This window comes from Candidatus Curtissbacteria bacterium, assembly GCA_024654445.1.
Lineage (GTDB): Bacteria > Patescibacteriota > Microgenomatia > Curtissbacterales > GWA2-41-24 > JANLHP01.
Map to the genome: position 1 here is coordinate 1 of JANLHP010000013.1, position 112066 is coordinate 112066.

Annotated in this window: 134 protein-coding genes, 4 tRNA genes and 2 pseudogenes (1 of these 140 cut by a window edge); 98 read left to right on the forward strand and 42 right to left on the reverse strand. The window is 41.7% G+C overall.

All coding sequences use genetic code 11. The features are described from left to right. Positions 1–492, reverse strand: a 492-nt coding sequence (locus NUV69_01030; protein MCR4324252.1) for a prepilin-type N-terminal cleavage/methylation domain-containing protein, incomplete at its 3' end; no start/stop codon positions are given. Between the two features lie 93 nt (positions 493–585). After that, entirely contained in the window at positions 586–750 is a 165-nt protein-coding gene (gene rpmG / locus NUV69_01035; GenBank protein ID MCR4324253.1) for a 50S ribosomal protein L33, read from the reverse strand. Between the two features lie 98 nt (positions 751–848). Between rpmG and NUV69_01040 the strand changes: the two genes are divergently transcribed. From NUV69_01040 to NUV69_01055, 4 genes are all read left to right on the forward strand, one after another. Then, positions 849–920: transfer RNA gene (locus NUV69_01040), tRNA-Thr, on the forward strand. A 19-nt stretch (positions 921–939) separates the two neighbouring features. Further along, positions 940–1013: transfer RNA gene (locus NUV69_01045), tRNA-Thr, on the forward strand. Between the two features lie 10 nt (positions 1014–1023). Beyond that, positions 1024–1108, forward strand: a tRNA-Tyr gene (locus NUV69_01050). A 67-nt stretch (positions 1109–1175) separates the two neighbouring features. Then, the gene (locus NUV69_01055) at positions 1176–1709 is read left to right on the forward strand and encodes a LytR C-terminal domain-containing protein (protein ID MCR4324254.1); all 534 of its coding nucleotides are present in this window, start codon (positions 1176–1178) and stop codon (positions 1707–1709) included. A 440-nt stretch (positions 1710–2149) separates the two neighbouring features. On the opposite strand, the gene NUV69_01060 is transcribed toward NUV69_01055, so the two are convergent. After that, positions 2150–2794, reverse strand: a complete 645-nt coding sequence (locus tag NUV69_01060; protein ID MCR4324255.1) for a site-2 protease family protein — start codon at positions 2792–2794, stop codon at positions 2150–2152. A 66-nt stretch (positions 2795–2860) separates the two neighbouring features. Here NUV69_01060 and NUV69_01065 point away from each other — a divergent pair, with 66 nt between their 5' ends. Then, entirely contained in the window at positions 2861–3127 is a 267-nt protein-coding gene (locus NUV69_01065; GenBank protein ID MCR4324256.1) for a 50S ribosomal protein L28, read from the forward strand. On the opposite strand, the gene NUV69_01070 is transcribed toward NUV69_01065, so the two are convergent. The 6 genes from NUV69_01070 to NUV69_01095 are packed head-to-tail and all read right to left on the reverse strand — an operon-like array spanning position 3124 to position 10590. Continuing rightward, complete coding sequence (locus NUV69_01070; GenBank protein MCR4324257.1) at positions 3124–3951, reverse strand: methionyl-tRNA formyltransferase; 828 nt, start codon at positions 3949–3951, stop codon at positions 3124–3126. The genes NUV69_01065 and NUV69_01070 overlap by 4 nt on opposite strands. Further along, a complete protein-coding gene (gene def, locus NUV69_01075) occupies positions 3948–4469 on the reverse strand; it encodes a peptide deformylase (protein MCR4324258.1) in 522 nt (173 codons plus the stop codon). The genes NUV69_01070 and def overlap by 4 nt, the downstream gene beginning before the upstream one ends. Beyond that, positions 4470–6329, reverse strand: coding sequence for a hypothetical protein (locus NUV69_01080; GenBank protein MCR4324259.1), 1860 nt, complete (start codon positions 6327–6329; stop codon positions 4470–4472). It abuts the gene before it with no gap. A gap of 34 nt (positions 6330–6363) precedes the next feature. Next, positions 6364–7239 (reverse strand): bifunctional 5,10-methylenetetrahydrofolate dehydrogenase/5,10-methenyltetrahydrofolate cyclohydrolase, encoded by an 876-nt coding sequence (locus NUV69_01085; GenBank protein ID MCR4324260.1) that lies wholly within the window; start codon positions 7237–7239, stop codon positions 6364–6366. A gap of 23 nt (positions 7240–7262) precedes the next feature. Beyond that, the gene (locus tag NUV69_01090) at positions 7263–8582 is read right to left on the reverse strand and encodes a serine hydroxymethyltransferase (protein ID MCR4324261.1); all 1320 of its coding nucleotides are present in this window, start codon (positions 8580–8582) and stop codon (positions 7263–7265) included. A gap of 49 nt (positions 8583–8631) precedes the next feature. After that, positions 8632–10590, reverse strand: a complete 1959-nt coding sequence (locus NUV69_01095; GenBank protein ID MCR4324262.1) for an O-antigen ligase family protein — start codon at positions 10588–10590, stop codon at positions 8632–8634. 100 nt (positions 10591–10690) lie between these two features. On the opposite strand from NUV69_01095, the gene NUV69_01100 reads away from it, so the two are divergent. The 30 genes from NUV69_01100 (at position 10691) to NUV69_01245 (ending at position 35660) form a co-directional block, all read left to right on the forward strand. Continuing rightward, positions 10691–11719, forward strand: coding sequence for a rod shape-determining protein (locus NUV69_01100; GenBank protein MCR4324263.1), 1029 nt, complete (start codon positions 10691–10693; stop codon positions 11717–11719). Between the two features lie 7 nt (positions 11720–11726). Further along, on the forward strand, positions 11727–13475 hold the full coding sequence (locus tag NUV69_01105) for a penicillin-binding transpeptidase domain-containing protein (GenBank protein MCR4324264.1): 1749 nt from the start codon (positions 11727–11729) through the stop codon (positions 13473–13475). A gap of 89 nt (positions 13476–13564) precedes the next feature. Next, on the forward strand, positions 13565–14503 hold the full coding sequence (locus tag NUV69_01110; protein MCR4324265.1) for a bifunctional phosphoribosylaminoimidazolecarboxamide formyltransferase/IMP cyclohydrolase: 939 nt from the start codon (positions 13565–13567) through the stop codon (positions 14501–14503). Between the two features lie 70 nt (positions 14504–14573). Beyond that, positions 14574–15116 (forward strand): hypothetical protein, encoded by a 543-nt coding sequence (locus NUV69_01115; protein MCR4324266.1) that lies wholly within the window; start codon positions 14574–14576, stop codon positions 15114–15116. Between the two features lie 350 nt (positions 15117–15466). After that, positions 15467–15676, forward strand: coding sequence for a DNA-protecting protein DprA (locus NUV69_01120; protein MCR4324267.1), 210 nt, complete (start codon positions 15467–15469; stop codon positions 15674–15676). Positions 15677–15978: 302 nt separating this feature from the next. Continuing rightward, a complete protein-coding gene (gene topA, locus NUV69_01125; protein MCR4324268.1) occupies positions 15979–17994 on the forward strand; it encodes a type I DNA topoisomerase in 2016 nt (671 codons plus the stop codon). A gap of 85 nt (positions 17995–18079) precedes the next feature. Further along, entirely contained in the window at positions 18080–19345 is a 1266-nt protein-coding gene (gene dcd / locus NUV69_01130) for a dCTP deaminase (protein MCR4324269.1), read from the forward strand. Next, the gene (locus NUV69_01135) at positions 19332–19985 is read left to right on the forward strand and encodes a hypothetical protein (protein MCR4324270.1); all 654 of its coding nucleotides are present in this window, start codon (positions 19332–19334) and stop codon (positions 19983–19985) included. Before dcd ends, NUV69_01135 begins: the two co-directional genes overlap by 14 nt. Then, positions 19985–21706 carry an FAD-dependent thymidylate synthase gene (locus NUV69_01140; protein MCR4324271.1) on the forward strand — a complete coding sequence of 574 codons (1722 nt, stop codon included), beginning with the start codon at positions 19985–19987 and terminating at the stop codon, positions 21704–21706. Before NUV69_01135 ends, NUV69_01140 begins: the two co-directional genes overlap by 1 nt. Continuing rightward, positions 21703–22149: a nucleoside 2-deoxyribosyltransferase gene (locus tag NUV69_01145; GenBank protein MCR4324272.1), complete on the forward strand. Its 447-nt coding sequence runs from the start codon at positions 21703–21705 to the stop codon at positions 22147–22149. The genes NUV69_01140 and NUV69_01145 overlap by 4 nt, the downstream gene beginning before the upstream one ends. A 45-nt stretch (positions 22150–22194) precedes the next feature. Beyond that, positions 22195–22524, forward strand: coding sequence for a hypothetical protein (locus tag NUV69_01150; GenBank protein ID MCR4324273.1), 330 nt, complete (start codon positions 22195–22197; stop codon positions 22522–22524). A gap of 119 nt (positions 22525–22643) precedes the next feature. Continuing rightward, positions 22644–23447, forward strand: a complete 804-nt coding sequence (gene rpsB, locus NUV69_01155; GenBank protein ID MCR4324274.1) for a 30S ribosomal protein S2 — start codon at positions 22644–22646, stop codon at positions 23445–23447. A 54-nt stretch (positions 23448–23501) separates the two neighbouring features. Further along, complete coding sequence (gene tsf, locus NUV69_01160) at positions 23502–23960, forward strand: translation elongation factor Ts (GenBank protein MCR4324275.1); 459 nt, start codon at positions 23502–23504, stop codon at positions 23958–23960. A 6-nt stretch (positions 23961–23966) separates the two neighbouring features. Next, positions 23967–24383 carry a hypothetical protein gene (locus NUV69_01165; protein MCR4324276.1) on the forward strand — a complete coding sequence of 139 codons (417 nt, stop codon included), beginning with the start codon at positions 23967–23969 and terminating at the stop codon, positions 24381–24383. A 1-nt stretch (position 24384) separates the two neighbouring features. Beyond that, complete coding sequence (gene frr / locus NUV69_01170; GenBank protein ID MCR4324277.1) at positions 24385–24930, forward strand: ribosome recycling factor; 546 nt, start codon at positions 24385–24387, stop codon at positions 24928–24930. A gap of 158 nt (positions 24931–25088) precedes the next feature. Next, a complete protein-coding gene (locus NUV69_01175; protein ID MCR4324278.1) occupies positions 25089–26198 on the forward strand; it encodes a M50 family metallopeptidase in 1110 nt (369 codons plus the stop codon). A gap of 24 nt (positions 26199–26222) precedes the next feature. Beyond that, positions 26223–27473 (forward strand): His/Gly/Thr/Pro-type tRNA ligase C-terminal domain-containing protein, encoded by a 1251-nt coding sequence (locus tag NUV69_01180; GenBank protein MCR4324279.1) that lies wholly within the window; start codon positions 26223–26225, stop codon positions 27471–27473. Between the two features lie 38 nt (positions 27474–27511). Then, positions 27512–28624 carry a hypothetical protein gene (locus NUV69_01185; protein ID MCR4324280.1) on the forward strand — a complete coding sequence of 371 codons (1113 nt, stop codon included), beginning with the start codon at positions 27512–27514 and terminating at the stop codon, positions 28622–28624. 42 nt (positions 28625–28666) lie between these two features. Further along, a complete protein-coding gene (locus NUV69_01190; GenBank protein ID MCR4324281.1) occupies positions 28667–28801 on the forward strand; it encodes a hypothetical protein in 135 nt (44 codons plus the stop codon). A gap of 54 nt (positions 28802–28855) precedes the next feature. Further along, positions 28856–29521, forward strand: a complete 666-nt coding sequence (locus NUV69_01195) for a hypothetical protein (GenBank protein ID MCR4324282.1) — start codon at positions 28856–28858, stop codon at positions 29519–29521. A gap of 184 nt (positions 29522–29705) precedes the next feature. After that, the gene (locus tag NUV69_01200; GenBank protein ID MCR4324283.1) at positions 29706–30545 is read left to right on the forward strand and encodes a hypothetical protein; all 840 of its coding nucleotides are present in this window, start codon (positions 29706–29708) and stop codon (positions 30543–30545) included. A gap of 55 nt (positions 30546–30600) precedes the next feature. Beyond that, a complete protein-coding gene (locus NUV69_01205; protein MCR4324284.1) occupies positions 30601–30939 on the forward strand; it encodes an HIT domain-containing protein in 339 nt (112 codons plus the stop codon). Between the two features lie 36 nt (positions 30940–30975). Further along, complete coding sequence (gene rpsU / locus NUV69_01210) at positions 30976–31164, forward strand: 30S ribosomal protein S21 (GenBank protein MCR4324285.1); 189 nt, start codon at positions 30976–30978, stop codon at positions 31162–31164. Continuing rightward, entirely contained in the window at positions 31164–31613 is a 450-nt protein-coding gene (locus NUV69_01215; protein MCR4324286.1) for a GatB/YqeY domain-containing protein, read from the forward strand. Before rpsU ends, NUV69_01215 begins: the two co-directional genes overlap by 1 nt. A 16-nt stretch (positions 31614–31629) precedes the next feature. Next, a complete protein-coding gene (gene ybeY, locus NUV69_01220) occupies positions 31630–32019 on the forward strand; it encodes an rRNA maturation RNase YbeY (protein ID MCR4324287.1) in 390 nt (129 codons plus the stop codon). 15 nt (positions 32020–32034) lie between these two features. Next, complete coding sequence (gene dnaX, locus NUV69_01225) at positions 32035–33639, forward strand: DNA polymerase III subunit gamma/tau (GenBank protein ID MCR4324288.1); 1605 nt, start codon at positions 32035–32037, stop codon at positions 33637–33639. Further along, entirely contained in the window at positions 33636–34049 is a 414-nt protein-coding gene (locus NUV69_01230) for a hypothetical protein (protein MCR4324289.1), read from the forward strand. The genes dnaX and NUV69_01230 overlap by 4 nt, the downstream gene beginning before the upstream one ends. A gap of 42 nt (positions 34050–34091) precedes the next feature. Continuing rightward, positions 34092–34709, forward strand: coding sequence for a hypothetical protein (locus NUV69_01235; protein ID MCR4324290.1), 618 nt, complete (start codon positions 34092–34094; stop codon positions 34707–34709). Then, positions 34693–34965 carry a hypothetical protein gene (locus tag NUV69_01240; protein MCR4324291.1) on the forward strand — a complete coding sequence of 91 codons (273 nt, stop codon included), beginning with the start codon at positions 34693–34695 and terminating at the stop codon, positions 34963–34965. Before NUV69_01235 ends, NUV69_01240 begins: the two co-directional genes overlap by 17 nt. A 59-nt stretch (positions 34966–35024) precedes the next feature. Further along, positions 35025–35660, forward strand: a complete 636-nt coding sequence (locus NUV69_01245) for a hypothetical protein (protein MCR4324292.1) — start codon at positions 35025–35027, stop codon at positions 35658–35660. 27 nt (positions 35661–35687) lie between these two features. Here the strand turns inward: NUV69_01245 and NUV69_01250 are convergent, their stop codons facing one another. Continuing rightward, positions 35688–36722 (reverse strand): Fic family protein, encoded by a 1035-nt coding sequence (locus NUV69_01250; GenBank protein MCR4324293.1) that lies wholly within the window; start codon positions 36720–36722, stop codon positions 35688–35690. Positions 36723–36894: 172 nt separating this feature from the next. On the opposite strand from NUV69_01250, the gene NUV69_01255 reads away from it, so the two are divergent. The 4 genes from NUV69_01255 (at position 36895) to NUV69_01270 (ending at position 39179) form a co-directional block, all read left to right on the forward strand. Then, positions 36895–37503, forward strand: a complete 609-nt coding sequence (locus NUV69_01255; protein ID MCR4324294.1) for a hypothetical protein — start codon at positions 36895–36897, stop codon at positions 37501–37503. 104 nt (positions 37504–37607) lie between these two features. Further along, positions 37608–38045: a hypothetical protein gene (locus NUV69_01260; GenBank protein ID MCR4324295.1), complete on the forward strand. Its 438-nt coding sequence runs from the start codon at positions 37608–37610 to the stop codon at positions 38043–38045. Between the two features lie 65 nt (positions 38046–38110). After that, a complete protein-coding gene (locus NUV69_01265; GenBank protein ID MCR4324296.1) occupies positions 38111–38668 on the forward strand; it encodes a hypothetical protein in 558 nt (185 codons plus the stop codon). A 91-nt stretch (positions 38669–38759) separates the two neighbouring features. Further along, positions 38760–39179: an FAD synthase gene (locus NUV69_01270; protein ID MCR4324297.1), complete on the forward strand. Its 420-nt coding sequence runs from the start codon at positions 38760–38762 to the stop codon at positions 39177–39179. Between the two features lie 245 nt (positions 39180–39424). On the opposite strand, the gene raiA is transcribed toward NUV69_01270, so the two are convergent. Further along, on the reverse strand, positions 39425–39778 hold the full coding sequence (gene raiA / locus NUV69_01275; protein MCR4324298.1) for a ribosome-associated translation inhibitor RaiA: 354 nt from the start codon (positions 39776–39778) through the stop codon (positions 39425–39427). A gap of 117 nt (positions 39779–39895) precedes the next feature. Here raiA and NUV69_01280 point away from each other — a divergent pair, with 117 nt between their 5' ends. The 8 genes from NUV69_01280 (at position 39896) to NUV69_01315 (ending at position 45713) form a co-directional block, all read left to right on the forward strand. Then, positions 39896–40180, forward strand: a complete 285-nt coding sequence (locus tag NUV69_01280) for a YbaB/EbfC family nucleoid-associated protein (GenBank protein ID MCR4324299.1) — start codon at positions 39896–39898, stop codon at positions 40178–40180. A gap of 23 nt (positions 40181–40203) precedes the next feature. Then, positions 40204–40800 (forward strand): recombination mediator RecR, encoded by a 597-nt coding sequence (recR, locus tag NUV69_01285; GenBank protein ID MCR4324300.1) that lies wholly within the window; start codon positions 40204–40206, stop codon positions 40798–40800. Positions 40801–40880: 80 nt separating this feature from the next. Beyond that, positions 40881–41390 carry a hypothetical protein gene (locus NUV69_01290; GenBank protein ID MCR4324301.1) on the forward strand — a complete coding sequence of 170 codons (510 nt, stop codon included), beginning with the start codon at positions 40881–40883 and terminating at the stop codon, positions 41388–41390. A 52-nt stretch (positions 41391–41442) separates the two neighbouring features. After that, on the forward strand, positions 41443–41661 hold the full coding sequence (locus tag NUV69_01295; protein MCR4324302.1) for a hypothetical protein: 219 nt from the start codon (positions 41443–41445) through the stop codon (positions 41659–41661). A 5-nt stretch (positions 41662–41666) separates the two neighbouring features. Then, positions 41667–42524 carry a Fic family protein gene (locus NUV69_01300; protein MCR4324303.1) on the forward strand — a complete coding sequence of 286 codons (858 nt, stop codon included), beginning with the start codon at positions 41667–41669 and terminating at the stop codon, positions 42522–42524. After that, positions 42514–43935, forward strand: a complete 1422-nt coding sequence (gene cysS, locus NUV69_01305) for a cysteine--tRNA ligase (GenBank protein ID MCR4324304.1) — start codon at positions 42514–42516, stop codon at positions 43933–43935. The genes NUV69_01300 and cysS overlap by 11 nt, the downstream gene beginning before the upstream one ends. 71 nt (positions 43936–44006) lie before the next feature. Further along, entirely contained in the window at positions 44007–44678 is a 672-nt protein-coding gene (locus NUV69_01310; GenBank protein MCR4324305.1) for a 6-phosphogluconolactonase, read from the forward strand. Positions 44679–44765: 87 nt separating this feature from the next. Continuing rightward, complete coding sequence (locus tag NUV69_01315; protein MCR4324306.1) at positions 44766–45713, forward strand: NADP-dependent phosphogluconate dehydrogenase; 948 nt, start codon at positions 44766–44768, stop codon at positions 45711–45713. On the opposite strand, the gene zwf is transcribed toward NUV69_01315, so the two are convergent. From zwf to NUV69_01330, 3 genes are all read right to left on the reverse strand, one after another. Next, positions 45714–47207 carry a glucose-6-phosphate dehydrogenase gene (zwf, locus tag NUV69_01320; protein MCR4324307.1) on the reverse strand — a complete coding sequence of 498 codons (1494 nt, stop codon included), beginning with the start codon at positions 47205–47207 and terminating at the stop codon, positions 45714–45716. Positions 47208–47251: 44 nt separating this feature from the next. Further along, positions 47252–47797: a Gmad2 immunoglobulin-like domain-containing protein gene (locus tag NUV69_01325; protein MCR4324308.1), complete on the reverse strand. Its 546-nt coding sequence runs from the start codon at positions 47795–47797 to the stop codon at positions 47252–47254. A 68-nt stretch (positions 47798–47865) separates the two neighbouring features. After that, complete coding sequence (locus NUV69_01330) at positions 47866–48219, reverse strand: phage holin family protein (GenBank protein MCR4324309.1); 354 nt, start codon at positions 48217–48219, stop codon at positions 47866–47868. Between the two features lie 76 nt (positions 48220–48295). Between NUV69_01330 and NUV69_01335 the strand changes: the two genes are divergently transcribed. Together NUV69_01335 and NUV69_01340 are read left to right on the forward strand one after the other, a co-directional pair. Then, positions 48296–48652: a hypothetical protein gene (locus NUV69_01335; protein MCR4324310.1), complete on the forward strand. Its 357-nt coding sequence runs from the start codon at positions 48296–48298 to the stop codon at positions 48650–48652. Between the two features lie 13 nt (positions 48653–48665). Next, positions 48666–49142: a hypothetical protein gene (locus NUV69_01340; GenBank protein ID MCR4324311.1), complete on the forward strand. Its 477-nt coding sequence runs from the start codon at positions 48666–48668 to the stop codon at positions 49140–49142. Here the strand turns inward: NUV69_01340 and NUV69_01345 are convergent. Beyond that, positions 49139–49357 (reverse strand): hypothetical protein, encoded by a 219-nt coding sequence (locus tag NUV69_01345; protein ID MCR4324312.1) that lies wholly within the window; start codon positions 49355–49357, stop codon positions 49139–49141. The genes NUV69_01340 and NUV69_01345 overlap by 4 nt on opposite strands. Next, positions 49317–49619: a hypothetical protein gene (locus NUV69_01350; GenBank protein ID MCR4324313.1), complete on the reverse strand. Its 303-nt coding sequence runs from the start codon at positions 49617–49619 to the stop codon at positions 49317–49319. Before NUV69_01350 ends, NUV69_01345 begins: the two co-directional genes overlap by 41 nt. A 143-nt stretch (positions 49620–49762) precedes the next feature. On the opposite strand from NUV69_01350, the gene NUV69_01355 reads away from it, so the two are divergent. Next, a complete protein-coding gene (locus tag NUV69_01355) occupies positions 49763–51079 on the forward strand; it encodes a replication-associated recombination protein A (protein ID MCR4324314.1) in 1317 nt (438 codons plus the stop codon). Positions 51080–51083: 4 nt separating this feature from the next. Here NUV69_01355 and NUV69_01360 read toward each other — a convergent pair whose 3' ends face one another. After that, a complete protein-coding gene (locus NUV69_01360; protein MCR4324315.1) occupies positions 51084–51377 on the reverse strand; it encodes a hypothetical protein in 294 nt (97 codons plus the stop codon). 240 nt (positions 51378–51617) lie between these two features. Between NUV69_01360 and NUV69_01365 the strand changes: the two genes are divergently transcribed. From NUV69_01365 to NUV69_01420, 12 genes are all read left to right on the forward strand, one after another. Next, positions 51618–52364, forward strand: coding sequence for a hypothetical protein (locus NUV69_01365; protein ID MCR4324316.1), 747 nt, complete (start codon positions 51618–51620; stop codon positions 52362–52364). Beyond that, positions 52361–54250 (forward strand): sensor histidine kinase, encoded by a 1890-nt coding sequence (locus NUV69_01370; GenBank protein MCR4324317.1) that lies wholly within the window; start codon positions 52361–52363, stop codon positions 54248–54250. Before NUV69_01365 ends, NUV69_01370 begins: the two co-directional genes overlap by 4 nt. Before the next feature lie 51 nt (positions 54251–54301). Further along, complete coding sequence (locus tag NUV69_01375) at positions 54302–54676, forward strand: response regulator (GenBank protein ID MCR4324318.1); 375 nt, start codon at positions 54302–54304, stop codon at positions 54674–54676. A gap of 133 nt (positions 54677–54809) precedes the next feature. Beyond that, a complete protein-coding gene (locus tag NUV69_01380) occupies positions 54810–56420 on the forward strand; it encodes a GspE/PulE family protein (protein MCR4324319.1) in 1611 nt (536 codons plus the stop codon). Then, on the forward strand, positions 56420–57463 hold the full coding sequence (locus NUV69_01385) for a type II secretion system F family protein (protein MCR4324320.1): 1044 nt from the start codon (positions 56420–56422) through the stop codon (positions 57461–57463). The genes NUV69_01380 and NUV69_01385 overlap by 1 nt, the downstream gene beginning before the upstream one ends. Continuing rightward, positions 57460–57951 carry a prepilin-type N-terminal cleavage/methylation domain-containing protein gene (locus NUV69_01390; protein MCR4324321.1) on the forward strand — a complete coding sequence of 164 codons (492 nt, stop codon included), beginning with the start codon at positions 57460–57462 and terminating at the stop codon, positions 57949–57951. The genes NUV69_01385 and NUV69_01390 overlap by 4 nt, the downstream gene beginning before the upstream one ends. A 2-nt stretch (positions 57952–57953) precedes the next feature. After that, positions 57954–59840 (forward strand): hypothetical protein, encoded by a 1887-nt coding sequence (locus tag NUV69_01395; GenBank protein MCR4324322.1) that lies wholly within the window; start codon positions 57954–57956, stop codon positions 59838–59840. Then, positions 59837–60337 carry a hypothetical protein gene (locus NUV69_01400; protein ID MCR4324323.1) on the forward strand — a complete coding sequence of 167 codons (501 nt, stop codon included), beginning with the start codon at positions 59837–59839 and terminating at the stop codon, positions 60335–60337. Before NUV69_01395 ends, NUV69_01400 begins: the two co-directional genes overlap by 4 nt. Positions 60338–60429: 92 nt before the next feature. Beyond that, entirely contained in the window at positions 60430–60852 is a 423-nt protein-coding gene (locus NUV69_01405; protein ID MCR4324324.1) for a hypothetical protein, read from the forward strand. Between the two features lie 4 nt (positions 60853–60856). Further along, the gene (locus NUV69_01410) at positions 60857–61561 is read left to right on the forward strand and encodes a hypothetical protein (GenBank protein MCR4324325.1); all 705 of its coding nucleotides are present in this window, start codon (positions 60857–60859) and stop codon (positions 61559–61561) included. A gap of 62 nt (positions 61562–61623) precedes the next feature. Next, positions 61624–62115, forward strand: coding sequence for a type II secretion system GspH family protein (locus NUV69_01415; GenBank protein ID MCR4324326.1), 492 nt, complete (start codon positions 61624–61626; stop codon positions 62113–62115). Positions 62116–62447: 332 nt separating this feature from the next. Further along, positions 62448–62831 carry a VOC family protein gene (locus NUV69_01420; GenBank protein MCR4324327.1) on the forward strand — a complete coding sequence of 128 codons (384 nt, stop codon included), beginning with the start codon at positions 62448–62450 and terminating at the stop codon, positions 62829–62831. Here the strand turns inward: NUV69_01420 and NUV69_01425 are convergent. After that, positions 62828–64174 (reverse strand): flavohemoglobin expression-modulating QEGLA motif protein, encoded by a 1347-nt coding sequence (locus tag NUV69_01425; GenBank protein ID MCR4324328.1) that lies wholly within the window; start codon positions 64172–64174, stop codon positions 62828–62830. The genes NUV69_01420 and NUV69_01425 overlap by 4 nt on opposite strands. Before the next feature lie 149 nt (positions 64175–64323). Between NUV69_01425 and NUV69_01430 the strand changes: the two genes are divergently transcribed. Continuing rightward, entirely contained in the window at positions 64324–64497 is a 174-nt protein-coding gene (locus NUV69_01430; protein ID MCR4324329.1) for a DUF6496 domain-containing protein, read from the forward strand. A gap of 29 nt (positions 64498–64526) precedes the next feature. Beyond that, positions 64527–65576 (forward strand): alpha/beta fold hydrolase, encoded by a 1050-nt coding sequence (locus NUV69_01435; protein MCR4324330.1) that lies wholly within the window; start codon positions 64527–64529, stop codon positions 65574–65576. A gap of 125 nt (positions 65577–65701) precedes the next feature. Here the strand turns inward: NUV69_01435 and NUV69_01440 are convergent, their stop codons facing one another. Continuing rightward, positions 65702–66799, reverse strand: coding sequence for a C39 family peptidase (locus NUV69_01440; GenBank protein ID MCR4324331.1), 1098 nt, complete (start codon positions 66797–66799; stop codon positions 65702–65704). A gap of 67 nt (positions 66800–66866) precedes the next feature. Between NUV69_01440 and NUV69_01445 the strand changes: the two genes are divergently transcribed. Both NUV69_01445 and NUV69_01450 read left to right on the forward strand, forming a co-directional pair. Then, on the forward strand, positions 66867–68525 hold the full coding sequence (locus NUV69_01445; protein ID MCR4324332.1) for a DUF4173 domain-containing protein: 1659 nt from the start codon (positions 66867–66869) through the stop codon (positions 68523–68525). 47 nt (positions 68526–68572) lie between these two features. Beyond that, positions 68573–68713, forward strand: a complete 141-nt coding sequence (locus tag NUV69_01450; protein MCR4324333.1) for a DUF3096 domain-containing protein — start codon at positions 68573–68575, stop codon at positions 68711–68713. Here NUV69_01450 and NUV69_01455 read toward each other — a convergent pair. The 5 genes from NUV69_01455 to NUV69_01475 all read right to left on the reverse strand — a co-directional run bounded on the left by NUV69_01455 (position 68706) and on the right by NUV69_01475 (position 72960). Next, the gene (locus NUV69_01455) at positions 68706–69101 is read right to left on the reverse strand and encodes a response regulator (protein MCR4324334.1); all 396 of its coding nucleotides are present in this window, start codon (positions 69099–69101) and stop codon (positions 68706–68708) included. The genes NUV69_01450 and NUV69_01455 overlap by 8 nt on opposite strands. Next, entirely contained in the window at positions 69098–70831 is a 1734-nt protein-coding gene (locus NUV69_01460; protein ID MCR4324335.1) for a GAF domain-containing sensor histidine kinase, read from the reverse strand. The genes NUV69_01455 and NUV69_01460 overlap by 4 nt, the downstream gene beginning before the upstream one ends. A 104-nt stretch (positions 70832–70935) precedes the next feature. Continuing rightward, a complete protein-coding gene (locus NUV69_01465; GenBank protein ID MCR4324336.1) occupies positions 70936–71547 on the reverse strand; it encodes a hypothetical protein in 612 nt (203 codons plus the stop codon). Positions 71548–71691: 144 nt separating this feature from the next. Beyond that, positions 71692–72339, reverse strand: coding sequence for a hypothetical protein (locus tag NUV69_01470; GenBank protein MCR4324337.1), 648 nt, complete (start codon positions 72337–72339; stop codon positions 71692–71694). A gap of 141 nt (positions 72340–72480) precedes the next feature. Next, positions 72481–72960: a hypothetical protein gene (locus NUV69_01475; protein ID MCR4324338.1), complete on the reverse strand. Its 480-nt coding sequence runs from the start codon at positions 72958–72960 to the stop codon at positions 72481–72483. Between the two features lie 96 nt (positions 72961–73056). On the opposite strand from NUV69_01475, the gene NUV69_01480 reads away from it, so the two are divergent. After that, on the forward strand, positions 73057–73812 hold the full coding sequence (locus NUV69_01480; protein MCR4324339.1) for a slipin family protein: 756 nt from the start codon (positions 73057–73059) through the stop codon (positions 73810–73812). Between the two features lie 2 nt (positions 73813–73814). Here the strand turns inward: NUV69_01480 and NUV69_01485 are convergent, their stop codons facing one another. Beyond that, on the reverse strand, positions 73815–74132 hold the full coding sequence (locus tag NUV69_01485) for a hypothetical protein (protein ID MCR4324340.1): 318 nt from the start codon (positions 74130–74132) through the stop codon (positions 73815–73817). 199 nt (positions 74133–74331) lie between these two features. On the opposite strand from NUV69_01485, the gene NUV69_01490 reads away from it, so the two are divergent. The 5 genes and pseudogenes from NUV69_01490 to NUV69_01510 all read left to right on the forward strand — a co-directional run bounded on the left by NUV69_01490 (position 74332) and on the right by NUV69_01510 (position 78023). After that, positions 74332–75381 carry an alpha/beta fold hydrolase gene (locus NUV69_01490; protein MCR4324341.1) on the forward strand — a complete coding sequence of 350 codons (1050 nt, stop codon included), beginning with the start codon at positions 74332–74334 and terminating at the stop codon, positions 75379–75381. 185 nt (positions 75382–75566) lie between these two features. Continuing rightward, positions 75567–75810 (forward strand): annotated as a pseudogene (locus tag NUV69_01495) (DUF2905 domain-containing protein). A 120-nt stretch (positions 75811–75930) separates the two neighbouring features. Continuing rightward, a complete protein-coding gene (locus NUV69_01500) occupies positions 75931–76215 on the forward strand; it encodes a DUF1761 domain-containing protein (protein ID MCR4324342.1) in 285 nt (94 codons plus the stop codon). A 92-nt stretch (positions 76216–76307) separates the two neighbouring features. Next, entirely contained in the window at positions 76308–76781 is a 474-nt protein-coding gene (locus tag NUV69_01505; GenBank protein ID MCR4324343.1) for a hypothetical protein, read from the forward strand. 33 nt (positions 76782–76814) lie between these two features. Further along, complete coding sequence (locus NUV69_01510; protein MCR4324344.1) at positions 76815–78023, forward strand: YchF family ATPase; 1209 nt, start codon at positions 76815–76817, stop codon at positions 78021–78023. Here NUV69_01510 and NUV69_01515 read toward each other — a convergent pair. Continuing rightward, on the reverse strand, positions 78020–78403 hold the full coding sequence (locus NUV69_01515) for a hypothetical protein (GenBank protein ID MCR4324345.1): 384 nt from the start codon (positions 78401–78403) through the stop codon (positions 78020–78022). The genes NUV69_01510 and NUV69_01515 overlap by 4 nt on opposite strands. Before the next feature lie 125 nt (positions 78404–78528). On the opposite strand from NUV69_01515, the gene rpsF reads away from it, so the two are divergent. The 5 genes from rpsF to NUV69_01540 all read left to right on the forward strand — a co-directional run bounded on the left by rpsF (position 78529) and on the right by NUV69_01540 (position 82392). After that, positions 78529–79002 (forward strand): 30S ribosomal protein S6, encoded by a 474-nt coding sequence (gene rpsF, locus NUV69_01520; protein ID MCR4324346.1) that lies wholly within the window; start codon positions 78529–78531, stop codon positions 79000–79002. Positions 79003–79005: 3 nt separating this feature from the next. Further along, entirely contained in the window at positions 79006–79530 is a 525-nt protein-coding gene (locus NUV69_01525) for a single-stranded DNA-binding protein (protein MCR4324347.1), read from the forward strand. 129 nt (positions 79531–79659) lie between these two features. Further along, positions 79660–79887 carry a 30S ribosomal protein S18 gene (gene rpsR / locus NUV69_01530; protein MCR4324348.1) on the forward strand — a complete coding sequence of 76 codons (228 nt, stop codon included), beginning with the start codon at positions 79660–79662 and terminating at the stop codon, positions 79885–79887. An 11-nt stretch (positions 79888–79898) separates the two neighbouring features. After that, positions 79899–81155, forward strand: coding sequence for a S41 family peptidase (locus NUV69_01535; GenBank protein ID MCR4324349.1), 1257 nt, complete (start codon positions 79899–79901; stop codon positions 81153–81155). A 121-nt stretch (positions 81156–81276) separates the two neighbouring features. Beyond that, positions 81277–82392, forward strand: coding sequence for a trypsin-like peptidase domain-containing protein (locus tag NUV69_01540; protein ID MCR4324350.1), 1116 nt, complete (start codon positions 81277–81279; stop codon positions 82390–82392). A gap of 5 nt (positions 82393–82397) precedes the next feature. Here the strand turns inward: NUV69_01540 and NUV69_01545 are convergent, their stop codons facing one another. From NUV69_01545 to NUV69_01570, 6 genes are all read right to left on the reverse strand, one after another. After that, positions 82398–82883 (reverse strand): DedA family protein, encoded by a 486-nt coding sequence (locus tag NUV69_01545; protein ID MCR4324351.1) that lies wholly within the window; start codon positions 82881–82883, stop codon positions 82398–82400. A gap of 188 nt (positions 82884–83071) precedes the next feature. Next, complete coding sequence (locus NUV69_01550; protein ID MCR4324352.1) at positions 83072–83983, reverse strand: PCRF domain-containing protein; 912 nt, start codon at positions 83981–83983, stop codon at positions 83072–83074. A 44-nt stretch (positions 83984–84027) separates the two neighbouring features. Then, on the reverse strand, positions 84028–84339 hold the full coding sequence (gene rpmE, locus NUV69_01555) for a 50S ribosomal protein L31 (GenBank protein MCR4324353.1): 312 nt from the start codon (positions 84337–84339) through the stop codon (positions 84028–84030). A gap of 30 nt (positions 84340–84369) precedes the next feature. Next, the gene (locus tag NUV69_01560; GenBank protein ID MCR4324354.1) at positions 84370–85269 is read right to left on the reverse strand and encodes a DMT family transporter; all 900 of its coding nucleotides are present in this window, start codon (positions 85267–85269) and stop codon (positions 84370–84372) included. Continuing rightward, on the reverse strand, positions 85266–86174 hold the full coding sequence (hisS, locus tag NUV69_01565) for a histidine--tRNA ligase (GenBank protein ID MCR4324355.1): 909 nt from the start codon (positions 86172–86174) through the stop codon (positions 85266–85268). Before hisS ends, NUV69_01560 begins: the two co-directional genes overlap by 4 nt. Positions 86175–86203: 29 nt before the next feature. Beyond that, positions 86204–87124 (reverse strand): hypothetical protein, encoded by a 921-nt coding sequence (locus NUV69_01570; GenBank protein MCR4324356.1) that lies wholly within the window; start codon positions 87122–87124, stop codon positions 86204–86206. A 110-nt stretch (positions 87125–87234) separates the two neighbouring features. Here NUV69_01570 and NUV69_01575 point away from each other — a divergent pair, with 110 nt between their 5' ends. Beyond that, the gene (locus NUV69_01575; GenBank protein MCR4324357.1) at positions 87235–87894 is read left to right on the forward strand and encodes an MBL fold metallo-hydrolase; all 660 of its coding nucleotides are present in this window, start codon (positions 87235–87237) and stop codon (positions 87892–87894) included. Positions 87895–87918: 24 nt separating this feature from the next. Continuing rightward, positions 87919–89280 (forward strand): replicative DNA helicase, encoded by a 1362-nt coding sequence (gene dnaB / locus NUV69_01580; protein ID MCR4324358.1) that lies wholly within the window; start codon positions 87919–87921, stop codon positions 89278–89280. On the opposite strand, the gene NUV69_01585 is transcribed toward dnaB, so the two are convergent. Continuing rightward, positions 89262–89504, reverse strand: a complete 243-nt coding sequence (locus tag NUV69_01585) for a hypothetical protein (GenBank protein ID MCR4324359.1) — start codon at positions 89502–89504, stop codon at positions 89262–89264. The genes dnaB and NUV69_01585 overlap by 19 nt on opposite strands. Before the next feature lie 95 nt (positions 89505–89599). Further along, positions 89600–89683, reverse strand: a tRNA-Leu gene (locus tag NUV69_01590). Between the two features lie 101 nt (positions 89684–89784). Between NUV69_01590 and NUV69_01595 the strand changes: the two genes are divergently transcribed. After that, entirely contained in the window at positions 89785–90765 is a 981-nt protein-coding gene (locus NUV69_01595; protein ID MCR4324360.1) for an NGG1p interacting factor NIF3, read from the forward strand. A gap of 133 nt (positions 90766–90898) precedes the next feature. Then, on the forward strand, positions 90899–91459 hold the full coding sequence (efp, locus tag NUV69_01600; protein MCR4324361.1) for an elongation factor P: 561 nt from the start codon (positions 90899–90901) through the stop codon (positions 91457–91459). A 5-nt stretch (positions 91460–91464) separates the two neighbouring features. Here the strand turns inward: efp and NUV69_01605 are convergent, their stop codons facing one another. Beyond that, positions 91465–91938 carry a hypothetical protein gene (locus NUV69_01605; GenBank protein MCR4324362.1) on the reverse strand — a complete coding sequence of 158 codons (474 nt, stop codon included), beginning with the start codon at positions 91936–91938 and terminating at the stop codon, positions 91465–91467. A gap of 102 nt (positions 91939–92040) precedes the next feature. Here NUV69_01605 and NUV69_01610 point away from each other — a divergent pair, with 102 nt between their 5' ends. The 7 genes from NUV69_01610 (at position 92041) to NUV69_01640 (ending at position 96420) form a co-directional block, all read left to right on the forward strand. After that, positions 92041–92952, forward strand: coding sequence for a prolipoprotein diacylglyceryl transferase (locus NUV69_01610; protein ID MCR4324363.1), 912 nt, complete (start codon positions 92041–92043; stop codon positions 92950–92952). Beyond that, complete coding sequence (locus NUV69_01615; protein ID MCR4324364.1) at positions 92949–93320, forward strand: TraR/DksA C4-type zinc finger protein; 372 nt, start codon at positions 92949–92951, stop codon at positions 93318–93320. Before NUV69_01610 ends, NUV69_01615 begins: the two co-directional genes overlap by 4 nt. Beyond that, positions 93292–93717: a signal peptidase II gene (locus NUV69_01620; GenBank protein ID MCR4324365.1), complete on the forward strand. Its 426-nt coding sequence runs from the start codon at positions 93292–93294 to the stop codon at positions 93715–93717. Before NUV69_01615 ends, NUV69_01620 begins: the two co-directional genes overlap by 29 nt. Continuing rightward, complete coding sequence (locus NUV69_01625) at positions 93714–94478, forward strand: RluA family pseudouridine synthase (protein MCR4324366.1); 765 nt, start codon at positions 93714–93716, stop codon at positions 94476–94478. Before NUV69_01620 ends, NUV69_01625 begins: the two co-directional genes overlap by 4 nt. Positions 94479–94700: 222 nt before the next feature. Further along, the gene (locus NUV69_01630; GenBank protein MCR4324367.1) at positions 94701–94841 is read left to right on the forward strand and encodes a hypothetical protein; all 141 of its coding nucleotides are present in this window, start codon (positions 94701–94703) and stop codon (positions 94839–94841) included. A gap of 50 nt (positions 94842–94891) precedes the next feature. After that, on the forward strand, positions 94892–95893 hold the full coding sequence (locus NUV69_01635; protein ID MCR4324368.1) for a hypothetical protein: 1002 nt from the start codon (positions 94892–94894) through the stop codon (positions 95891–95893). Further along, positions 95893–96420 carry a hypothetical protein gene (locus tag NUV69_01640; protein MCR4324369.1) on the forward strand — a complete coding sequence of 176 codons (528 nt, stop codon included), beginning with the start codon at positions 95893–95895 and terminating at the stop codon, positions 96418–96420. The genes NUV69_01635 and NUV69_01640 overlap by 1 nt, the downstream gene beginning before the upstream one ends. Here the strand turns inward: NUV69_01640 and NUV69_01645 are convergent. Continuing rightward, positions 96417–97133 (reverse strand): tetratricopeptide repeat protein, encoded by a 717-nt coding sequence (locus NUV69_01645; GenBank protein MCR4324370.1) that lies wholly within the window; start codon positions 97131–97133, stop codon positions 96417–96419. The genes NUV69_01640 and NUV69_01645 overlap by 4 nt on opposite strands. 140 nt (positions 97134–97273) lie before the next feature. Here NUV69_01645 and NUV69_01650 point away from each other — a divergent pair, with 140 nt between their 5' ends. Together NUV69_01650 and NUV69_01655 are read left to right on the forward strand one after the other, a co-directional pair. Beyond that, on the forward strand, positions 97274–98017 hold the full coding sequence (locus NUV69_01650; GenBank protein MCR4324371.1) for a YebC/PmpR family DNA-binding transcriptional regulator: 744 nt from the start codon (positions 97274–97276) through the stop codon (positions 98015–98017). Further along, a complete protein-coding gene (locus tag NUV69_01655) occupies positions 98014–98511 on the forward strand; it encodes a hypothetical protein (GenBank protein ID MCR4324372.1) in 498 nt (165 codons plus the stop codon). Before NUV69_01650 ends, NUV69_01655 begins: the two co-directional genes overlap by 4 nt. On the opposite strand, the gene NUV69_01660 is transcribed toward NUV69_01655, so the two are convergent. Continuing rightward, positions 98508–98828 (reverse strand): hypothetical protein, encoded by a 321-nt coding sequence (locus tag NUV69_01660; GenBank protein ID MCR4324373.1) that lies wholly within the window; start codon positions 98826–98828, stop codon positions 98508–98510. The two genes, NUV69_01655 and NUV69_01660, sit on opposite strands and share 4 nt — an antisense overlap. A 45-nt stretch (positions 98829–98873) precedes the next feature. On the opposite strand from NUV69_01660, the gene NUV69_01665 reads away from it, so the two are divergent. Then, entirely contained in the window at positions 98874–100175 is a 1302-nt protein-coding gene (locus NUV69_01665; GenBank protein MCR4324374.1) for a helix-turn-helix domain-containing protein, read from the forward strand. Positions 100176–100182: 7 nt separating this feature from the next. Continuing rightward, positions 100183–100677 carry a hypothetical protein gene (locus NUV69_01670; protein MCR4324375.1) on the forward strand — a complete coding sequence of 165 codons (495 nt, stop codon included), beginning with the start codon at positions 100183–100185 and terminating at the stop codon, positions 100675–100677. Here NUV69_01670 and NUV69_01675 read toward each other — a convergent pair. After that, entirely contained in the window at positions 100674–101099 is a 426-nt protein-coding gene (locus NUV69_01675; protein ID MCR4324376.1) for a GNAT family N-acetyltransferase, read from the reverse strand. The genes NUV69_01670 and NUV69_01675 overlap by 4 nt on opposite strands. A gap of 72 nt (positions 101100–101171) precedes the next feature. Here NUV69_01675 and NUV69_01680 point away from each other — a divergent pair, with 72 nt between their 5' ends. The 5 genes and pseudogenes from NUV69_01680 (at position 101172) to NUV69_01700 (ending at position 105606) form a co-directional block, all read left to right on the forward strand. Continuing rightward, a complete protein-coding gene (locus tag NUV69_01680) occupies positions 101172–102365 on the forward strand; it encodes a hypothetical protein (GenBank protein MCR4324377.1) in 1194 nt (397 codons plus the stop codon). Then, the gene (locus tag NUV69_01685) at positions 102362–103255 is read left to right on the forward strand and encodes a succinate--CoA ligase subunit alpha (protein ID MCR4324378.1); all 894 of its coding nucleotides are present in this window, start codon (positions 102362–102364) and stop codon (positions 103253–103255) included. Before NUV69_01680 ends, NUV69_01685 begins: the two co-directional genes overlap by 4 nt. A 35-nt stretch (positions 103256–103290) precedes the next feature. Then, positions 103291–104025: a citryl-CoA lyase gene (locus NUV69_01690; GenBank protein MCR4324379.1), complete on the forward strand. Its 735-nt coding sequence runs from the start codon at positions 103291–103293 to the stop codon at positions 104023–104025. 6 nt (positions 104026–104031) lie between these two features. Beyond that, positions 104032–104514: pseudogene (gene ruvC / locus NUV69_01695) on the forward strand (crossover junction endodeoxyribonuclease RuvC). A gap of 291 nt (positions 104515–104805) precedes the next feature. Further along, on the forward strand, positions 104806–105606 hold the full coding sequence (locus NUV69_01700) for a hypothetical protein (protein MCR4324380.1): 801 nt from the start codon (positions 104806–104808) through the stop codon (positions 105604–105606). Between the two features lie 910 nt (positions 105607–106516). Here the strand turns inward: NUV69_01700 and NUV69_01705 are convergent. Both NUV69_01705 and pyrH read right to left on the reverse strand, forming a co-directional pair. After that, positions 106517–106909, reverse strand: coding sequence for a hypothetical protein (locus NUV69_01705; protein MCR4324381.1), 393 nt, complete (start codon positions 106907–106909; stop codon positions 106517–106519). A gap of 53 nt (positions 106910–106962) precedes the next feature. Next, positions 106963–107673: a UMP kinase gene (gene pyrH, locus NUV69_01710; protein ID MCR4324382.1), complete on the reverse strand. Its 711-nt coding sequence runs from the start codon at positions 107671–107673 to the stop codon at positions 106963–106965. A gap of 222 nt (positions 107674–107895) precedes the next feature. Between pyrH and NUV69_01715 the strand changes: the two genes are divergently transcribed. Beyond that, a complete protein-coding gene (locus NUV69_01715) occupies positions 107896–108837 on the forward strand; it encodes a tyrosine-type recombinase/integrase (protein MCR4324383.1) in 942 nt (313 codons plus the stop codon). 7 nt (positions 108838–108844) lie between these two features. Here the strand turns inward: NUV69_01715 and NUV69_01720 are convergent, their stop codons facing one another. Together NUV69_01720 and carB are read right to left on the reverse strand one after the other, a co-directional pair. Further along, positions 108845–109180 carry a hypothetical protein gene (locus NUV69_01720; protein ID MCR4324384.1) on the reverse strand — a complete coding sequence of 112 codons (336 nt, stop codon included), beginning with the start codon at positions 109178–109180 and terminating at the stop codon, positions 108845–108847. Position 109181: 1 nt separating this feature from the next. Continuing rightward, positions 109182–112066, reverse strand: part of the annotated coding region (gene carB / locus NUV69_01725) for a carbamoyl-phosphate synthase large subunit (protein MCR4324385.1) (this coding region is incomplete at its 5' end). The annotated region continues 321 nt past the right edge of the window; 2885 of its 3206 annotated nt are in view.

Here is a 112066-nt window from a genome sequence, read left to right on the forward strand (position 1 = left end):
ACCAAACCCAACACGCTCATTAAGAAGAGCTGTCCTCTCCGGTGGAGGGGCAGCGGCAACTTGAGGATTATCCTTACCAAAGAGACTTGCAAGGGGAGAGAGATTTGTCGCAAGCTCAGTTATTAGTCCGGCTTGACTGGGATCTTCCGGCAGTTTTTTAATGTAGTTTGGACTAATGTTGGGGATCCAATTTGGTCCCGAATCCGAAGTGTAGGTTGCGCTAGCGGTACCTGGGTAAACATTTTGGTCCGTATAGTAAGACAAAAGAGCGGTCCGCAGCGCTGCAAGATCTTGCTTACGTTTATGGTCTCTGGACTTACTCTGAGCGGTGGTGAAGGAGGCGATACCTGTTGCGGTTAATATCGAAATTATGGTTACGACAACCATTAACTCAATGAGGGTGAAGCCGCGGGATTTGAGATTTGAGAGTTGAGAGTTGAGAGTTTTAATTTTCAACTTTCCACTTTCAATTTTCAATTTAAAAGAGGGCATTAATATAATTGTCGGAGGTTAACTTTCGAATGTCAAATATGCTGGATAAGTTTCTCCTTAAGTCAACGAAAAGTGAGACCCTTAATCGGAGGGTTAGATTTTAGACTCTTTGTGCTCGGTGGTTTTGCGGCAATGCTTGCAGAACTTCTTAAACAGAAGCTTATCCTGAGTGTTGTTGGGGTTTTTCTCTGTCGTGTAATTTTTGGATTTACAAACAGTGCATTCCAAATTAAAAAGAACTCTTTTGGGTTTGGCCATTAATCTGGTAAGTTTAACTAATTAATAGCTTTTTGGGCAAGTGGGGAATAATCTGATTCATTTAAGCCTCGATTTCTGCTAAAATTGACAACGCACGTGCCGAAGTGGCTCAGTGGTAGAGCGTTTCCTTGGTAAGGAAAAGGTCATGGGTCCGATTCCCATCTTCGGCTCATGAATAGGGCATAGTATGCCGCCTTAGCTCAGTTGGTTAGAGCGACTGTTTTGTAAACAGTAGGTCCTCGGTTCGAATCCGAGAGGCGGCTCAGAGAATTCGCTGCGGTGCCAGAGTGGACAATTGGAACGGTCTGTAAAACCGTCGCTCGAAAGGGCTACGAAGGTTCGAATCCTTCCCGCAGCACACTTTTTTTGCCAAGCTTGACTCTATTTGATACAATTTGGGCAACTTTTAAACTGTCCCCAACTTTATGGATAACCAGCAACCAGTGGGTGCCCCTATTTATCAGGAATCTCAGAGCAAAAATGCCAAATGGCTCTGGCTCCTTATTTTTCTAGTTATAGTGGGTGCTCTTGCGTTCGCCGTAATTCGCGGCATCGGTCCTTTTTCTGCACTCAATCTGGGAGGATCTGGCGACGAGACAAAAGCGTCTCCTTCTACAGCGCCACTTTTTTCAAGTCCGTCACCAACACCCGAAGCGTCAGAAGGAGCCAATCTTGATAAAAGCACGCTTAGAGTTAGGGTACTAAATGGAAGCGGAACTTCCGGTCAAGCTTCTGTAGTTCGCGATCTACTTGAAGGTAAAGGCTACAACGTTGTTTCTGTTGGCAATGCCGACACTTTTGATTACGAAAGAACAACGGTAAAGCTTAAGAAAGATTTTAGTGAATTCGGTGACGAGATTGTTAAAGACCTTTCCGACGACTATTCGGTAACTGTTAGCACTCAAGCGTTAGATCCTTCCAGCACGGCTGACATTGAAGTTATCGTAGGTAACAAATAAAAGTTTAAAATTCAAAATTAAAAATTTAAAGTTGTGGAAGTTAACTCTGTTAACTTTTAATTTTATTGTTCGAGCGAAAGTGAGAACAACAAGCCCTCTTATTGTTCGAGCCTCTCTATTTTTCTCGAGATAAACTCCGTCGAGAACTTCTATAATTTTGATATTTGATATTTAAACTTTGAATTAAAAAGAAAACCAGCCAAATATTTGACTGGTGAGATGATTTCGACCCTACTTGTGGCGCATGGCTTAGCCCTTTCTTCGGTTAAAACATAAAGTGGAACCTGTCGTCTCTTGGGCAACTCAAGACGAACGCGGATCCTTTTTGGTCATTTACATGAAGCGAAGAAATCTGACCAAGACTTTAAAGTGCAAATCCGCAGTAGGGTTTGTCTTCCTGTGGACACTCTAATAATAGCAGTTCTGTCAACGGTTCGCAATCAAATTGGGAGCCTGAGTCCGGGCAAAAGTAGGCCAGTAAGAGCTGATACGATTGGCAAGATTATCCTGCCTATCGCGCCCGTAATCATTAAAAATAATAAGATGAAAATCCCAAACCTTTCAGTCTGCATAAAGTCGTCGTACCAATTTCTGGGCAAGAGCCCTGCGAGGACCTTGAATCCGTCGAGAGGGGCAACGGGAATAAGATTAAAAACGGCTAAAATGACGTTAATCCAAATGATTATAGAAAGAACGCGATATATTTCGACTATCTGTAGGCTAGGATTGCCTGTGACATAAGCAATAATATAAGGAAGGGAAAGCACGAAAGCCAGAATCAGATTGGAAACTGCGCCGGCTGCAGAAATTAATGCGGAGTCGCGCTTTATGTTTCGAAGATTAAACGGGTCGAAGGGTGTGGGTTTGCCCCAACCGAAGCCAACTAAGAGGAGTGCGAGTGTGCCTATTGGGTCTAAATGAGAGCGCGGGTCAAGTGTAAGTCTGCCAGCTAACTTTGCAGTCGGGTCTCCTAACCGGTATGCGACGTATGCGTGGGAAAATTCGTGAATTGTGATTCCCAAAACTAGTCCGGCTATAAATGCTAAAGCCGCTGCAGGATTTTGTAACAAAGTTAGTATCAACATGGATAGTTCTTGCCCCCTTCGTGAGCACTATGGTATATTCTATCAGATTCAAAGGAGACTTTATTGATGCGTGCATGTCAAATTTGCGGTAAGAAAATGATTGTTCAAAAATCTGGTGCTCACCAATACGGTGGTGGGTGGGCTATGCGTGCCCAGAAAACGCGTGCAACTTGGAAGCCAAATTTACATTCTGTCAAGGTAACTTACCAGGGTGTGCGAAAAACGATGAGGCTTTGTTCTAAATGTCTCAGGAGAGTAAAAGCTGACATGAAGCCGGTCGTTAAGGAAGAAGTTAAAGCCCCAGAAAGTTCTGTGGCTACGGCTTCAGCTTAGAATATCTTTTCTATAAAATCTTTTGTCTGAGGATATCCGTTTAGGAATGCTTTGATGTCCATTGGTTTTTTGCCTTCCGGCTGAATCTTTTTTTCCGGTAAAAACTTAATTATCTTGCCGTCGAATTTTGTCCAGACCCCGGGCCAAGGATAAAAAGCGCGGATCATGCGATCAACAGTTTCGGGATCAAGTGGATTTTCAATATCTATAAATCCATCTTCTTTTTTAAACCTTTCGGTATAAGATTCACCGGCAGATTGTTTTTTGGGTTTTATTTCTGTGTAGGTTTCAATCACATCGCAGGCAAGTTTTCCGCCTAAAGTATTTAGCTTTGTCAGAAGTGAATCTGTTGTTTCATCTTCTTCAAGTTGATATTTTTCTTGGGCAAGGATGTCCCCGGCATCCACGTCTTCTGTCATTTTTATAATTGTGACGCCAGAGGTTGTGTCTCCGGCTAAGATTGTGGAGGGAGCAGGTGAGGGCCCTCGGTATTTTGGAAGGAGCGAGTGATGAACGTTAACGGGGGCATACTTTGGAATTTCTAAAACTTCTTTTGGAAGAATCAAACCGTAATCCGCGATAACTAAAAAATCTAAATTATATTTTTTAATTTCGTCTACAACGCTTTTACCTAATTTGTCTGCAGTAATAAAGGGAATTTTATTTTCTTGGGAAAATTGTTTTACAGGGTTTGGGGTAAGAACCCTGTTTCGTCCTCTTGGTTTATCCGGTTTGGTTACGATAAGCGCAAGGCCGAATCTTTCGTTTAAAATCCTTGCATCAATTGTCGAATATTTTGTATTGCCGAAAAACGCAATTTTCATTCTTTTTCAATCTCTACTAAGATTTCCTTACCTTTCTTGTCTTTTTCGACGTTGAAGAACTTCCCGTTTTGATTTTCTACGTGGTCTATAAAGAGTGTGCCGTTAAGGTGGTCGATTTCGTGTTGAATAATTCGGGCGGCCAAACCCTTATATTTTTTCTTAATTTTTTTCCCTTGAGCGTCTTTGGATTCAATCGCAATTTCCAGCGGTCTTATCGCGTTTCCATAAACTTTTGGCACCGAAAAACAGCCTTCTAAAAAAGCCCCCTCGCTTTTAGAAGTTTTTAAAATTTTCGTATTTATAAATGGACGGAATTTACCGCGGATTTTGGCGACGAAAATTCTTTTGAAAACACCAATTTGTGGTGCAGCAAGCCCTAAGGCGGGAGGGTCTGTCTGAACTTCTGCGGTCTCAATTAGGTCCGTTATTGCATCTTTAACAGATTTGTCGAAAGATGTTACTTCTTTTGACTTCTGTCTTATCGCTTCGTCTGGTAATGCTACAAAATTTTTAACCATTTAATTAAGGCTGCTTGGCTCGACGGTTATTTGCCAATTTTTTGGTACAAGTTCTAGATAATCTTTCATATTAAATAATGTTTCTTCTCTTGTTTTTAAATTATAGTTTCCCAATGGAATTTTTAGAATTATATTATATTTTTGCATTTTTCTAGTGGTAAATGGTTTGAAAGGGCCAACGATTGAGATATCAGCGTTTTTTGATCTATTTAGTTTCTCGAAAAGTCTTTGGGAATTTTCCTCCAAGCTTTCCTCACGTTTACCCTTTAAACCCAGCTTAATAAGAAGTGAATAAGGAGGATAGGAAAGGGCTCTTCTTTCCGAAAGTTGGGTTTCTTTGAATTTCTGATAATTGGAATCTGCTGCTGATGTAATTGTTGGATTTAGGGGATTGTAAGTCTGTAAAAGTAATAAACCTTTTGTTATTTGTCGTAAATTCGTAATTTGTGTGTACGTTTTTTCTCCTGCAGTAAAATCTGCTGCGTTTAAAGCGGAATCTGTGGAGATGTGGACAACTAGGTCGTACAGCTTTTCTTGAAGGCGATAAAAAACTGCAGCCGTTGCAATGTCGATTGTTGATTGCTGATTGCCAATTGTTGATTGCTTTCCTTCGGTGATTAAATTAGTTTTGGCGTCCGGTACTATTTGTTGTACCAATTTTGAAAGCGAAGAAACGTTGAGTGTGTAAAACCAGATGTCGGAAGAGCCGCATTCGGGACATTTTTCTGGTTCTTTCGGTGCATAGTCATTGTGTTTGCAGCCTTTGCAATAAAAGTGTCCCGTGTCGATTTTTTTGTTTAAAAACAATAAAACGCTTTTGTTTCTTTTTTGCGCGGCTGCCAGATAAGACGCTAAGAGGTCTGAAATCGGAGTTTTATTACCGGCAGCTTTTTCTTCGAGCATCGAAATGATTTTTACTTTTGGTAATGTCTTGTCATTCTGGAGCGAAGCGATAGAATCTTTTTTAGATCCTATTTCGAGCTTACGAGAAACAAGCTCTCTTTTCGTGGCCGTTGCCATTCCAGGATGACGGGAAAATGAGATCTCGTTCTTATGAACTGTGTATGTTGTAACTTTTGGAGATGAGTCAACGATTGAAAGTTGTGCACCGGTCATTGTGCTTAATTTTTCTGCAATAGTGAGAGTATCGAAATACGGAGATCTTTCGTCTTTATAACTTTCTTCATGTTCGTCGTAAATTATAATTTTTGCAAGATTAGGAATTGGTGTAAAGATTGCCGATCGTGTTCCGAAGACGTGGTCAATATTGCCAGTTGCGATTTTTTGCCAATTGGCAAATCTTTCCCACGGCTTCATATCGTTGTGGTAGGCAATAAAGTTTTTTGCATAAGGATACGAGGCAATTGTTTTCGGCAAGCGGTTAATACTTGGGACTAAAACTAAAGTAGTTTGTTTCTTTGCAATTTTTCCACCAGCAAGGGACTGAGGATTTTTAGGAATGTACGGAAGCATTGCTTCAAGAGAGTTGACCATTGGCGCGTGGTAGTAATCCGACATCCACTTTAACAATTTGATTTGAGTGGGGAGTAAAAGAGGTTGATCGATAACAATTGAGGAAATCTGTTTTAATTGAATCTTCTTGTCATTCTGGAGCGAAGCGATAGAATCTTTTTTAGATCCTATTTCGAGCTTACGAGAAACAAGCTCTCTTTTCGTGGTCGTTGCCATTCCAGGATGACGGTTCTCTGAGATCTCCAGTACAACTCCATCTGGATTTCTAGTGCCAAAAGGGACTGTTACAAGTTGACCTATTTTTACATCGATATCCTTTGGAATTTCGTATGTGTAAGTTTTGATGTCGGGAGGCTGATTTGTTAGGACGACTACGCCAGCGTACATTGTGAGTTGAGTTTAGAGTTAAGAATAAAGAAGTTCAAGTCTGCTTTTTGTAGGCAGCAATTAGATTTTCGAAAAGGGATGCTACGGTCATTGGGCCGGCGCCGCCGGGGACAGGGGAAATTGCGGCAACAATTTTAGAAACTTCTTCGAAATCGACGTCGCCAATTAATTTTCGGCCAGAAGGTTCTGTTTCCGGTTTTTCGTCTGTGGGGTCATCGACGACGTTGATGCCGACATCGACAACTACCTGATTTTTGGATACGTGATCCGCGGTTATTAATTTTGCTTTGCCTGTTGCGACTATTAAAACGTCTGCCAACTTTGTTATTTTTTTAAGATCGCGGGTTTTGGAGTGAGCAACTGTTACAGTCGCGTCGTGATTTAACATCGCAAGCGCTGTCGGTTTTCCAACGAGTGTGGACCTGCCGATTACTGCTACGTATTTTCCTTCAACAGGAATTCTATAGAAGTTCAGAAGAGAAAAAATGCCCTTGGTTGTTGCCGGAGTGAATCCGGATTGGTCGTTTTCCATAAGTCTTTTTAGGTTAATGCTGTTTTGTCCATCGACGTCTTTTTGCGGATCGATTGCTTCTATGATTTCGTCCTTGTTTAGGGATTTTGGAATCGGCATTTGGACGATAATTCCGTGGACAGAAGAGTCGGAATTCAATTTTGAAATCTTGGAAAGTAGTTCCTGTCGAGAAACACCTTCCGCAAATTTTTGATGATCTACAATTGCCCCAATTTTTTCTCCAAACTTCACCTTTTGTCCGATGTAGGTATTGGATTCCGGGTTGTTGCCGACTTGGATGATGACGAGCTTTGGTTTCGGGTCTAGCTTTTCAACTTCCGCTTTCAGCTTTTTTTCGATTTCGTCTCGTACGACTCTTCCGTCTAAGATTTGCGCCATCATGTGAATTATATCAAGCAGGCTTAGGGTGTGGGGAATTTGGAGCAAAAGGCCTTAACTTCTTTTGCGATAGCGAGCAAGTTCTTGTTTTTGTTTGCTCTTTCCCGGAACTTTTTCATAAATTCTATCCTTGCCTCTTTTGCTTCCGGTAGTTCTTCGTCCGAAACTTCCGCAATTGCCCGATCAATCCAATCGGCAACTTTTACCATCTCTTTTTCTTTCATTCCGCGCGTTGTAATTGCAGGTGTTCCAAGACGAATACCAGAAGGATAAAACGGCGGTTGTGGGTCGAAGGGTACTCCGTTTTTGTTTACTACAATTCCAGCAATTTCTAAGGCGTAAGCTGCTATTGCGCCATTAACGTTTTTACTTCTAAGGTCAATTAAAATTAAATGGTTGTCTGTTGTTCCACTGGAAAGATCGAACCCTCTGTCTAAAAGTTCTCTCGCTAGCGCCTTTGCATTTTTAACGACTTGGTGGCCATAGGTTTTGAATTCTGGAGTTGCTGCTTCCTTAAGGGAAACTGCAATTGCTGCTGTTTGATTATCGTGGGGTCCGCCTTGAAGACCTGGAATAATCGCGCTGTCGATTTTTTGGGGAAGTTCTGGATCTTTTTTTATTCCTCTTTTTGTAACCATGATTAATGCGCCGCGAGGGCCGCGGAGAGTTTTATGGGTCGTCGTCATTATGATGTGGGCAAAGGCGGCGGGGCTTGGATGGACGCCGGCAATTATAAGGCCGGTGATATGGGAGGTGTCTGCCAAAAGATAAGCGCCAACACTATCTGCAATATGCGCGAATCTTTCAAAATCTATTGTTCGTGGGTAAGCGGTGTATCCGCAAACAATTATTTTTGGCCTTTCGCGTTTTGCGATTTTTTCAATTTCTTCGTAATCCAAGAGTCCGTTTTTGTCTAGAATGTAAGGAGCTGATTTAAAGAATTTTCCGGTAACGGATTGCGGTTGTCCGTGTGTTAAATGTCCGCCGAAAGCAAGTGACAAGCCCATGATTTTATCTTTTTTAGGTTCGAGTAATGCTACGTAGACTGCGAGGTTTGCGGGAGATCCGGAAAGGGCTTGAACATTCACATAAGGAACGCCAAAAAGCTTCTTTGCTCGCTCTTGTGCCAGAATTTCGACTTCGTCTACAATTTTATTTCCTTGGTAATAGCGTTTTTTAGGGTAGCCCTCGGAGTATTTGTTGGTAAGAGACGATCCAAGTGCTTCCATGACGGCGCGCGAAGTGTAGTTTTCCGAAGGGATCATTTCCAGAACTTCTTTCTGGCGTTTCTCTTCTTCTTTAATAAGTTTTGCTATTTGGGGGTCTACTAGTCTCAAGCTCATGAAGTTCTTGCCTATTCGCAGAAAGGCTTCGCCTATTGTAATTGTTTGTCTAGAGCTGATCAAGTAACTGTTTAGCCTCGGGGTATTCGCCTTTTAGGGAAAGCGCCTTGTTTAAAGATTCTTTTGCTTCACTTCTCATTTCAAACCCAGCTTGAATTTTTGCGAGTGCAAGATATGATTGCGGGTCGGTGGGAGCGAGCTGAGTTTGACGTGTTGCAACTTGAAGTGCCTTCTGCCCCGATTCAATATCCACGTCGGAAAGCAGGAAATAAGCATTTGCTACTCTTCGATTAACTATTAAATTATTTGGAGAGTTGGAGAGAGCTTTTTCTGCCATGAGTTTTGCTTGAGCGCTAAGGAGTGTTTCCGTGTCTTTGTCTTCTGTCGATATGGCAAAGAGCGCAGTTGTATAAGCGCTATCCGAAAGCATAAAAGGGTTAATTGTGGGAAAGATTTCTATCGCATTTGAAAAGGCGGTAAGGCTTCTTGAGTCTTGTAAGTTTCTTGCCCGCTCGTAAGAAATGTCTGCAAGGTAAAGCCTGAGAACTTGGGAAATTATAAATAGACCCAATACAGAAATTAAAATCAAAGAAGCGTTTTTGACTGTGTTTCTTTTTAAGAAGCGAAAAGAAAGTTCTTTTTGAGGATTTTTTTCAAGAAGAACAAGAGCAGATGCTGCAAGGGTAAACATTCCGACTTGGGAGGAAACTGTAGAAAAGCCAAATAAGATAGTTGTGAGATAGCCCGTGATTGCAGCAGTGGTGGACTTTACTAGTACTTGGTTTTTTGAGCGAGTCAAAATTCCTGTCAAGATGAAAGCTGCAGCAAGACCTAAGTATAGAGATCCGCCTAGAATTCCGGTTGTCGCAAAATAATTTAAGGGCTCGTTGTGGGCTTTGTTGTAGAAAAAGTTCCACTCAGTTGTTTGATTATGTGAGAAGGGTCTATAAAAGTAGTAAGAATAAGCAAAGGTTTCGGGGCCGGATCCAAGGAGGGAATAGTTTTTGATTATATCGACCGCCCCTCTCCAAACGATTAACCTGATTTGACCGGACTCCGTGCCACCTGTTGCAAGCGCCGTTTGGGTTGGAGCTTGTGCAGCTGGCTCCGAAGGGGCTACCTGGGGTGCGTTTTTGGTAATGGATTCTGTGATTCTGCCAGTTAGAGTGGAGCCGAAAGCAAGAGTCAGTAGGGCAAAGATCAGAAAAATAAAACCTAGCGGCCTGAGGTTTTCAACTATTTTCTTTGGGCCTACTAGGACAAGAAAAGCAGCTGTAGCCGTTAAGGCTCCAAGAGCGCCGGCTCTGGAGTTTGTAAGAAGTAGTGCCCAAAAGATAACTATAGTTACGATTGAGAAAAAAACTTTTAATTGTTGTTTTTTCGATGATAATATCAGCGCCATAGAAACAGGGAGCGTGAGGACCAGATATGAGGCGAGCCAATTTGGCTGGCCGAGAGTTGAAAAGATTCTAAGTGTCGGATTAAATTCCTTCTGCCAGCAATTGCCAAAGAGTCCTTGATTTAGGGCCAGGCAATTAAAATCCAGTCCGAAATGGCTCGGTATGCCCCAAAGAGAAACGGCAAACGCGCCAACGACAAATGCGACTAAAAGTTTTTTGGCTTGTTGGCGATTTATGTTGATTAAAATTCCGGTGAAGATAACGAAATACGAAAGTTGGGAAAGCAGGCCGCCGTTTAGTCGAGTTGGGTATCCAAAGATAGACGTGAAACGGTCGATAGATGTTGCGGTCGATATGAATTGAACAATTAAAAAGGCCAAAAAAACAAAAACAACAATATTTTTAGGAATTACAATTTTTCCAAGGAGTGCAAATTTAGCCAGAGTTAAAGTGAAAACTAATGCGGCCATCAGATATACAAAAAGCATTTTTGGAACTTCAAAAAGTTCGGTGTTTCTAGTGGAAAATAAAAACGGAGTGATGATAATAAGTGCGAAGAAAACACCTAATAATATCTTGTCTAAATATATGGAAGCTTTTTCAGTCACGGTCTGATATTACCAGCAGATGTCTAAATTTAGCAATTGAGGGGGTTAATCTAGTTGGTGTATACTGCCTCCTGCTTCCATGATACCCATAATTGACAACATTCTTGGTTATTTTTCTTCTGATTTAAGTATAGATTTGGGAACGGCAAACACGCTAGTTTACGTAAAAGGTAAAGGTGTCGTTATTCGTGAACCCTCAATAATTACTAGGCATAAGAAAACGAAAAAAGTGCTAGCAATTGGAAGTGAAGCAAAAAAGATGATGGGCAGAACGCCAGTAAGCATTGAAGTTATCCGGCCGATGAAAGATGGAGTAATTTCGGACTTTGATATCACTCTTGCGATGCTTTCTTATTTTGTCAGAAAAGTTCACGCAAAGCCCGGAAGGACTTTTGTGTTGCCAAGGCCGAAAGTTGTAATTGGAGTACCTTCTAATATTTCCGAAGTCGAAAGAAGAGCGGTATTAGATGCTGCTTATGGAGCTGGCGCAAGGAGTGCATATTTAATAGAGGAGGGCTTAGCTGCTGCAATTGGAGCAGGGCTTCCGGTACAGGAATCCGTTGGTTCGATGGTCGTCGATATTGGTGGGGGAACTACAGAAATTGCTGTTGTTTCTTTGGGCGGAGTTGTTGTTGGGAGGTCGATTAAAATTGGTGGAGACACAATGGACACGGACATTATCAACTACATAAGGACAAGATACAGCTTGGGAATTGGTGAGCGCACAGCCGAAGAAATTAAAATTGCACTTGGTGGGGCATATGTACAGGAAGTTGAAAAGCAGATGGTAGTTCGCGGCAGGGATTTGGAGAACGGGCTACCCAAGACAATTAGGTTTTCTTCACCGGCTGCTCGCGAGGCGCTTTTTGGTTCTGTTAATTTGATTGTAGAAAATGTGAAAGACGTAGTTGAAGACACGCCGCCAGAGTTGGCAGCCGATATCGCAGAACGCGGGATAATGCTATGCGGTGGCGGGGCAAAACTTTCAGGTCTTGCGAAGTTAATTTCTAAAGAAACCAAAATGTCTGTTTCTATCGCCGAAGACCCGCTTTTGTCTGTTGTCCTGGGCGCAGCACAAGTTCTTGAAAATCCCGCACTTTTTTCTAAAGTAAAAAAAGTTTCGGCCTGATTTTTAAATGAAGAAAAGAAAACTCTCGCCTTTAATTTCCGATTCAATTTACAAAAGTGGCGCAAGGAGTAAAATTTTCAAGAAAAGTTTTGAGGAACAGTTTTTTGGGGTTGAGCATTTAGGAGAAGTTCCAAAAGAAAGGCTTTCGTTTATTAAGTTTGTCGCCGTTTTCGTTCTGGCTATTGGTCTTGTAAGGCTTTTTTACCTAACGATTATTCAGGGAGCAACTAATCTTGCCTTGGCGGAAGAAAACAGGGTGAGACTCGTTGATATGGAAGCTCCAAGAGGCCGAATTTTAGCAAGAGATGGCTCGGTCCTTGCAGAATCTAAGCGAACATATTATTTGGAGAATGGAGACAAAAAGACTCAAATAAGCCGAGAGCAAGTTGAAGCGCTTTCAAAAGAAGGTTTGGCAGGAGAGGATTTTTCTGGACCTCTGGGAAAAATTGTCGCCAAGGTTGAAAGAGTTTATCCGTCTGGAATTTTTGCCTCTCATGTGACTGGTTATGTAAGTCCGGTTAATGAGGAAGATGTTAAGGCTGATAATAGTCTGGCGGCGTTTGAATCTTTTGGTCGCGACGGCATTGAAGAAACGTACGATGCAGTTTTGAGGGGCGAAAATGGCAAAAAGCTTGTGGAGGTAGACAGTTCGCACAAGAAGATTTCTATTTTAGGCGAAGAAGACGCACTTGTTGGACAGGATGTTAATCTGACGGTGGATGCAGCTTTGCAGAAAAAATCTTACGAGGCGCTTTCTGCTGGGGTCGAAAAAGCCAAGGCAAAATCTGGAGCCTTAATTGTAACTAACCCACAAAACGGAGAGATACTCTCGTTAGTTTCTTTTCCTTCTTACGATCCTGCGGATATTGGTAAGGCTCTAGTAAGTGATGACTTGCCTCTTTTTAACAGGGCGATTGGAGGAAACTATCCTCCTGGTTCAGTGTTTAAAATCGCGACTGCAATTGCCGGACTTGCTTCCGGGAAGATCGATAAAGATACACAAATCGAAGATGTTGGGCAATTCTCATTGGGAGGGGAAACATTTTCTAATTGGTACTACAACACTTACGGACAAAAAGACGGGATTATTAAGCTTGATCGTGCGATAGCTAGATCTAACGATATATATTTTTATAGGTTAGGGGAAAGGACGGGTCTTGAGGAAATGAGGAGATGGATATTAAAACTTGGGTTTGGAAGGAAGAGCGGGGTTGATTTACCAGGGGAAGCATTTGGGGTAGTTCCGGACGAACTTTGGAAGAAAGCTAATATTGGCGAAGGGTGGTATTTGGGAGACACGATGCATCTTGCGATAGGTCAAGGTTTTATGGTTACGACCCCCCTGCAGGTTAATGCGATGACGGCTTACGTTGCCAACGGCCAAAATATAATTAAGCCGCATCTTGCTTCTAAAATTGTTTCCAGTGAGGGCAAGGTTCTAGAAGTGGCAGCAGGTGATGGTGAAAAAGTTGAACTTCCAGGTGAATACCTTGATGTGATTAGACAAGGGATGAGACAAGCATGTCAGGAAAAGGGAACTGCCTATCCGTTTTTTAACGCTCCTTATTCTGTTGCATGTAAAACGGGAACCGCGGAAAAGTTTCAAGGGAATCCACATGCCTGGTTTACGGCATACGCGCCGTTTGAAGCGCCAAAAGTTGCAATAACTGTTATTATTGAAAACGGTGGAGAAGGGTCTTCTGCCGCTGCCCCCGTTGCCCGCGAAGTTTTAGATTGGTATTTTTCTAGACGTTAATTGTTGATCGTTTTAGGTCCGCAAGGACCGCAGGGTTCTGTCTATTGTTAATTGTTAGAATTTGCGATGAGCGATGAACCATACACGATATGAACAAATTCGAACTACCTAAAGTTCTTAAGATGAATCTTAAGAAGTATACGGACTTGCGTTATGGTGAAAATCCTCATCAGAAAAGTGCGTTTTACATAGGTGAGTCGACTCCAGGATATGAACAATTGTGGGGAATCGAACTTTCGCATAATAATTTAGGAGACGCGAACCATGCATGGAGACTCGTCAGCGAATTTAAAGATCCGACTGTTGCGATTATCAAACATGGTAACCCGAGCGGAATAACTTCCATGGGAAATCTTGCTGGCGCATTTAAACTTGCATACAAAGCGGATAACGTTAGCGCTTTTGGCGGAATAGTTGCAGTAAATAGACCTCCAACGATGGAAATGATCGAGGCGATGCGCGGAATATTTTTTGAACTTTTGGTTGCGCCCGATTTTTCCAAAGAAGTTTTGGAAAGGCTTAAAAAAAGAAGCGCCAAAATGAGGGTTATAAAAGCAGAAAAACCACCTAAACAACTTGAATTTACCAGAGTTTTTAACGGTTATTTGGTGCAAACACCCGATGTGATTTTGGAATCACGCGAAAGATGGAAAGTAGTTGCCGGAAGAAAACCATCGAGTACTGTTTTTGACGATTTGGAGTTTGCGTGGAAAGTCGTAAAGCACGTGAGGTCTAATGCGATTGTTGTCGTCCGCGAGAAAAGTATGGTGGGAATGGGAACTGGACAGCCAAATAGGGTCAACGCTGTAAGGCTGGCGCTTTTGCAAGCGAAGAAAAATGCGCGCGGGGCAATACTCGCTTCCGACGCGTTTTTTCCTTTCGAGGATAACGTTTTAACAGCTGCAAAGGCTGGAATAAAAGTTATCTTGCAACCGGGTGGATCGATCCACGATGACGACGTTATTACCGCTGCAAAAAAACACAACATGACGATGGTGTTCACGGGAGTAAGGCACTTTAAACACTAGAGTTATAATCCCTCCGACTTCGCTCAGGGAATATTGACTGAGCTTGTCGAAGTCAACGCAAATGGATAATTTGAAAATAAAAAATATATTCGCTGCGGTTTTTGAAAAAAACGTTCTCGACGAACTCTTGGAACTTTTAGATCCAAAGTCTGTGAGGTTTTGGGGGACAGAAGGAACTGTTAATTATGTTAAATCAAAAGGTTTTAAAACGATATCAATCGTCAAAGGATTTGATTTCGACGGAAGAGTTAAGAGCTTGGATAGAAAAGTTTTTATCGGAATTTTGAACGATCGTTCAAAAAAACGACATGTTGAAGAGATGAAAAGATTGAGGATGGAACCCATAGATCTTGTGATTGTGGATTTGTACGCGCCAAATAAAAAAGGTTTTCCGGAAAGTATGGATATTGGTGGGCAAGCATTAATTCGCGCGGCGATTAAGAATTATAAGAACGTTGGAGTGGCATTTGATCAACTGAGCATCGCTGATGTTACTCGAGAGTTAAAAAATAGTAAATCGTTGAGTTTAGCTTTTCGGAAAAGACAAGCAAAAAAAGCGCTTGAATTTATAGCGCAAAGGACTGCCCTCGAAGCAAGTATAAATTTAAGGTGAATTACCTTGGAAAGAATTTATGAACAAGCAAAGCTTGCGGTCCTCCTCTGCTACGCAGAGTCCGGGCCTAAAAGAAATCGCTTATTGGGTTGCTACTTCTGCCATTCCTGGTGTCGGTACGGCGACATTTAGTTATCTTCTTAAATACTCTAAAAATCTCAAAAAGTTTTGAGAAGCTCCGGACGAAAAAATTAAGAAATTGAAACTTGATTCAAAAACGATTGAATCGATTTTAGAATTTCGGCAAAAGGTAAATCCAAAAATTTATTTAGATACAGTTTACGAACGAGGTATTAAAGTAGTTTCTGTAAACGACCGTGATTATCCCGCGAATTTACGAAGTGTTATCGATGCCCCGCCAGTTCTTTATTAAGGGGACGCTTTTGGCAAAAGACGATTTGGCAATTGCGGTTGTCGGCGCGAGATACGCGACAGTTTACGGAAGGCAAGTTACCGAAAAGCTCGTTTGGGATTTGGTTAGTGACGGACTGACAATTGTGAGCGGTTTGGCAATCATAGTTTTTTCGATGGGCGATAGCAGATCGTTCAGGAAGATTTGAACATCTTTTGAAGATTGAATTTTTGACATTGCGGTCCAAAGAGTTTCGTACATCTGCTGTTCTACATTTGTGGAAACTTTTCTCTTGGAAACTTGAGACACGCTAAAAACTTTAATAATTTAAATCATTAAAGTCAAGAGACAAAGTAGCTCAATTATTGTTTTTTTCTTGGAATGTACCCCAACAGCCCTGATTGGGATGCCATCAAGTTGTCGTATTTTATTGACATGTATGTTAAGTTAAAAACCTGAAGAAGATTTTTGCTGGTTTTTAGGTACTTTGACCCGTTTGAAACTTTTATTATGAAGAATTTAGTAATTGTAGAATCGCCGACTAAGGCAAGGACTCTTTCCCAGTTTTTGGGTAAGGATTACGAGATTACCGCATCGATGGGACACGTGCGGGATCTTCCTCGTGGAGAATTTGGTGTAGATGTAGAGAAAAACTTTGAACCTAAATATGTAATTCCAAAGGAAAAGATAAAGGCGGTGAATGTTCTTGCTAAGGATGCAGAAAAGGCAGAGCACTTATTTCTTGCGACCGACCCGGACCGTGAGGGAGAAGCAATTGCGTGGAACTTGCTTAAGGTAATCGAAGAAAAAAGCAAGAAAAAGAAAAAATATGATTACAAAAGGGTGGTGTTTCATGAAATTACAAAAGACGCGGTCTTGGAGGCGTTTGAGAACTCACGTCAGATAGATGCGGATTTGGTAGAAGCGCAGCAAGGAAGAAGAGTTCTTGATCGCTTGGTAGGTTACAAACTCTCGCCGCTTTTATGGAAGAAGGTAAAAAGTGGTTTGTCTGCCGGTCGAGTGCAGTCCGTTGCGCTTCGGTTGGTTGTTGACAGAGAAAGAGAAATTGAAGCTTTCAAAGCCGTTGAGTATTGGCTTGTCGATGTCGAACTAGAAACTAGAAACCAGAAACCAGAAACGTTCTCAGCTTCCTTATTGAAGATAGGTGAAGAAAAGGCGGAAGTGGGTAGTGGCGAGGCGGCAAAAGGAATTGTCGAAGATCTTGAAAAAGCTCTTTACAAAGTTTTGGAAGTTAAATCTAAAGACGCCAAAAAATATCCGAACCCTCCTTTTACAACTTCGACTTTGCAGCAGAGTGCGGCAAGCAGACTTGGTTACACACCAAAGCGGACGATGAGGCTTGCCCAAGATCTTTACGAACATGGGCTAATAACTTACATGAGAACAGATTCAGTGAATTTATCTCCAAAAGCAGTCGATGCCGCGCGAAAATTTATTGGAGAGAAATTTGGAAAAGAATACTTGCCTGCAGTTGCGAGAAAATACAAGGTGAAATCGCGTTTGGCACAAGAAGCACATGAGGCGATTAGGCCCACGAATGTAAGCCAAACTGGTGATCAATTAAAAGTCCCGAGCAATGATCATAAAAAACTTTATGATCTTATCTGGAAGAGGATGGTTGTTTCGCAAATGGCAGAAGCAATTGTTGCGGAAACAACTGTAGACATAGAAGCAAAAGGAAACAAGACTTATGTACTTCGTGCGACGGGCCAGGAGATCAAGTTCGACGGTTGGTACAAAGTTTATGACAAACCCCCGGTTGAAGATCAGGTTTTGCCGGATCTTAAAGACGGTGAGGATTTGAGTTTGGTTAAGGTAAATAGTGAGCAGAAGTTTACAGAGCCACCCGCAAGGTATTCGGAAGCGACCTTGATTAAAGATTTGGAAAAGCACGACATTGGTAGACCTTCTACATACGCGCCAACGATTTCGACGCTTTATGAACGGGCATATATCGAAAGGTTGGAAGGAAAGAGAATTGCGCCAACACCTGTTGCTAAAACGGCAGTCGATTTTCTGGTTGAGTATTTTCCGCACATTGTTGATTTAAAGTTCACAGCAGAAATGGAAAATGACTTGGACAAAATAGCTCAAGGCGAAGAGCAAATGCCAAAAGTGATGGCGAAGTTCTGGGGACCTTTCGAAAAGCAGGTAGAAAAGGTCGCGGAAAAAGCAGAGAAGATGAAAGTGGAAGTTGAGGAGACGGATGAGAAATGTGAAAAGTGTGGGAAGCCAATGGTAATAAGGTATGGAAGGTTCGGAAAGTTTATGGCATGTAGTGGATTTCCGGAATGTAAGAATACTAAAACGTTGGCGGCGCCAACCGGTATGATTTGTCCCGACGATGGTGGGGAAGTAATTATCAAAAAGACGAGACGCGGCAGAACTTTTTGGGGATGTGCCAATTACCCGAAGTGTAAGTTTGCGTCTTGGACTAAACCGGATTTGCCTGTGAATTTACCCGAGGAAAAAGCAAAAGAGGGAGCCCGCGGGGCTTCACAATAAAGTCCAAATAGTTTAATATCTTTAAAGCTACATTTCTTCCTCCTTCGCTTGCGCTACGGAGGACAAGTCTGCCCTCAAATAAGATATGCCAAAAAAGTCTAATTCCACGGACAGAATAAAACGGGGATTAAAAAGCAAAGCGAGCGAACGAGTGATGGTTGTTTCTCGCGACGATTTATTCTCTGATGATATTTGGAATGGTCTAAAAACAGAAAATCTTCAAAAATATATAAAAGTTGTTTCCACAAAACATAAGTTTTTACCGAGAGCTCAAGTCGAGGTAGACCCTTCTTGGAAACAGATCATTCCTTATTTAGTTTTTGAAAACGGCAAGAAAATTTTTGTAATGAGAAGAAAAGCGGATCATTCGGATCTTCGTCTTGCAAATCTTTATTCAATAGGTATCGGTGGACACATTAACAAAAAAGATATCAATGGAGGTGGGATTTTAAATTGGGCAAAGAGAGAGTTTGAGGAAGAGGTTGATTATAAAGGCAAATATAAAGCGCAAATTATTGGTGTTCTTAATCATGACGCGAATGATGTTGGAATGGTCCATGCGGGCTTGGTGATAAAGGTTACGGGAGACAGTGACGAGATAGCGGTCCGCGACGAACACAAGTCAGGTGAAATGGTCCCGATCGAGGAAGCGGGAAGATACTACAAACAAATGGAAACATGGTCGCAAATTATTTACGACTATTTAAGAGAAGGCGAAGAACCAACTCTTAGAAGAGATGGAGGCGGTGATAATTTTTCTGGAATTTTGCCGGATTGGGTAATTGAGAAATATATAAGGGAAGGAACTATCAAGATAACTCCTTTAGAGCGGAACTGGCAGGATAATATCGACCAGGTTTCGATGGATTTTCATCTTGGAACTAATTTGAAATTATTCCGCGGAGGAACTTACAGATTTGTTGATACCAGGAAGGGTTTGCCGGAAGACGCGATGGAAGAAGTTAATTTAAACGAGGGCGACCCCTTTATTTTGGAACCGGGGGCATTTGCAATCGCTTCGACAAAAGAAGTTTTAAAACTACCCCCGAACATTTTGGGAAGGTTGGAGGGAAAAAGTTCGCTAGCAAGGCTCGGAATTTTGGTTCATTCAACAGCTGCCAGATTCGATCCGGGTTGGAACGGGGCACCAGTTTTGGAGCTTGGCAATTTGGGACCAAAACCCGCAATACTTTATTGTGGAATGTCGATTTGCGCCTTTACTTTTGAAAAGATAGGCGCGCCGGTAAAGATGCCATATGAGGGTAGCAGGTCAGATAGGTATTCTGGGTCAACGAGTGCTGTTGCTTCCAAGATTCACGAAGCTTCTAATAACAAAAGTGACAAAAGCTAGAGGCAAGCTTATTGTTTTCGAAGGTTCTGACGGATCGGGTAAAACTACCCAGGCAAAACTTCTCTTAAATCTTCTTAAGAAGAAAAAAATTTCGACAGTGTATATTTCTTTCCCACGATACGAAAAATCCATGTGGGGGAAGATGGTTAGAAGATATTTAGATGGAGATTTCGGGAATGATCCTGATCCGTATCTAATCTCGACGTTATATGCTGGAGATAGAATGACTGCAGCGCCACAACTTCGAAAATGGCTGAGCGAGGGGAAGGTAGTTGTAGCGAACAGATATGCGCCTTCCAGCTTGTGTCATATGGCTGCGAAGTTCAAAAAAGGGCCAGCCAGAGAAAAGTACATGAAGTGGCAACAACATTTAGAATACAAAGAAAACGGAATTCCGAATGAAGACATGGTGGTTTATTTAAGAGTACCTGCAAATGTTTCGCAAAAGTTGATGAAGGTGAGGAAGCTGGATCTTCACGAAAAAGATAAGAAATATATGGAAGAATCGTTCGCTATTTACGAAATGGTTTCAAAGAAGAAGAAAAATTGGGTGAGAGTAGAGTGCAGTAACGATGGGAAAATTTTACCTCCTGGAAAGATACATAAGGAAGTTGTGGAGGCGGTGTCATCGCTTATTTAATGAATTTACCAGTCGAAAAGTTTACGAAAGAGGAGGCTTGGTATATCGAGCCTTTTTTTACGAATTTAGATAAAAATATTTTTGCCGCCAAATACTTACCGAGCGAAATTTTAGGTGCGCTTGCGTCTAGATATAGCAGGAGCGCAAAAGGCGTAAGGAGATTATTTTTCGACGAATACATTAAGCCGATTCTGGAATCGGATCTTGAGGGTGCCGACAAGAAGTCCGTCCATGAAGCTGAGGTGATGAAAAAGCAGCTGGTTTCTTTTGTCGAATACTTACATACACATGGTGGATGGGAAGCCGTTGTAAACAGCACGAGGGCAAGGGCGTTTTTCAGTAAATGGTTGGCTGCATACGGAGACGATTCGATCGCGCAGATGGCAGGAGCGCACGTATTTTACGAAAATGTTTCCAATGTCGCGACGCAATTTTTAGAAGATTTCCGAATTGGATTCGCGCCACTGGAAAAATCAACGCGATACGTTTTGTTCGACCGGAAGGTTGGTGGCAAGTGGCTCTATTATGTTGATCCGGATCTTGCCAAGTCGGAGTATGGCGCGGAGTATATAAGACTTCTCAATATGCTTTTTATACGGTATGCGGATTCTATCGCGCCGCTTTCTAAATATCTAAGAAAAATCTTCCCTCAAGAAAAAGATCAAACGGATCGCGCATACGCAGAAACAATAAAAGCAAAAACGTGTGACGTTTTGCGCAGTTATCTGCCGGCTGCGACTTTAACTAATGTTGGCTTTTTTGGTGTTGGGCAATCTTTTGAATACGTTTTAACGAAGGCTTATGCTTCGCCGATCGCGGAGCTAAGACAACTGGCGAAAGATTCGCAGACGGAACTCAACAAAGTGATTCCGTCTTTAGTTGAAAGAGCTTCGAGTCCGAGAGGTAAGATTTATCAGAAATATGTTAAAGACACAGATCGTGAAATCGAGAAAATAACGGAAAAATATATCAACAATGTCATCCTGAGTGAAACGAAGGATCTCAAAAAAGATTCTTCGCCTTCGGTTCAGAATGACAACTCGGTGGAATTGGTTGAGTGGGATAACGATGCAGAAGACAAGATTATCGCGAGCATTCTTTATAAATATGCAAAGACAGGGTACAAGAGTATCAAGGATCAAGTGTCAGGAATGGATGCGAAACAGAAGATGGGGATCATCAAAAAAGTGGTTGGCGGCAGACAGGTAAGACAGCATAGACTCGTAAGAGCTTTAGAAAACACTTATTACAAATTCGATATCGTTGCCAACTTTGGCGCTTATCGCGATTTGCATCGTCACAGGATGTTGACGCAGGAAAGACAGAGGTTTACGACAGAGTTGGGTTATGACATTCCACACGATTTAGTTATGTCGAAACTGCACAAGCCCTATGTTGACGCTGCGGAAAAGATAAATAAGTTTTATAAAAAAGTTTCCAAGAAATATCTAGATCAAGCGCAGTACGTTGTGATGATGGGGAATAGGGTGCGCTGGTACCAGTGGGAGAATTTAAGGGAGCTTGGTTGGGAGGCGGAACTGAGGACTGGCCCGCAAGGCCATCCGGATTATCGCGTGATAGAGCATAGGAAAGTAGAAGCAGTTAAAAATATTCACCCAACCTTGATTGAAGCTTTAAAGTTTGTAGACTTTAATCAATACGACCTCGCCCGTCGGGAAAGTGAAAAAAGAATAGACAGAAAATTAGGGAACACAAAATGAAGATCTACTTTGCGGCAGCAGTTACAGGAGGGAGAGATTACGAAGATTACAATAAAGATATTGCAAAGATCCTTACTGGCTTAGGTCATAATATTCTTTCGGAACACGTTGTGGGTTTTGAGCTGCAGAAAGTTTTCAGGAAAAAAGCAGAAGCCTCCGGAAATTTTTCAAAATATATTTCTTCTCACAACAAAAAGTTGATGGATAGGGCAGACGTCATTGTCGCGGAATGTTCGCAAGGAAGTTTGGGAACCGGATTTGAAATTTGTTACTGCGCATACGTTAGAAAAATTCCGGCAATTTGCTTAAGGCACGAAAAAGCGCCAGGCAAAGCGTCCTCCACAATTTTTGGAGATTCATCCCGCTTAATAAAATCCTATTTCTATAACGACAAAAACCTAGAAGAAGTTTTAACTAAGGCAATTGGCAAGATTAAGGGTTGACAGGCAAGTTTTGAGCCTAATATAATTTGTTCAAATAAAGGTGAGTTGGAAAAAGTCCAGCCGCTTTTTTTGTTGGAAATCATGAGTGATAGAGAATTTAGACTAGGGCATAGCGATGAATCTATTAAGCGTGCTACTGATAGTAGTGGTCAGGCCAAAGATGCACAGATTGGGATAGACCGAGGACTGGTGCTAGACACTACTTCGGTTAAACCGCCGCCGCCGCCCGGTACAGGCTGGATTTTTAGTGAGGAAAAAGGCGGATACGTTAGAGCGAGTGGCAGAGATGCAAACCATGTTCTAGAGTCAGGTGATCCAAAGATGGCCCGCATGGGGTTTGGAGAACCGCCCACAAAGGGTCGTCCAAGGAAATAGAGAGCCTACAACTAATTTGCATAAAATTGTTAGTCTTGATATAGTTTCACGATCACACACGCAAGGTTAGCTCCTTGACTACAGTTACCTTGCGGAGGCGAAAAAAGGAGCAATAAAATATGAGTAATATTCCATCAATGCAGGATTTGCTGGAAGCCGGAGTTCACTTCGGTCATCAAGTACGTCGTTGGAACCCCAAAATGAGGGATTATATTTTTACGGCAAGAGATGGCGTGCATGTGATCGATCTTGAGAAAACTTACCAGAAACTGGAAGAGGCCTGTGAGTATGTTAAGAAAGTCGGTACAGAAGGCGGAAAGATTTTATTTCTTGCTTCCAAAAAACAAGCAAGGACAATAATTATCGAAGAAGCTGTCAGGTGTGGCGCCAACTATATGACGGAAAGGTGGATCGGTGGTCTACTCACAAACTGGGAACAAACTAGCAAGAACATTAAGAAGTTAAACGATCTTAAATTGAAAAGAGAAGCGGGAGAATTTAACGAAATGACGAAAAGAGAAAGAGGGTTGATAGATTTGGAAATTGCCAAGCTTGAGAGGTTTTATGGTGGGGTTGTCGATTTAACTCAAGTTCCAGACGCAATTTATATCGTCGATGTTAGAAAAGAAGAAAACGCTGCAAAAGAAGCAGTTAAGCGAGAAGTTCCTGTTGTTGCAATTGCAGACACTAATGCTAATCTGGATTTAGTAACGTATCCGATTCCGGGAAACGATGACGCGATTAAGGCAATAAGAATAATCACGGCAGCTGTAGCTGATGCATTTCTTGAAGGAAGACAGGTTTTTGAAAAGAAAAGCATTAAGGAAAAATTAGATCAAGAAAAAGCGGCAGAAAAGGAAAAGAAAGCTGCTGAAATGGCGGAGAATAAATCTAGCGGAACTATGAATAAGAATATTCTTTGATGCAAAGAATATTCTGCGGTCCTCGGCTTTGCCTGCGGGCCTAAAGAATCTACAATGAGTATCGACATAGATCAAATAAAAAAACTTAGAGAAAAGACAGGGGTTGGGATCGCTGATTGTCGCAAGGCGCTAGAAGAGGCCGGTGGCGATCTTAAGAAGGCAGAAGAGCTTTTGGAGAGTTGGGGAATTGATAAGGCAGCTTCGAAATCTGACCGAGCTGTTGGCGCTGGTGCAATTGAAACCTACATTCATTCTGGTGGTAAAGTTGGTTCGATGGTCGAGATTAACTCTGAGACTGACTTTGTAGCAAGGACAGACGAGTTTAAACAACTCGCCCACGAAGTTGCGATGCAAGTTGCCGCAATGGACCCGAAAGACGTCGAAGAACTTTTAGAGCAGGAATATATTCGTGACTCTTCCAAAAAGATCGCGGATTTGGTAAAAGAAACTATAGCGAAAGTCGGAGAAAACATTGTTATTAAAAGGTTTATGAGATTCGAACTCGGTCAATAATTTACGATGGTCGAAGCTGTTGTCAGCGCTATAAAAACCCCTTTTGATATTTTAAGTGGTCCGATCCCAGATGAAGTTTATTCCGATAGCGACGGGAATTTCAGTTTGAAGGGTTTTGAAGACAGCTTAAGGTTGCGTCGAGAAGTAATTAAAGCACAACTTGATGATGTGCGGACACTCTCCCCAGGTCTCTACTGGGATGCTTCAGATTTTGTAGGTTTAATAATTGATATTGACAGATATGAAGGTTATTTAAATGGACAAAATCATGTAGGTGCACAAACTGCGCTTGATGTGTGCAGAGCGGGTGCTAACACCATACAGGAAAATTACAGTAAAGATGGAAAGTTTTCGGAGAGTGAAGGAGCATTTAGAATAATGATTGCTAGATTCGGAGAGCTGAGAGAAATTTCTATCGCATAAGATGTTAAACGAAGCAAGGAGCCGTATGGAAGCGGCAATTTCCCATTTAAAAAACGATATTGCCCAAATAAGAACTGGTAGGGCAAATACTTCTTTAGTTTCCGAAATTGTAGTAGATGCCTATGGGTCTAAGATGATGGTAAAGGAGCTTGGGCAAATTACGACGCCAGAGCCAACGGTTATTTTAATTTCTCCTTGGGACAAATCGATAATCACAAATATCGTTGGTGGTATTACTAAAGCTAACATTGGTCTTAACCCGGTTGTAGATGGGGATGTCGTGCGAATTGCCATTCCGCCGCTTACCACAGAAAGGCGTGAACAGTTTATAAAACAGATGCACGGCATTTTAGAAGAATATCGAGTTCAGGTAAGACAAATAAGACAGGATGTTCGCGAAAACTTGAAAAAACAAAAAGAATCTGGCGATATGAGCGAGGACGAAGAGGTAAGGCAGGAAGCTGAACTGCAAAAACTACATGACGAATATATTGAACTTATTGAAGTTGTTGGCAAAGGCAAGGAAGAAGAGCTAAGGGTGATATAGAAGTATCACAGGTATGACAAGTACTAGAGAGGTATCACAAGAATTTTTATGAACGAAAAAGATTTTCGAAACGAGCTGAGATATACTACTTCACTGATACTTCACAAGATTGTTTAGCCTTTGATACTTGTGGTACTCTTGATACTCTTGATACTTTTATGATATCTGTTTTAGTGTTTATTTTAATTCTTTCTATTTTAGTTATCCTGCATGAGCTCGGGCATTTTATTATGGCCAAAAGGGCGGGTATCGGTGTTGAGGAATTCGGGTTCGGGCTGCCGCCCAGAATTTGGGGTAAAAAGATTGGGGAGACTCTCTATTCTATAAACTTGTTACCATTTGGTGGTTTTGTAAGGCTTGTCGGGGAAGACCCTACCGACGAAAAGAAGAATGCGAAGAATAGTTACTACAACAAACCTGCTTTGCAAAGGGCACTCGTTGTTATTGCAGGTGTTGTTGTTAACTTTATCCTCGCTGTTGTGATTTTTTATGTAGTAATTTTCTCTTTAGGATTCAAGGTAAGTTTACCCTTACTAGTCGATCATGATTTTAAATTTGTTAATCAGTCGAAACAAGTTCTGGTTACAAATGTCGCGCCGGATTCTCCTGCAGCGAAAACAGGGATTAAACCGTTGGAATCGATAATTTCTGCAAATGGAGAAAAGGTCGAATCAATCGAAGAACTGCAAAGCATAATCAGGACAAATCGTGATTCGCAAATAGAATTAGTCTTAGAGGATCCCGCAAATAATAAGACAAGGACTGTTTCGGTAACGCCTACTTTTGACGAAAAAGTGGAGGCTCCAATAATTGGAGTGGGGCTAGACCAGCTTGCCGTTTTGAGATACGAAACCTTACCCCAAAAACTTTTTGCGGGATTTGGTCATAGCTACAATACGATTGCTTATTCAAAAGCAGTTTTTGGAGAACTTATTGGTTATTCATTAAAGAATCGTGATATAACGCCCGTTAGCGAGGGGGTTTCTGGACCTGTTGGAATTGCCTCGATTACTTCTCAGGCCGTTAAGCTTGGCCCGCTTTCAGTTTTGCAGCTCGCAGCACTTCTTTCTTTGAACCTTGCTGTTGTAAATGTATTGCCAATTCCGGCGTTGGATGGTGGAAGGTTCTTCTTTATTATTATTGAAGCGATAACTCGCAGGCGAATTTATCCAACTGTGGAAAAATGGGTACACGCGGTGGGATTTGTACTTCTGATCGGTCTGATTATTCTCGTAACTTACAATGATATTCTTAAGTTGGTTAGGTAGAGGGCCGCGATATATAATTATTTCATGCGATATAGTCAGCTTTTTGGTAAAACATCACGCCAAGTCCCGAGGGACGAAGGCTCTATTAACGCGAAGCTTTTAATTCGGGCAGGCTTTATTCGTAAAGAAGTTGCGGGAGTTTATAACTATCTGCCGTTGGGACTTCGAGTACTAGAAAAAATCTCCAACATTGTTAGAGAAGAAATGAATGCTGCGGGGGGGCAAGAAGTAAAGCTTGTATCTCTTCAAAACAAAGACAGTTGGGAGAAAACCGGCAGGTGGAAAAAATTCGATGCGCTTTTTCAGGTCAAAAGCAGGTATAAAGCTGAGTATGCTTTGGGCCCGACTCATGAAGAAGTAATCGTGCCGATCGCGACAGAGTTTGTAAAGTCGTATAGAGATTTACCATTTTACGTTTACCAAATACAAAACAAGTTTCGCGACGAACCAAGAGCAAAAGGTGGGCTTTTACGGGGACGTGAGTTTTTAATGAAGGATTTATATTCGTTCCATGCAACAGAAGCTGAAATGTTGGAATATTACGAGGTTATGAAAGGTGCATACAAAAAGGTTTTTGAAAGAGTCGGATTGGACGCTATTGAAACGAGGGCTGACGGAGGGACTTTTTCGGAATTTTCCGACGAATATCAAGTTATTTGTGAAAGTGGCGAAGATGAAATCATTTATTGTCCTGGGGGAGATTATGCGGAGAACTCTGAAATTGCTCAAGCCAAAGAAGGTCAAGAATGCGTTTTGGGTCACGGATCCTTGAAGCGGGCAAAGACTATTGAAGTTGGAAATATTTTTCCGTTAAGGGATAATTTTTCTAAAACTTTTGGCCTCACTTTTAAAGATAAAGATGGAAAAGAACAGCCTGTGATGATGGGTTGTTACGGTATCGGGATTTCCAGGCTGATGGGGTCGATCGTTGAGGTTTTCAATGATGACAAAGGGATTACTTGGCCAAAAGGGGTTAGTCCTTATGACGTTCATCTTGTGCATATTGAAGATCCGGGAACTGAGCAATGGGCAAAAGAAACTTACGAGAAATTAACTAAATCCGGAATTGATGTTTTATGGGATGACAGAGAAGATGCTAGTGCAGGACAAAAATTTGCAGATGCTGATTTAATTGGGATTCCAGTAAGACTTATTGTTTCCAAGAAGACTGGAGGAAGTAAAGTTGAATGGAAAGAAAGAGCGTCCAAAGATAGTGAATTAATAAGTCTGGATGAAGCCGTTAAGAGAATAAGCAGTTCTGGCCAGCCTCGTTAGACTTGTTGTAAGCACTTAGTGTAAAATCTTCCTTTAATATGTCGTATCAAGTAACAAAAGGTGCAAAAGGCAAAGTGGACGTAAAAGTCGATGTTCCAAAGGACGAATTTGACCAAACTTACGACCAAGTTCTTGCTGCTTTAGGACGAGATGCAAAAATAGCAGGATTTAGGCCTGGTAAGGCTCCTAAGGATGTTCTTGTTGGACATGTTGGTGCGAACAAAATTCTCAATGAAGCAGCCGGTTTTTTGATAAACAAACACCTGGGAGAAGTTTTCGAAAAGGAAAAGTTTTTCCCAATAGATTCGCCTAAAATTTCGATTTCGACCCTGGCCCCAGGTTCTGCTTTTTCTTTTACGGCCTCTTTTACTCAGAAACCCCAAATTAAAATTGGTGATTGGAGAAAGATAAAAATAGAGAAGGTTAAGCCCAAAGCGATTGCGAATACGGACGTAGACGAGTCGATTAAAAATATTTTTGAAGCATGGAAGAAACAAAAAGCTTCAAAGGAGCCAAAAGAGCCAGAGGAGTCAAGAAAGTTTATTTATGACGCGCGAGGCGAGAAAATATTTTTGAAAGATGAACCAAAGAAGTCAGAAAAAAGTGGAAGTCCTTCGACTAAAGCTCAGGACAAAATTGATGACAATTTCGCAAAAGCGATCGGAGCGAGAGATCTAGCGCACCTAAAAGAACTTGTCAGGAAAGATCTGGAGACTATTGTTACGGATCAAGTGGAAGCGAAAGTGGAGCAAGAGCTTTTTGAAAAGTTGGTCGAAATGACTGAAGTTGAGGTGCCGGAGATATTAGTTGACGACGAACTCAATAGGATTTTAGTGAGGCTTTCTTCGCAACTAGAACAGCAAGGAAGGGATTTAGATTCTTATCTTAAAGAAGAGAAAACGACGATTGATGAGCTTAAAACTAAATGGAGAGAACAAGCAGAAAAGAATGTTAAAACGACACTGGTAATGGATAAGATCGGGAGAGATGAGAAAGTTTCTGTCTCTCAAGAAGAAGTTGAGACTGCACTCAGAGGGGTTGGAGAAGCAAATTTGACCGACGAACAAAAAGCGGACATGGAAAGATACGTAACGCTTTCTATATTCCAAGCAAAGACTTTGGACTTGGTTAAAAAAGCAGTAGCTTTATAAATTCCCCCTAAAATTGATTCAAGGTGTATAATTAGCCTCCAAATGAGAGAAAGGGTTGGGCCATTTTTAAGGAATCCAAGGAGAGTTGCGTTCAGCTCTGGGGTTCTTGCCGCAGCGTTTTTCTCAGGCTGTGTTGACTCAGACGCACCGGATAATAAGGTATCAACGCCTACATAAACCCCAACGGCAGGTCGACAATTCGAGAGAGCAACTTCTACTCCTGAGCCCACCGTGGTCACAAAAACCCCAACTGTTGTTTCACCGAAAGCATCACCTGAGCCCCAAGCAACTGCTTTGGCAGGAAACGATAGCGGAAGAGCATTGGAATTGGACGGTTTTGGCGACGATGCGGTCAAGTTTAACGGAGAGGGTTATGATTTCACTGCTTTGCCTGTTCGAGTAGAAGCAAGAATCAAACTCAACGAATCACTTACACCTGGATTGTCTAGGTTCGAAGGCGATACCGTGCTTGCAAAAGACGAAGCGATTGCTTTTTTTGCTGCCTTAGCTGCTTGTCCTGATGCAGGAATGGCTTTAGTTATTGATGACGGAGATCCAGTTTGCGGGCCAAAGGTCCAACGTGGCGTTTGGAAGGACATTGGTTTTGTTTACGACGGGGAAACTGTCACTTTTCTTCAAGGTGGAAAGGAAGTTGAAAAAAGAGATTGGCAGAGCCAGGTTCCCCTTGAGAATGGATTAGTAGTTATCGGAAGGAGTTCTGAAGGAATTACTCCTAAGATATGGAATGGGTTTATGGACTTTGTTTGGGCGGCAAACAAAGATGGGGTTATTTTTATGGTGGTTTTTGATAGAGATTTTTACGATTCGGTGAAGAATAGAGCTGGGACACCTGAAGGAGACGCAAAGATTGTTACAGTAACGGATAATTTACCTTGATAAAAACAAGCTAAAGTTTTAGAATGAAGAGTCGATTCGATGGCAACTAGGTTGTCTGAGTTCCGTCATTGCGAGAAGCGGAGCGACGAAGCAATCTAATTAGAGTTTGAGATTGCCACGCTCATATATTCGCTCGCAATGACAAAGAATTATGCTTGAATTAGAGAGGATGTGCATTACTTGATTGGCAAAAACCATTGTTACCCATTTTTCTCCAGATTTTGACGGAATACCCGCGATTTGGTTATTGAAAAAATTTCATCCCGATTTTAAAAACGCCAACGTCGTCTTTTGCCCTGCAGGAGGGACTTACAATAACGAGTCGGTAGACTCTAATCCGGACATTGTTCATGTCGACACAGGCATGGGGAAGTTTGACCATCATCAAACGAATGATTTTACTTGTGGAGCTCAGCTTGTTTACGAGCATTTAGTCAAAGAAGGATATGTAGCAGAAGATGATGAGGCCTTGGCTCGAATGGTCAAGATTTTTACCGAGGTAGATCATGCATGGGACGTTTACAAATGGCCAGAACCGGAAAGTGACAGGTGGGAATTTGGGTTGCCGAGCATTTTAGTTGGTTGGAAGGTCAATTTTCCGAAACAAGACGAAAAGTACGTTGAGTGGATGATGTCGCCGCTGGACGCGATTTACAGGATTATGCAGTTTAAAGTGAAGGCGGAAAAAGAATTAGAAGAGGGTAAGGAATTTAAGACGCGCTGGGGAGAAGGAATTGCGATGTATACGCCAAACGACGCGGTTTTGGATGCCGCTATTAAAAAAGGGTTCGCGCTTGTTGTCAGAAAAGACCCAAAAAGAGGTCATGTGCGAATAACTGGTTCCAATAATCACAAGGTCGACCTAACGCGCGCGTACGAAATGTTTCAGAAGAAAGATCCCAACGCAACGTGGTTTCTGCATGCCTCCAAAGTTTTACTTAGAAACGGGTCGACCAGAAATCCCACTATGAAACCGACTAACCTTGGGATAGATGAAGTAGTTGAGGTTCTGGAAAAAGCGTAATATGCTTAAAAAAACTAAATGGTTAGTCAAAGAAGGAGCTTTACGAGTTAAATATATGACCACAAAAGATTGTATTTTTTGCAAAATAGTAAGCGGAGAAATTAAATCTAATTTGATCGCTGAAACTAAAAAGGCGATTGCTATTCATGACATTAACCCTGTTGCTTCAACTCACATTCTTATTATTCCAAAAAAGCATATTGATTCGGTTTTGACAGTAAGCGAGGAAGACAGCGGGGATATAATAGAGTTATATAGAGTTGCGAAAAAGATAGTGGAAGATAAAAAACTTGATGCTTTCAGACTGACTTTTAATGGCGGGAAATATCAACATGTGCCCCATTTGCACATGCATTTGATATCAGGAAGTAAAGTAGAATGGTCAAGACTTTAAAGAAAATCATTATATGCGAGAGGAAGGTGATTTTATATGGCTACTAAAGTCGTAGCACAACCAGGCGAATCAGTAGATTCACTAATTAGAAAATTTAACAAAAAGGTCCAAGCCGAAGGAATTTTAATGGAGCTTAAAAAAAGAGAGCATTATCTAAAGCCTTCTTTAAAGAAGCAACAAAAAATTCAGATGGCTCGTAAAAAATTTATTAAGAGAAAGATTTAATGTCACTTTTAGATACTATCAATTCTGATTTGACTGCCGCAATGAAGGCGAGGAACCCGACTGTGGTTTCCTCCCTTAGAATGGTGCTTTCAAACCTTAAGACCGCTGCAATTGCCAAGGGTGCAGACTTGGAAGACGACGAAATTGTTTCGGAGATATCAAGAGTGGCGAAGCGACACAAAGAATCGATTCAAGCTTTTGAAAATGCAGGTCGAGCGGAACTTGTTGAAAAAGAAAAAAAGGAACTGGCAGTAGTTTCTAAGTACTTGCCTGAACAAATGAGCGATGAGGAAGTAAGTAGGATTGTAGATGAAGTTATTGCCCAGACGGGTGCCGCGACGATTGCAGATTTGGGCCGTGTAATGAGCAGCGCAATGATTAAGATAAAAGGCCAAGCTGATGGTTTCGTTGTTTCTGCCTTAGTTCGCGAAAAATTATCCGCTAAGTAATTTTATGTTGACTGTTTTGATTCGGACTGATACCCGATATCCTGTTAATAGAAAGGCTATAAGAAAGGCAGTTTTTGACACTTTTCTGAAGCATGGAATTGTCTCCAGTTGTGAGGTCTCTGTTTTTATTGTGGGGGAGCGAAAAATGAAAGAGCTTTCAGAGAAATATTATGGTGATAGCGATCTTCACGAAGTATTTTCGTTTCCGCTCGAGGACTCTGAATCCTCGTCAGAAAATAGGGGTTTTGTTAATTCGCCTGATGACAAATTGAGACTGGGTGATATAGTGTTATGCTGGCCGCAGGTTGTTATGCTTGCCGGCCAGGAAGGCATAATGGTGGACGAAGAAATTTCCTTCTTAACCGCTCACGCTGCCGAGCATTTACTTGGAATTCATCACGAGTAACAGGATCTATTTAACATGACCGTTTTCTACCGTAAATACCGACCGCAGAAATTTTCTGACCTTGTCGGTCAAGAAAATATAAAAGAAATACTTTTGGCACAGTTGTCATCTGGCAAGATAAGTCATGGATATTTATTTTCCGGGCCAAGAGGTACGGGGAAAACTTCAACTGCTAGAATTTTTGCAAAGGCCGTAAACTGTCAGGCCTACCAGAAACCAGTTACCAGAAACCAGAAACTGAATTTTGGTGAGCCTTGCAATAAATGTATTTCGTGTAGGGCGATTGTTGATGGTTCGCACCTTGATCTGATTGAGATTGACGCCGCTTCCAACCGGGGCATCGAAGAAATACGAGACCTTCGGGAAAAAATTAAACTTTCGCCTGTTTTTTCCCAGTTTAAAGTGTACATAATAGACGAAGCGCACATGTTGACGACCGAAGCGTTCAATGCGCTTTTGAAAACTTTAGAGGAGCCTCCTGCACATGCAATTTTTATTCTCTGTACAACAGCTGTTGAAAAGTTGCCTCAAACGATAATTTCCAGACTTTCCAGAATAAAGTTCGCAAGAGCAAACAATGAATCGATAATTCGTGCACTCGAAAAGATTGCCAAAAGCGAAGGAATAAAAGTTGACCGTGATGCCCTTGTCGCAATTAGTAGAGTAGCAGATGGTTCTTTTAGAGATGCAATTTCAATTTTCGATCAGGCTGCTGCAAGTGGGCTAGGTGTTACCGCGGAGCAGATAACAAAATCGATCGCAGTTTCTGGCTGGAACCAGACTTCAGAAATTGTCGGTTTTCTGATGCACAAAGATTTGAAGGCCGCGATCGTTTTGATTGATGATTTTGCCAAAGAGGGAGGGGATGCCCAGCTTTTAACTAGAGAAATTATTGCAGTTGTTGAAAAAATTCTCTTTTTAAAAATCGGAGTTGCCGATACTCTTTCAGACTTAGATTCTGCGCGCAGAGAAAAGATAAACTCACTTTCCGAAGACATAAGTTTTGCGGATGCTCAAAATCTGCTCAAGTTACTTTTAATTGCAGAAGGCGAAATGAAACTTTATCCGCTGCCAAAAATTTCTCTGTTTCTAGCTTTGTGTAAATATTGTGGTGATAACCTTCCTCAAGAGCAGCTTGCAGTCAAAAGAAATGAAAGAGTTGCTGAAGAGCCCAATTTGGAAGAGAAAAAATCAGGGAAAGAAAAAGTTGAAGTAACTGTTGATACTGGAGGGGATTCTGGCGAGATAAAATTAAGTGCAAAAGGTAAGGTGGGGTCACTATCTAACATAGAAGATAAGTGGAAGCACTTTTTGGAGAAAGTGCGGCCCGCAAACGCTCATCTTGTTGCGCTTCTTCGTTCAACTAGACCGATGGAGTTTGATGGTGTTAATCTAGTACTAGAGGTTTTTTACAAATTTCACAAGGAGAAGTTAGAGGAACCCAAGATAGCAAAATTGCTTGAGGAAACGTTATCTGACGTGTACGGTCAAAAGATCAGTCTAAGAACAGTGCTTGCACAAAAAAGGTCAAAGTTACCCACACCGGTTGAAAAAAGTGACGTTGTTGATGTTAGCAGCGAAGATCTCTCTAAACTTGCCCAAGAGATATTTTCTAAATGATCAAAAAGCTTTACCTTATAGTTTTTATTATTTCTCCGCTTGTTCTTTCCGGTTGTCTGCCTAAGATTGGTGGGGGAGAGAAAAAGGCAGAAGCTGATCAATTTGTTCAAGGTTCGGTGGTTCCGAGTTTTCCTCAGACTGTCCCTTTATATAAAGATGCTAAGACCGTCGAGTCTTTTGAGAGCATGGATTCTTGGGGAGCGAGTTTTGTAACAGAGGAAGATTTAAATAAGGTGGTTGAATTTTATGGAACGAGCCTGCCTGCTCTTGGTTGGGAGGCAGATCTTAAAAAAAACGCTTCTTATTTTACTTACAATATAAAAAATGAGCAGTACGTTGGTACAATTGTTATAAATAAGGCGTCTGACGGCAAGCGGACCGCAATATTAGCTTCTCTTACTACCAGATAAAATTTGACGGCCAATTTTTGGGTTGATAAGATTGAATTGTCCATGAAGAAGGTATTTCTTTTGCCCCTTTTCGTAATTCTCCTTGCTGTTTTCTCTTTTGATGCGTTTGCAATTTCCAACGACCAGTCTGTTGGGAAAATGGGGGAGAGGCTTGAGGAGTTAAGGCTAAAGAGGCAAGAGATCCGCGACAGGAATTTAGAAAAAAGACAAATGTTGCAGGAGAATTTACAAGAGAATAGGGAAGCGAAGAAAGAACAGTTCAAAGGCGAGGCGGCTACAAGGATTAGAAATGCCTTTGCAGTAATCCTTAGGCGTTATAATGCAGCTCTTCTGAGATTAGACAAAATATCCGAAAGACTTGCTTCGAGAATTGACAAGCTTAAGGCCAAGGGGGTTGACACGTCAAAGGCGGAAGCCGATCTAGCAGCAGCCGAGGCAGCCGGGGCAGAAGCGCAAGCTGCAATAGACGCCGCCCAAACTGCTGTTGACTCGATAGATACGTCGTCTGGTGATGTAAGAAGTGTGGTTTCTGCGGCTAAAGATGCGGTAAAAAACGCGAAAGAATCTCTTAAGAAGTATCATAAGGCATTAGTCCTTGTAACCCGAGACCTAAAGGCATCGGCTGACTTAAGAAGCGAAGAAGGTGAACATGCAAACTAGAAAATCTGGGCTTTTAAATTTAATAATACTTATTTCGGTGGCGGTTGTTGGTGCTGCACTGTTAGTGTTTGGTGTTTTAGACTTAGGAGACTTCAAGAAAAATAGTGGCATAAGCCAAGATGAACAAGTTAGACGGTTAGAGACCTTAGGAGGGTCGGACGAGGTTGACGATATAGAAGTTTATCTTAATGACACTGATGTTGAGAATGTCGACAGTGAGTTAAGCGAGGTAGACGAATCTCTTCAAAGTCTCTGAACCCAGCACACTCTCTTGACAAAGTCCTATAGTTAAGATACCATTCGTTGATTATGGCAATGAATTACATTGAAGCCCCCAGAGGAGCTTCAAAAGCAAATCTTGAACAATATGCCAATGGTATTGGCCAAATGGAGCAACTTGCCCGAAGCCTTCAATCTCAAGAACTACTTCCAGAAAGATTTGCACCAGAACCATCAAGGCTACGCACTTCTCTAGAAGGTAGAGTCCGTCAGGAAACCCTTACGATTGGCGGTAAAACTTCACAAGAACTTTTAGGAGCACTAACTCAAGGTGGTTTTAGAATCGGCTCTTATGCCAGAAGCATGATGGAAAGTCCTGCTTTCACCACTTTGCCGGAACCTCAAGAAATAGACCTAGTTCGCTTACAAGTTAAAGACTTAGGAATCAGCAAAAACATACCCACAACCGATGAAATATACGCAAAAGCTCAAGAATTAGGTCTTGACCTTTGCCCTGCCGAAGTCGGCCCTCAATTACGTCTTAAATATAAGGATCAACCACGCGGAGAATGGGTTACTATAGGAATGAAGCAAATTCCTGCTTCCGATGGCTATCCTAATGTGTTTGAAGTTGGTCGCCATGGTCGTGGGTTATGGCTCCCTAGCCGTTGGACTAGGCCTGACCTCTGGTGGAATCCCGGCGATCAGTTTGTTTTCAGTCTCCGCAAGTAATCTTGGCTTCTTAAACTCTTAAGTTCTTTATTTTTCCTTTAAAACATAATAGGTTGCCCGTCCACGACCTTTTCTCTCAATTAACCCAAGCTCAATTAGTTTTTTAAAATCAAGCGCTCTTGTTGCTTTTGCACGGCTTGTGAGCTTTGCATAAGCCGGGTCGGCAATAAAGCCTTTTTCGCGAATGTACTCAAGCATTTTAAGGTGGTATGGTTGCAGCTCATTATCAGGATTTACCGCAGACTGCGGAAGCATTTTCTGAACCCGCAAGAGTTCGTCAATAATCCCTTCTGTAAAATATTCAAGCCAATTAGTAAAGTCTTGCTTGTCAACAATCTCGTAATAATTACCAAATTCTCCAACCGTCTGAAAGTATCTTGTGACATTTTTGTTGTAATAGTTTTCAAAGCTAAAAAGATTAAACGTATTGAGTCCTAAAGCCGCCAGTAAAACTTTTGTAACAAGTCTGGTTGTTCTCCCGCTTCCATCCATAAACGGGTGAATTACAACCATTTGTTTATGAAATACACCAGCAAGAATTAGAGAGTCAATTACATTTATATTTTCATTTATGAACTTGATTAAATCCTCAAGTAGCAACTCCACATCTTTGACATCAGGAGGAAGATATACCGTCTGTCTTGTTCTTGAATCATTTACAACAACTGCTTTTTCTCTAAGCTGCCCTGACTCAAAAGACGGAAGCAAGCCTGCTGTTATTTGTTTTTGAATGTTAAGAATGAGACTTATAGATATTTCTATCGTTCCTTCGGCAAGCTTTCTGTTTAGGTCTTGCAGCGCTTGATTGTAATTTAATACTTCGCGCTCACTGTCCCGAATATGGGAAGGTTTTGATTTAAGAATCTTTTTGACCTCTGTTAGTGGTAACGGATTTCCCTCAATGCTTGTTGAAGCATAACTTGAGACTTCACGCGCACTTCTCTCAAGTTCAAGAAGTACTACGTTTGAGAAATGTTTATTATTGAGATTGGAAACTAAAGAGTCAATTCTTTTGATGTTTGCTAAAAGCTTGTCTGTGATCGTATATCGAGGCTGAAACATATTAGTATATAGACGAATTATAGACGATTATTAGACGATTTGTAATAGTTGACTAATTAAAGAGTCAGGGGTCACCGATAGATGGAAAGTAGAATAAAACCAGTCATTCGATAAAAGAAGAAAATTCTGGTATTAAACGTAGTGGAAACTTGATATATAATTTGGTAATATTATGGAAAGTTCAGAAGCGGCTACTCAGCTGCTTAAAAACAAATATAATCTTCATAAAAGCCCAGAAGTAGATAACGCTGCGAAGCGTACAAAAGCACACACAGGCGAGAGAATTCCCCAAGACCCATTACTTCGTATTCAAAACTACTTGAATCGTTTTCACGAAATTACAGATCGACCTGACGCAGACGATCGTGAACACGGCATGGATGCTGCAAAAAGATTTCTTCACTCAAAGTATGTCATTAAACCAGATGAGGTCCCAGAAGGATATTTTGAAAACCAGCAACGCCAGGCACGCGAACTTGGACATGGGGATATTGAAATAACAGGTGACATGCGAACTCAATTAACAGATGTTCTTGTCGCAGATCAAAAATCAAGTCTTGATAAATGGGTTGATTATCTTTCCTCGCCGGACGCTCCCTACCCTGATAGTTTAAAATATTTTACCCTCAGAAGCATTCTTACGATGGGTGATTACGATAAAGAAAGACACGCATTTACGCAAAGATCAAAAGGCACGGTTAAACCATTTCCAGACCTCAACCGAGAGGCACTTGCCTACGGGTATAAGTGCCCTTTTTGCTTATTGACACGGCTTCTATAAAAGGTTTATTACAAGACTAGTTTAAATCCAAAACAATTTTCGTATTTTAACAACCAAAAATTATGCGAGCTGCCCGTGCAGTTTTTCGCACCCTAAAAATTAAAATGAAGGAGAAATTACAGCACACAAAACGCAATAATCTAAAGGTAAACTGGAGAACTGTTTGGTACTCTGTTTTGATTTGGCTGATGGGAATTATTGTTGGCGGATTTGTTGTTTTGCCTTGGTATTATTTAGTTTTCCCCTTAATTGTTTTATGGACTACTGTTGTTTACTTTAACAGCAAAAGGTCCGAAAAGAGTTTCAGGGCTGGTCTTTGGATTTCTTTGTTTTGGTTTTTTTCTATTTGTACTTTAGATTTTATTGAGATCATTGGTCCTTATTACTTTGATGTGCCATTCTATTTTTCGGATTCAAGAAACTGGTTGAAATATCCCTTAATTCTGCTTGTGCCCGTAATTTACAGTTTGGTTTTGGAATCTTCAAGATTTAGAAAGCCCCCGCGCCGTGTCCTTGCGCCAAAGTTAAGTGCGGATATTTAAATCTCTTGCTGTTGATTCGACGCTTTGAGGTATGTTAACCTTAATTTTAACGAAATCCCCAAACAATGCGAGATCTTTCGAAGACACAATATCGTGATCACAATAAGCTTGCTTCACTCAAAAAATACGGGAAAATTTTTATAATCGTTGCTTTTATACTTGGAGTTTTCTTCGCTGTTACTTCTACTTTTAATATTTCAACACCTGGTGGCTCCGCGGTGGTATTGAGAGAAGCCCCTAGAGGACTTACTCCCGTTGGAGGCAGTAGCGAACTTTCAGGTGTTGCGGAGGGTGGCGTAGAGCTTACCAAACAGACGGCAACATTACAGGATGTGGAATATGGTGGAGAAGCAAGAGGAAGTGCAACAAGGTCTTTTGGTGGTGGAACGTATATCCTTACTGTTTCTGCAACGCTTCCGGATCCGACCAATAACTTATACCAAGTATGGCTTGCAAATGGAAGCCAAGCACTACCAATCGATTATATGAGTGGTTCCAAAAATAGTTGGAGCCTGTCACTTCGAGATACAGATAAATATTCCAACTATCGGGAGATCTGGATTACAAGAGAAATAACAAAAGATTCAAAACCCGAGTTACACGTATTGGAAGGCTCCTTTTAACGTTCATAGTTGATCGTATATCGTTCATCGCAATTTAAGTTTCTTCTTTGATTGACTACTCCCCATCAACCATTTACGATTAACGATTAACATGAAGCGAGTGATGGTTTTCGGCGCATTTGACGGATTGCACCCCGGCCACATTAATTTTTTTAACCAAGCCATAAAGCATGGTGATTATCTGATTGTTTCTGTTGGAACTGACAAAAACGTTTTTAAAATAAAAGGCAAGAAACCCTTGTTCTCTCAAAACGAAAGGCTATCGCTTGTGGAAAACGTCGCCTTGGTGGATAAAGCAGTTCTTGGTGCGGAAGAAGATTTTTACGGAGAACTAAAAAAATACGAACCAGATTTTATTTGTTTGGGCTACGATCAGTGGGCGAGTGAGGAAGAGGTTAGTCACGGTTTAAAAAAAGCTGGCCTTTTAAAAACTAAAGTCGTAAGACTTAAACCCTATAAAGAAACTAAAGCTAAGTCAACTCATTTGAAAAAGCGCTCAGTAGATTTCTAAGCATTTTCAAGGTGATAAAGTTCTGGTGTTGCTTTCGCTGCCAGAATAACATTATCATCTTGTCATTCCAGCGAGAGCTGGAATCCACTTCGAGTAAGGGGGAATCAAAATATCAAGGTCTTCAGGTCGGCGAGTAATTCATTTATGGATTCTGAATCTAGTTCAGAATGACGGAGGTCCCTCGAGGAAACCTCGGGTTCCTCTTAAAGTTCTAGTAGGGTGGAAAGGTCGAGGTGGCTCGACATTTAGAAAGGAAATCTTTTAGCAATTTTTGTTACGATTCCTTCTTTGTGCTGTTTGGAAATTTTTTTCTCCTTAACTTTGACGAGAAGTCTCTTCATTCGTTCAACTGCTTTATCTATGGCTTTGTCCACCGAGTGTTCAACGTCTACAATCGAAAGATTTTTTCCTGGTATGTCTATTTCTATCTCACAATAGTAATCTTGTTCTTTGTCGCGATGAGATTTTTGTGATATCAAACGGACTTCAATTAGGTCTATTTTGGAGTGGAATTTAGCTAACTTTTTTACTTTTTCTTTTGCGTATTCTTCTACTTCTGGGAATTCTTTGAGGTGAATGCCGGAGACTATTATATTCATTGTGGTAATTTTATATTAACAATTGACAATTAACAATTAACAATTTACCATTTACTTCGATATGTTTGATCCTTCTTCGTCAAGATTTAGGAGGACAAGTAAGTTAGGAGTATAAAGATGTTTGACAAGTTACAACAATTAAAAGAACTCAAAAAGATGCGCGATGACGCGATGCGGATTCAGAAGGCGCTCGACGAGGAAGTCGTAGAAATTGAAAGAAATGGTGTTAAGGTCAAACTAACACTCGCTCAAAGATTTATCGAAATCAATGCAAATGGTCATGACGATAGCGATGTCGTTGAAGCTGTAAACGAAGCTGTAAAAGAAAGCCAAAAAGAGGCAGCCAAAAAGATGCAAGGCATGGTTGGTATGGATGGCCTCAAGGGCATGTTCGGGCAGTAATTGTTTGATATACTTCTTTCTGAGTGAAAGTTCCAAAAAGTGTTGCTAATTTAATCGAAGCTTTTGAAAGCTTGCCTGGGATTGGCCCAAAGACCGCGGCGAGGCTTACTTACTATCTTCTGCACGCTCCGGACTCGCTTTCCGAAAAACTTTCGGAAGCCACACGCGATTTAAAAACAAATACTAAAATTTGTTCTATTTGCCAGAATATTACAGAACATGACCCGTGCGAGATTTGTGAGGATGCCGATCGCGATCAGACGATTATTTGTATCGTGGAGGATCCGCTGGATGTTTGGGCGATAGAAAAATCCGGAAGTTTTGGAGGTTTATACCACGTTTTGCATGGAGTAATTGCGCCTCTTGAGAATGTTGGTCCAGAAGACCTTAGAATAAATGAACTTTTGAGTCGACTTAAGGATGAAAAAGTAAAGGAACTTATTATGGCAACAAACCCGTCGATGGAAGGTGAAGCAACAGCAATGTACATTCAAAGATTAGTAAAACCTCTGGGATTAAAAGTTACGAGAATCGCCAGGGGAATTCCTATCGGTGCAGAGTTGGAATACGCAGACGAGGTTACAGTCCGCAGAGCTCTCGAAGGTCGCAAAGACTTTTAAGATGAATAACGAATTAAGAATTATGAATTAAGGTTTCAAACCATAATTCATAATTCAAGATTATACGCTACAATGGAATCATGGGTGACGGCGACGGATTTGGTTCCCAAATTTTAGATACTGTAGGTGAAGTTGGTGGGGCAGTTGGGTCTGAACTTAAAAAATTCGGCAAAAGTGCTGCATCTCAGGTTACGGGTGGTCAAGACTCTTCTTCTAATTCGACAAATAATTCCGCAAAAAATAAATCGAGTAGCCCTGGTGACAATCCCGTAGGTGAATTTAAAAAGGTAGGCCAATCTATAGTTGGACAGATAAGCGGGCGAGAGCCAAGGCACGATGAAATAGCCGAAATGAAAAAGAATGACGATGAATTTTCGGAAGCCGAACATTCTGCTGTTGCTGTCAGAATTCAGCAGATTTATGAGGAACATGCGGCCAAAAGGGCAAGTGAAGCAAAAAAAGAAGAGATGGTAGAGGGGCGAAAAGAAGAGGTGAAGGCTGAGAATCTAGAAGTGCAAAAGAAACAAGAATTCACTAACAGCGCAATCCAAAAAACACGCGCAGAGATCAAGAATTATGGAGCGGAGTAATTTTTGCAAGGCCGACTTTACTTAGAGCGTAATAAAAACTAAAATTTGACCGATGACACAGGAGAGAAGTGGTGAAAGACTACAAGGGAAAGGCCAAAACGGTGTCCCCGGCGGCGGATTATCGCCAGAATTAAGAGACATATTGGAAGGTCAAAGTCTGGAAGCTGAAGTCGATGCAGCCATAGATGCAGTACTTGAAGAAGGATATCAAATGGCACGGGAAGAAATGTTAAAAGTAATTCAAGAAATGAAAAAAGATCCAAGCAAATAAACCTGATGCAAAATCTTGAAGGTTCAGAGAATCTGTCTTTGTCTGAGGATGGTGAAAAGAGAAAAATAGCAGAAGGTGGGATGTTAGCGGCGCATTTCGTTAGAAAAGTGTCAATGGGGAGAAAGGTGGATGGCAGGAGATACGGTTTTGATGGTGATTACGTAAGGGCAATTAATAAAAGGGTGGCCGCCGGTGCTGACTGGGGAGGTCGGCTTAGGGAGGAGAATTTAGGTATAGATGAATTTGATGCCGTAAGCTGGCATGAGGTGCCGACAAGATTTTATTTGTATTCTAACTGGTTGGACACTCAGATGAGAGAGGTTACATCCAACCCTGATGATATTGTTCTTGCTCTCGAGACTGCTGCAGCTGCACATTACGGGCTTACTCAACCAGAGCTCCATCCTTTTGCGTTTGGAAATGGTAGAACTGCAAGGGCTTTGGTCAATGGAATTTTAATGACCTGTGCTGATGAGCTTAGGCTCTACAAAATAGCTCTCCCTCCAATTCCAATTCTTCGAGATTACAATGAGGATCGAGATCGGAGATATATAAAAGCCTTAAGGTCTGTCAGGGAAACTGGAACACTTAATCCCTTAATGACTGTTTTGGCCAACAGATGGTCTCAAAATTTAGGAGAACTTTTGGAAAGAATCCACAAGGAGCTTGGGATTCCTAAAAATCCAGCTGATAAAAGAATGATCGAAACCTTGGAGAGGAGAAAAGATAGGCTCGATGAATTTGCTGGTCATTCCGAAAGCTCGAATAAAAATGTACAAAAAAAAATGAAGAATGGTTATCATCAGTACTGGGTTCCCAATTACTTTGATCCGGTTTGGATGAAGGGTGGTAGTGGCAATTAAGCTTTATAATTTTCTCCCCAAAAAAGTAGAAGAGTTTAATCCGATCAATGCCAAGAGCGTCGGGATGTATACCTGTGGCCCGACGGTTTACGACTATGTCCACATTGGCAATTGGCGTACCTTTGTTTTTGAAGACGTTTTAAAGCGTGTTTTGAGATTTAATGATTTTGATGTGACGCATGTTATGAATATAACCGACATCGACGACAAGATAATTAAAAAAGCCGCTGATGAAGGAGTCGACTATAAGAAGATAACAGAAAAATTCGAAGAAGCGTTTTTTGATGATTTTGAAAAATTAAATATAGAATCCGAAGAGGATGCACCGAGAGAAGTTCGTAGAGAAACAAATATGTTCGAACAGTATCCTAGGGCAACCGAGAGTATTGACGCAATGATAGTCCTGATCCAAAAACTTCTCGAAAAAGGTGTTGCCTACAAAGGGGACGATGGAATTTATTTTTCGGTTGAAAAATTTCCAAATTACGGTAAACTTTCTGGGCTTTCTAAAGGTAATTTGAAAAAGGGCGCGAGGGTTAACGCTGATTTATACGATAAAGAAAGCTGGGCGGATTTCGCGCTTTGGAAGTTCCCTTCTTCGCCAAAGGCTTCGGGAGGGCAAGTAAAAAAGGAGCCCAGTTGGCCGGCGCCATTTGGAGAAGGTAGACCGGGTTGGCATATCGAGTGTTCTGCTATGAGCATGAAAGCTCTTGGCGAAACGTTTGATATCCATGCCGGTGGTGTAGATTTGCTGTTTCCTCACCACGAAAACGAAATTGCGCAAAGTGAGGCGGCGACCGGGAAGAAATTCGTTAATTATTGGATGGAGGGTGAGCATCTACTTGTTGAGGGAGAAAAGATGTCTAAAAGCTTGAACAATATTTATACGCTTGCCGATATTTCTGAAAAAGGATTTGATACTCTCGCGCTCCGCTATTTGTTTCTGACGGCACATTACAGGTCTAAACTTAACTTTACTTGGGAAAGTCTACAGGGTGCGGGCAATGCGCTGAACAATTTGCGGGAGGAAGTCGCCAGTTGGAATGAGGTCGAAAAGGAGGCGTGGGAAGGTTTACCTGATTTTGAAAAAGATTTTAAAAACGCGATCAACAACGATTTGGACATGCCGCGAGCAGTTGCTGTGATGTGGGATATGGTTAAAAGCGATAATCCAACTGTTCGAAAGCACGAATCAATTTTGGTGATGGATAAGGTTTTGGGGCTTGGGCTGGAGAGAATTAAAAAAGCAGAATTGCCAGAAGGCGCGAAAGAACTAATTGAAAAAAGAGAGGCAGTGAGGAAGACGGGAGATTTTGAAGAGTCGGATAATATGAGGGGAGAGTTAGCAAAGATGGGGGTTGAGGTTGAGGATACACCGCAGGGGCCAAAGTGGAAGGTCAAACAGCGATAACTTCACAGGACGAGACCACTCTATTACTCTAGAGTATTAGAGTGATTTATACTGCATGATAGTTCATAGAAATGATTGATGTCGTTAAAGTTAAAAATCGAAATGAGGGGCAAGACAAGGCGCATGATCTTTTAAAAAGGTTAGTCGATGATAAAACTCTGCTGGCCCTTAGCGGGGGAACTTCTCCTGATTATAAACGAATGATTGTTAAGCCAGGCGATATTAGACCTGGGGCAATTTGCGTTGTAGACGATCGGTTTGGAAAACCATTCCATAAAGACAGCACGGAGTTTCTTCTAAAAGAATCAGGCGTCAAAGATTGTGCAGACGACTATTGCATGGAAGCTCACAAGATTTTAAAGGGGGAAGATCTAATAACAACCGGGAAAATTTATGCGGAAGAAATCGAAGAATTATTTGGAAGGTTTAGTAAAAGGGTCGGTCTAATGGGGGTTGGGACAAATTTACATACTGGTGGAATTTTTCCTTACAGTTTGGCTGCAAAATCTCCGGAGCTTGCCGTTGGGGAAACAGTTGATGATAAATACAAGAAGAGGGTTTCAATAACCCTAAAAGCATTGGGGCAATTTACTGGCTTTATAATTTTGATGTTTGGAAAAGAAAAAAAAGATGCAATTAAAACAATGCTAGATGAAGCGGAAAATGATATGCAAAAGTATCCTGCGATTTTTTACAGAAAATCGAAAATCAAATCTTACTTAATTACAGACCAAAACGTATAAATATTCTTCGAGTGAGCGTAGCGAATCGAGAAGTTTTTATTAAAGTGAGTTCTCGACAAGCTCGAATAATATTATTAATATAAAGTGATGAAACTTGGATTCATAGGCCTAGGCAAAATGGGTAACAGAATGGTCATTAAACTTCTTGGTGAAGGACATGAAGTTGTAGTTTGGAATAGAACAAAGGCGAAGGTCGATGAGCTAAAAGAGGAAGCTGCTAGTAATTGGAAACTTTCTGACGCTGAATCAGTTGCTGACCTAGTTAAAAAAGCTGGCGGAGATGAGCCGGGGCCAAGAATTATTTGGTCGATGTTACCAGCAGGGGAAGCGACCGATGAAATTCTTGAGGAAGTTGGAAAGCATGTAAAAGAAGGCGACATTGTAATTGACGGAGGGAACTCTAAATTCACAGATACTGACAGAAGATTTGGCGAATTTACATCAAAAGGAGTTGAATATTTGGGTATTGGAGTTTCCGGTGGAATTATAGCAGTAGAAGAGGGTTATCCTCTGATGGTTGGCGGAAGTTTGACTGCTTACGAATATATCGAGCCGATTTTAGATTCTCTGGCAAAACCTGGGGGCGGACATCAATATTTTGGAGAAGGTGGAGCGGGGCATTTTGTGAAGATGGTTCATAACGCAATTGAGTATGGGATTATGGAATCTATTGGTGAAGGATTTGGGCTGTTGGCCGAGTCTCCACACAATTTGGATTTATTGAAAGTAGCACAGCTTTACCAAAAAGGGACACTGGTTTCTGGTTTTATGATGGCGAGGACAATTGAAGTTTTGCAAAACGATCCAGAACTGAAAACTATTAAAGGAATAATAGGCAAGGCTTCGTTTGAGACTATTTGGGCTGTCGAGGAAGCGAAAAAGAGGGATTTGATTTTTGACATTATTGAGAGATCCCTTGAAATTAGAAACGAGTCCGAAAAAGATCCTAAAATTCAAAAATCTGTTGCTGCCAAGATAGTTGCCGGCCAAAGAGATGCTTTTGGTGGTCATGGTGTAGAAAAGGAAGAGAAATAATTAAATCTTACAGATAGTGAGAATCGGTTGGAGCCACTCGCGGCCATCTTTTTTAAGAATTTCTTCTGCTTCTTCGGCCCCCCATGTTCCAGGTTTATAAACGGTTAAAGGTACTTCGTTTTTGCTCCATGCTTCCTCTATAGGATCTATGACTTTCCAACTTTCTTCTATTTCTTCCTGAGAAATAAATAGGCTTTGATTACCAAGTATTACGTCAAGCAGTAGTCTTTCGTATGCTTCTGGTTGCGGGGTATCGAATGAAGTTTTGTAGCAGAACTCCATAGCAACGGGTTCGAATTCGCTGGTAAGCCCTGGTTTTTTGGCGGTGAGCCTGATGCCGATGCCTTCATTGGGCTGGATTTGAATAGTAATCGTGTTAGGAATATTTGGATTTTCGAAACCTTCAAATATTTTGTGTTGACGATCTTTAAATTGAAGAATGATCGAGGTTACCTTTCCAGTTAATCTTTTTCCAGTTCTTAGGTAAAAAGGGACTCCTTGCCATCTTTCATTTTCTATAAATAACTTTGTCATAGCATATGATTCCGTTTTTGAGTTTGGTTCTATGTTTTCTTCTTCCAGATATCCTTCGTACTGTCCTCTTACTGTGGAAGTTTTGATTTCTTCGGGGGTTAATTTTTTAATGTTTTTAATTACCTCTAATTTTTTTTCTTTTATCGATTTGGACGATGAGTCTTCTGGCTCTTCCATTGCAATTAGCGCAAGAAGTTGAATAATGTGGTTTTGGATAATATCTCTTAATGCTCCTGTTTTATCGTAAAACGCACCACGTTTTTCGACGCCAATATTTTCTGCCGTCGTTATTTGGATGTGGTCTATGAACTTGTTGTTCCAAAGAGATTCAAACAGTTCATTTGCAAATCTGAAGGCGAAAATATTTTGGACAGTTTCCTTGCCAAGATAATGGTCTATTCTGTAGATTTGATCTTGGACAAAATATTTAGAAAGGACTTGCGCTATTTTTTGCGCAGATTTTAAATCTTGTCCGAAAGGTTTCTCGACAATTACAAGCGGCTTATTGTCGTTATGGTTTTGACACGCGAGGTGCAGACCATTTTTCCCTAAATTCTCGACCGCTTCTTCCAAGATGGTTGGAGAAATTGCCATGTAATAAATTCTTTTGACGCAGCCTGCAGCCTCTTTTTCAAATTCGCTGATGGCATTTGTTACTTCTGTTAGGTTTTTGTCTTCTGCAACATCCAAGGGGACATATTGGATCTTTTCAAAAAACGATGGGATTTTCTCTTTATCAACAGCGCTTAGTGATTCGTCAACAATGGCCCTGAAATTTTCGGAAGAATGTTCGGTTCTTGCTGCCGCTATTATTTTGAAAGCGGTTGGTAAAAGATTCGCCTTGTAAAGCTTAAAAAGAGCCGGAAAAATCCTCTTTCTTGCAAGGTCTCCAGTTGCGCCAAAGACTACAAATGTAGCTGGGGACTTTTTAATATTTTCGATCTCGGATGTGGTTGGCATTAACTCATTTTACAACACAAAGGTGATCGGGGGACGAGTGGCGTTTAATTAAACTTGATGTGTACGATTTGGAGGTGTTGTGAAGAACCGTCGTGGCCTGAAGGACTAAAAACCTCTACTGTTCCTGTAGACGTTGTTGAAGGTTCAAAAACTACTGATGCTTCGAACGGGCACGCGTCGTAGTCCATGCAAGCAGTGGCGCTTCCAAGACCTAGAATATTGCCCTTTGCATCTTTTACTCTAATTTGTACATTCCCCTCGAAAACATTGGCCTGCCCTGATACCTTGACTGGCGAAGAAACTACTGATTTTGACAGGGGTAGATTAACTGTTATGCCGACATTTCTAACTTCTTGAGTGTCTGAGCCGGTTGCCGGTTGTGACGGTGGTGTTGTTCCCGCGATTGGAGTAGGAGAAACCATATTGCCAAAGCCACCCGTGGGTGATGGAGTTGCGACTACTAGTGGTGTAGGTGTGGGACTTTTGGGCTTGTTAAGGACCCTGCTTCTGAAAAGTTGGAAAACGCCAATTGAAGCAAGGATAAGAATTGCTATTACTACTAACCCGACTTGGAAACTTCTTACATTCATATCAAATTAAAGGGGACAGAGGAGCAGTCGAGTGGCATTTTATACCAGGATGTTATCTAAAATCAAGATTAGGCAGCTTTAACGGGGAACATTACGAAATGAATCAATGTGCTGATGAGCCAAAGAACAACAGCGGCGAGCAGGGCTGGGAGCCACCCGTCGATTGCAAAACCTGGGACAACAAGAGAAACTCCATATATCAAAGCCGCATTAATAACGAAGGTGAAAAGCCCTAGAGTGACCATATTTATGGGTAGGGTTAAGACAACGAGAATGGGTTTTATGAAAGCGTTAACTACTCCGAGGGCTAAAGCTACGACTAAAGACGTAACGAAGTTGTCGACATGAATCCCTGGAAGATAAGACGCAACGAGAAAAATTGCTAGTGCGGAAAGTAACCAACTTGCGAGAATGCTTACCATCAAATTTAGTATAGCACTCCATTAATTCCTTGCAAATATTGCGCCTTTTTTGCCGTAGGAGTAGAATTTTAAGTGCATGAAAGCCGATTCCTCTTTGATTCGCACCCTCTATCTTTATGGTTTTTCTCTCGTCGGTCTTGTTCTAATTGTAATCGGGACGGTAAGGCTTATTGATTTGGGTCTTAAAACATACTTGTTTAAACAGGCGGATACTTTTGTTGCATATCCAGCATATCCTCCAGAAAAAGTGGGAGAAGATTCCAGGGAGATGACTGAAGAAGAAAGGGTAAAGCTTAAACGTGAACAGGAAGAGGCGGAAATTAAAAATGCTAAAAGCAGAAAACAGGCCACGGCATCAAGTTCGATTGCAATGATAATAGTTGGTGCTCCGCTTTTTGCGTATCACTGGCGCTTGGCCCGAAAAACTTTCTAATTATTTTTCAACAATGACAAGAGAAGGTCTTCCAAATGGTTCTGACTTAGCTGACGATCTGGACACTCTTTTTAGGGGTGGCGGAAAATTAGAAGAGTTTAAACAGACAGCTAGTGCTTCGGAGAATGGAGAATCATATCCTTTAGACCCGTTTATCGATAGTTTTCTGGACGGACAGTTTCACCCCCTCCATTCTTTTATGAGTATTAGAGATGAAGTGGCAAGACTAATTGAGGCTCTTCCGCGATGGAAGGAGGAAAAGATGGCTCATTTAATTAAGAGCGGAGATACTGAAAACGCTCAAAGAGTTGGGGATATTTCATATTCTTCGATTGAAGAAAGAGCTAATCGTCGCCGCGAATTACAAGCAAGACGTATGGGGGTGATTCCAGATAGGTCGAGTCGAGAGTACGAGAATTTGAGAAGAACGGCGGACTTTTACGACAAGGTCAGTGAAATTGCGAGGGGTGCAAGAGAAGAGAGCGCTTAGAGGTTCCCGCAAGCGACGTAAGTGTTAACTTCCTGTTGAGATTTGTGCACATTGATTGCCAGCGGTTTCTGGCTTTTTAGTTTCTCCATTGTTGTGTTGAGTACTGTATTCGATTCTCCGTCGACAACGTTTGCTAGGGAGTAAACAATTGCGCCTGGTGTGGGACAGGAGCCGCTATGAATGTGGGCGGGTTGGGGTGTTGTATCGGGCGGCACCAACCATGTTTATATTTACGACGACCTTGCCGTTTTCTTCATCCAGCGTTGCTATTCCTACTTCACCCGAGTTGTTTTGTTCGGCAAGTCTTACGATTTCTATGTCGACAACGCTGCTTTGCGCGTTATCTACCTGCTCTGAAGTTTTCTCGCCGAGATCTTCTGTTATTCCCATAAAGTTTCCTCGTGTGCCTGTCATGTAACCAATAATCAGAGCAAGGATAACAAATACTATCGTAACTAAACCGCTAACCGTTCTCATGTGAACAGTGTAATGTTTCATTTATTTAATTCTTGTAAAATTTGAGTATTAAAATTGTAATGACGGTTGATTTTTGGCTCACTTTCGGGTATTTATTAATCACCCCATTGTAGCAAGCACAATGGGGATCCCATAATCGCATTATGATAAGTGGCGATGATCTTTTCAGTAATACAAATACAGAGAATGTTCCTTTGGCAGACAGGATGAGACCTCAAAGCCTTAAGGAGTTCTTTGGGCAAGAACATTTGGTCGGAGAAGGAAAAATTCTTCATGAAGCATTAGGCGCGGATAAGTTATTTTCTGCCATTTTTTGGGGTCCACCAGGAAGTGGAAAAACGACCCTTGCGCAAATAATTGCCAATGAAACAAATGCGGATTTTGTGAAGATTTCTGCCGTTGTTTCTAACGTTAGTGAAATGAAGAAGATAATTGAAGCGGCGAAGGAAAGAAGTAACCTCTATTCCAAAAAGACAATTTTATTTATTGACGAAATTCACAGATTTAATAAAGCCCAGCAGGATATTTTGCTTCCTCATGTAGAGGGCGGGACGGTAACTTTGATTGGGGCGACGACCGAAAACCCGTCGTTTGAAGTCATTGGGCCACTGCTTTCTAGATCTCGCGTTCTGACCCTTCAGCCACTTACGGATGATCAAATAAAGAAAATTATTAACCTAGCACTCAAGGATGCTAAAAGAGGCCTTGGTAAAAAGAAGTTCAAGGTTGAAAAGGATGCTCTTAACACTCTTGCGCTTGCAGCAAATGGTGATGCACGATTTGCGCTGACGACTCTTGAAATTGCCGCTGATATTTCGAAGAGCGGTGTTATAAAGCTTGTGAATATTAAAGAAGCAATGCAGAGAAAGGTTGCTGCTTACGACAAAAAGGGTGATTACCATTACGACACAATTTCGGCTTTTATAAAAAGCATGAGAGCGGGCAAGACGGATGCTGCGATTCACTATTTGGCACGGATGATTGATGCGGGTGAAGACCCTATTTTTATTGCGAGAAGGATGGTAATTTTCGCGAGTGAAGACATAGGTAATGCTCAACCGACGGCTTTGGTTCTTGCAACAAGTACGATGCAGGCGGTGCATATGATCGGCATGCCGGAGGCTGCTTTGATTTTGGCTCAAACTGTTGCCTATCTTTCAGAAGCACCAAAGAGTATTTCTTCGACAGAGGCGATTTCTGCCGCTATTTCAGATGTACAAAAACTCGGGCTTGATCCAATTCCACTGCATTTGAGAAATGCTCCAACTAAACTTATGAAAGAGCTGGGATATGGCCGAGGTCATGTTAGGTATCCCTGGAGGGACGATGAAAACGCTGGAGGCAACGAATATATGCCGAAAAATTTAGTTGGTAAAAAATACTATATCAGCCCTCGCTCACGCTCGTCTGATGTAACTTCTCGCTCCGCTCACAGTTATAAAAATCTCCGAAAAGCTTAAAGCCTCAATCAATCTGCAATCCAATTGAGTTTACCTTGGGAAGATATAATTTTACTTGTTCTCTGAATTTATCAGCCAGATTCGAAGAATACCTTCCGTAACCGCTGCTTTCACTTTTACTACAAAGCCGATTTTCATATTCTTGAACTATATCTAAGATTTTTTGTCCTTCGTCGTTGAATTGTTTTTGATATTTTTGAGGCTCGAGTGTGTAATGATCATGAGTATTTTTGAAGCTTTCAAAAGCCTTCTTGTGATCGTTTAGCATCAGTTCAAAATATTGTTTATATTTAGACATATTGGATAAACTTCCTACGGCAATAGAGCCTTTAGTATGTCTTTAAAGTTTACAAGAGCGAGCAGAAAAAATCACCTTCTTTGCTGTTGGTATCTCGGAAGTATGTAATCGCTTTTCGCATTCATCCATGGTTAAGAGTCAGTGGTGTTCTGCGAGCGATTATAAATATACGGTACGTAGTACTAATATACTTCGCCGCCATCTTATATTTTTATAACCTCTTTGTGATATCTTTAAGTTATGCTTCGAACTGCCCCAAAAAAGTCGTCTTCAACTGTACCATTTTTATCTGATTCAGTTGAGGACATTTTAAAACTCGGAGAAAAAAATCAGTTTTCTAACTCACTATTTTCTCAACTTGTAAAACTTATTGCAACCGTCATAGTTTTAATATCCGTTCTTGTTATGTACGGATGGATTCTGAATGTGGAGCTTTTGAAAAGTTTTCTTCCGGACCGCGCGTTGATGAATTTTATAGTCGCAACCCTTTTTTTTGTGAGCGGGATCGAACTGTTTTTTATTACAAGATCTGTCCAGGGACATAAAGAAGTTTCGCAGGTAGTTTTTCCTGCAACAAGCATTTTTATTTTGCTAATTGCTTCAACGATTTTGACTGCTTCAGTTATAAAAATCCAAACGGGCATTGAAACCTTGCTTCTTGATGATTCCCAAATTAGTGCGGATGTTACGGTTTCCAAGGTTCAAGAAGTTCCAAGTATGATCAGCTTTATAATTTTTGCGCTTGTTGGGATTTTAACTTTAATGAATTTTAGGAGGTTGAATTTAGTCTATTTTTTTGCAGGCTTCCTTTTCTCTATTTTGGGGATTTTGGCAATTTTGGGACATTTATTTAACGTAACCCTTCTTTATTATAATGCTCCCGGTATTAGTGCACCGATGTCTGTAAGTGTTGCGGTTATGTTCATTTTACTCGGGATGGGGTTAGTTCTTACTGCTTTGGAAAGTAAAAGAGCTACTTTGAGATGATAAAGCTAAATCTTCGGCTACTTTTGATTTTTCTTGAGATTGCAATAATTCCGGTTGCGCTTATTAGCTATCTTGCGCTTTTTAATACTAAAAGCGCGATCACAACCCAGGTACTGAATCAACTCGACCAGCTTGCAGCTATAACGAAAAATAGGGTCAGGAGTGCAAATGTTCAAAACCTGGAACTCTTAAGTGATGTAATCAATAGTGCGAGTGGGGGGCGGCCCATTTCTGAGTTTAAATCTCTTATTGATCCTGAGAGTGACATAAGAAGTATTTCCATTACGGATGTTGGCGGAAAGGTTACGTCTTCAACGGATCCAGAGAAAGTTGGCCGCAATTTTGGCTCTGAAGAATTCTTTCTGAAAGCAAGAGTCAGTAGACGCGCTACAACGTTTTTGCAGGGCAAAAACAGAGAGCTTTTAATCGTTGTCTCTGGCCCAATCACCCGCGACGGAGAACTTATAGGGGTTGCGATTGTCGAAAAGAATGGTGCGAGTTTCTTGTCTATTTTTAATGAAAATGTTGGACTTGGTACGAGTGGGGAAATTCTCTTGGTGGCCAGAGACAGAAACGGGGGCTCCGTTTATATCACTCCCTCCAAATTTGACCAGCTAGGTCCTCTTTCTCGTAGTACGCCCAAGGATGACTTTAGCCAAGCCGCAACTCAAGCGCTTTTAGGACGCGAACAAACTTTCGACAGTAGTATTGATTACCGTCAGGAAAAAGTTCTCGCCTCCACTCGTTATATTGAGGAAGCAGATTTGGGTGTGATTGCAAAAATTGACCAGAAGGAAGCGTATCTTTCGATTGCCAAGTTGAGTGGGCTTTTGACTATCGTCTCTCTAGTTTCGGTAAGCGTTATTGCACTTATATCTCTTTCGGCGGCAACTTCTATTGTTGCCCCTATTAAAAAACTTATTAATATGACAAATAAAATTTCTGGTGGAGATTTTTCGCATCGTGCTGTTGTTGAATCGAGGGACGAAATAGGGCAGCTGGAACTTTCCTTTAATATTATGGCGATGAAACTAAAGCGGTCGTATGAGGGACTTGAGCAAAAAGTAAGAGAAAGAACGAAGGAGCTGGAGGTCAGCACAAGGAACCTCGAAATTGCAAACGCTAACCTTAAAAACTTGGACAAACTTAAAGACGAGTTTGTGTCCATAGCATCTCATGAACTCCGAACTCCGATGACGGCGATTAAGGGCATGGTTTCGATGATTGTTGACGGTGATTATGGAAAGGTCGAGAAAGGGCTCCATGAACCACTTGCGGATATTGCTAATTCTACTGACAGGTTAATTGTCCTTGTTAACGAACTCTTGAATGTTTCAAGAATCGAGGCGGGGCGACTTAAATTTGAACTCAGCGACTTTGCAATCCAACCTGTTATTGGCGAAGTTGTTACGTCTCTGATCCCGCTTGCAAAAGGGAAAAATCTTTACCTGGATTTTAAGTACGACGGACTTACGTTTGTGCAAGGAGATACCAATAAAATCAGGGAAGTTTTAAGTAACTTAATTGGCAACTCGCTTAAATTTACAGAACGTGGAGGCATAACAATAAGCTTAGAGGAAGACGGAGATCTATTGAAGGTGTTTGTTCAGGATACCGGAATTGGTATTAGTTCTGAGGACCAGGTTAAATTATTCGGTAAATTTAAACAAATAAGTAGTTATCAGGTTGGAAGACCAGCGGGTAGCGGGCTGGGTCTTTATATTTCCAGAGAATTGACAAGAAAGATGGGTGGAGATCTTTGGATTCAGAAATCGGAACCTCAACAAGGATCGACTTTTGTATTTTCGCTTCCGCTTGCAACTTCAGAACTTGCCAAAAGATTGAGAGAAGTCGTGAAACAACAATCACAAGAAGTACAGCTTTAACCTTTGTGGATTTTCCCTGGTGAGCTTTTTTTGATATATAATATGTAACAAATGGCAAAAGTACTGCTAGTAGAGGACGATCAGTTCTTACAGAAAATGTATCAGAAAAAATTCCAGATTTCTGGATTTGAGGTAGAAATCGCAAAGGACGGGGAGGAAGGTCTTTCTAAAATGAAGGCCCTAAAGCCAGATATAGTGCTTATGGATATAATGATGCCGAAATTGAACGGAATCGACGCGACTGCGGCAGCAAAATCAGATGAGACGACGCGTAATATTCCGATTATCATACTTACTAACTTATCAAGTACAGAGGACGCCCAAACTGCGGTCAAGAAAGGTGCGGTCGATTTTATGGTGAAGTCGAACTTTACTCCAGCCCAAGTTGTTGAAAAGGTCAAACAGGTTCTGGCGTCTGGCAAGTAAAGCTTTTTAACGCTCTCTTTTTAATGCTAAACTAGTTGTAGGCGGGATATTTTATTCTGCTTGGAATTACGTGATTTCTGACAACGACCTATACCAACTTTTACTGAAGAATCAATACCTTTCCGAGGACGATTTGAAAAGGGTTGCTTCTTACGCAAAAGACAAAAGTGTCTCTCTCTATGATGCAATTGTCGAGAACGATTTGGTTTCTGATGAGAATTTAGGAAGTCTTGTCTCTGACTTTTTAAAAATTCCCATGATTTCCCTTTCGAAAGTCGAAATTTCTCCTGAGGCTTTAAATATAGTTCCCGAAAACGTGGCAAGAGCTCAGAAAATGATAGCTTTTTCCGTGGAGGGGGATAGTGTAAAGATAGCAACTTCCAATCCTGACAATAGGGAAACTATAGATATGATCTCGCGAAAGGTCGGGAAAAAGGTTTATGTTTATCTGACGACGGATCGGGACATTGCAAACGCGCTCAGTCTTTACAAAAAGGAACTGCAAAAAACATTTGACGAGATTTTGGTTGAACAGGTACAGGAAGCTGGAAGGTCGGCGAGTAAAGAGGCACCTGTCGCTAAGATTGTTGATACGTTAATTGAATACGCTTATGACAATAAGGCGTCTGATATTCACATCGAACCCGGTGAAGAAGATTCCTTGGTCCGTTTTAGAATCGACGGAGTATTGCACGATGTTTTAAAACTGCCCAATGATCTACACGATCAGGTTGTATCTCGGATTAAGGTTTTGTCGCGGCTCAGAACGGATGAGCATATGAGTGCTCAGGACGGCAAACTTTCGATGAAAGTTCACGAGGAAGAGCTCGATATTAGGGTTTCAATCGTGCCGATTGTTGAAGGAGAAAAGACAGTTCTTAGATTGCTAACATCCCACTTTAGGCAATTTGGGCTGGCTGATTTAGGGATGAACGACCGTGATCTCGCAAAAGTTAAAAATGGTTTTATGAAACCGTATGGGATGGTACTTTCGACGGGGCCAACGGGTTCGGGGAAAAGCACTTCGATGTACGCAATTTTAAAGATTTTAAATACGAGGGAAAAAAATATTGCGACCATAGAAGACCCTGTTGAGTATACGATAGACGGTTTAAATCAAATTCAGGTAAATGCAAAAACCAACCTGACTTTTGCAAACGGACTCCGTTCACTTCTGCGACAAGACCCCGACATTATATACGTGGGGGAAATAAGAGATGAAGAGACGGCCGACATTGCAATAAACAGTGCTATGACGGGGCATTTGGTTCTTTCTACGCTTCACACAAATGATGCCGCGACGGCTTTACCAAGGCTTATTGATATGCATATCGAACCTTTTTTAGTTGCCTCAACTGTAAACGTTATTATTGGTCAAAGGCTTATTCGTAAGATTTGCGAGAAATGCAAAACGTCGTTTACAAAAAAGCCGGAAGAGCTTACGAGCTTAATAAGTATTGAGGAGGTTAAAAAGCATTTTGGTCAAAGTGGTGAGATAAGAATGTATCATGGGAAAGGATGTTCTATGTGCCACATGACAGGTTATAGGGGAAGAATAGGCATTTTTGAAGTTCTCGAAGTAAGTGCAGCTATACAGGAATTAATCAATCAGAAAGCTGACAGTGATGTTATCGTTAAACGTGCTGTGATTGAAGGTATGATAACAATGATCGAGGATGGTCTCGATAAGGTTCAGCAAGGAATTACGACAATTGAAGAAGTGCTGCGAGCCACAAAAGAGTAATGAGCGTCACACTGTCCAAGAAAGATAAATTGATGCTTATCAGCAATTTGGGAACGATGCTGACGGCTGGTATTCCGATCTTGGAAGCCGTAGAGTCACTTGCTTCAGACTCAAAAGGGAATCAGAAGAAAATCATCGAAACTCTACACGCAGATCTTAATCAGGGAAGAACCATCTCAAGTTCGTTTGCTAAATTTCCAAAAGCTTTTGACCCTGTTACTGTAAATTTAGTTAAGGCGGCAGAAGAGTCGGGCACGCTTGATTCTTCGTTAAAAGATTTAACGGTTGGTATCAAGAAGGACATGGAGTTTACGGAAAAGGTAAAGGGTGCGATAACTTATCCTGTTTTTGTAATTATTGTTTTTGTCGGCGTGCTTCTTTTGATACTAACTTTTGTTATCCCGCGTATATCTAGTGTGTTTAGCAGGCTTAATGTTGACTTGCCTCTTCCTACAAGAATTCTTATTAATTTTTCAGATCTCCTTTTGGGTAAGACAATTCCAGTGATTGCTGTGTTGGCTGTTCTTGTTGTAGGTATAGTCTTTTTGTACAAAACGAGGAAGAAAACGCTATTAAATGTTATTTTGTCCTTGCCAATTTTAAAGCGGCTTGCGAGAGATATTGATTTAACAAGGTTTTGCCGCAGCATGTCACTTCTTCTGACATCTGGTATTCCGATTACCGAAGCCCTTGATCTGTCGAGTAATGTAGTAACAAAAAAGGAAGTTTCCAGAGCGATAGAAACTGCTAAAAAATTTGTCGCTGCCGGCAGAAAACTTTCGGAGAGCTTTAAGGAAAATTCAAAAGTTATTCCAAGCATTATGATCAGAATTACAGAAGCCGGAGAGAGGAGTGGGACACTTGAAAAGTCTATGCAGGACATTTCGGAATATTTTGAAGGTGAAGTTACGAGAAGACTCCGAACTCTGACGTCACTACTCGAACCGTTAATGCTAGTCTTTATTGGACTATTGGTCGGTGGCATGATGCTTGCAATTATCGCGCCAATTTACGGGCTGATCGGTAATATTGGCGCAAGATGAGCCTACTTTCTAAAAAAAAGAGAAAATTCGGCTTTACTCTCGTTGAGGTCATCATAGTTGGTGGACTCTTTGCTCTTGTTGCTTCTTTTTCCGCAATTAACATCTTAAGAAGTCAAACGCACAGCACCTTGGTCTCGCAAGTTACAATTTTTGTTTCTGATAGTAGGTCACAGCAAGTGAGAGCAATGGCGGGGGATTCGCAAGGACAATCGACTTCAGGTGATTGGGGGATACACCTAGAGAATAACAGGTATGTCTTATTTCGCGGATCAACATATTCTGCGGGAGATGGTGGGAATTTTATCGTCAACCTAGGCTCTACTATGGCCATCAGTTGGACATTGCCAACGGCGGACATAGTTTTTGTCAAAAGGAGCGGAGAGGTAGTTTCATACACCGAAGGTGCCAACACCGTTACTTTCACCAATAGCGCAAGTGGCGAACATGCGCAACTGACAATTAATCGCTACGGGAGTATTTCGAGATGATTATGCACTTTTCAAAAGGGCAATTTTTGGTTGAACTGTTGGTCGCAATTGGGCTGACGTCTGTGATATTGCCGGCGCTTTTGACTGGCTTTGTGGCGTCTCGGGAAGGAAGGGACCAGGAGGGGCAGAGATTGGTTGCCACGGGTCTTGCGCGTGAAGCGCAGGATGCGACGAGGAGTGTGAGGAGTAGGACGAACGGTTGGGATTACTTTACCAATGGGACATATTACCCTCGAATATCTGGAAGTGTCTGGGAGCTTGCTGCGGGAGTTGAAACTATCGGTGATTTTACAAGACAAGTGGAAATAAGCGATGTCAGGCGTGATTCGGCTGGCATCATTGTTTCATCCGGCGGCACAATAGACCCATCTGCTAGAAAGGTTGTTATCCGAGTCTTGTGGGAAAAACCGCGTTCTTCAAATGTTACCTCGACGTTTTATGTAACGCGTTATTCAAGTTTGGTTTTTGTTGATACGACAGACGCTGAATTCAACGCAGGGGTACGAAACGGTACAGTCGTTACGAATACTGCGGGGGGTGAAGTAACGCTTGGAGCTGGCGGTGGTGGAGATTGGTGCGCTCCTAATTTATCGATAAACCCTCTTGATTTACCCAAAAACGGTGTTGCTAATGCAATTTCTGCAATAGAAGGAAAGGTGGCAGCGGGAACGGGGGAGAATTCTTCTGGTGTTGCTTTTGCAAGTATTGGTGTTGCGAATACTAATCCGCCGACTTCTCAGGTGTCGGGAACTTTCGATGGATACAAAACGAACGGAGTTTTTACAGAAACAAACTATGCGTACCTCGCAACCGACAATAACTCGAAAGAAGTGGTAATTATTGACTTAACTCAACAAGTTGGTGGTAAATATGTCGAGGTTGGGTATTTTAATACGCCGAGTAGCAACGCGGATGGTTTAAGCGTCTATGTTGCTGGCAACATCGGATTTCTTACGACCGGTAGTCGACTTTATACTTTCAATTTAACGAGCAAAACCGGTTCGAGAGCGCAACTTGCTAGTATTGCTCTGCCTGCAGCAGGAACAAAAGTCGTAGTTGTAGGTCAATACGCATATATTTCAATTGCGGGGCATACAAAAGAGTTACAAATTGTAAACTTCAATGGCGCCGGGACAACTCTCGCGAACCATGGTTACTCAGATGTAAATGGTGAAGCGGCATATGATGTTGCTGTCAATTTAACAGGTACTAGGGCTTATCTTGCGACAGCTGCATCAACAAGTCTTCGGGAGTTTTTTATAATCAATACAACAAATAAATCATCGTCAAATCCTTCTCTGCCCCAGGTTGGTTCTTATGATGCAAGTGGTATGAGTCCGAAAGGGGTCGCAATTACCACCGGTAATAGAGCAATTTTGGTGGGAACCTCAGCAGAGGAGTATCAGGTGATTAACATTGCAAATGAAGCCACACCTGTAAGATGTGGAGGATTGCAGCTAGCAAATGGCGTAAATGACGTGGCTGCGGTTCTGGAAGCAGACGGAGACGCTTATTCATATATCATCACGGGTGATTCGTCAAACGAGTTAAAAATCATAGAAGGGGGACCAGGTGGCACGTTTGTTACTTCCGGTAGCTTTGAATCCAGAACTTTTACGATGAGTGAGGAGATTGCTTTAAATCAACTTACCTTCACCGCAACCGAACCTTTGAGCACGGATGTTAAGCTCCAAATTGCCATAAATGGCGATAACAGCACTTGGAGTTATTTTGGTCCGGACGGAACAGGGAGCACTTTTTTTCAGACTCAATCACCGATCCCGCTCTCTTTGATTAATGGAACATATGTTCGTTATAAGGCTTTTTTGGAAGGTGACGGATTGTCTTCACCAATACTTTCGGATGTCAACATTTACTATTCACCATGAAGAAACTAAATTTGCTTTTTAAACCCGGTTACAGCTTAGTAGAGTTTTTGATGTATTTTGCACTGATTTCGATATTTTTGATTGTGCTTACACAAATGTTTGTTTCGATTCTCGAAGTACAAACCGAATCGGAAGCAACGTCTTCCGTCGACCTCGACGGTCGCTTCATTCTAGCAAGGTTGATTTATGATATTTCAAGATCTACAACGGTAACTACTCCCCAAAACCCAGGTAATAGTTCTTCTAGCTTGCTTTTAGTTATTGGTGGAGCGAACTTTACCTATAGCGAAAGCGGAGGAGCTTTTGTGCTCACTAACAATTTGGGTGCCGGGAATTTAAACAGTTCCGAAACACAAATTTCGGCGCTAAATTTTACAAAGCTTGGAGAAGCCGGCGGAAAAGAAACGATAAAATTTACTTTTACGTTAAGTAGCCGTGTCCAGAGGCCTTCCGGGCCCGAGGTGAAAACTTTTGGGACAACCGTTGAAAGGAGATGAATTAATTTCTAATTCAAAATTTCTAATTTCTAATGAATGTTTGAATTATTTAATTATTAAAACATTAAAGAATTGATTAAAAATTAAGAATTATGAATGTTCTCGATTTCTCTCGAACAAGAAAAGGTAGACAAGTTCTCAAATCTCGGAGTGGGATGGTTCTTGTGACCCTGCTTGTTTTCATGGCAGTGGGAATTATAATCACGTCGGCAGCTGTTGTTATCGTCCTTGTTAATTCGCAGGCGACCTCACGTTTTTTCCTAGGAGAGGAAGCATATGCCGCTGCTGAATCCGGAGCGGAAAACGCGATTTTGAGGTTGCAGCGGGATCCCAATTATGCGGGAGAATCGGGTATGATAATAGGAAGAGGAACGGCGAATATTACAGTTTCGGGATCATCGACCAAAACAATTGTTTCCGAATCAACAGTCGGAAGTTATAAGCGGAAAATACAAGTAGTGGGAAATTACCAAAATTTTATATTTACCCCTACGAGTTGGGTAGAGATTAACTAAAATTATGTTTTTTGGCGGCGGAAGATTTATCGTTTATGTTAGAAGTAATGCAATAGTCCTTGGTGTTAAAGGGATGTCGGATCAGAGTTTACCTCTGGGCGCTGATGTTGTTAAGAATTTGGACGTTTTAGACCCTGATAAATTTGCAAAACTTGTTGGCGATTTTTTTGGCAAGTATAAACTAAAAGGAAAGAAGGCAGTTATAGTAATAGGGGCCGACTTGGTTTTTGAAAAAATAATTGTGAGTAGCGCTGACGATTTGGTGGCTGCCGAAAAATTTTTTAATGAGGTTCCGACTGATGCTAAAAATATTTCTAAAAAGATAATCAAAGAAGGCAAAAATGTAAGGTTGGTTGCTGTAAATGGTGGTTTTTTTACTCCGGTAGTCGCGTCACTCAGGAGCCTTGGCGCAGAATCTGAGGTTGTTTTGCCTGCTACTGTTTTGGGTTTAGGAAATGAGGCAGTGGGAGCAGGCGATATTGGCAAAATTACAAGCAATAAGATGGCGATGTCGAGCGCTAATTTTTTGGATCGTGGAAAGGAAGAAAAACCTAAGAAAGAAGAACTCTTGAAGCCTGTTGAAGCTGGCAACAAAGAGGGAGAAATTGAGAGCCTGAGAAAAAATCAACTCGTGCTTTTGGCTTTAGGAGTTATTTTGGTTCTAGGCGCGGGCTTGCTTTTTGCATACGCGTTTGGATTTTTTAGTTAATTTTCTTTTGCCTATTGACAAGCATTTGGTGTTTATTAAAAAATGAGAGAGTAGTACAAAAAATGATCCTGCCTAAATACAGAAACGCACAAGGTTTCACACTCATTGAGCTTTTAGTCGTTATTGGTATTCTTGCTATTCTTCTCGCGATAGTCTTAGTCGCGATTAACCCCGCCAGGCAATTTTCTCAGGCCAACAATACTCAGAGGAAGAGTGATGTAAACGCGATACTTAACGCGATTCACCAGTATGCTGTTGACAACAATGGTAACACTTCTGCACTGGGTATTGATGGGACGGTGAGAACTATTACGTCAACTGTGGGAGCGACAAATGTTAATCTTTGTGAAGCTAATGAATTAGTACCGACTTATATCGCGGATCTTCCGCTTGACCCACAAGATGGTACGGAGGATCCTGCTAGGTCTGTTTGTACCGATGTTGGAGCAACATACAATACAGGATATACTGTAGTTGTGAGTGCGACCGACAATAGGGTAACTGTAGCTGCTCCGGGGGCAGAACTTTCCGAAATTATAACGGTTACCAGATAAGACTTCCGTTCTTTCCATCTTCTTTAGGCTCCACAGGCTTTTGTTGAGGACCACAAGAACTGTTACTAAGTTCTTTAGACCCGCAGATCTACTGAGTAGATCGAGGATTGCAAGAATTTGTTACCAGGTTCTTACAATCTTTTGATGATTTCTTAATGTATGTTTCGTATCATACGTGTCAATGTCCCATTACATTCGGCCAGTATCTACACACGACAGAAGTCCCCCATAAGACTCAGCCACCCGAGGTATTAATAAAAAAACATTACTCCGCCAAAAGCGGATTTTTTTTGATGCTAAAATAAACAACATGTATGCAGAGGAGGTGAGGCTTGATGGATAGTGTAGTTCATTTTGAAATACCGACAGATGATTTAGCGAGGGCTAATAAATTTTATAGTTCAGCTTTTGGCTGGAATATGATTTCGGAGACTGGACACGATTACGTGCTCGTTATGACTGCTGAAAGTGACGAGAAAGGTCCGAAAGAGCGAGCGAGGATAAACGGGGGAATGTTAAAGAGACAGGGGCCGATTACCAACATAGTAATTACTATAAATGTGGACGATATCGACGAAGCGCTTCGTAAAATAGAAGAGGCCGGAGGTAAGACGATTCGTGGGAAGCAGCCGGTTGGGGAAGCGGGGTTTGCCGCGTATTTTACTGACACCGAAGGGAACGTCGTTGGCCTTTGGGAGAACGCAAGCAAAAGTTAACTTTTTTCTCTCGCCCGAGGCTTTAGGATGTCTTCCCAGTAAAGCTTTGCAACGTTCTTATAAGGTAGGGGCAAAGAACTTTCAGATAAACCAAGTTCCTTAAGAGCCGGGAGCGACCTATGGTCGAGTATCGCTGCCTCATTCAGATAACCCTTGCCTGCTTTAACTAATTTTTTATCAAGCAGCCATCCGAGTAAGTATGACAGATCTTTAGTCATCGCGAATTTCTTTGTATTTTTCGTATTTATATGTCCTCGCATGACCCGATAGGTTGTTTTCCAAGCGCTTTCGAGGGCTTTTTCCCAAGACTCATCATCAATATATTTTGGTAGCTTTTGACTTGTTGGAATCTTTAATTCTGTTCTTAAATGGCGTTCAATTTGGTCTTCGAAAATTTTAAAGAATGATTTTCCATCTTGGGCCATTTGAGTCGCGAAAACAAAGAAAGGCTTAGGTGTACCGGATTCTTCTCCAAAGAATTCCAGTCTGAAGGCTTCGTCGTATCTTTTTGCCAGACCTTCATATAATTCTTCTGAATCAATTTTTAGATTGCTCCCGCCTACTGCGAATAGCAATTGTCCATTAACTGATTGCCTTGAATGGCCTTCAACTTCGTGCCCGATAAGCTCTAGTAGCTTGTCGCCAGTTACTTCTCTGTCTGCGGGTATAGAAATTCTGGGGCCGGTTTTGGATTTGTCACGAACATCAATCGAAGTCGAGGTCTTGCTTATTGAAACTCTGAATGCCGGCCCATTTTGTTTTTCGTCTTGTAAGATTCCGTATTCTGCCAGTGCCCACTCAAAAGCTTCTTTTATTTGTCTTGCATTTAACTTTAAGTTTTTTAGATATTCCTGCTCGTCGTGTGTAAGTAGTGCTTTTTGCACGGGTAGAGCACTTTGGGGTGACGTCAATCTTTCGTAGCTTTTATTTGCGACCCTAATTAAATTCTTAGTCAGACGAGGATACTTTTGAGAAAAAGCTTTTGCGATTTTACTTTCGTCTTTTTGTTTTATTCCTTCTATTAGAAGACAGTTGGAAAGATTGTCTTCTATATTCAGATACAGGATTCGCTTAACCACTTTTTCGAGGGATGATTTCGGCTTCAGGCTCGCAACTTCGTCTTTAAGCTTAAGGAGCAGTCTTTTATTTTTTGCTACCTTGAGCGTATTTGCGTGAGAATAAGTAAATTTTGGGTTATAAGATTTATCTTTCCCGAATGCAGCAAATACTTTTTCTTTCTCTTTTTTCAGTGAGGTTGGGTCGGGAGTATAGATTTCGACAGGGTTCCACATTCCCGAAATTCCAGAGACCTTTCTTGTAATTTTTGCTAAATCACCTGACATAAGAATTTAATTGCTGAATTGCTGATTGTTAGATTGTTAAATTGACTGGATGGCATTTATAATTTTAACAAGAATCTAAAGAGATTTTCTTTCTGACTTATTACAGCTCTTTAATTAAATTTCTAAAATGATTTGTATCATTTTAAAAAATGGCTAAGTATAGCAAGAAAGCACAGGAGCAGGCTGGTGAAGCCATGCATAAAATGAAGCATGGCAAACTTAAGAGCGGGAAAAGTGACAAAACTGTAAAGAGCAAGAAACAAGCAATAGCAATTGGGCTTGAGGCGAGAAAAAAAGGTGCCAAGGTACCTTCTCCAAAATAGGTGATATAATCGAGACCACTTTTCAATCCATGCGTATTTTTGTTGCTGCCATTATTACTCTTGTTGTCTTGATATCGGGTTTCGTTCTTTATTCTAGAGTTGATCGTTCAGCTGGTGATATTACTGTTCTTCTGACAGACGAGTTAAACACCGATGACAATATGGGGGAGGCAGAAGTCGGGCTGCACGAGCTTTCGATAGAAGGACTGAGAGGCGGCGAGTATCCAGGAAGTGACATTACGATTGAGCAGGCGCTTGACCCGGGTTCTAACTATCAGCGATACATTGCTTCTTATAGATCGGAAGGTTTGAAAATTTACGCCCTTTTGGCAATCCCAAACGGGCCGAAACCTCGAGGGGGATATCCTACAATTATTTTTAATCACGGATATATTCCACCAGCTCAATACAGAACGACGGAACGATATGTTGCGTACGTGGATGGGTTTGCAAGAAATGGATACATAGTTTTTAGGTCCGATTACCGAGGACATGGAAATTCTGAAGGTAGCCCTTCAGGAGCGTATGGGTCGAATGACTACACGATAGATGTATTAAATGCGGTTGCATCTCTTAAAAAGCACCCAGATGTAGACGAGAGCAAAATCGGTATGTGGGGACATAGCATGGGAGGGCATATTACTCTCAGGAATATGGTTGCAAAGAGTGATGTTAAAGCGGGAGTTATATGGGCGGGTGTTGTAGCTTCTTATCCGGATCTTATAAACAGGTGGAGAAGGGGGAACAGGCCGTCTCCAACACCACTGCCCGGTGGTGCGAGAAGGTGGAGACAACTACTCGTGGAACAATATGGTGAGCCGGAAAAAAATCCGCAGTTCTGGAATTCAATTTCTGCCAACTCATACCTTGCCGATATTTCAGGCCCGATACAGCTTCATCACGGTACACATGATACTTCTGTACCAGTTGAATTTTCGCAAAAACTGGACGAGCAATTAAAAGCGGTGGGCACAGTGTCGGAACTAAACGTATATCAAGGAGACGATCATAATTTAAGCGCTAACTTTAACACTGCTATGCAAAGATCTATTGAGTTTTTCGACCGATACCTGAAGTAGAGTAAAAGGGGATAGAGTTTAGGGTTAAGAATTGGATAGCGTTCAAGGTGAGATCCTTGTCATTCAGTGCCATGCGGTCCTCGTCCTTCGGACTGCGGACCTAAGGGGTCTCACTTGGGCTTAATCTAAAGGGAGTTTAATGCTTCCTGGGCTTCTTGAAGGTTTCTATTGTAGATTACTGCTTTTTCGAACTCTTGTCGAGCGAGTTCTAGGTTTCCTTGCTTCTTATAAATTTCCCCACGAATAAGATAAAGCTCGGAAAAGGCTCTGTTGTGATTATTAAGAACCTTGTCCGTTATGGCGAACACTCTCGGGTAATTTCCCAATTCGTAGTACGCTCGTATTGGTTCGATTTGGTACCAAAGAGTTCTGAAAGGGAGCTGATTTTCGACTTCTTCAAACTCGCGGACCGATTCTTGGTAGTCGCCGGTGTTGTAGAGCGCGACTGAAAGGTTGAAACGAGAATAGATGTCGCTCGGGTTGTTCACAAGTTCATTTTGCGAGAGCTCTGCCGCTTTTCTCCAAGCAACTTGCTCGTCCGAGTTCTCACCAAGAATCGCTTTGGCTATATGCTCTTTTTCGGGTGGTACAAGAACGAGATATTCGTAGTTAAATTTTTTCCAAACGGCGTTAAAGTCACTATACGAATAGCGTAAATTTTTGCCCTGCAAGGAATCGTCTTGGATGATCTGTCCTGTTGTTTCGTCGTAACCTTTAATAATTCTGTAATGGCCAATGTCGTCGTCTACTTTAAGCAAGGTTCTTGCAATGACGGGAATGTCATAAGTAATAAAAAGTTTTACTTCCTCCATACTCCCAGTTGGGCGATGATACGGAATAAGTTCGTAGTCCTTTGATTTTTCTCCCAACTCTTCGAGGGTTACGGATTTGTCGTCGTTATCTCCCTGGGGATTTTGGTAGGGTCTAAGTTCTTGACCCAAGGTTTGTTGGCTAACGTTTATTCCGTAGTAAGAAAGAGCCATCGAAAGAGCTGCCGGGCCGCAATTATTGAAGGTTTGAAAAACGTGATAGTCATTTGCAAGTATTTTCTGAGCGGGTGGGTTTTCCAGCGTGAGTTTTGGGGAGGGGGAAGGTCCCGTTAGTTGACGTTGTTCTTGAGATAAATTGTCCGTTGAGGTGTTGTCTGACCAGCGATCAAATGCAGCCAGGCTGCCGATTGTCACAATAATTAAAAAAACGATTATAAATACAAGCTTAAACATAAGCATATTTTACCACTCCGATTTGACATGGTATTTTTCACAAAGGTAGAATTATGTTTACCGCCAAATGCAAAACATTGCTCTGGGAGCTTTTGTTTTAGTAGTTTTCTACAATCTCCTTTTCTATAAAATCCCTCTTGGGCTAGGAGTAGGTTTTTGGTTTTTAATTCTCAATCTTTTTTTTATTGCAACGGCGAAAGTTGATTCCCGACGAATTTTAACTGGTGTTGGCTTTTCTGCTGCTTCTGTATTGTTCGCCTTTTTATTCTCATTAAGATCTAATTTTCTTGTTCAAGTCGTAGATTTAGTTTTGGCGGTTCTTTTTACTACTGCTGCCATTTATGCTTACAGGTCACAAAAAGAGCCAAGATTTGAGCTTCCTTATTTTCTTACCTTGCCATTAAAACTCGTTGGCAACTCAATTTTTTACTTTGGTAGCAATCTTAAAAATTCGGAGTTTTCTTCCAGTAAAATTTCTGCGGGAAAAGTTTCATATATAGCCCGTGGAATTCTTATTTCGGCTCCCATACTTGCAGTTCTTTTTATATTGCTTTCGGTAGGAGATCCAATCTTTGGTCGAGTTGCCCAACTTTTTTTCAAAGATATAGGCTTAAGGCTTTTAATTTCGGTCACCATTTTTGCAGCGTTTGTCGCTTTAGGGATTGTTAGAGCCGAAAAACCGGATGACAGAGAAGACACGCAAAAGGTGGTAAGTTCAAAAGCTTACGAACTATCGACGATAGTGGGTGGTATAGTTTTTCTTTTTGCGATTTTTATTGGGGTGCAGTTTAGGTATTTATTTACCGGAGTGGGGGAAAGAGAACTACATAATTTAGGTATACAAAGCTTAACTTATTCGGAATACGTGAGGAAGGGGTTCTTCGAACTTATAGCGGCCTCTGTTCTTGCAAGCAGCGTTGTTTTATATGTTTTGCGCTTTATTCACAAATTTCACGCTAAAGAGAAGATATGGGTTCAGGGGTTAACAGGCACGTTAATATTTGAAATAGGTCTAGTTCTACTGTCGGATTTTCAGCGTTTGAATTTATATCAGGCGACGCATGGTTTAACTAGGGCACGTGTTTTTGGGTTTGTTTTTTTGGTCTGGCTTTTAGCGATGCTTTTGATTTTGGTTTGGCGTGTGTTTGTTAAAACTGAAAGCCAGAGGATTTTTATCGCCACACTTTCTGTCAGTCTAGTGACTGTTTTGACGATAAATATTGCCAACATTGATAGCTTGATTGCAAACGATTTCAAACCAACGGTCAATAGTGAAATAGACTATTCTTACATCGCTTCTCTATCTACTGACGCAGCTGGTAGCTGGCCCGAAATAATCCGTGAAAGCGAAAAAATCTTGGATGAAGTTGCGGTGACTCCGGAAGATATTAAGCCGGACGAAAATAGGAAATTAACGCTCACGTATCTTGCACTTAATCGTCTTGATACGAAAATTGCTTTTTTGATTTCTAAATATGGGTCAAATGATTTGTATTACGATTGGACCGGTGGTGGAAATTTAAGGGATTTTAATTCGCGCAAGTGGCACTCGTTTAACTTTAGTCAGTATTTGGCGTTTAAGAAGATAGAAGGTAACTATGAGGATTACAAAAAGGTTAAACATTTAATCGCAAGAACCTCGGCGCTGCAATCTAGCGTCAAGCCGGAAGTGCAAAAAGACACACAGTTAGATCGCCCAATTGAACCACCTCTTGTTACAGATTAAAGTTAACAAATTTGTGGTAATCTTAAGTTAGAGAGGGGGTGAATGTGATGTTGAATATTACAAACTTAAGTCCTCTTACTGCCTTACTTTTTGGAATACTTATTCTTGTCTTTCCAAAATTCCTAAATTATTTTGTGGCAATTTATCTTATTATCACTGGTATCTTGGGACTGGGACTGATTAGTTAGTGAGTTTTTCAATCTTTTCAATAAGCTCGTCCATTTCGAAGGGCTTGGAGAGAAAATCCTCCGCTCCCGCGTTCTTGTATGTGTCTTTAACGTCTGGATGGGCGGAGACGATGATAACCGGAACATTCTTAGTTATCTTTCTATTTTTTAACTCCTTGCAAACTTCTCGGCCGTCCTGGCCGGAGAGCAAAACATCAAGCAGAATAATATCAGGCAGGTCCTTCTTTTCAAGCTTGGGCGAAAGCAAAAAGTCGGCGTCCGAAAAAGTCGTTACATCGTAATCGTTGGCTTCGAGCATTGCTTCAAAAGCATCTAAAATGTCTGGATCATCGTCTACAACAAAGACCCCTCGATGTTTCTCAGGACTGATAGCTTTCTTTTTCATCATAGAGCGCTTTGGTTTGGTGTCGTAAGGTGAGGATCTATGTCAAGGTTTTTAGCTCTTTTTTCGGGTAGACTGAAGTAAAAAGTAGAACCTTGACCGATATTACTTTTAACCCAAAACTTGCCACCGTGGTGCTTGATAATTTCAGATGATATGTAAAGGCCGATGCCAAGTCCGGGGAAGGTTTTGTCCGTGGTGTCGTAAACTCTGTAGAAACGCTCGAAGATTTTACCCAAATGCTCTTCTTGCATTCCTATACCGAAATCTTGAACCGCTACTTTTACATGATCCTTCTTGGCTGATAATCTAATCACTACCTTGTCTGCCTTGGGTGAATATTTAATTGCGTTTGATATAAGATTTTCCAAAACTTGGCCAATACGTTCTTCGTCGCCAAAGATTTTTTTATCTGTTTTTCCCTTTATTACCAGTTTGTGTTTTTCCTCCGATTGTTGGAGTATGTCCATGATTTCATCGACAGCTTTGTCAAAATTAAAAAGTTTACGCTTAAACTCGAGGCGGCCTGCTTGTATTTTAGAAATATTCAACAGGTCATAAATTAGCTCCGTTAATTTGTTTATCTGTCTGTCCATTTTAGAAAGATGATCGGCTGCTTTTTGATCTCCGATTTGTTCGGAGTGTTTTTTGAGAATTTGTGTGAACATTTTTACGCTAGTAACCGGAGTTTTAAGTTCGTGAGACGCAACCGCGATAAAGTCGTCACGAAGGCTGATTGCTTCTTGGGAGCCTTTATAAAGTTTGGCGTTTTCGATGGAAATTGATGCTCGCAGTCCTAACTCTTCTGCCATAACTAAGTCTGCAGGATTGTAGTGTCTTTTTGTATCGCTTGTAACGAAGCTGATCGTGCCGATCGGGCTTTTTTGGGAAAAAATTGGGACGGTTATTGCGGAAGTAAACCCAACCTTTCGAAGAAGCTTTAGGTCTTTTTTGTTTTTTGCAACCGCAACAAGCATATCGTCGGTGATACTAGGGTAGATTTCGGATTTACCCGTTCTTAAAACGTTAGGAGTACCGGTTGGATCGTTCATATCCGGTGGCCGAACTTTCCTTAGTTCCTTTGCCCATTTAATTTTCTTGGGGTCTTTATGTGCTAGTGCAACTTGCTTCAACTCACCGTTGTCGTTAAGTAATTCAATTGTGCACCAATCGCCAATTTCGGGAACGGCCAGAACCGCGATTGTGTTCAAGGTTGTTTGATAATCAAGAGAAGATGAGAGTATGCGGCTTGCTTCTGCCAGATAGATGAGGTTTCTTTCTATCAGCAGTCTTTCTCTGTGATACGTGAAGGCTATTTTAGAAGAGAGAGTGTCTATGAACGTTCCGATTTTCTGACTCATTTCATAGTAATCGTCTACGGACATGTCTTTTAACAGGCCTTCTCTTTTTAGATCTGTCCAGATTGCTTGTTTAAGAAAGATAGTTCCGTCTATCGCTTCTTCCAGGGTCAGCCCGTCTTGCACCGAATCTTTCGCGAGCTTTTCCCCCAGGTCTCGAAACAGGTTCGCAACCGCCTTCATGTTGCCGTTTTCAAGATTATTAGCCAGGACATGAATTAAGGCGATATGGTTGTTTTGATATTTATCTACGAATTCAGTGCGTAAGCTGTGGCTTCCTAGGTACTTTTTGTGAAGCCGTGTTGCCTCTTTTTGTATGGGGTCAGCATTCTTGAGCAAAAATTGCCTGATCTTTGCAAATTTTTCCTTCTTTTTCATGCCACTTCCATATTAAAATTCACCCAAACGGGGAATTGTACTTAAATTAAGTAAGAAAAATGTAAGAATTATGTAGTAGGTTTGTTAGTATTTAGAAGTCGAGGTTAATTGCTGTAACTTTCGCAGGCGGCTTTTGCTTGTGGGTCTGTTATCTGAGCGCACATTGAGTTGGAAGTGCCGGGGCTTGCAGTAGCGGGGCTTTGAGTCTGCTCTTGAGTTTGTGTTAAGTCCATGAATTGTACGTCAGACGGTGGGGTGAACTTGGAATTGTCTGGCGACCAGGAAGAACATTTCATATCGACTTCTTTGTTTACATCGAAATCCTGGTTTTGATCTTGTGTCTGCTCAGTCGCCGCGCTGTTTTTAATTTTTACTCCTTGACCCATTACTGGTGTCCATGTATATGTGTACTCGCTGTCGTTGATCATAGAACTGTGCATCTCCGTTCCGTTCGGGTCTGTCATGGTAAAGTCGCCTCTTACTTTATTACCAGAAACATAAATAGTACCTTCTGTTGACTGGCCGGGATATTTAACAGTGCAGGTTTGGTTTTTGCCAAAAAGTCCGGCTATTGTTCCTTTAACTTGTGTTTGGGCTTCAGGTGACCCGGGTGTAGTGGTTTCTGTCGATTTGCCTCTATTAAAAACAAATGCTCCGATTCCTATTACTGCAACAAGTGCTATTGCGCCGGCAGCAATTTGAAGATTTCTTGACATTTCTTTTTGAGAGTATATTCCTCTGTGTTAATTTTGTCAAAATTTAAGGTATGACACCTCTTCGAGTCTGAGCTTGAAAGCTCATCCCTCAGAGTCGAATGACTTTCGATGACTCAAGGTTGCCACCTTAAATCACGAAGAATCTCACCTTGACTTAACTTTTTTGACTTGCCAAATTAGTGCAGTGAGCGGAAGAGAGAGAAGAATTAATATCCATATCAAGTAGGAAAGGTCGATTCCGAAAGGCGCCCACTTTTGGATATCCAGGTTCTGCGCAATGTCGTAAACTCTCCACGGCGGTTTTTTTAGAACATGCATAAAGTACTCCCTTAATATCGAAGGTATTAAAAGGGCTACTATAATAATGAAGACACTTATTCTAGATGTAAAAAGTTTCTGCTTTTTGGTTAGGCGCACAAACAGCAGGTAAAAGATAAAAAAGTTTTCAAAAAAATTGGGAAAGAATATAAGCAAACTTCTATTGCCAATTAGCGGAAACAGAATAGCTCCTGTAAGTCTGTACAAAAATGAAGATACAGCGATTTTTCTTGCTAATTGGTCCTTCCATGATAGGGAGGTGAATGCGGCAATGGCAAGATAATAAATATCGAAGATCTTGTCCCACAATTGGTATGCTTCACGCTCTCCGTTGTTTGCAAAAGGCAGGAAATTAAAATCATAAACATCTATAAAGATAGATGCAAACAATCCAAAAAGCGGCCATTTTAAAATAGAGAATCCGGCTACGAGGCGAATAATAGAGAGAACGATATATGTTTCCAGAAGAGACATTTTAATTTTGTCAAGATTTAAGGTGGCAACCTTGAGTCCTCGAAAGTCGTTCGACTCTGAGGGGTGAGCTTTTAAGCTCAGACTCGAAGAGGTGCCCTACCTTAAATCATAATGTTCAAGGATGAGACCTTAACAAGGATCTCACCTTAACTTTAATTTAAGAATTTGTTTGAGTTGACCTTCAATTGCTGGATCGTTTATTGGCCCAAAACTAATTAAAGCGTTATCTCCGTTTCTGATTTCTCTTTGCAAAAAGTTATCTACTTTCTCTTCGTTAACGTAAAACTTGAGTGATTTTGTAGTAGATTCACAAAAATTTTGACCTGTGCCAGTTACTAAGCAGCCATAATCGACGTACATGGGTAGGGTTGCGAAGAACTCGCCCCATGTAGTATTTGGCTTTTTAACCACGACGTGGTTGGGGTTTGATGCTTCTATGTAAACATCAGGAGAAACGTTGTGGTATTTTTTGGTTGTAAATTCTCTCTCTGTGCCTTCTGTAAAGATCAAAAACGACGCTTTTGTATCAGCATTGACCTGTGTAGTTGTAGGGGTCGGGCTTGATGTTGTGGTAAGCGGCAACTTTTTGTCGCAGGCGGAAAGCACAAAAGGGCTGATCAAAATCAATGCTAATACTCTAAAGCTGTACACGTATTCAGAATAACATTTCCTGTTTGATTTGTGGTGAACGCAGCGGTTTGTATATAATCTGCACACATGGAATTGATGCTGATTGTCATTTTGGTTCTCTTGCTTTTTGTTTTGCTTATTTCGATTAAGCAGGTAAATCAGTACGAACGGGGAGTAAAGTTTCGATTTGGGAGATTTGTAGGAGTGTTGGAGCCAGGATGGAGAATTATTTTGCCGATTATCGAAGGATGGAAAAGAGTCGATATTCGAGTTAAGGCGGTCGACGTTCCGGACCAGGAAGCGATAACTTTAGATAACGTAAGTGCTAGAGTTAATGCTGTCATTTACTACAGAATAGACGTTGCCCAAAAGGCTATTTTGGAAGTCGAAGATTACTTCTTTGCGGTTTCTCAGATGGCGCAAACCACAATGAGAAACGTGATTGGCGAAACTTCTCTTGATGATTTACTTTCGAAGCGGGATCAGGTTGCAGACAGAATAAAAACAATTATAGATAAGGCGACAGACGCATGGGGAATAAAGGTTGAATCGGTCGAACTTAAAGATATTATCATGCCCGACGAAATGAAAAGGGTGATTGCAAGACAGGCGGAGGCAGAACGCGAAAGACGCGCGATTATTATTAAGGCAGAAGGGGAAAAGGCTGCCGCACAAAATATTTCCAGCGCTGCGAGTACTCTTTCCAAAACGACGGGCGGGCTTCACATAAGAACACTTCAAACTCTATCTGAAATTTCGGGTGATAAAAATAATACAATTGTAGTTGTGACTCCGCTTGAAGTTCTGCGAGCCTTCGAAGGCCTCGCCAAAAAAATTAAGTGAGACTATTTTCCCGAATTAAGTTGTAAGCGCTGGAAGTGAGCAACATCGTAGATTGCGGTTATTAGCGAGGCACTCCCGGGTCCAACGTCTCTGAGACCTATTATTGAGTTTCTATCCCTCTCCAATAATTTATCTATTGTGTCAATCTTGTTTTTTATGATCAATGTTCGAACCGGGCCGGTGATGACCCTTTCCGAGAGTTGAGGAATGACTGCGAGCACGGAGTTGTCGTCGTACCATTTGAATTGGGCTTTACAGAGTTGTTGCCAAGATTTATATGCTCCTGAACTATACCTTTTCCAGGTTGGATATTCTTCCAATTCTGCTGCGAGTTTTGATTGGGCTTCTTTCAGAGTTTGCGGGGGCGTTTCGGTGAGAGTTGTTGGTGGGTAACTCTATCTATTTCCGGTCTTTGTCGTTCTGCCATTAAAGAGTAAAGTTATCAGAAAGAGTGGAGCAGATCAATCTCTAGATTTTGGGTGCGCTTGTTTGGTAAACTGAAAAAAATCTCCCCAAAAAATGATATCGCGCCGGATTTTCATTATTATCACTATTGCCGTCGTCGGAGCCGCTGGAGCTCTCGTTATTATAAGGAGAGATGGGACGGAATTAGTTCGATCGATTTTGCCGGATGTTCCTGGAGCAGTTAATCCCACGCCAAGCCCCTTTCCTTTTCAGGAATTGACGATTCCGTATCTGAAAAGCAGAAAATATGACAGTAATTTAGGAAGTCTGGAAAGGGTAAGTGAGAACGCAAACTATATTTCATATTTAACAAGTTATGAGTCTGATGGTCTAAGGATTAATGCTCAGTTAACGGAACCTAAGGGTCCAAGACCTGAGGGAGGTTGGCCAGCGGTTATCTTTATTCATGGCTACATTCCTCCAGGGCAGTATCAAACGCTCACGAATTATTCATCTTACGTTGACTATCTTTCCAAAAACGGGCTTGCGGTTTTTAAGATAGATCTTAGGGGACACGCAAATTCGGAAGGAGAACCAGGTGGGGCCTATTATTCTTCGGATTACGTAATTGATGCCCTGAACGCTTATTCTGCTTTGCAGAAAGCGCAGTTTGTTAATCCTGACAAAATTGGTTTGTGGGGACACAGTATGGCGGGCAACGTGGTCTTTAGGAGTTTAGCCGCAAAACCGGAAATTCCGGCGGTCGTGATTTGGGCGGGTGCGGGATACACATATTCGGATATCCGGGAGTTCGGAATTGACGATGACAGTTACCGGCCTCCGCCAAGCGATACGGAGAGGCAAAGAAGAAGAAGGGAGCTATTTGATACTTACGGAGATTTTAACGCCGAGAGTTCTTTTTGGGAGCAGGTTGCACCGACCAATTATTTGGGGGAGATGAAAGGGGCTGTACAGCTTAACCACGCGACGAACGACAACGTTGTCAGTGTTCGATATAGCCGGAATCTGACAAATCTTCTTAAGGATGCCGGAGTTCGTCACGAATTGCACGAGTACGGTGGTGGTGGGCACAATTTTTCCGGTGCTTCATTTAATGCTGCTATGCAGAATACAGTTACTTTTTTCCAAGAGAACCTTCGGTAATCTCTTAATAATTTCTTACAAACCTCTAACCTCAATCTAAAAATTTTGATCTAGAATACGCACAATCGGTAATTGTGCTTTTGAATATTCTCACCTTGATTTTTTGGATCATCGGTCAGAGTAACTAAGCAAAAAGGAGGTGATAGATAGTTGGTGGACATTAGTAATCATTATAGACATTACTTATGAACGATATTGGAAGGACGCTTATTATTTTTGGATTTTTAATCTCATAGGAATTTTGGTGAGTGTTTCAGGCAAAATCCCATTAATTGGCCGATTGCCTGGAGACATTATTATAAAAGGGAAGGTTTTACATTTTATTTTCCGTTAACAACCTCGCTAATCCTCAGTATAGTTTGTCCCTCGTTCTTAGATTTTTTAATAGATAGATTACGTTCAGCATATGTTCGCAACACGCAGATATGAGTCGCGAATTTTTGGAAGTGATACGAGACGTAGAAGCACTTGCAAGTGAACCTCAAGGTTTTGGCTTTGAAGGGGAATGGAGTAGCCGTTTGCAGCCGGTTCTGGTGCAAAATCAGCCGGGTGAGAGGCTACACAGCCATAAAGAAAGGACAATGGCCATTCCTCGCAGGCCAACGCGCGGCCGGATTTATCATGCCGGTTCAGGCAACAGCGGCCATTTTTGGAGAAAAAAAGTGGGAACTTTTTGCGATTGATACTGGATACCAACTCGTTGCAGTTCTTGCGATGGGTGTTGTTCTAGCTATCTTATGGCAGGTGAAGAGGGACATTGGTTTGCAAATGCTGATCCTAAAACACCGGGAAAAACAGGAGATCGAGCTTTCTTTATTGATGAAACAGGTGTGATCCGCGCGACAGAAGGCGGAGAAGCAACTCCTGGCAGTAAACCCCTCGAGAACTAAGTATCTTCTTTTTGTTAAACTATTTCTTATGAATTTATGAACAAACAACTTAAGCACGAGGTTACGCCTTTGGGAATGCTAAATAATGCAAAGGTTTGGTACGTTTTGTACAGACAGAACATTTATTTGGGGACCCATCACAAAATAATAGCTATATACTGCTTGTTGATTAGCTTTGAAATGTTTCTCAAGTCTTACCTAATTTATTTAAATAAAATGGAGTATTCCTGCGATTCAAATTTAGAGAAGCTAGGACACAAATTTGGAAATATTGTTAAGGCTATTAAAAAAGAAAAAGATGCTAGATTATCACCTCGGATAGACAGTCTTATTAAGAAGTATGATCTTATGTCTATAGATACAAATAATCTTAGATATCCAAGAAAAGGTGACGAATTTTTAATCCATGCGGGATATCTTAGCCCACATAATGAATTTGACGAGTTGTTAGATGCTATTGGAGGAGAGGTTAGTGGAGGTATTGTTGATAAATTTTACGATGAAACTTAATCCATCATTTTTAATGAAGGGGAAAGTAAGAATATGAACCTATCTGTCGGTATTGTTGGACTACCCAACGTGGGGAAAAGCACGCTTTTTAATGCGCTTTTAAAGAAGCAGGTGGCTGACGCGCAGAATTATCCGTTTACGACGATTGAACCAAACGTCGGCGTTGTTGAAGTTCCAGACCCACGTCTTTTCAAACTTGCAGACGTGGTAAAGAGCAGTGAGGGTTTAGCTCCGAATTTTAAGATAATTCCAGCGGTTGTTAAGTTTGTAGATATTGCTGGTCTTGTTAAAGGTGCAGCAAGCGGCGAAGGATTAGGGAATCAATTTTTGTCGCATATTCGTGAGGTTGACGCGATTGTTTTTGTGTTGAGGGATTTTAGTGGAGAAGTTATTCGGGTGGGAAGTGAGAATCCCCAGGAAGATCTTGAGGTTCTAAAAACTGAACTTTTGATTAAGGATCTTGAGACTATTGATAAGCGAATTGATAGTTTAGGTAGGGAGTTGAAACCTCTTGGGCACCAAGATCCTAAGCATCAAGTTTTGGTGACGATGCAAAAAGCGAAACAACTTGCTGAAGAGGGGAAGTGGCTGGGAGAAAATATGGACGAGGAAGAACTGGCGAAAATCCGTGAATTGCAGCTGCTTTCGACGAAGAAAACAATTGTTGTATTAAACACAGATGAGGGTAATCTCTCTGTTATTGCGAGTGAATCGAAGCAATCTCCAGATTCTGGATATACAGTGCCATACGGTCCTCGTCCCTCGAGGACTCAGGACTCCGGGCCTAAAAGCCAGGATGACAAAAAAGAGATTGCCGCGGGCTCTTCGAGCCCTCGCAATGACAATTATGTAAGGATAAGCGCGAAACTAGAACAGGAACTTTCGGACCTTGATGAGGAAGAGCAGGGAGAATACCTAAAAGAGCTTGGGATTGGCGAACCCGGATTAAATCGTTTAATTAAAAATGCGTATGAAACTTTGGGGCTTATTACTTTTTTTACTGCCGGGCCAAAAGAAGTGCATGCGTGGACGACAAATAAAGGCGTACTTGCACCGCAAGCTGCAGGAGTAATTCATACGGATTTTGAAAAAGGATTTATTGCTGCAGAAGTTATAGATTGGGAAACTTTAGTTGATGTGGGTGGATGGCAGGCGGCAAAAGGGAAGGGACAAGTTAAGACTATCGGAAAGACAGAAGAAGTAAAGGATGGAATGGTTGTGGAGTTCAGGTTCAGTAACTAATATGCAATATTGCCGCTGTTGAATACACGGAGAGCTTTACCGTCTCGATTTTGGAAACGGGTAACGTAGGAGCCGTCTTCTTGGCGTTGGTAAGCAAACGAAGTTACATTGAGAAAAGGTCTTAATTCCCCTGTGCGAGAATTTTTGCCGGAAACTGTAAGCCTGATAGTACCTGTCTCTTCTTGAGAAGGTGGTTTGGAAACTTCGAAAGTGTAGAGTCCTTTGCCTGTAAAAAGATACCTTCCTTCCAACATTTTTCCTTGCCATGCGGGTAAGAGTCGTTGGAGTTCTGCCGGGTCGAACTCGCTAAGGTCCATCGTGGTAGATTTTTTATCCTCTGTGGTGGTAGCGCCCTTTATTTCTGCTTGTTCCGTTGTCATTGAAGGAATTTATATCATTTCAGACCTTGCCAATCAACTATCGAGGTTGAAGTTGAGGCTTATGTCTGATATCATTTCCCATACAGTTTTGCAGCCTCGAGCTGCATTTTAGTACTAATGTAAATATGGCATACGAGTTAATGGTGATTGGAAGCAGTTCCGCAGATGTCGACTCTCTTTTCAAAAAAGTTGAGGGGTTGGTTAAAGGTGTAAATGCAACCGAAATTGTTTCGCAAAAATTGGGCAAAAAGCCTTTAGCGTATCCAATCAAAAGACAAACAGAGGCAGAATATTTTCTTTTCAATTTCGAGGTAGAAGGTGAAGCTGTTACTTCTATTTCCGAATCCTTAAGGCTTGAGCAGGAAGACGTTTTGCGTTACGTTATACTTAAGACAAAGGTAAAACCGGCTGATGCAAAAGGCGCAAAACTTGCAGTTGTTTCTGGTGGTGAAGCAATAGAGCCTCCAAAGAAAACCGAAAAGGTTAAGGTAGAAGTTAAAGCAAAGGAAGTAAAAGTATTACAAGTACCACAAGTATTAAAGGTAAAAGAGACGAGCACTAATTCGTCAGTGAAAACTGTGAAAGGAAAGAGTAAATAACCAGTGGGTAGCCGAGCTTCTCTAAACAAAGTTTTATTGATAGGAAATCTGACAAGAGATCCGGAATTAAGGTATACGCCTTCGGGTGCTGCCGTTTGTTCTTTTGGAATTGCCACGAATAGGTTTTATGTTGCTGCCGATGGTACCAAAAAGGAAGAAGCAGAATTTATAAAAATAGTTTCCTGGAATAAACTTGCAGAACTTTGTTCTCAACTTCTTTCTAAAGGTAGAAAAGTCTACGTTGAGGGAAGACTGCAAACTAGAAGTTGGGAAACGCCAGACGGGCAAAATCGCCAAACGACAGAAGTAGTTATTGACGACATGAGAATTTTAGATTCGAGACGTGATGGCGAAGGTGGAGATTATGCAGATGTTGGGGCATCAGCTCCTTCAGCCGGACCCGAAACGGCGGCAGCAGCCCCGAGCGTTGAGGAACCGAAAAGTAATAAAAGCGAGGATAAGCCAAAAGCGCAGAAAAAGGAAGCAGCAGCCGAAGACGAAGTAGATCTCGATGATCTCCCGTTTTAGAAGTTATAAGTTATAAGTCACAAGTTATAAATAATAATGCAAAAATTTAAATCAGTAGATCAATAAATTGCTCTCTGATATAAATCTTTTTTAAAACAAAATTTATTATAATTGGATTAAGGTAGTTTTATGCAAAAATTTATTAAGAAACAAAGAAAAGCTAAAAATTGTCCGCTTTGCGCGACAAATACGACCATCGATTATAAAGATGGTGTTTTACTGAGGCGTTTTATTTCTGAAAGAGGTAAAATTCAAGGTAGGGCTAGAACCGGAGTTTGTGCTAAGCACCAGAGACAAGTTACAAGGGGAGTTAAGCTAGCAAGACACATGGCAATCTTGCCGTTTGTTCAATCTTAAAGATTAAATTCATGCCCATAATAACACCAGGCAACATTCTTCCCAACCAAAATAAAGGTTCGGGTATTATTTCCTTTATCGCTCAGTTTGCAGTCGTCGCAATTATCTTTTTTGGAATCGGTTTTATTGCCGGCCAAAAGAAGATAGAAATCACCAACAGAAACTTCGTTCCTCATATAACTGTCCAAAATAAATTACCGCCCAAAGAACAAACTGTAGATTTCTCTCTTTTCTGGCAAGTCTTTGAAACTTTACCGGAAACATATCTCGATAAGAGCGCAATAGACGCGCAAAAAATGGTAAATGGCGCAATCGCCGGAATGGTAAGGTCTCTTGGTGATCCTTACACTGTCTTTTTGGATCCAAAACAAAATGAGGCAATAAGAAGTGAGTTGTCTGGAACTTACGAGGGTGTTGGAATTCAACTTGGGTTTAATAAAGAAAAAAGGCTTGCGGTTATTGCTCCTCTTTCGCAAACTCCTGCAGAGCGTGCTGGGGTTTTACCGCAAGATTTGATTTTGAAAATTGGGGACAGAGAGACGTTTGATGTGACGCTTCCGGAGGCTGTCGATTTAATTCGCGGACCCGCTGGAACGAAGATTAAGCTTCAAATTGCAAGAGAAGGGCAGACTGAACCTATCGAGCTTGAGATGCAAAGAGAAAAAATCACAGTCAAAAGTGTAGAAGTTAATTTTAGAGACTTTGAAGGTAAAAAAGTTGCAATTCTTAAAGTATCACGGTTTGGTGAAACGACAGACAGCGAGTGGGACGAAGCGGTAAATAGGGTACAACTCGAAGGTGCAAAGGCTGTTGTTGTTGACATGAGAAATAACCCAGGCGGATTGCTTTCGTCTTCAGTACATCTTGCTTCGGAATTTGTGGGCGGCGTAATTGTTAAACAGCAATTTTCGGATGGAAGTGTAAGAAACTTGGACGAGGATCATAACGGGGAACTTTTGAATATTCCTCTGGCGGTTCTAGTAAATGGTGGTTCGGCTTCGGCTGCCGAAATTTTTGCGGGAGCAATTCAAGACAAAAATAGAGGGCAAATTGTAGGGGAGAAGACATTCGGCAAGGGAACAGTCCAGGACGCTTTAGAACTGCCTGGGAATGCTGGACTTCACGTTACCATCGCAAAGTGGCTTACACCAAAAGGAAATTCGATCCACAATGAAGGCATTACCCCGGATGTTACAATAGAGCCACCTCAGGGCCAAATGGGCCAAAGAGACGACCCCCAACTTAATAAGGCACTCGAGGAATTGTAGAATAAAGTGCCTTGCGATAAGCAGAGCTTGCGATCCTCATTCTGCAATAGCAGAATTGCGGTTCTAAGTTCCACACTATCGTGTGTATAACTATCTAAAGGCTCTTGAAGTTTTAAAATAAATGTTTGACAGATTAAAGTTAAAAAACTTAACGGCTTTTCTGGTTATTGGTGCATTATGGGTACTGACTATCGTTGCGGCGCTCAGAGTTTTTGACGGCAACCTTGCCAACTTAAATATAGGCAATGGAAAACTCTCCCAAACCCAAAGATTGGTCGAGGAGGAATCTGTTGTTATCGACGTTGTAGAAAAGGCTTCTCCGTCTGTTGTTTCAATTGCCATCGAGAATAGGCAACTCTTTACTCCATTTGGGGCGCGAGGCGAGAAAGAATCCGGAATAGGAACAGGCTTTGTTATTTCCAGCGACGGCTTAATTCTTACCAATCAACATGTTGTTTCTTTGGAGAATGAAAAATATATAGTCATTGTTACCAACGAGAAGGGTGACGAAAGAAAGCTTGAAGTAAAAGAAATTCACAAAGATCCGTTCAATGACCTTGCCATTATTAAAGTAGACGCAAATGATCTGGCGCCAATAGAGCTCGGAGACTCTGATCAAATCAAAGTTGGCCAAAAAGTCATTGCTATTGGAAATGCGCTGGGCATGCTTCAGAATACGGTTACAACAGGTGTTGTCTCGGGTCTTGGTCGTGGAGTCTCGCCCGTTGATCCAACGACGGGGATTGCAGAAAGACTTGAGGACCTGGTGCAAACAGATGCTGCAATTAACCCAGGCAATTCGGGCGGGCCGCTTGTTAATTCTGCCGGCCAAGTTATTGCCATTAACACAGCTGTTGCTTCCGGTGAAAATATCGGTTTTGCAATTAAGATTAATATCGCAAAACAGTTAATTGAAGATTTCAATAGATCGGGGGGCAGAATATCGAGACCTCTTCTTGGAATTCGTTATACACACGTTTCTCGCGACGTCGCAATTTTAAACGAGGTTCCTGAAGGTGAGCTGGTGCAAGAAGTTGTAAGTGGGTCGGCTGCAGCTGATGCTGGAATAAGAGTAGGGGACATTATCACTCATTTTGACGGGCAAAGACTTTCGGAAGAAACGAGACTTGCCCAAATTATCAGAGGTAAAAAAGTTGGAGAGAGTGTGAGTATTCGAGTTTTTCGAGACGGGCAAACGATTGATCTGACGGCAACTTTAAAAGAAGCTTCGCAGTAAACTTTTTAAATTATTCTTTCTAAGACTTCCTTAAAAAACCTGCCAATTACAAAGTAAATATTGGCCCAGATAAATGCGGCGATTGCCGTGTAGAGCCAGAACACCCTGTATGTTACTCCGAAAGTGCCAGCGACAATTGGTGTTACAATCCTGAGTCCCGGGATAAGTCTGCCTATAACTATTGCTACTCCACCTCTTTTTTCAAACCATTTTTCTATCCGCTCAATTTTATTGGGAGTTATTTTTGTGTACTTGCTAAATTTTAGCAAAATCATATGACCAAAACGTCTTGCGAGGGTAAACAATATCGTTGAGCCACAGATGGTTGCGGCTACAGTTGTTGCGATAATGAACAGGTAGTTGGAAGATGGGAGAGCTGCGGTTGTCGCGATGAAAATATCACCAGGGATTGGAAGAGGAATGCCTCCTTCTTCTAGAAAAAGGATAACGAAGAGGCCCAAATAGGAATAGCTTTCTAAAAAATTTAGCACTTGTCGGTTAAATTATATTACCAAATAATTTAGTCTCGTGCTTTTTCAAGATCTTCTATGACGCGGTCAAACTTAACATTAACAATTTCTTCAAGATTATGCCCCACCAAACCTTACTTCAATCCTTTTTTGATACTATTCGTATACGGATTGAAGAGCAGTTAAGGTGGGTAGGCAAGATTTATTTGTTAAGCTTCCTGACTGCTTTCTAAATCCGACACTATTTTATTGAGGTTTCCGTCTAAAATGGACTGAAGGTTTCCCCATGACTTTTTAATCCGATGGTCTGTGATGCGATCTTGGGGAAAATTGTAGGTTCTTATTTTTTCACTCCTGTCGCCACTGCCAAGCTGTAGTGCTCTCTCTGAGCTTGCACTCGCCGCCTTCTTTTCTTCTTCCATCGCAAAAAGTCTGGCTCTTAAAATTTGCATTGCAATTTCCCGGTTTTGACCCTGAACTCGTTCTGTCGAGGCTTTAACAACTAGACCAGTTGGTTTATGTTTGATCCTGACCGCGGTCGAAACCTTGTTGACGTTTTGTCCTCCATGGCCACCAGAACGGAAAGCTTCAAATTCGATGTCAGTTGGGTTGATGACAACTTCTGTCGGGCTTACTTCTGGGAGGATAGCAACGGTTGCGGTTGACGTATGGATTCTGCCGGAGCTTTCGGTTTTAGGAACACGTTGGACCCTGTGAACTCCGGATTCCCACTTAAGTTTATCCCAAGCACCACGCCCGATAATTTTGGCTGTTACTTCTTTTAAGTTTCCAATGCCGCCTTCACTTTTATCGAGTTCTTCAATTTTCCAGTTTTGAGATTGGGCGTATCTTTGGTACATTCTGTAAAGGTCGCCTGCGAAAAGTCCTGCCTCGTCTCCGCCTGCTGCTGATCTAACTTCCAAGATTACGGAATTGCCACCAACTGGCGAGTCTTGATCCGAACTCTGATTAAGTGAGCGTTCAAGGTCTGACTTTTGTGCTTTTAGATCTGCAATTTCTTGTTTTGCTAATTCTTCCATAGACGGATCGTCCAAGAGCTTTTGGGCCTCGGCAATTTTTGCGTCTATTTCTGAGATTTGATTTTTAAGATAATCGCTCATACTGATAGTTTAATAGAGATTATAGTTGTGGAGTAAAGGGTAATCTAAGAAGAGGCTTGCTTTTTGGCAAGCTCTAACATTTCACGAAGCGATTCTGGACGTTTTTGTTCCTGTCTTTTCGCAACGATTGTTTGCTTTTGAGCTTGAACTTCTTTTGCCTTTTGTCTGGATTTTTCGAATTTTTCTACTTTACCTAATGTGTCCACGTACTTCATTTCACCCGTAAAGAATGGGTGACACTTGCTGCAAACTTCGACACGTATTTCGGGCACAGTCGCGCCCGTTGTAAACGTATTTCCGCAGACGCATGTTACTTTGGCGTCGTCGTAATATTGGGGATGTATTCCTTGTTTCATTGCTCGAGTATTTTAGCATTTTAGCCTTGTTTACTCAAGCCGCTTGTGGAGCGGGTGGTTGCGGCGTTTATGCTCTGCAAGTATTACGGCAATTGTAATCAGAAGACCCCCGACGATTAACTCACGCGTTAATTTTTCCCCGAGCAGGATTATTGCAAGGATTGCTCCTGTTATTGGGTCGATGTAAAAGAAAAATGATGCTTCTCCTGCCGGGAGTCTTTTGAGTCCTTCCATCCAGGCCCAATATGCGGCCAAAGACGCCAAGACGATTCCATATACAAGGCCAGCGAGCCCTATGGAATTAACGCTTGCGATCCAATTAGGAATTGTTACAAATTCCCAAACTACAAAGGGTACAAAAGTTAAAGCTCCAATCAAAAGGGTATAAAAAGTGACTGTTGTCCCGTCGTAAATTTTTAGAAGTTTTTTGGCTACGATGCTGTGAACAACGCCAGTTATCGATGCAAGCATCAGCAGAATATTTCCGAGCAAATGCCCAGATGAAGACCCTGCTTGAGGTTTACCAATTATGACAACTACACCTGCAAGTGCAGTAAGACTTGCGAGAATTAGTTTTGCTGTTAATTTTTCTTTGAGAAAAATGCTTGACGCGAAGAGCGTAAGAATAGGAGTTGCTGCGATTAGGAGTGCGGCATTAATCGCATAAGTAAGTTTTAGGCCGATAAAGAAAAATGCCAAATTTAATGTAACGCCAAAAAGAGCGGCAAGTATAAACATGCTCAGGTCCTGCTTTTTAAAATGAAGTGATTTTAACGCGAAAGGGAGCATCAGAAGAGACGCTAGAAACATTCTTAAAAATGCTAGGGAGAAAACTGGTATTTGGGTAAGGGTCAACTTCATAATCGCAGGCGCTCCGCCCCAAATAAAAACGGCAATAAGAATGAGTACGTAAGGGGATTTTAATTTCACTCTATACTTTCAACAAGTCGGTCTACTCCAAACGAAAAGCCGACTGCCGGAATATCTTTTTTGGCAAACATGCCAACCAAATTGTCGTATCTGCCACCAGAGCCGATGGAGAGACTTTCGATATTTTTATTTGGCTTTAACTCAAAAATAGTACCGGTGTAATAGTCCAATCCGCGGGCGAGCGAGTTATCGAAAATGTAATCATCTTCGGCTAGTTGATGTTCGACCTTGAGGGCAGAAAAAATATTTTCAAGTTCTTCCGTAGGTTTTGAATTTAGTATTTTGTTTAGGTGCTCGTCTATGTCAGTTTGCGAATAACCTTTGTCTTTTAGTTCCGCCTCGACGCCTGCGCGTTCTATTTTGTGAATTTTATCAAGAGCTACGACAACGTCGTTGGGTACACCTTCAAAATTTTTTCTGTCGTTAATTATCATAACCGCGGTTTTTAAGCCTACTGCCTTTGTGGCTTTGATTGCTGCTGCAATTATCTTCGCGTCTTCTTTTACATCCGCTTGTCCTACAGTATCAAAATCAAATTGAGTGAACTCGCGGTATCTGCCGTGCTGTGGATTTTCTCCACGAAACACTTGACCGATTTGGTAACGCGAAAAGGTTGGTTTAAGTAGCTGCTGGTTGTTGGCAACATATCGAGCTAAGGGAACTGTGAGGTCGTAACGAAGGGCAAGGTCACGGCCGCCGCGGTCGGTAAATTTGTAAATAAGTTTTTCTTCCTCGCCGTATTTGCCAGTTAAGGTTTCTGCGAATTCAACTGTCGGAGTTTCTATTGGTACGAATCCAAACTCTTCAAGAACGTCCGCTATTTTATTTATTGTCGTACGTCTCTTTTTAGCAACGTCGGGGTCTAGGTCTCGAAAACCTTTGGGTGTAGGTGGAGCTTTTTGCATATTCAACTTTATGATACCAGAAATTGAGCCTAAAGTATGTGTATGAGGGCTACATTGTTCTTGTCAGATGAAGTTGTGAAGAAAATAATTGCTGTTTTGTCTTTTGCAATATCCGCACTTTTGGCAGTTTGGCCACCGAGGGTGATTTTTGAATCTTTAGTTAGCGTGAATTCTATTAATTTTCCGTCTTGATTATTTTTTAGCGAAAAAAGATTTTGGCGAACAGGAGTGAGGATAACTCCAGTTGCATATGCTTTGGTCACTTGCGGTTTATTATCCCGAATTACTTCGAATTTTTTTGCAACGATCGAATCACTTTCTGTTTCTTCGCCTACTGCAACAGCATAATCACCAACTCTTATATTTTTGACTGGTTCCTTGGATTCTTCCTCTTCGTCTTCAGCTTGTGGCATGGTAAATTCTGTTGAAGTGGAAGTTCTTACATTTTGGTCACCTGCTTGAGTAGTTATGGTTACAAGGGAATCAAAAATAGTTTTAACGGGGCCCGCAAAAACTGAATCACCTTTAGAATCCTTTAGTACAAAAAAGGTGAGTGATGCTTTTTGACTGTTTTGATCGTCAACCTTTAGGCTGCTTGCCAAAGATAGGATATTTACGAGGTTTAAGCCGTCTTGAAGTTTTGCTTCTTTTTCAAAGTTGCCATCTTTGTCGGCAACTACCACTTCTTGAAAGTAGTTGGAGTAGATGAGCACGTAGTTGTTGGGGTTAGTTTTTCCTTTAAATGTAGCAGTTGGTGAGCTTAAGACCGTCTGATCGGAGGGAGTGACATCGAACCCTTCTTTTTTGTTTTCTATTCCTAAATTTGTTTTTACTTCGCTCTTTATTTGTTCTCGATTGGCCTTTGGTTGTCTTTGCCAGAGCCAAAAAATTCCGCCAGCAATTACTGCTAATATAATAAGGAAGGTGCTGAGTTTTGCGGTTTTTTGCATAAGGTAAGTGGCGACAAGGAGAGACCGTGTTAGATTATCATAGATCCTAAAATATGGCAATTGGCGGTCATTGAAGTGGAATTTCTTGTGTGCTATGATTTTTATCCAACATGGTAGACGTTTGGTTTCATGGACAGGCATGTGTAAGACTTAAGGGCAAAAATGCCACTGTCGTTTTTGACCCTTATGACAGCGAATTTACTGGACTTCCACCACTTAAGCTTGCAAGCGACATTGTTTGCATAACTCACGATCACAAAGACCACAATAATGTAGACGCAGTCGTCCCGGCAACAGACGAGCTGAAGCCTTTTGTTATTTACGGCCCCGGCGAATATGAAATACGTAGTGTAAATATCGTTGGGGTGCCAAGTTACCACGACGATAAGCAGGGTGCGGAGCGAGGTAAAAACACAATTTATCACGCAACATTGGACGAAGTTAATTTTGTACACCTTGGTGATTTAGGGCAAAAGAAATTAACACAAGAACAAGTAGAAGAACTTTCGACTTGTGATGTTTTGTTTATTCCCGTTGGGGGCGTTTATACAATTTCCGCAAAAGATGCTCCGGATATCATTGCGCAAATCGAACCTAAGGTAGTAATCCCGATTCATTACAAGTTGCCAGGTCTAAAGTTTGACCTTGAGCCTCTCGACGCTTTTCTTCAAGCAATGGGCAAAGAGAAACAGGAACCAGCACAGAAATTTTCTATTAGCCGAGAAAAACTTCCGGAGGAACCAGAAGTCGTTATTCTCGAAAAGCAGTAGAGCTGCCCCAATAAGATTTTGCAAATGGCAACGCAAACGACAGGTCATGTACCACCTAACGATCAGGACGCCGAAAGATCAATCATCGGAGCCATTCTTCTTGATAGCGAATCTTTAACTTCAATAATCCAAATACTAAAAGCGGAACATTTTTATAAAGAGGGTCACAGTAATATCTTCAGCGCGATAATAGATCTTTATGAAAAACGTGATCCGATTGATTTGGTAACGCTTACAGCGCAGCTTAAAAGCCGTGGGAATTTTGATAAAGTTGGAGGCACAGCGTACTTGGCGTCTCTTGCTTCTGGGGTTCCAACTGCCGCAAACATTGCCCACTACGCCAGAATAGTTCGTGATCACTACGTAAAGCGCCAGTTGATCGCAACCGCTGCAAAGATTTCTCAATCCGCCTTTGACGAAACAGGGGATATCAGGAAGATTCTGGATGACACGGAGCAAACGGTTTTCGGTTTGTCTCAGTCGCAGATGCAGCAAAATTTCATTCCTTTGAGGGATGCTCTTGCCGAAAGTTTTGACAGACTCGATGAGCTGCATAAAAAGGCAGGAGGTTTACGTGGAGTGCCGACCGGTTTTTGGGATTTGGATGGCAAACTTGCGGGAATGCAAGATTCTAACCTTTTGATACTTGCCGCAAGACCCGGTCAGGGTAAAACCTCTTTTGCTCTTAATATTGCAAGGCACGTTGCAGTAAGGGAAGGTTTGCCTGTTGGAATATTTTCGCTGGAGATGAGTAAAGAAGAGCTTGTCGACAGGTTGCTCGTTGAACAATCGGATGTCGATGCTTGGAAGCTTAAGACGGGAAAACTGGATGATGAGGATTTCGACAGACTGCAGGAGGCGATGGGGATTTTGGCAGACGCGCCGCTTTTTATCGATGATATGCCAGGCGCCAACATTCTGGAAATGAGGACGAAAGCAAGGAGGCTTCAAGTTGAACACGGACTTTCTTTTTTGATCGTCGATTATTTGCAGCTTGTTCATGGGCGGAATTTGGAAAATAGAGTTCAAGAGGTTTCCGAAATTACTCAGAGTTTGAAGAATTTGGCAAGAGAGCTTAAGATTCCGGTTCTTGCGTGTTCGCAGCTCTCAAGAGCAGTTGAGCAGAGAGGAACGAGAAGACCCCAGCTTTCGGATTTGAGAGAAAGTGGCTCAATTGAACAGGAAGCGGACGTCGTGATGTTCCTGTGGAGGCCGGATCCGGATAAAAATGAAGAGGTAAAGCTTGATATTCAAAAGCACAGAAATGGTCCGACGGGGGAAATTGATTTGATGTTTAAGGCAGAACGCGTGAAGTTTTATGGTATGGAAAAAAGAAGAACTAAAGATGCTCCGGCGGAAGAAACTGGTCAAGCGGTTGGAGCTTGAGGGTCAGACCTCTCTTTGAGTTCGCGGGAGTTTTGATCTTTTTCATCCCAAATCTTAAGGATGTTTTCAGTAGGAACGTGAAGGTTCCTCATCGCATTGACCCAAAGAAAAGTAGATTCTAATCTCCCAACTAACTGCTGCTGATACAAATTGACTCTCGTGCTTTCTTCTTCGATCCTTCGCGAGAATTCACCTTCAACGTCAAATTTTCCTGCTTCTGTCATATTTTGTTATTTTTATTGTTCAAGATTTTGCTTTGTGCCGTGGGAGAGATAAACCGTTTTTGCTATCGCAAAAAAAGCGAACTCTCAATTTTGTGTGCCGAGAGAGGGGGTCGAACCCTCACGATCTTGCGATCATAGGTTTTTGAGACCTACGCGTCTGCCGGTTCCGCCATCTCGGCTCAGAGCTAGATATTTAGCCTCGAATATTATATCATTTCCTAAAGCTCGACTAATTGTCTAACGTCAATAGACTATCGACAACTGGCGATCAACAATTAATATGACTATTCGTGACATATATGAACTTGCCGTTAAGATGGGAATGGACGCCGACCCAAGGGGTAAAGACGGCGTAAAGTCACATCTGGCGAGAATGGAAAAGTTATACCAGGATCTACCGAAAACCAAAAAGGCAGAGTTTGACCTCGAAACTTTAAGAAACCCATATTCCGATACAAGAATTTTGTTTGGGAGTCCTTCGGTAAACGTAGACGCCGTAATGGCGGGAATTGATGCTGGCGGAACAGAAGTTTTGCTTACCGACCGGCTTAATCAGAAGGGGGAGGGCATTGACCTTTTGATTTCTCACCATCCAAGTGGACACGCACTGGCATCTTTGCACGAAGTTATGGACTTGCAGGTAGAAACTTTTGCTAATGCGGGTGTACCGGAAAACGTGGCGCAAGCGCTTCTTGCGGATTCAATGGGTTATATAAAAAGACGTTTTGGACCGCTCAATCATTCCCAGACTGTTGACGCCGCGCGACTTTTAGGTGTGCCCCTTTTGGCTCTTCATACCGTTTGGGACAACATGGGGGACGCTTTCATGAAGAACTATCTAGCTGATAAAAAACTGACTACAGTCGGTGACGTGATGGAGGTAATTTGTGAAATTCCGGAGTTTAAAGAAGCAATAAAAGGGAAAGCGGGTCCGAGCATTGTCTCTGGAGGTGAAAAAAGTAGAGTCGGCAAAATACTGATTACTTTAACTGGTGGCACTAACCCCCAAAAAGATCTTTATATGGAGCTGGCAAAAGCTGGTGTCGGGACGTTAATTGAGATGCACATTCCAGAAGATTCTGTAGAAGAGCTTAGAAAAGCTCATATTAACGCAATCGATATAGGCCATATGGCTGCTGATTCTATTGGTGCCAATCTATTTTTAGACGAGTTGGAAAAACGAGGAGTTAAAGTACTTCCGGCTTCTGGACTGATTCGGGTCAAAAGATCTACCACCAAATCTTCTGGAAAGAAAAAATGATCCATTTTTTTGTCATTCTCGACCGTTCGACTACGCTCACGGTCAGGAACGGTCTGAGTGTAATTGAAGACTTGGTCGAGAATCTAATGTTTGAGATTCCCGCATGCGCGGGAATGACAAGGAGTGTGAAAAAATGATTTCAGCAACGGAACTTAGAGCGGGTATAGTCTTCGAAGACAGAGGGGAATGCTTTCTTGTTTTAAAGTATGAACACATCAAGATGGGCCGTGGAAGCGGCAATATCAAGGTCAGAGTCAAAAATCTTAACAATGGCTCAACGATTGAAAAATCTTATATAACGGGTGCTAGGGTTCAAGACGTTTCTCTTTTGAGGAAAAAGGTTCAATTTTTGTACCGCGATGGAGCTGGATTTCATTTTATGGATATGCAAAGTTATGAACAATTTACTTTAGATGACAAGCTTGTTTCTGAATCAGCGCCATTTTTGAAAGAAGGCTTGGAACTTTCGCTTATGGTAATTAGTGATAAGCCGCTTTATATTGAACTACCCAAAGTCCTTGAGTATCGGGTAACCCAAACAGCAGGAGGAGCAAAGGGTAATACTGTTGGAGCTGCTCAGAAAGAGGCGGTTTTGGAAAATGATCTGCGAGTTCGCGTTCCACTCTTTATTAATAACGGAGAGGTCATTCGAGTCGATACAAGAAGCGGAGACTATGTCGAAAGAGCTAAGTAGTTTGGTTACTGTCGAGTTGCGAGAATTGAACCCAGATCTTCTGTTGTAAGTGCCGCAATCACAATAACTCCTACAACTACCACCTGAGTTACAAAGCCCCACGGCAACTGCATCCTGTTTTGGAGTCTGTGTCCGAGCCATTCGACCCAAGAAAATGGGGGAATGTGGATGCCAAACTTAGATGATGGTGCCTCGACCCAGTCGGGGAGCTGAGCTGCAATTACCATAACGAATAGGTAGACAGGCTCTACCATTCTTCCAAAAATTAGAAAAACAAGAACGAAACCTAATAAAACATCAACAGTTGCCTCCATTCTTAGGCGCATGATGGTTTTTTTACGTCTGTTTGTGCCTGCGTCCCAATGCGGAACCAAGTCGGCAAGAAAATGTGAAATTATGGCAAGTGGAATGCCAACGTAGGGGTTAACGAACTTTACGGCTAGACTTGCTCCGATAAGAGCGTGCGCGGTTGCAGTCATACAAGCTGAAAATACTCTTTCTGTTTGTCATTCTAACATCTTTTGATTTTCTTACCAAGAGCTTGTTTCCAAGGAGCGCTGGGCTGATATATAATGCGAAGCGTGGTTCAAAATTTAATAGGAAGTCTTTCTTACTCTGTTTTTATTTACCCGCTCTTTGTGTTTGTTGCGATTTTGATGTTCCTTTTTTTGTTCTGGAGAGCGATAAAACATGAACTATTTGATGAGGTACTAATGCTCGATACAGCTGTGGTTGCGACTGTGGGTGCACTTCTAATGTCTAGAATATTTGAATTCATATTTCAGTACGAAAAATTTTCCTGGTCGTATTCAAAGCTAGTATTTTTTAACAAGTATGGTGGTGTCGATTTTTGGGGAGGGTTGATAGGGGCAGGACTTTTCGCTTATTTTTTCCTGCGAAGCAAAAAGATAAATTTTTGGTACGTAGCAGATCTTGCTGCTGCGCCGATTGCTTTTGCGCAGGCTATTGTGGCGCTTGGTAAATATATTGCGGTATTTGCCGATAGCCGCATAAATATTTATCTTTACTATTTTCTAGGCTATGTTTCTATATTTTTTGTGCTTAAGGTGCTAGCTCGCAAAAAGAGGCACTTTGGCTTTTTTATTTGTTTTTACGTGGTTTCCATTTCAGCTTTAAATATGATACTGTTTAATTTCAGGGAAGAAAAAACGTACATTTTAAAAGTTGTGCCGTACGATCTTGCCGCGCCTGCAGTTTTTTTAATTGGTGCCGTTTGTATTTGGTATTTACTTAGCAAAAGGAAGCTAGCTCGGGACTTGAAGGGCTTTTTTGGGCGGCTACTTCTGGGGATTTTAAAACTTTTTCGAACACTCACAAATATGGACGAGGCGGACAGGGTCTCGAAAGCGATTGTTCTTTCCCCTTATTTACTAGTTCTTAGGCTCGGGGCTTTTCTGAAATTGGTTGGTAAAGAAATTGTAAAGAGTTTTTCGGAATTTTTATATGTTCTAGGCGTTAAAAAGTTAAAATGATTGGAATTGGCAAAATAACAGGAAAAAGAGAGGCGCTTTTCAAAAAAGTGAGGGCGCAGAAGAAGGCAATTGTCGAGAAGCTCTCAAGGCTGAGGAGGGATGATCCTTTTTCGTCTGCTGACAGGTCGTTAATAGTTGAGCCAGCAACAGACGCTGCTATGCTTTTTGGCCACGAGCAGTCGGCAGTTCTCGAGAAAAGACTTCAGGGTGATTTAAAAGAAATCGAAAAAGCGCTCAAGAAGATTAAAAAAGGAACTTATGGAATTTGTGAGCGGTGTGGTAAGAAAATAAGTGAGGCCAGGCTTGAAGTTAAACCTTCGGCAATTTATTGTTTAAAGTGTGAGAAAGAACTTGAATCTAAGAAGTAAACAGAAGCTACTCTTCTCTTTTTTAATTCTCATTTGTGTAGTGATTTTGGATATAGCCTCGAAAACTTATATCGCCCCTTTGGTTTCCTCGACGTGCAACAGCGGATACGCTTTAGGTGTAGCCCCCAACACTTTTAACGCGATTGTGAGTTTAGTTGTGATTGTTGCCGCTCTTGGTTTTTTGGTCTGGGAAAAAAGGCTGCTGCCATTTGTTGGAGCGAGTTTTGTCATAGCGGGAGGTGCTGCCAATTTTTTTGACCGTGCGATGCACGGGTGTGTTTTGGATTTTATAAGTTTTTTTGGGATTACGAAGTTTAATTTGGCAGACAGCGCAATTACGCTCGGAATTCTGATTTTAGTGTACAATGTCGTGTTTGTGAAAGAAGGCTATGAGTGAAGATTATTTACGAGGACGAGCAAATATTAGTTGTTGATAAGCCGGCCGGCCTTGTAGTCAATAAGTCTGAGACGGTTAGTGAGGAAACGCTGCAAGATCAACTGTCGGATTATTTCAAGTTGGGAGAGGGATTGGGAATTGGGGATCGGGCAGGTATTGTTCACAGATTAGACAAGGAGACGTCTGGAATTCTTGTTGTAGCAAAAACCGAAAAAGCTTTCAGATTTTTACAAAAACAATTTAAGCTTCGAAAAGTACAGAAAGAGTATAAAGCGCTTGTTCACGGTCACGTGGGACAAAATGCCGGAGTGGTGGATGCGCAAATAGGAAGAATCGGGAGATTTGGTAAATTCGGAATTGTAAAAGAGGGCAGGGAGTCGCAGACAGAATACGTCGTTGGCGGTAAATATAATATAAAGGAAGCGATATTTGAAAAATTAACAGAAAGTGAAAATAAAAATAGAAAAAACTATTTAAAAAATCATGGCAGGGACTATTCACTGCTCTCGCTCTTTCCAAGGACAGGAAGGACGCACCAGATAAGGGTTCATATAAAAAGTCTTGGCCACCCCGTTGTTTCGGACACAATCTATGCACCATCTAAACTACTTAGATTCGATCTTTTATGGTGTCCACGCTTATTTTTACATGCAGCCTTGCTTTCTTTTGTTCATCCAAGCACTAAAAAAGGTGTAGATTTTAAATCTGATCTACCAGTAGACTTAAAAAAAACGCTTGAGAATTTAAAAACTGACAATTGAGGAGGAGGCCTCATCCTTGTATTAAGGTGAGACCTTAATACAAGGATATCAAGGATCTCACCTTTCGATATACAATGCCCCTTCAACAATTCAGGGCCATGGCATGCGGTCCTCGTCCTTCGGACGACTGCGGGCCTAGACTCAAGGAGAGACTTTGATCTGATTTTGCGCTTGCTGCTTCCGTGCCTAGCTGCTAAAATCATTGTAGAGGTGAGTTTTTAAATGAGTGACAGGTCCGGGTTTTTCAAAGGGGAGAAAAAGAAGAAAAGAAAAGATACGCTTGAGGATCAAGCTATTCACATGCCGAGGGTTTATATACCTCCAAGGGTAGAGATTATCGGTAAAAACAAAAAAGGGAAGTAACTTCAATAATTCTTGGGCAGCTTAGCTTCAGTCTTTCACGAGGCTAAGTTATGACGAGATATAAATCACGCAAGCCGCATTCTGGACAAAGCTGGCAAAAGAGAGAAATTCACAGAAAATGGCAAAACATTGTCGGACTGTTTATTACAGGGATACTTACTCTGGCACTTACCAATGGCATAGTAAAAAGTTTCTCTTTTGGTTCTGAATTGGGCAGATCGAATTGGGATGGCGATTCTTCGTTTGCTGCAGTTGTCAACACAACCCCTCATTCAATTCTCGTTTTCCAAAAAGAACCAAAAAGATTGGTCCTAATTCCAGTTCGCGAGGATCTTTTTATGGCTACTGGAAACCCTAAAAAACCGTTTTCCAAGATAGGTGATCTTTTAGAGGAGAACAATGGTGAGAAGAAAACTGTTGTTTCCTCGAGAATAAGCAGATCGTCAGTCGACAATTATTTTCTTTTAGAAAACAGGAAGAAAGCGGGCGAAGAGGTTCTTGAAGACTTTTCAAAAAGCTATGGTTCTTTTATTGCACCTTTTAAAATAATGTCGGGAACAGTTAGTAATATTCAGGATACAAATGTTACTCGAATTGACCAGTTAAGGCTATGGTGGCAACTGAAAGGTTTAAGTGCAAATAACCTGGAATTAGTGCAGTTTAGCAACATTTCGGAAGAGATAGTTACCGGTACTGGGAGCAAGATACTTGGGGTTGACGACGTTTCTTTGCATAGACTTTTTAGTACTTATTTGGAAAATCAGGCATTTTTTGAATCTGATAAAAAAATAGTTATTGAGGATGGGTCGGAAAGTGCTAGTGGGCAGTTGGCCGCAGATTTTGTAAATAGCGTAGGAGGTAGAGTCGAAAGTGTTTTACAAGCCTCTGTACCTGTTCTTCATACGATAATTATTGCTGATGATAAAAATTCATACGAAGCTGAATATTTGGCAAAGATATTTGATTGTGATATAACTTCACTGAAAAACGCGCCTCAAGGCGAGATTAAGGTTGTCGTAGGCGAGGATTTTGCCCAGAAGTATACACTTTGATGTTTGTTCTTATCGGTATCATAATTCTTATTATTTCCTTTGTAATAGCTTTGGGCACGTTAGTCATCGAGGAAAGAAATGCGCCGTCAGCTTCAGACGAGGATGATTTGGGCAAGGAGCAGGAGGCGCAGGATGAGCCCACAGCTGATAAGACCCAGCTAACGGATGAGCCTTCAGCGCAAGAGTCTGACAGTCATCGTGAGAAGCTCGAGAGAGCGGTTGCTGCCGCGGAGGAAGAAGAAAGAAAAGTTGCAGCGGGGGAAGCTCTGCCTAATGATGAGCCTGCGCCTTTGGAAGAAGACAGTCGAGATACCCAGAGAGTGCCTTTCCCTTGGGATACTGAAGCTCCAAGCGCAGGTGGAGTAGGTCCATCAGGAAGTCAAAATCAACCTCCATCATTGCCAGTTGACGAGGATGAACTTGATCAGCCGTTTGCACAAAAGCCTTCTGGCGATAGTCGTAAAAGAGATGGGGACCAGAGTACAACGGTAGATTTAAGCCAACTTGTGGATAAAAACAAATCCTAACGGGGTCTTAGTTCGTCTTCGAACATACTTCTTTTGGCCTGAAAAGTGGGCTGATTACCAAATTTTTCTGATCTTAACGTTTCTCTCACGAAGATGGTTAAACTTTTGGGTGATGCGCTTTTAATGTACGCTTCGTATTGATTACCGCCGCCTATAAAAAGAAGCAGGCGATGTGCAAGATCATCCGGAAAAGCCCCAAGATAAATATCGCCTAAGGTTGATATTGTGACCGAGTGATTTTTTGGGTGCATTGTAACTTGGTCGCCACAACTAAGTACGGCTAGAGTTGAAGGGGGTGCCAAATTAATTAAATTAACGATTTTTGTTTTACCGGGCTCGTCGAGAAAGATTCGTGACAAATTAATAATAGTTGCTGTTGCAGTTATGCTATTTCCGTTTGTAGCGGAATGGCCATTGCTTAACTTGGCTCTTTTTGTGACCTTTTCCAGGTTTTTGACGGCGATGATATTGTAAGGGTCGATCTCAAGAACCTTTTTATACATCTTTTCAGCCTTTTGGTATTCTCCTAGGCAGCAGTAGGCGCGCGCAAGACGGTTTAGCGCTTCCACGTCGTTTTCGGTGCCTGCAAGGATCTTCTTGTTGAGCTTGATGGCTTCTTGCCAGTTGGAGGAAAGGGCAGCGGTTATTGCAGCTTGGGCAAGTATCTGGCTACTTGCGCTTTCTTGTGAGCCGCTTGAGTCCACAGATTGCATGAAATCCACAATATGATAACGGTGGACTTTCCGTCAATGGGTGAAAAAAGTGGAACATTCCTGAGAAAAAAGAGGACTATATTTACTCAAGTATCTTTACGAATTGAAAATTTTGATTTGAGAATCTAAAATTAGAGACCATGAGCGGGCATAGTAAGTGGAGCACAATCAAACGGCAAAAGGGAGCAGCCGATGTTAAGCGTGGACTTACCTTTACGAAGATGGCTAACGCCATAATTATTGCAGTACGCGAAGGTGGCGGAGGTGATCCTACGAGTAATTTTAAATTGAGGCTGGCTATGGATCAGGCGAGAGCTGTTAACATGCCAAAGGATAACATCCAGAGGGCGATAGAGCGAGGTATTGGCAAGGGAGGCGGGGACAGTTTACAGTCTGTTGCTTACGAAGGTTATGGACCGGGTAAAGTAGCTTTGGTTGTGGAAGCTGCTACAGATAATAAGAATAGGACGACGGCAGAGGTTAAAAGCACGATAGACAGGGCGGGTGGAAGTTTTGTCGCACCCGGAACTGTTTCATGGATGTTTAAGGATGAAGGTGTAATTACAGTGTCGAAAAATGGGAAAACAATGGATGAATTTTTGGATATTGCGATAGAAGCTGGGGCAGAGGATGTCGCGGAAGCTGGGGATATGGTTGAGATTTACACACAACCTAATAATCTAGAAGCTGTTAAAAATGTGTTAGTGGAAAAAGGAATTAATGTTGAAAATGCAGAAATTTCTAAAAACGCAACAACTTCTCAGGAAATAACGGATGCTGAAACGGCAAAGAAAGTTTTGGCTTTGATGGAAAAACTTGAAGATCTTGACGATGTCCAAAAGGTTCATTCGAACTTTGATATAAAAGACGAACTACTAGTATGAGGGCAGAGAGACAAGGAAATTCCGAGAGAAGGGGTTTTGCGGGATATAGCTTATTCATGTTCCATTCACCTCTCGCAGAGAAGGTTTTGATTGTGGAGAGAAAATTTAGTGAGGAACATGGGCCGGTTTTAGGTACTTATCCGCTTAAAAATATTCCATTAAGGGTAAGAACTGACAACAGTGATACTGCGGCTGATTATGTTAATAGAAGGTACGCTATAAATTTGACTCGAGCTTTTTCCCGACACTTGACTGATGGGACACACGATGGTGTAAACAGGTCTCACTACAAAGTAGGCTCTGTTGTTATGCCGCTCGTTTTTTTGACGCAGACTCCTTTTTGGGACAAATTTTTAAAGTCGATTGAAGGAAGTGTGGATACAAATCTTCTGGATCGAGAAATTACGTCAATGTTAAACGAGGAGAGAGCTGTTTTGAAACGTGTTGTCGAAGGTGTCGGTTATCGTACGATGTGGCAAAGGCCCAATGACTAGGTAAGGTCAGTATCCTCTGGGGGCGCCGGTATCATCCTTGTTGGGAAGCTACCTTTTTCTCTAAGCATTTGGTCAATAGTTTCTTTCGCCTCTGCCGGTGAAATCCTTCTCAGTCTTACTCTGGCTCTTTGTTCAAGCACGTCGACACTTTCTACTAAGGAAGGCGGTCTAATGTTACAACCCATGGCAATTTGAGGATCCGGATGAAAATCACTCGCACCTTTTGGGACAATTCTTTTTTCTACCATATTTGCAATCTTAAGTAATGACTTATGTTCGTCGCTTGACGCAAGAATGACACGAACCTGACATTTCAAATTTTAGTTTGCCAACGGGGTTTCTTAGAAGTATCATACTCTTTGGTGAATAACGTTTACATCGAGGGCAAGTACCCTCTTTCTTTTAGGGAAGAAGACGCCAAGGAGCTCGGAGAACATTTAAGGCTGAGACATTCAGTCGAGTTAGTCGGTGCCAAAAGAGTTGGTATCGGGAATTTTTTGCGCTTCTTTCTTTATCGCGAGGGGGTCGTTGAGAAATATATTAACCACGGAGAGAGCCATTTGTTCGTTCCTGTGGACCTTAATGATCTCGTCGAAATAGACCTTTTTGCTTTTTGGGTGCTCTCTTTTAAGAGGCTTGCGGACGTTGCTGAAAATTCAAACATCAGCGCGGAAGTAAAAAAGAAAATTAGTGATCTTTTCCTCGATTCCATCCAGTCTAAAGATGCTTTTTTGACTATAGAAAGCCTGCGCCAAGCGCTTTTGGAGCTTATTAGAAGTGATATTTTACCTACTATATTTTTCCTTCACTTCGACAGACTCGAACCCGTTGTCAATCGCGACTTTTTCGCGAACTTAGTCGGGCTGCAGACGGCAAGTGCGAATAAACTTGCCTACGTTTTTACGAGTTTCAGGACGCTAGACGAAATTTCACCAAGCGTTTTTTCGCGTAAGCTTCTTTCTGTTTTTTCGCACCCTATATATATGGAGCCTGCTCAGGAAAAAGACACTAAGGTTATTTTTGAGACTTACGAGCAGAAATATAATGTTAAACCGAGCGCAGAAGTCGAGCAGGAGATACTTAAACTTAGCGGGGGACACGTCCAGTATCTGCAATTGTCTCTTATTATTCTTAATCAAAGGGTGAAAGGGCAGAGTATTGGCACAGATGAGCTTTTTGAGATTTTGGTTTCAGATGAACGAATTAGTTTGCAATCAGAAGAAATTTGGGAGAGTTTGACGGTAGCTGAAAAGAGTGTGCTCGAGAAAGCGTTTCGTGGAGTTGGTGTCAGCCGTGAGGAAAAGGAAGGGGCTGCTTACTTATGGAAGACAGGGATTCTTTCGGGTGATGGTAAGGAATCCAAGATATTCAGCGTGCTTTTTGAGGATTATTTAAAAAGACGATCGCGGGTTAGCGCGCCAGTTGAAAAAACGGACCTGACGAAAAAGGAAAAATTAATGTTTGAATTTCTCTTGGCAAATCGTGACGAAGTTTGTGAGCGAGATTCGATAATCGAACACGTTTGGCCGGAGGAAGCTCAGGAGTTGGGCGTTAGTGATTGGACAGTTGATAGACTTGTTGCAAGACTTCGAACGAAGCTCAAAAAGCAGAAAAGCGAATACGAGATTGTGACGGTTAAGACGAGAGGGTTCAAGCTAACTTAATTTATCAATGATAGAGACAGAGAGGGTGACTTCTGGAAATTGGCTTTCTACAGAGGTGAGGGCGGTTATTAATTCCTGTGATTATTTTTACGAGTCGGGATCCGAGAGAGCGAGAGAATTTAACTTTACGAGGAGGCTTAGAGGAGATCGATTTTTTCCGCGTTTTCATATGAGGGTATCAAATTTCGGTGGTTTTGCATTCGACTTTCATTTAGATGTAAGGGAGCGCGTTTCGATTCACGCGTGCGAGGAAAACCTGGAAGAGCTTGAGAGAATTAGCAAATGTTTAGAAACTTTGAAAGAAGGTGCAAATAATGATCAAGTAGACGCCGTTAAGAGGGGAGTTGTTCATCTTTTAATGTTTGGTGTTGCAGAGAGAGTTCCTCCCCAGGAATATTCCTTTCAAAGGCAAATTTTATGGGGTAAGGATAGGAGTACGAGAAGGAAAAGAAAATCTCACAAAAATGTGCCTCCTCCAAAAATAGATTTTGAGGATTATTAAAGATCCATCCTAAACTCAAAGCCCCATTTTTTGAAGCCTAGTTTTTCGTAGAATTTATGCGCGTCTTCGCGATCGAAGCCGGAAGTGAAGATCATTTTGTAGCAATTTTTGTCTTTTGCGATTTCGACGCACTTTTCAAAAAGGGAAGTTCCCAGGCCTTTACCTCTTTGTGCTTTGTCAACGACCAAACCTTCGAGATAGGCGATCCTTTTTCCCCTTATTGCGACATCTAAATAATAAATCGATGCAGTACCAACGACTTTATCGTCAACCCTTAAAACCAAAACGTCGCAAGAAGTGTCTTCTAACTGTTTTTCGAGAACCTCTTTAGAATTTGGGGCAGGAGTGTCTGTTCGGTAAATTTGTGTCTGGAGAGCGAGAATTGCGTCTATGTCTGAGCTTGTTGCGGTGTCTATCTGCATGTAATTATTTTAGTGGATTGTGGGTAATTTAGCCACTTTTGTGTTAAAATTTGACCTTAGGACACAGCTAGGGTGAAGCTTTACGAATTCGAGGGACATAGAATATTTTCAAAAGTGGGCATAAAAAGCCCCTTTTTTGTTGTGGTCGAGAGCGAAGAGGAAGCCAAAGAAGCCAGAAAACGCCTAAAATTCCCAATTGTTGCCAAAGTTCAAGTGCTTTCGGGCAAGCGAGGCAAGGCTGGGGGAGTTAAGATTTGTGCCAACGAAAAGCAGCTGGTGGCTTTTTGCGGGGAATATTTTGGCCGTGAGTTTTCCGGTGAAGCCGTAAAGTATATCGCGCTTTTTGAAAAAGTTGAAATCGCGAGTGAATTTTATATGTCGATTACTTACGACACTGTCACAAAAACACCATTTTTACTTTTTTCCACCCAAGGTGGAATGGATATCGAAGAAGTCCAAAAAGAGACTCCTGAATCTATTATTCGGGTCGAAATTGATCCGTTCAATGGACCCAAGACTAAAGATTTGGAGAAAAAAGGAGTGCCTGCTGATTTTGCGATGAGACTCTGGGATGCTTTTTCTAAATATGACGCGAGATTAGTTGAGGTTAATCCGCTTGCGCAAAATGCGGATGAGGAATTTGTCGCAGTAGACTCCAAAGTGATTTTAGACGATTCGGCGCTAATTCGTCATAAGGATTTAGAAGTTTTGCCAAAGGGGGCAGTGGGCGCTATTCCAACTCAGCGAGAGCTTGATGCTAAGAAGATCGATGAGGAAGATTACAGGGGTTCTGCCGGGTCAACATTCATAGAGTTTGACGGGGATATTGCAATTCTTGCTTCTGGAGGGGGAGCGAGCTTACTTGTTATGGATGCTGTTTTTGCAAGCGGTGGAGTGCCGGCAAACTATACTGAATATTCAGGCAACCCTCCAAGAGAAAAAGTCGAGAAGCTTACCAAAATAGCTTTATCTCGTGAAGGCCTTGCAGGGTGTTTAGTTGCTGGAGCTGTTGCGAATTTTACAGATATTTACGAAACGTTAAAAGGGCTTGCTGATGGACTTTTGCAAGTTAAGCCAAAACCAAACTACCCAATTGTCGTAAGAAGAGGCGGACCAAGACAAAAAGAAGCGTACGAAATGCTTGAGAAATTTGCGAAAAAAGAGGGTTTTGATATTCATCTTTTTGGCCCGGAGACTCCGATTTCTGTCGCAGGGAAGAAGATGGTTGAGCTTTCAAGAGGGTTCAAAGCAGGGAAGGCAAAATGAGCATTCTTGTTAACAAAGAAACTAAAGTTTTGATACAGGGAATTACTGGTAAATCTGGATTGCAGGCAACAGGTGAGATTTTAAATTACGGGACAAAAGTAGTTGCTGGGGTTACGCCGGGGAAAGGCGGGCAAGAAGTCGAAGGTGTTCCCGTTTTTAACACAATCCGTGAAGCGCTAGATAGTGTCGGACCAGTCGATGTTTCGATGGTGTATGTTCCGCCGCTTCTTGCTTATGATGCTGCAATGGAGGCGATAGAAGCGGGAATACCCTTAATTCAAATTTTTGTTGAAAAGATTCCAATTTACGACGTTTCCCGAATTTTATTTGCCGCCAATAAAAAGGGAGTGAGGGTTCTGGGTCCTGCATCTGTTGGAGCAATTTCTCCCGGTGAAGGCAAAATCGGCTCTATTGGAGGTCCAAACCCAGACGCGGTTTTCAGCAAAGGCCAGGTTGGCGTCATTTCAAAATCTGGAGGAATGTGTAGCGAACTTGGACGGCTTATCTCAAATGGAGGATTTGGCCAATCGACAGTTGTGGGTGTAGGTGGCGATTTACTTGCAGGAATAACCTTTTCGGACCTTTTGATGATGTTTCAGGAAGATCCTGATACTAAGCTTGTTGTCGCGTTCGGAGAAGTGGGGGGAAGCAGCGAAATAGAGGCAGCTAAATTGATTCGAGAAGGAAGTTTCAGAAAACCATTTATTGTATTTTTAGCTGGTAAATTTGCTGAAAGTTTACCCAAAGATACTAGCTTAGGACATGCTGGTGCCATTGTCGGCTTAGAAGCAACGATGGAAGATAAAATTAAAGCGCTAAGATCCGCTGGTGCAATTGTTGCTGAAAATTTCGAAGATATACCTGCCCTCATCCGGAAGACAATTCGCTAGTTTCTGCATTCTGCTTTCGGGTATACTTGTAATATATGGCTAAATACAGAACTGCAATTACGACTCATGTTGAAGGAAAGCCGCACGTGCACGGCTATGATCTTACGGGTCTTGCCGGGAATAAATCATTCACTGCTGCAATTTATTTAGTTCTGAAGGGGGAACTACCAGACAAAAACTCTGAGGCAATGCTCAATGCGATTTTGACGATTGCCATTGACCATGGGGTGGAGCCTGCGTCTGTTGTTGCTGCAAGAAACATATATTCTGGCGGTAGCCCAGTTCAGGCGGCAGTAGCTGGTGGGGTATTGGCGTTTGGGGAATACCACGGGGGAGCAATTGAACGCGCAATGGAAATATTTAAACAATATCAGCCAGAAGGTGTGGATAAGCTTCTTGATGATTTTAAAAAGAGTGGGGACAGGGTCAGCGGATTTGGTCACAGACTTTATAGTGTAGATCCTAGAAGCGAAAGGTTAATTGCGCTTGCGAAGGAATATGGGTTTTACGGGAAGTATGTAAAATTTGCAGTTGAAGTTGAAGAAAGGTTATCCGAAGGCGGTAAAAAACTGCCGCTCAACATTGATGGGATAACAGCGGCTCTTCTTTTAGAGATGGATTTTAATCCAAAAGTAGGGAAGGGTGTTTTTATAATCGCGAGGGTCCCCGGACTAGTTGCTCATGTTGCCGAAGAAGCACTGCGCGAAAAACCGGTGAGAAGGCTTGATGAAAATGACGTGGAGTACGATGGGCCAAGGCCCAGAAAGTAATCCAAAATGCTGATTTTTGGGATTGATCCAGGAACTGCGACAACAGGCTATGGGGTAATCGAAACTAACGGTTACGCCAAAAATGGGAAGCTAAAGCTGGTAGAGTACAACTGCATCGTTACCCCCAAAGAACAAGATATGCCCCTGAGACTATATAGTATCCAAAAAGAGCTTGATGGACTATTCAAGCGTTTTAAACCTGATTGTGTAGCAATAGAGCAATTATTCTTCGGCGTTAATTCTAGAACGGCGATGACTGTAGGACAGGCTAGGGGAGTTGTGCTCTCGACCGCTGCATCCTATAGGCTACCTATATTTGAATATCAAGGATTGCATGTAAAGTTTACCTTAACGGGGAGTGGAAAATCTGACAAGAAAGAAATTCAGCGAAATGTAGTTGCAAGACTTGGGGGACGAGAACTTACAAAACCGATGAAAGGGTACATAGACGATGCGGCGGATGCGCTTGCGGTTGCGATTTGTCATGTGCTAAAGACGATGGAAACAGAAGTTGCGGCTGTAGTACCAGCGCCGACTTCATTCATAATCCCTCGCAGAAAATCGAAGACTCTTAGCCCACGGACGAGTGCGAAAGAGGGATTACATACTTCCGAGATTCGAGGAGTCAAAGATGATGATTTTTCTGCTCGCTCTTCTAAACTCGAAAATACAATACCGAGGGCTGAAAGCCCTCGGAAGTTTATAAAATCTAAAAAGAAAAAGGTGTAAGGGCCCTCCTACGTTCTGCGTTGCAGAACTTCGGAAGGGTAAAAAGTGGCATTGAATTTAAAACGAATAACTGCGTACGAAATTACGAAAAGGCAAAAGTTCATACTGATGTCTTTTTTCTTAACGGTTATTCTGGTCGCGACGCAGACGGTTCCTGAATCATTAAGATTCGAAACAATAGGTGTACTGACATTCTTTACAATTTTTCTTTCTGTGTTTTCACTTTGGGGAGAGCTCTCGGGGGTGAAGTACTTTTTGCTCCTTCTTTTACCGGCGTATTTTGTTGCAGGTGCTTCGCTTTTTTACTTTTTGCTGCCAGTTAGGTGGTTAACGAGATTGCCGTTTGCTTTTTTGTTTGGAATTTCTGTTTATCTTTTGATGCTAACTTCTAATATCTACAATGTTGCCGCGATTCGAACGATTGCGCTTTTGCGTGCAGCCCACGCGGTAGGACTATTGTTTTCGATAATTTCTACGTTTTTTCTTTCTAACGTGCTTTATTCGCTGCATTTGCCGTTTTTTCTTGTAGCACTCGTGACTGCGGTTATTGTGATGCCGCTTTATTTAGCGGCACTATGGTCGTATGAACTCGTCGATTTTATCTCACGTAAGGTTTTTATATACGCGATTGTGTTTACGCTGGTGAGCGTAGAGGTGGCGACGGTGCTTTCTTTCTGGCCAATTGCGCCAATTAACGGGGCGCTAGCTCTTTCGACAATCATGTACGTTTTGATGGGGCTGTCGCAGCTGCATTTCAGCGACAAGTTGAAGCAGAGGGCAGTCATCGAGTATTTAGCTGTTTCTTTCGCCGTATTTGTGACCGTAGTTGTTTCTACAAGGTGGGGCGGATAAACGCGCTTTGCGCAATTTCTAATTTTGCGGAGCAAAACTTCTCTTTTTAATTTCTAATTTCTAAACCCAATAACTCGCGGGCTTCTAAGACCTATAGTTATTCAAGGGGAAGAGCGTATTTAGAGTGTAGTTGAGAATATCTTAAAAATTTTCTAGCCACAGTCTAGCTTCAAAAAATGGAACGGACTGCTTGAGGTAGAGGAGTGGGAGTAGAGGAATGGGTGATATAGTGTGATACATTTATAGTATTCGTGAAAAAGGGAGGTGTAAAGCCGTGAAAAATGTCCGGATTAAAGGGCGAAATTTGGGCCAGCTGACAAGGATTATTTTGAGAGGCAGCGCTTCAAGACAGGGAGCCCCACCTCACAATACACACGCACTTAAGCGAAAATTTCAGCAGGCCTATAAAAAGACTGCTAACGGTGGGACCTTGTTCGCTGGTCTCTATCGGGGAAGGGCCAAAAATAGTCATGGATATCTATGAGAAAAGAGTTATGTCTCTGGTTGTCTGTCTGTGTACGCTTATTCCCTCGTTCGAGCGTTGATCTGAATATCCTATTGCGTCGCACAATAATACTTTTACGACGCGGGTCGAGGGTATGAGGGAAGGAGGGGTAAATAAGAAGAATTAAGAATTATGATTTATGAATTATGAATTTGGTCCAAATTCAGCTCTTATTTTCTTGACTTTCTGCAGGTTTCGTTTGTTTAGTTTTGATGTATTTGTCCCCTGTTTGTTGCTTTTTGCAGTCGTTGGATATTTTTTGTAGTAAATCGCTCGCCTTCTCCCAAAATGGTCGCGTTAAAATAAAAGTAAATGACTAACTAACTGTCTTTTTAAGAAAAAGCCGTTTAAGGCGCTCTGATGGGCTAATCGAGGCTAAAAAGAGACCAAAAAGCTCTATGTTTATTAGTTGGTTTCGGGAGATATTGTCGCAAATGGCTTGCCTTGTCTTAAAGACGTAAAACACCGGATTTTTTTAATTTTTATATCCGGAAACATTAAATGAAAATTTTCTTCAGCAGCGATTGCGGAAGCTTCAAGCGTCACGAACGGGCCATTGATCGGGACGACTGGTGCGAACTCTTCAAGGGAAGGTTCTATTGCCTCATCACCAATCGCGGAGATACAATAAGCTAGCATAAAGCTACTGGCTGACCTTCCTGGTTTATAAGATACAATCACGTGTCCTCTACGGGACTGTGTTACAACGACGTCCAGATTTCCGGTTCTTCTTATTCTCTCAACGGACTTTGTTTCTATTCCTAACGCTGGATCGAATATTCTTTCTTGATAGCCCATTCTAATAGAATTATAGCAGAAATGTAAGAAAAAGACTATGGGGTTGAATAGAACTAGGAAATGAGGGTACCGATGGGTTCGCCGTTAACGGCTTTTTCGATGTTGCCTTCTTTTAGAAGGTCAAAAACCAAAATTGGGATGTTGTGGTCCATACACATTGAAAGCGCGCTGTTATCCATGACTTCTATCTCTTTGTTGGTTATTGCTTCGTCGAAGCTGACTTTTTCAAGTTTTGTTGCGTCACCATTTTTCTTTGGGTCTTTATTGTAAACGCCGTCAACCTTGGTTCCCTTGAGGATAATGTCGCATTCTGTTTCTAACGCTCTTAGCGCCGCTGCTGTGTCCGTTGTAAAAAAAGGATTTCCGCTTCCCCCAGCAAAAATGACAACTCTCCCCTTTTCCAAATGTCTTAGTGCCTTTCTTCTTATATATGGCTCACAAACGTCGTTGATTTCGATCGCGCTTTGAACTCGTGCCTGTTGGCCTTCTTTTTCCAAGGCTGCTTGAAGCGCGAGTGAATTCATGATTGTTGCCAGCATTCCGATATAATCCCCAACTGTCCGCTCTAGTCCGTGCTCTTCTGCTGCTGTCCCACGAAATATGTTGCCTCCGCCGACCACAATTTCTACTTGCGTACCTGTCTTTTGGGCTTTAATTATTTCTTTAGCGAGCCAAATAGTGAATTCGGGGTCGATTCCGTACTCCCTTTTTCCAAGAAAAGTTTCACCGGAAAGTTTTAGAAGAACTCTTTTGTATTTTGGCACCTTCCTATTATTGTACCGCTTTACCCAGCCTTATGTCGAAATTCTTCGTCTCTGTCGCAGAATTTTAGCACTAGCTTCAGGTGCTATTTGCTTTTACGCTCATCCGCGTCGTAGAATCCTTCGACTTCGCTCAGGACAAGTTGGGACACGTCGCAAATTGTTTGACAATCACTTCCCTACTTTCTAAACTTATACTAGATACCAAATACTCAATACTAAAATATGTTTAACCTTTCTGCCCTGGTCGAGGAATTTCTGGAATATCTAGAAATTGAACGAAATCTTTCACCTCTTACAATTCGTGATTACCGCCATTATTTGAACTTTTTCGTCGACTGGTCCACGGCTAACTCCCCTATTGTTGAGCCGAGCGATATATCTTTGGACCTTGTGCGTAAATATCGTGTATATTTGGCCCATTTTAATAGTCCAAACGGTAATCTTCCGCTCAAAAAAGTGACTCAGAACTACTATGTAATTGCGCTGAGATCGTTCTTGAGATATCTGGCTAAAAAAGATCTTAATGTCGTCACCCCCGATAAGATCGAATTGCCGAAAACGGAGAGTCGATCTCTGAAGTTTTTGGACCGTGAGCAGCTGGAACGCCTGCTTTCTCAGCCCGATGTTTCTAAAGAACTCGGTTTGAGGGATAAAGCTTTAATGGAAATGTTGTTTTCTACGGGACTTCGGGTATCAGAGCTTTGCAAGCTTGACCGCGATCATATTAATTTGGAAAGAAGAGAGTTTGGTGTTATAGGTAAAGGACAACGCGCGAGAGTTGTGTTTATTTCCGAAAGAGCCGCTGTTTGGCTCGAGAGATATTTTTCCAAACGTACCGATAGTTTTAAGCCTTTATTTATTAGATATTCCGGTGCGAAAGATCCGGTTGATGAGCCAACTTCCGGAGAAAAAATGAGGCTCACTCCCCGATCTGTTCAGCGAATGATAGACAAATATGTTAAGAAAGCTCGTTTGCCGGTTAAAGCCACGCCGCATGTTTTGAGGCATTCGTTTGCTACCGATCTTTTGATGAATGGCGCGGACCTAAGGAGTGTGCAGGAGCTTTTGGGTCACAAAAATGTGGCAACAACTCAGATCTACACTCACGTTACAAACGCCCAGCTTAAAAACGTCCACAAAGCATTTCATAGTGGAAACAAATAGTTCTTTTCTAAATCTCTATTCCCTGCAAGATTTTATCTTTTAAGACTAAGGCGTTGGTAGATGGAAATTCGATTGCTCCATCTCTAATAATCATCCCCACTTCTTCGAGTGTTAAATCTAAAATGGCATGATAATCAGGATCAATGTCCTGATTAGTCGTAAGTAGTGTGAATCTCTTGAACATTCCAAGTGCGTTTTCGACGGGGTTTGCGTCATCCGGAGACTGATCGAGAATCTCGGGGTTTGTCTGTAAAAAGTCTACGAAGTCTTCTGTCGCGAACAATATTCTTTCGAAATCTTGTTTTGATAATTCACCTACCTGGCGCGTTATACTCTCCGTCATATTAATTTCGGTGTACCACATACGACTGCCAAGGTAAAGGCTTAAGGTCACTCAGTTTCTTCTCGTAAATTGCTTTTACAAAAAGTTCTGCTGTTTGAATGTTGGTTAAAAGCGGAATCCCAAAGTCGATCGTCGCGCGTCTTATCAGGTAGTCATCGTCGAATTCTTTTTTAAAGTAAGGATCAATGATGTTTATTACGAGATCGATTTTTTTGGTGTGAAGAAAATCAAGGACATTTGGTTTTTTGCGCTCGTAAATTTTGTGAAGTTTGATATTTTTTAGCCCGTGTTTTTTAAGAAATGCAGAAGTTCCAACTGTTGCGTAGATTTTGAGCCCAAGGCCGTAAAGCTTTATTGCAGATTCCAGGAATTTGGCTTTGTTTTCGTCCCCTGCCAAGGAAATGAAGACTGAATTTTGAGGATATTTAATACCGGTCGCAAGAATTGACTTTAAAAAGGCTTCCGAAACGTCTTCGCCGAAGGATGCTACCTCTCCTGTCGACGACATTTCTACACGCAAAATGGGGTCGGCTCCTTTTACCCTAGAAAACGAAAACTGAGGAGCTTTGACTCCGACATAAGAAATGTTGTTGCTGTCGTAAACTTTTGGTTCCTTGAGCTTTAGTATCGCGTCTGTTGCGACTTTGACGAAATTAACGCCTATTACTTTCGAGACGAAAGGAAGACTTCGGGATGCGCGCAAATTACATTCTATAACCATAACTTTATTGTCTTGAGCTAGAAATTGGATGTTAAAGGGTCCCGTGATTTTTAATTCTTTTGCAATTTTATTTGTAATCTTTAAAATTTGTTTTTCTGTTTCAAGGTAAATCTTTTGCGCAGGAAGAACCATAGTTGAATCCCCGGAGTGGACACCCGCATTTTCTACGTGTTCTGAAATTGCGTAGACTAGTAAATTTCCGGAATCAGCAACGGCGTCTATTTCTATTTCTTTAGCGTTTTGAACGAACTTGGAAATCACCACCGGATGCAGAGGAGAGATATCGGAAGCTTCTTTTAGGTAATCGAGAAGATCTTTTGAGTTAAAGGCTAAGTTCATGGCTGCTCCGGAGAGAACGTACGAGGGACGAATTAAAACCGGAAAACCAATGTTTTCTGAAAAAGAGACAGCGTCTTTAACGCTTTTTAGCATTGCCCAATCGGGTTGGTCGATCTCTAGATTGTCACAAAGACTCGAGAACTTATTGCGGTCCTCTGCCCTATCGATTGATTCGGGTTTTGTTCCGAGAATATTTACGCCACTTTTTGCTAGTTTCATAACGAGATTATTGGGTGTTTGCCCGCCCATAGAAACAATGACACCTTTAGCTTTTTCCTTTTCGTAAATTTCCAAAACGGTTTCAGTAGAAAGTTCGTCAAAGTAGAGTTTGTCTGCCATGTCGAAATCTGTAGAGACTGTTTCGGGATTGCAGTTTACGATGATCGTCGACATGCCGCCCTCTCTTGCGGTTTGGGCGCAGTTGACGCTGCACCAGTCAAATTCTACAGATGAGCCGATTCTATATGGACCAGAACCCAACACGATAACTTTATTTTTGGCTTTTAGATTCTTGTTGTCTTGCATGAAAACATCATCACTCTCGCCGTTGTAGGTTAGGTAGAGGTAGTTGGTTTCCGCGGGATATTCTGCTGCAAGTGTGTCTATTTGTTTAGCGCTAGGATGGATATCAAGATTTTGTCTTCTTTCTCGAATGGTCTCTTCTGTGGAATTTGTAAGAGTTGCGAGACGTTTGTCAGAGAATCCAAATTTCTTTGCTTCAAGCAAATCTTCTTTGCTTTTGGCTTTCGTTTTTTTAATTCGTTCTTCTAAGTCGACGATACGTTTGATTTTTTCTAAAAAGAATTTATCGATGCCAGTTTTTTTGGCAACTGTGGATGTTGACACTCCCTCTTTAAGTGCTTGAGCAATTGCAAAGATGCGAGACGGAGTTGGTTGGGCGTATTCGATTGTTGGCGCCCTTTCGTCGAGCACGCCATCAAAACCAAGGTCTAACATTCTGACTGCTTTTTGCAGAGCTTCTTCCAGCTTTCTGCCTACTGCCATTACTTCCCCGACTGATTGCATGTACGGACCGATTTGATACTCGCTGCGTGAGAATTTATTAAGATCCCATCTGGGCATTTTGACGACAATGTAGTCGAGTGCTGGCTCAAAGCAAGCAATTGTTTTTTTGGTGACAGAATTTTTAATTTCGGTTAAGCCATAACCGAGTCCAATCTTTGCGGCAACGTAAGCAAGAGGATAACCTGTTGCTTTCGATGCTAAAGCAGAGCTTCTTGAAAGACGCGCGTTGACCTCGATTATGCGATAATCGAGGGAATTTCGAAATTCTAAATCCGAAGCACGAAACAAATTAGAATTTTCTAAATTCAAATGTTCTAAACGTTTTGAATTTTGAGAATTTGTATTTTGATATTGTTTCGAATTTCGATATTCGTATTTCGGATTTGTTTGCTTTGGATTAGGATTTAGCGCAAACTGAATGTTGCACTCCCCCACTATTCCCAGATGTCTGATTACTTTGATCGCAATTTCGCGAAGTTTATGATATTCAAAATTATTGAGTGTTTGGGATGGTGCAACGACAATTGATTCTCCTGTATGGATTCCCATTGGGTCGATATTTTCCATATTGCAAACGGTGATACAGTTGTCGTATTTGTCTCGGACTACTTCGTATTCGATTTCCTTCCAGCCGTTTAAGTATTCTTCGATTAAAACTTGAGGAGACTTGGAAAGGGCTCTTGTTACTGCTTCTGTCAATTCTTTTTCGCTGTAGCAAACTTGCGAATCTTGACCGCCGAGAGAAAACCCACTCCTGGCGATAATCGGATATCCTATTTTTTGGGCTGCCGCTTTGGCTG

Bases quoted from the DNA above. Each gene is read 5' to 3' on its own strand.
- rpmG (MCR4324253.1), bottom strand. From the start codon at position 750: ATGGCCAAACCCAAAAGAGTTCTTTTTAATTTGGAATGCACTGTTTGT.
- NUV69_01055 (MCR4324254.1), top strand. From the start codon at position 1,176: ATGGATAACCAGCAACCAGTGGGTGCCCCTATTTATCAGGAATCTCAG.
- NUV69_01060 (MCR4324255.1), bottom strand. From the start codon at position 2,794: ATGTTGATACTAACTTTGTTACAAAATCCTGCAGCGGCTTTAGCATTT.
- NUV69_01065 (MCR4324256.1), top strand. From the start codon at position 2,861: ATGCGTGCATGTCAAATTTGCGGTAAGAAAATGATTGTTCAAAAATCT.
- NUV69_01070 (MCR4324257.1), bottom strand. From the start codon at position 3,951: ATGAAAATTGCGTTTTTCGGCAATACAAAATATTCGACAATTGATGCA.
- def (MCR4324258.1), bottom strand. From the start codon at position 4,469: ATGGTTAAAAATTTTGTAGCATTACCAGACGAAGCGATAAGACAGAAG.
- NUV69_01080 (MCR4324259.1), bottom strand. From the start codon at position 6,329: ATGTACGCTGGCGTAGTCGTCCTAACAAATCAGCCTCCCGACATCAAA.
- NUV69_01085 (MCR4324260.1), bottom strand. From the start codon at position 7,239: ATGGCGCAAATCTTAGACGGAAGAGTCGTACGAGACGAAATCGAAAAA.
- NUV69_01090 (MCR4324261.1), bottom strand. From the start codon at position 8,582: ATGAGCTTGAGACTAGTAGACCCCCAAATAGCAAAACTTATTAAAGAA.
- NUV69_01105 (MCR4324264.1), top strand. From the start codon at position 11,727: ATGAAGAAAAGAAAACTCTCGCCTTTAATTTCCGATTCAATTTACAAA.
- NUV69_01110 (MCR4324265.1), top strand. From the start codon at position 13,565: ATGAACAAATTCGAACTACCTAAAGTTCTTAAGATGAATCTTAAGAAG.
- NUV69_01120 (MCR4324267.1), top strand. From the start codon at position 15,467: ATGCCCCGCCAGTTCTTTATTAAGGGGACGCTTTTGGCAAAAGACGAT.
- topA (MCR4324268.1), top strand. From the start codon at position 15,979: ATGAAGAATTTAGTAATTGTAGAATCGCCGACTAAGGCAAGGACTCTT.
- dcd (MCR4324269.1), top strand. From the start codon at position 18,080: ATGCCAAAAAAGTCTAATTCCACGGACAGAATAAAACGGGGATTAAAA.
- NUV69_01140 (MCR4324271.1), top strand. From the start codon at position 19,985: ATGAATTTACCAGTCGAAAAGTTTACGAAAGAGGAGGCTTGGTATATC.
- NUV69_01145 (MCR4324272.1), top strand. From the start codon at position 21,703: ATGAAGATCTACTTTGCGGCAGCAGTTACAGGAGGGAGAGATTACGAA.
- rpsB (MCR4324274.1), top strand. From the start codon at position 22,644: ATGAGTAATATTCCATCAATGCAGGATTTGCTGGAAGCCGGAGTTCAC.
- tsf (MCR4324275.1), top strand. From the start codon at position 23,502: ATGAGTATCGACATAGATCAAATAAAAAAACTTAGAGAAAAGACAGGG.
- NUV69_01165 (MCR4324276.1), top strand. From the start codon at position 23,967: ATGGTCGAAGCTGTTGTCAGCGCTATAAAAACCCCTTTTGATATTTTA.
- frr (MCR4324277.1), top strand. From the start codon at position 24,385: ATGTTAAACGAAGCAAGGAGCCGTATGGAAGCGGCAATTTCCCATTTA.
- NUV69_01175 (MCR4324278.1), top strand. From the start codon at position 25,089: ATGATATCTGTTTTAGTGTTTATTTTAATTCTTTCTATTTTAGTTATC.
- NUV69_01180 (MCR4324279.1), top strand. From the start codon at position 26,223: ATGCGATATAGTCAGCTTTTTGGTAAAACATCACGCCAAGTCCCGAGG.
- NUV69_01185 (MCR4324280.1), top strand. From the start codon at position 27,512: ATGTCGTATCAAGTAACAAAAGGTGCAAAAGGCAAAGTGGACGTAAAA.
- NUV69_01190 (MCR4324281.1), top strand. From the start codon at position 28,667: ATGAGAGAAAGGGTTGGGCCATTTTTAAGGAATCCAAGGAGAGTTGCG.
- NUV69_01205 (MCR4324284.1), top strand. From the start codon at position 30,601: ATGACCACAAAAGATTGTATTTTTTGCAAAATAGTAAGCGGAGAAATT.
- rpsU (MCR4324285.1), top strand. From the start codon at position 30,976: ATGGCTACTAAAGTCGTAGCACAACCAGGCGAATCAGTAGATTCACTA.
- NUV69_01215 (MCR4324286.1), top strand. From the start codon at position 31,164: ATGTCACTTTTAGATACTATCAATTCTGATTTGACTGCCGCAATGAAG.
- dnaX (MCR4324288.1), top strand. From the start codon at position 32,035: ATGACCGTTTTCTACCGTAAATACCGACCGCAGAAATTTTCTGACCTT.
- NUV69_01230 (MCR4324289.1), top strand. From the start codon at position 33,636: ATGATCAAAAAGCTTTACCTTATAGTTTTTATTATTTCTCCGCTTGTT.
- NUV69_01235 (MCR4324290.1), top strand. From the start codon at position 34,092: ATGAAGAAGGTATTTCTTTTGCCCCTTTTCGTAATTCTCCTTGCTGTT.
- NUV69_01245 (MCR4324292.1), top strand. From the start codon at position 35,025: ATGAATTACATTGAAGCCCCCAGAGGAGCTTCAAAAGCAAATCTTGAA.
- NUV69_01250 (MCR4324293.1), bottom strand. From the start codon at position 36,722: ATGTTTCAGCCTCGATATACGATCACAGACAAGCTTTTAGCAAACATC.
- NUV69_01255 (MCR4324294.1), top strand. From the start codon at position 36,895: ATGGAAAGTTCAGAAGCGGCTACTCAGCTGCTTAAAAACAAATATAAT.
- NUV69_01260 (MCR4324295.1), top strand. From the start codon at position 37,608: ATGAAGGAGAAATTACAGCACACAAAACGCAATAATCTAAAGGTAAAC.
- NUV69_01265 (MCR4324296.1), top strand. From the start codon at position 38,111: ATGCGAGATCTTTCGAAGACACAATATCGTGATCACAATAAGCTTGCT.
- NUV69_01270 (MCR4324297.1), top strand. From the start codon at position 38,760: ATGAAGCGAGTGATGGTTTTCGGCGCATTTGACGGATTGCACCCCGGC.
- raiA (MCR4324298.1), bottom strand. From the start codon at position 39,778: ATGAATATAATAGTCTCCGGCATTCACCTCAAAGAATTCCCAGAAGTA.
- NUV69_01280 (MCR4324299.1), top strand. From the start codon at position 39,896: ATGTTTGACAAGTTACAACAATTAAAAGAACTCAAAAAGATGCGCGAT.
- NUV69_01290 (MCR4324301.1), top strand. From the start codon at position 40,881: ATGGGTGACGGCGACGGATTTGGTTCCCAAATTTTAGATACTGTAGGT.
- NUV69_01295 (MCR4324302.1), top strand. From the start codon at position 41,443: ATGACACAGGAGAGAAGTGGTGAAAGACTACAAGGGAAAGGCCAAAAC.
- NUV69_01300 (MCR4324303.1), top strand. From the start codon at position 41,667: ATGCAAAATCTTGAAGGTTCAGAGAATCTGTCTTTGTCTGAGGATGGT.
- NUV69_01310 (MCR4324305.1), top strand. From the start codon at position 44,007: ATGATTGATGTCGTTAAAGTTAAAAATCGAAATGAGGGGCAAGACAAG.
- NUV69_01315 (MCR4324306.1), top strand. From the start codon at position 44,766: ATGAAACTTGGATTCATAGGCCTAGGCAAAATGGGTAACAGAATGGTC.
- zwf (MCR4324307.1), bottom strand. From the start codon at position 47,207: ATGCCAACCACATCCGAGATCGAAAATATTAAAAAGTCCCCAGCTACA.
- NUV69_01325 (MCR4324308.1), bottom strand. From the start codon at position 47,797: ATGAATGTAAGAAGTTTCCAAGTCGGGTTAGTAGTAATAGCAATTCTT.
- NUV69_01330 (MCR4324309.1), bottom strand. From the start codon at position 48,219: ATGGTAAGCATTCTCGCAAGTTGGTTACTTTCCGCACTAGCAATTTTT.
- NUV69_01335 (MCR4324310.1), top strand. From the start codon at position 48,296: ATGAAAGCCGATTCCTCTTTGATTCGCACCCTCTATCTTTATGGTTTT.
- NUV69_01340 (MCR4324311.1), top strand. From the start codon at position 48,666: ATGACAAGAGAAGGTCTTCCAAATGGTTCTGACTTAGCTGACGATCTG.
- NUV69_01350 (MCR4324313.1), bottom strand. From the start codon at position 49,619: ATGAGAACGGTTAGCGGTTTAGTTACGATAGTATTTGTTATCCTTGCT.
- NUV69_01355 (MCR4324314.1), top strand. From the start codon at position 49,763: ATGATAAGTGGCGATGATCTTTTCAGTAATACAAATACAGAGAATGTT.
- NUV69_01360 (MCR4324315.1), bottom strand. From the start codon at position 51,377: ATGTCTAAATATAAACAATATTTTGAACTGATGCTAAACGATCACAAG.
- NUV69_01365 (MCR4324316.1), top strand. From the start codon at position 51,618: ATGCTTCGAACTGCCCCAAAAAAGTCGTCTTCAACTGTACCATTTTTA.
- NUV69_01370 (MCR4324317.1), top strand. From the start codon at position 52,361: ATGATAAAGCTAAATCTTCGGCTACTTTTGATTTTTCTTGAGATTGCA.
- NUV69_01375 (MCR4324318.1), top strand. From the start codon at position 54,302: ATGGCAAAAGTACTGCTAGTAGAGGACGATCAGTTCTTACAGAAAATG.
- NUV69_01385 (MCR4324320.1), top strand. From the start codon at position 56,420: ATGAGCGTCACACTGTCCAAGAAAGATAAATTGATGCTTATCAGCAAT.
- NUV69_01390 (MCR4324321.1), top strand. From the start codon at position 57,460: ATGAGCCTACTTTCTAAAAAAAAGAGAAAATTCGGCTTTACTCTCGTT.
- NUV69_01395 (MCR4324322.1), top strand. From the start codon at position 57,954: ATGCACTTTTCAAAAGGGCAATTTTTGGTTGAACTGTTGGTCGCAATT.
- NUV69_01400 (MCR4324323.1), top strand. From the start codon at position 59,837: ATGAAGAAACTAAATTTGCTTTTTAAACCCGGTTACAGCTTAGTAGAG.
- NUV69_01405 (MCR4324324.1), top strand. From the start codon at position 60,430: ATGAATGTTCTCGATTTCTCTCGAACAAGAAAAGGTAGACAAGTTCTC.
- NUV69_01410 (MCR4324325.1), top strand. From the start codon at position 60,857: ATGTTTTTTGGCGGCGGAAGATTTATCGTTTATGTTAGAAGTAATGCA.
- NUV69_01415 (MCR4324326.1), top strand. From the start codon at position 61,624: ATGATCCTGCCTAAATACAGAAACGCACAAGGTTTCACACTCATTGAG.
- NUV69_01425 (MCR4324328.1), bottom strand. From the start codon at position 64,174: ATGTCAGGTGATTTAGCAAAAATTACAAGAAAGGTCTCTGGAATTTCG.
- NUV69_01430 (MCR4324329.1), top strand. From the start codon at position 64,324: ATGGCTAAGTATAGCAAGAAAGCACAGGAGCAGGCTGGTGAAGCCATG.
- NUV69_01435 (MCR4324330.1), top strand. From the start codon at position 64,527: ATGCGTATTTTTGTTGCTGCCATTATTACTCTTGTTGTCTTGATATCG.
- NUV69_01440 (MCR4324331.1), bottom strand. From the start codon at position 66,799: ATGTTTAAGCTTGTATTTATAATCGTTTTTTTAATTATTGTGACAATC.
- NUV69_01445 (MCR4324332.1), top strand. From the start codon at position 66,867: ATGCAAAACATTGCTCTGGGAGCTTTTGTTTTAGTAGTTTTCTACAAT.
- NUV69_01450 (MCR4324333.1), top strand. From the start codon at position 68,573: ATGTTGAATATTACAAACTTAAGTCCTCTTACTGCCTTACTTTTTGGA.
- NUV69_01455 (MCR4324334.1), bottom strand. From the start codon at position 69,101: ATGATGAAAAAGAAAGCTATCAGTCCTGAGAAACATCGAGGGGTCTTT.
- NUV69_01460 (MCR4324335.1), bottom strand. From the start codon at position 70,831: ATGAAAAAGAAGGAAAAATTTGCAAAGATCAGGCAATTTTTGCTCAAG.
- NUV69_01465 (MCR4324336.1), bottom strand. From the start codon at position 71,547: ATGTCAAGAAATCTTCAAATTGCTGCCGGCGCAATAGCACTTGTTGCA.
- NUV69_01470 (MCR4324337.1), bottom strand. From the start codon at position 72,339: ATGTCTCTTCTGGAAACATATATCGTTCTCTCTATTATTCGCCTCGTA.
- NUV69_01480 (MCR4324339.1), top strand. From the start codon at position 73,057: ATGGAATTGATGCTGATTGTCATTTTGGTTCTCTTGCTTTTTGTTTTG.
- NUV69_01490 (MCR4324341.1), top strand. From the start codon at position 74,332: ATGATATCGCGCCGGATTTTCATTATTATCACTATTGCCGTCGTCGGA.
- NUV69_01505 (MCR4324343.1), top strand. From the start codon at position 76,308: ATGAACAAACAACTTAAGCACGAGGTTACGCCTTTGGGAATGCTAAAT.
- NUV69_01510 (MCR4324344.1), top strand. From the start codon at position 76,815: ATGAACCTATCTGTCGGTATTGTTGGACTACCCAACGTGGGGAAAAGC.
- NUV69_01515 (MCR4324345.1), bottom strand. From the start codon at position 78,403: ATGACAACGGAACAAGCAGAAATAAAGGGCGCTACCACCACAGAGGAT.
- rpsF (MCR4324346.1), top strand. From the start codon at position 78,529: ATGGCATACGAGTTAATGGTGATTGGAAGCAGTTCCGCAGATGTCGAC.
- rpsR (MCR4324348.1), top strand. From the start codon at position 79,660: ATGCAAAAATTTATTAAGAAACAAAGAAAAGCTAAAAATTGTCCGCTT.
- NUV69_01535 (MCR4324349.1), top strand. From the start codon at position 79,899: ATGCCCATAATAACACCAGGCAACATTCTTCCCAACCAAAATAAAGGT.
- NUV69_01540 (MCR4324350.1), top strand. From the start codon at position 81,277: ATGTTTGACAGATTAAAGTTAAAAAACTTAACGGCTTTTCTGGTTATT.
- NUV69_01550 (MCR4324352.1), bottom strand. From the start codon at position 83,983: ATGAGCGATTATCTTAAAAATCAAATCTCAGAAATAGACGCAAAAATT.
- rpmE (MCR4324353.1), bottom strand. From the start codon at position 84,339: ATGAAACAAGGAATACATCCCCAATATTACGACGACGCCAAAGTAACA.
- hisS (MCR4324355.1), bottom strand. From the start codon at position 86,174: ATGCAAAAAGCTCCACCTACACCCAAAGGTTTTCGAGACCTAGACCCC.
- NUV69_01570 (MCR4324356.1), bottom strand. From the start codon at position 87,124: ATGCAAAAAACCGCAAAACTCAGCACCTTCCTTATTATATTAGCAGTA.
- NUV69_01575 (MCR4324357.1), top strand. From the start codon at position 87,235: ATGGTAGACGTTTGGTTTCATGGACAGGCATGTGTAAGACTTAAGGGC.
- dnaB (MCR4324358.1), top strand. From the start codon at position 87,919: ATGGCAACGCAAACGACAGGTCATGTACCACCTAACGATCAGGACGCC.
- NUV69_01585 (MCR4324359.1), bottom strand. From the start codon at position 89,504: ATGACAGAAGCAGGAAAATTTGACGTTGAAGGTGAATTCTCGCGAAGG.
- NUV69_01595 (MCR4324360.1), top strand. From the start codon at position 89,785: ATGACTATTCGTGACATATATGAACTTGCCGTTAAGATGGGAATGGAC.
- efp (MCR4324361.1), top strand. From the start codon at position 90,899: ATGATTTCAGCAACGGAACTTAGAGCGGGTATAGTCTTCGAAGACAGA.
- NUV69_01605 (MCR4324362.1), bottom strand. From the start codon at position 91,938: ATGACTGCAACCGCGCACGCTCTTATCGGAGCAAGTCTAGCCGTAAAG.
- NUV69_01615 (MCR4324364.1), top strand. From the start codon at position 92,949: ATGATTGGAATTGGCAAAATAACAGGAAAAAGAGAGGCGCTTTTCAAA.
- NUV69_01630 (MCR4324367.1), top strand. From the start codon at position 94,701: ATGAGTGACAGGTCCGGGTTTTTCAAAGGGGAGAAAAAGAAGAAAAGA.
- NUV69_01635 (MCR4324368.1), top strand. From the start codon at position 94,892: ATGACGAGATATAAATCACGCAAGCCGCATTCTGGACAAAGCTGGCAA.
- NUV69_01640 (MCR4324369.1), top strand. From the start codon at position 95,893: ATGTTTGTTCTTATCGGTATCATAATTCTTATTATTTCCTTTGTAATA.
- NUV69_01645 (MCR4324370.1), bottom strand. From the start codon at position 97,133: ATGCAATCTGTGGACTCAAGCGGCTCACAAGAAAGCGCAAGTAGCCAG.
- NUV69_01650 (MCR4324371.1), top strand. From the start codon at position 97,274: ATGAGCGGGCATAGTAAGTGGAGCACAATCAAACGGCAAAAGGGAGCA.
- NUV69_01655 (MCR4324372.1), top strand. From the start codon at position 98,014: ATGAGGGCAGAGAGACAAGGAAATTCCGAGAGAAGGGGTTTTGCGGGA.
- NUV69_01670 (MCR4324375.1), top strand. From the start codon at position 100,183: ATGATAGAGACAGAGAGGGTGACTTCTGGAAATTGGCTTTCTACAGAG.
- NUV69_01675 (MCR4324376.1), bottom strand. From the start codon at position 101,099: ATGCAGATAGACACCGCAACAAGCTCAGACATAGACGCAATTCTCGCT.
- NUV69_01685 (MCR4324378.1), top strand. From the start codon at position 102,362: ATGAGCATTCTTGTTAACAAAGAAACTAAAGTTTTGATACAGGGAATT.
- NUV69_01690 (MCR4324379.1), top strand. From the start codon at position 103,291: ATGGCTAAATACAGAACTGCAATTACGACTCATGTTGAAGGAAAGCCG.
- NUV69_01705 (MCR4324381.1), bottom strand. From the start codon at position 106,909: ATGGGCTATCAAGAAAGAATATTCGATCCAGCGTTAGGAATAGAAACA.
- NUV69_01715 (MCR4324383.1), top strand. From the start codon at position 107,896: ATGTTTAACCTTTCTGCCCTGGTCGAGGAATTTCTGGAATATCTAGAA.
- NUV69_01720 (MCR4324384.1), bottom strand. From the start codon at position 109,180: ATGACGGAGAGTATAACGCGCCAGGTAGGTGAATTATCAAAACAAGAT.